Source organism: Legionella erythra (genome assembly GCF_001467615.1).
Classification (GTDB): Bacteria; Pseudomonadota; Gammaproteobacteria; order Legionellales; family Legionellaceae; genus Legionella_C; species Legionella_C erythra.
Window position 1 is genome coordinate 231,278 of the sequence record NZ_LNYA01000003.1, and the last position, 115,343, is coordinate 346,620.

Consider the following 115,343-nt stretch of genomic DNA (forward strand, 5'->3'; position numbering starts at 1 on the left):
TTTTAATGCCATGGGGTTTTGCCAGGCATTGTAGATGCCGCCCAGGTTATAATGACTGGCGGCAAAATTGTCCGCCTTGCCATGGCTTAACCACCTGGCGACCAGCAACTGGGCTGGTGTTTGTTGTTCTTTCAATCGCGTGGCATCAGCCTGAGCCTGCCATTGTTCGGCCAACTGGCTGTCAGGCCCAACCACTTTACCTTCTTTATATAAGACAGCCAAACCAGCCTGGGCATCCGCCTTGTTGTTTTGGGCAGCCCTGAGCATCCACATAAAACCGACTTTGGCGTCATATAAACCGCCTTTTTCATCGAGGTATAATTGAGCCAGTGCAAACTGGGCATCGGCATTGCCTTCGGCTGCCGCTTTGTCATACCAGCTTTTTGCCAGCTCCAGATTATTGTCTTTTTTAGCGATATTCCCGAGCGCGAGCATTGCATTGAAATCATTCTGAGACGCGGCTCTTTGCAGCAATTCCTGTGCTTTATTGACATCTTTGGCAACCCCTATGCCCGTGGCATACAGTTCGCCCAGTTTTACCAGCGCATTGAGATTGCCATTTTCTGCTGCCTTGTTAAGCCAGATGACGCCAAGCTTCTTATTGCGGTGATCGCGGCTGCTTAAAAATTCAAGTCCTAATTCATACTGGGCCAGGGCATTGCCTTTTCTGGCCGCGTCAATGAAGTAACGACGAGCGACATCAATATTTTTTTTGGTTCCGTAACCAAAAAGATGAGCGGCAGCACTGTAAAGTTGGGCCTGCGTGTCGCCGCCGGCCGCGGCCTTTTTAAACCAGTGGAGGGCTTTTTCCGGATTATTTTCTTTAATCAGATAATAATGGGCCATGAGCTGTTGGGCAGGAAGGAAACCCTTTTCAGCCGACTGCAGGAAATAGCGCAGGGCAAGGCTGTCATTCTTTAATTCACCGAAACCAAAAAGCCGCATGCGTGCCATGTAGTAATCCGCAACCGGATCTTTCCCAACCTGGGGCATTAAATTCTTGCCGGCAACGAAGTAATTCCCCTGACGGAAGTTGATCAACCCCTCTTCAGCCCACAGGGTTTGGCTTCCCGTTGCAGCAACCAGACAAAACCATGGCACCAGTGATTTCATGGCAGTTCCCCTCTTTTTATATTCGTTGCAATTGGCGCTGTTTTTTTACATTGTCATTGCAGGAATGATGCCATACCTGACAACTTCTCTGACAGCCGCATTCCTTGAATTACTTTTTACCAGCCAAAAGTTACCTTTGTTATTCAAGCCGTATTTCACCGTCGTGTATTCGCAGATCTTAAGGCTTTGACTGCAATCCACCACCCGACCATAGCGAAGCTTGGGATCGTCGACCGTGCAAATGAATTTCACTTCTTTTTCAGTACTGGACAGTGCGGCCCACTGCCGGCCATTGATGGCATGATTTAAATAGAGGCTCCTTGAGCTTTCATCATCGCGCATCTGGTAAAGATTGATTTTCTGCGACAGGGTATTAAAGAAAAAATACAGGGATTGTTTCGCGCCAGCCGCTTCCGGTAAAAGATGCAGGGCCTTCAATTCAAACTGGTAGCCCGTGTCGAGGCACCCGGGCGGATTGCGGTTATCTTTGTCAGCTTTTTCTTCAGCTGTCATAGCCACACCCGGAACAGATAGTCCCAGGCACAGTATCATTGTCGCGTACTTGGTTATTGTCTTCATTGTGCTTTCCCGCTTGTGCTATCCAAAATAGGTCTGACTGTTACTTTAGTCCCCAGAAAGCCGGTTTTATCATTGGATACCTCTACAAACTCATGATTCATCCACAAAGCATCGCGGGTGAACATGCGGACACAGCCGTGGCTCGCCCGGTAGCCGGGAATATCATCCGAGCCATGCATGGCAAAGCCTTTATGAAAGTACATGCAGTAAGGCATTTTTGCCCCACCTCGGCCGATAGGAAATACCCCGGAGCGGCATTTTTCATTTTCCTTGCTGAAGAAATAGAAGATACCGGTTAGGGTACGGCAGGAATTATTGCTGTCAGAGCATTTATCCCGGCCTGAAGAAATAGGTCCCCATTTAACCAGACGGCCTTCTGCATCGTAAGCGGCCCAGGCGAGTTTATCCTGATCCACAATAATTTGCTTATTGCCTTCAGCCTTGATTTTTAAGGGGAAAGGCGAAAAATCAAGCAGGGTTTTGTTCACCAGATTGCGGGGTACAGCGATTTCCTTGCCAGCCCAAAGATGGTTGTAGGTGCGGTTAAGGCGTTGAACAATATCGCGTTGCTGTTCATCCGGGAAGAGTTTTTCCCAGCTTTGACCAGAAGTCACCTTGATGCATTGGTACTGAGGATAGGCACATAATCCGGTCCCATAATAAGGGGCCGCGTGTGAGGATATCGCCGATAAAGACAGTGCCAGAGCCATCGTTATTTTTTTCATGACGTTATTCCCCGAATGTTTATAACGTTTAGGATGCAAAAAGCATGCTTAAATTTCAGCATGATTTTGCATTTACTTCGACCCTCTGTTTAAAAAGTTTAGACTATGAATAATTTTTTTAAAATTCCTCTATACTTAAGTATAAGTCGTCCTCTGTCTAAACATCCATGGGCAATACGAGTCTTATCATTGAGGAGGCGATTGCTTCCGAAGTCGGTTTAGGCAATTTTGCGTCCCGTCATGATTTATCCCACGCCATTCAACTCATGAGCGACAGTATTTTTGTCCTTGATAAAAAAAGCAAAATTATTTTTGTCAATGAAATGGCGGCACATCATTTTTTATTTGAGGACCCAGCCAGAATACTGGGGCAACCCCTGCAGAAAGCAATTGAGGCGCGGCAACTGGGGCCGCAAACACTGTTTACAGAATTAGCCATGCATTGCCATGAAACGCAAAAAGGCGTGCCTCAGCAATTTACCTGGATAGAGGAACACGATAATTATCGCCCCCATCTTGCTTTCAATGTCATGGTCAGTACCCTGATGATCGACAAAAAACCCTATATCCTGATTAAACTGGTCGACATCACCGAATCGAAAATGCTCGAATGGGTCTTGCGCTCTCTGGCTGAAATTGCCAATCACGGCGGCATCAACGACGTGATTGATGATGTGACTAAACTCGCCTCCGACGCATTCAATGCCGATCATGCCTGTGTCGATTTGATAGACGCCGAGGACATTGCTCACAGCGTCAGTTATTATTATCGCGGTATTAAACGCAAAAATGTGTCTTACGCCCTGAAAGATACCCCCTGCAAAGAGGTCAAGGAATCCAAGAGCATTCACCATTTTGACGGTGACGTGCAGGAGCGATTTCCCAAAGACATTCTATTGCAGGAGATGAGCATTAATTCTTATATTGGCGGCCCGCTGCTCAATTCAGAAGGCGCTGTCGTTGGCTTGTTGGTCCTGCTGTCTGAAAAACGGATTATTCTCAATCATCACAGTAAAACCCTGTTTCGTCTGTTCAGCGAGCGCATCTGCCTTGAAATAGAACGTCTGCTGGCGCAACGCAAATTGCAATTTTTAGCCAGCATCCCTCAACAGGACCCCAACCCGGTATTCCGACTTCAATATGACGGCAACATTCTATACAGCAACAGTTCCGGACGGGAAATACTGAATTACTGGTACAAAGGCTCGGCCAAGTTACCGTTGAAACTTCAGGACGCCTGCCTGAAAGCCAAGCAGAAACGCGATGTAGTGCGTATGGAAATGGAAGTCAAAGACAAGATGTATCTCTTTACCGTGGTATGGATTCAGGATTTTGATCAAATCAATGTTTACGCAACAGACATCACTGAATTAAAAATGGCCCAGCAAAAAATGCGGGATCTTGCCAGTTATGACCCCTTAACCAACGTCGGGAATCGGCAATTCTTTGAAACCACGTTGGACCAATGGCTTGAGAAAGCAAAAAAAAACAAGGAAGCGCTCGCTTTACTGCTCATTGATGTGGATAATTTTAAAACCATCAATGACACCCTGGGGCATCACGTTGGCGATCAGTTGCTTCGAAATCTGGCCAAACGCATGTCGGGTTGCATCCGCAAGTCGGATTTCATCGCTCGGTTGGGCGGTGATGAATTCGTCGTGTTACTGAAGTTAACCCAGCAAACCGACATTGAAAAAGTAGCCGCTAAAATCAATAATGCCCTGTCTACCCCCTTTGAAATCGGCGAGTATCACCTTGAAACCGGATGCAGTATCGGCATCTGCTATTACCCAACTGGCGGCCAGACAGCCAGTGAATTGTTACGTAATGCCGATACCGCCATGTACCGCGCCAAGAAAAACGGCAAGAATCAATACACCATTTATTCCAATGAAACCTACAATGAGATCAACAGCCGCCTCATCTTGCTGAAGCGCGATTTGCGTCAGGCCATTACCAAAAACGAATTTTACATCGATTATCAACCCCTGTTTGATTTAAGTACCAATGACATTGTCAGTTATGAGGCTTTTATTCGCTGGCGCCATCCGAAAAAAGGCTTAATTTCCCCAAGTGAATTCATTCCCTTGGCTGAACAAACCGGCTGCATACAATCCTTAGGCTACTGGACCATTCAGCAGGCTCTGAAGGATTTCGCAGCCACCATTGCTCCGCTTTCGGATGCTAAAATTGCTTTAAACATCGCTTTGTCTCAACTCAATGATCAGTATTTCATTGATAATCTCTGCGACAGCTTATTGAAAGCCAATATCTCGCCTCATTCCGTGATTCTTGACATTGCGGAACAGATTTCAAGCCTGCAATACCGCCATCTCGATATTAACCTTGAAGCGCTGCGGTCGGCAGGGATCCGCTTAAGCCTCGATAACTTCGGTACAGAGCATTCCAATGTGTCCCGACTTTTGGAAACGCCGTTTGACTATGTCAAGATTGATCACAGCCTCCTGCATTCTCTGGCTCTGGAGCCCAAACGCGGTGCCTTCATCAGCGGATTAATTGACCTTGCCCACAAACTTGACCTGACTGTGATACAAAAAGGCGTTGAAAACGCTGAACAGAATCAATTATTGAAACAATTGGGTTGCCGATATGCTCAGGGCTTTTATTATTGCCGCCCTCTCCCCATTGAAACGCTGAAAATTTTTATTAATGACTACAATAACAAATACCAGGCTTAAGGCACGGCTACTCCCGGCAACTTTTTGCCGTTCTTTGGCAATCCATTAACCATCGCGGAAATGCTTAAATATCCGCAGGGCTAATTGCTCATTGATGCCTGCCACCTTGGCAATTTCAGCCAAAGGGGCTTTGGCCAGTTCCTGCAAACCGCCAAAACGCCGCAGTAAGGCCTGACGCCGTTTCGGGCCCACCCCTTCAATGGTTTGAAGAGATGATTCCAGTCCGGTCGTTTGCCTTTTTTTACGATGAGCCGTTATCGCAAAGCGATGCGCTTCATCGCGAATGTGCTGTAGCAGATGCAAAGCGGGTGAATCGGCTGGCAACATGATTTCTTCATTGCGTGCAACCAGAATAAGGCGTTCGAGACCGGCTTTGCGATCCGGTCCTTTGGCAATACCCAGGAGGAATACCCCTTCAACGCCAAGCGCGGTAAGGACTTTTTGGGCGACATTCACCTGGCCCTTGCCGCCGTCGATGATTAAAACATCCGGAAAGTGCTGCTCCTCTTTAAGCCGCTTAAAACGGCGGGTCAATACCTGTTGCATGGCCGCGTAATCATCGCCGGCGGTGATGCCCGCAATATTAAAGCGACGGTAATCCTTTTTTCGCGGCCCATCCGTATCAAACACCACACAGGATGCGATGGTGGCTGCTCCCTGTGTATGGCTGATATCGAAACATTCCATGCGGGCAATCGGGGTATTAATCTGTAAGAATGCAGCCAGAGCCTCGTAGCGTTTTTTCATGGTCAGGCGCGACGCGTCATAATCACTGACAGCAAGGCGCAGGTTATTCAAGGCAAAGTCCAGCCAGCGCGCCTTGATGCCACGCGGGTTAATCTGAATTTGACAAGCCTTGCCTCGCAGTTCTGACAGCATCAGACGAATCGCCTCAAGTTCCGGGAGCGGTTCAGCAAGAATCAGCAGCCCAGGAATCCGTTCCGGTGCGTCAACGTAATAAAACGACACAAAAGCTTCCATAACCTGCTGCCGTAAATCCTGAAGCTCGCCCTCCAAAACCAGAACCCGCTGTGGGACAGAAGGAAAAAAGCTGCGGCTGGCGAGCACATGCCCATCGCGTATGGTAACACACTGGATGCAGGCAAAACCGGGTTTGGCGTCCATGACAATCACATCAGCATCACCGCGTAACTGCACCACCCCCTGCTGCTCCTGCACCAGACGCAAACTTTTGATCTGATCCCTTAATAAGGCCGCTTCTTCGAAGGCCAGTCGCTTGACCGCCTCTTCCATACGTGTCGCCATTTCTTCGAGGATAGCCTGGGATTTACCCTGCAGAAAGCGGACAGCGTCATCAACCGCATGTTGATAATCCTCTTTGGAAATATAACCAGTGCAGGGCGCTGTGCAACGCTTGATTTGATATTGCAGGCAGGGACGCGAGCGTGTGGTAAAATAGCTGTCCCGGCAATTGCGGATTTTAAAAATTTTTTGAATGCTGCTTAAGGTTTCGCGCACGGCCGTGGCACTGGGATAGGGTCCAAAGAAATCACCCTTTTTAGGTTTTTTCTTGCTGCGGTAAAGTTCCATACGCGAGTAACCATTGCTGCGAACCACATGAATGTAAGGATAGGACTTGTCGTCCCGCAACAAGACATTATATTTCGGGCGCAGGGTTTTAATCAGATTGCTTTCTAACAGCAAGGCTTCTGTTTCGCTGCGGGTTATGCTGACTTCAATGCGCGCAATCTGGCTTACTAGCGAGCGGGTTTTGGCGCCAGTGGTTTGTCTGCTGAAATAACTGCTGACCCGTTTTTTCAGGTTGGATGCCTTACCGACATACAAAACGGTGTCTTCGGCATCCATCATGCGGTAAACCCCAGGTTCACTGGTTAAATTAGCAAGCAGGGTTGTTAATTCGGGGGAAGGTAAAAACTCGTTCATAATGTAAGTATAGATAGCACAATCCGGGGGCGTTATTGCCCTGTTTAGTCATCGTGCAAGGCATCCGTCGGTTTTTCAATGATTCGATGTTTCATAGCCAGAAAGGTTAATTCCACATCATTTTTAATCCCCAGCTTATCAAACATACGGTATCGGTAACCATTAATGGTCTTGCTGCTTAAAAACAGACGATCGGCAATATCCTGCACCGTCATGCCGCTGGTAATCATAAACATGACCTGCATTTCACGTTCAGACAAGCGATCAAACGGCGACTCTTCGACTGCCTCGAGGCTGTTAATCGCCATTTTCTGGGCAATTTCGGCACTTAAGTATTTTTCTCCTTTCGCTACTTTACGAATGGCAGCGGCCATTTCCTGAGCACCGGACTCTTTGGTAAGGTAACCCATGGCCCCTAATTGCAGGATACGGGTAGGCAGAGGTTCAGCGCACATCGCCGTGACCGCGATAATTTTAATTTGCGGATTGGATTTTTTTAGGCGGCGGGTAACCTCCCAGCCATCAATGCCAGGCATTTTCATGTCCAATAACACGACATCCGGTTTACAGGTTTTCACCAGGGTCAGAGCCTGCTCGCCATTTTCTGCTTCGGCGACGACTTCCATGTCCGGCAGGTCGTCTAATAATCGTCGAATACCCATTCGAACCAACGCATGGTCATCAACAATTAGTACTTTGATCAATCGATTGCTCCTTGATAAGCCATCAATGAACACAAAACGTCCACCGATATTAGCAAGACTGAACGCGCATTACAATTACAGCCGCATAGCCTGGCCACATGCGACAATCAGTCTGCCGTGCCTGGTTAACAGGCGAGAATATGAATACTGGGATTGTTGGCATCCACAGGGAAAAAAGGCGGGTATTCACCCAATTCCCGCGCACGTCGAATCAAGCGGCCAATATTCTGATTTACAAATTCATAGAGTTGCTGATAAGCATCAATAACAAAATAAACTTTTTGCAACATGTCAATGCGGTAAGGGGTACGGAAAGCCACAACCGGATCAAACAACACGCGCATGGGAATATCACTTTCAATGCTGTAAGGTGTCTCACTGATGGAGGATAAAATACCACCGCCGTAAGCCCGCAACCCTTTCGTTGTTTTGATTAAACCAAACTCCACAGTGAACCAGAACAACCGTTGCAGCAAAGGCCATTCATCCTCAGGGAACTCCAGGACCTTGCACGCGTAATTGTACACAAATTCGGCATATACTGGATCGGTCAGCATCGGGCAATGGCCAAAAATTTCATGAAAAATATCAGGCTCCTGCACGTAATCCATTTCTTCTTCCGTGCGAATAAATGTGGCGGCAGGAAAACGCCTCTTTGCCAGTAACTCAAAAAATTCCCGTGCGGAGATTAAAGCCGCAACAGGCGCTACTTCCCAGCCGGTTAACTCACGCAGCCGTTCGCTGACATCCGGAAGTTGCGGAATATGTGAACCGGTGAGACCCAGGCTATCCAAACCCTGCATAAACTCATCACAGGCTCTGCCCGGGAGAATGGTCATCTGCCGCTTGTACAGTAATTGCCAGACGCGATGTTCTTCGTCGGAGTAACTCACCATGCCCTTTAAATCCGGTTGATGAGATACGTAACGGCTGACAAATTCCATAATCGCTCCTAAGCATTCTACTTTTTTAATCGGATTGTATAAATTATAGCTGTAAGCCAATTTAATCAACAGTTAATAGCCATGATCATCGCGTAAAGGCTTAGGTATGGGTTCAAAATACCCATGATTGGTAAAAAGCCACTCATTCAGGCTAAAAAACACCAGCATCGCTATCGCTGCAAATGGGGCAGCGACCTTCATCGCCATTAAAAGACCGCCTAAGATAAGTGCACGTAGCAACTCAAGCCAGTGAATAGCACGCGTGCCATTGCACACCTGGCCTATGATATAAATGGTGGTTAAACAGAATAAATCCAGCAGAATGGTCCTTACACCGACTCCACGCAAGCCCGATAAGAACAGCGTAAACCCAAGTACTAAAACCATCACGTTAACTAACAGGTAAGGACCAGGAACCGCCCCCTGATAGCGTCGCGGCTTACGTTTCACCTGATTAAAACGCCGCTCCCCCAAAAGACCGATTATTTTTTCAGGGGGTTCAATAAATAAAGCCAGACGCTGACTGATTTTTTTTAAAAATCGACCGTAATACAACATATCCGCCGCCACGTTGATGTTGGCATAAAACGAATTCCAGGTTTGCAAGGGTTCCGTAACGCCGTAATCCGGGGGCGCACGCTCAGGCTCAAAGGTATTAAAGAGCTTATCCCAGATGATGAGGCTGCCGGCGTAGTTTTTATCAATGTATTGGGGATTGCGGCCGTGATGGACACGGTGGTGCGATGGGGTATTGAACAGCTTTTCAAACCAACCCAAATGGCTAATCGTTTGAGTATGGATCCAGAATTGATAGAGCGTAATTAAGCTGGATACGGTGACAAACATCCAGGTTGGAAAACCGATGACGGCCAAAGGCAGGTAAATAAACGGTGAAAACAGCGTCTGCACAACACCCTGGCGCAAGGCCACTGACAAATTATAATATTCGCTCTGATGATGAACAGAATGCCCCATCCATAAAAACGTGATGCGATGGGTGGCACGATGATACCAATAATAGAGAAAATCGACTAAAAGCCACAGAATAAACCAGGCTAAAACGGACCGTGGGTTAATGGTCAGCAAGGCGGTGTGTTGATAAAGGCTTTGGTATCCAAAGAGGAGCAGGACTTGCAGAGGAGCGGTACATAGCTGTTCCAGTGAGCCACTGCTTAAATTACTGACATAGTCCTTGATTTCATAAAGCGGTTGCTTTCGAATCCTCGAAACGGCATATTCAATGCCAATCAGTAAAAAAAACACTGGAATGGCATAAATAATAAAATCACTCCCCATCTCAACTTCCCTCTGATTAGGCTGTATGAAACACTACCATCAAATGGTTCAATACGCACCCCTCATCGAGCCTTTCGTTGAATGCTGGTAATGGGAATATAAACCTCTTTGCCCTGTGCCGTGGCATGTACCTGCCCTTTAAAGGCATGGCCGTAAACAACTTCGTAAGTGAGAGGGTATTTACCTGTCTCCGTACGCAGTTGCTGATAAGCCGTCTCAAATGCTTGCCGGGCACCCTTGCCTGTCAACCCTTTATTACGGGCCTGATTGATGTTGCGTACGCCCTGTGCTTTTAAACTGCCTACCAGGGCATGTAAAGAGGGGTAATGCATGGTCAGCCATTCCATATCGACCACCGGATCGAGAAAATGTTCAGCCAGTAAACAATCGCCAATGTCATGCATGTCAGCAAAGGCATTGGTATGGGCATAATGATCAACCCCTTCCCAGGCCTGTTTTAATTCTTTAAACGTATCAGGCCCCAGGGTGGAAAACAGCAGGCAGGCGTCTTTGCTCATTACCCGGTTCATTTCCCGCATCACCTCGTTCAGCGGTTGAGCCCAGTGAATCGCCTGATTGGCAAAGACCAAATCAAATAAACCGTCCGGAAAAGGCAGCGCCGTCATATCGGCATTGACCAACGCCCACTTACATCGCCAGCCTTGCTTTTTTTGGGCTTGATGGAGCATTTCCCGCGCCAAATCGATGCCGATGATCTGAGCATCCGGGTAACGCTTTTTCAGCAGACGGGAAAAAACACCCGTGCCGCAGCCCAGATCAAGAACATAACGCGGTTTAATCTTCATGTAATCAAGGCGCTCAAATAAACGCGTCCCTATTTCATGCTGTATTTTGGCAGCGCGGTCATAATCGGCGGCATGGGTATTAAATGATTTGCTAATTTCGTTTTTAAGATTCATTATGGCAAAGCTTTACTAATGGAAGTCCAACACGCGTGTATCAGAAAATTAAAAGTATAACACAGCAATGGCGATTGCCCGCTGTTTGTGCGGTTTGCAACCACAATCATTCTGGCTTTTTTGCGGTTTGTTCGCTTTGCGAGCAATTATTAACACCCCTTGGGGCCGGTTGCCACTATTGCCGCCAACCACTCACCGATGCGGCGTTCCCGGTGTGCGGCCATTGCATAAAAAAACGCCCCGGCTTTGATGCCGTGTTGACTGCCTATCGTTTTAACGGCCTGCTGCGCAGCCTGCTGCATGATTATAAATACCGGCAAGCCCTGTATCTCCGCTCGTTTTTGGTCAAATTGATGAAAGACGCCCTGCCTGACGATTACCGTTCGGAGTGTCTGATTCCTGTGCCCCTGCATGCCCTGCGTTTGCGGCAACGGGGTTTTAACCAGACGGCGGAATTAGCCAAAATCCTGGCGGCGGAGTTAGCGATTCCCTGCTCCCTGACCCGGTGTCAAAAAATCATCAATACCCCCACGCAAGCGGGACTCAGCGGCCGGCAACGCCGCAACAACCTGAAACAATCGTTCAGGATAAAGCCGATGCCTTATGCGCATGTTACCCTGGTGGATGATTTATTAACCACCGGCAGCACCGCCAGTGAACTGGCCCGCTGCCTGAAACAGCAGGGCGTGCAGCGCGTGGATGTTTTATGTTGCGCACGGGCGTAATCAATGGGCGTAACGCGCCAGATCATTGAGTATCAACTGAACAAAAATCAGCATAAAGAGAATCAATGCCAGACGATGCAGCAAAACTTCCATGGCGATAGAAATCGGTTTGCCGCGAATTTTTTCAAGCAGGACATAAACCATGGAGCCGCCATCCAGTCCGGGCACCGGCAAGAGATTTACGAAACCCACGGTCAGACTGAGTGAAGCTATAAAGTAAAGAAACACAGAAAAACCCTGCACAAATGAATTTAAAGAGACATTAAAAAAACCAACAGGGCCTAAAAGCAAGGTAAAAGGAATCATACCCGTTAACAGCTGTTTGAGCATAACCACAAAAAAGGCGAATAAATCGGCCATCTTGACCAGGGCCTCACGTGCAGCGCTAAAAAAATGCGTCCCTGGCACCCAGCGTTGATTCGTAGCCGGCGATACCATTTCAAAACCCAACAGGGAAAACAGCGACCCCTTTACGGCCGGGAAGCGCCAACGGCTTAAATCCAATTGCAATTTCTGTGGCTGATTCTGCTGATTCTGAACAACGACCGGGATGTTGGCCTGTCCCAGGGAAGCAATAAGACGCATGCCGGCTTCCTGCAGAGACTGCGCCGAATGACCATTAATCATCAGGATGCGATCGCCGGCTTTAAATCCTGCCGATGCTGCGAGACTTTGCGGTGTCACTTTCTCGATGGCGGCATCATACTGTTTATAGCCCACCATCAGCATCAGGGTCAACGCCACCCAGGTCACGAACAGATTAGCCACGGCACCAGCCAACAAAATGATTAACCGTTGCCAGACCGGCTTTTTATCAAAACAGAAAGGAAGTTCGTCTTCCCGGACGGGCTGGATACGGGAATTAAGCAGCCGCACATAACCGCCGAGCGGCCATAAGCCCCAGACCCATTCGATACTGTGTTTATCCTGCCGTTTGAGCAACGGTCTGCCAAAACCAATGGCGATGCGTTGAATGTTGACCTTAAACAACCGGGCTGCCAGGGCATGCCCGGCTTCATGAAGGCCGATGACTAAGATTAATGTAAGTAATAATGCCAGAAAGCCGGTAAGCATCTCTTCCTGCTAGCGTGTGTTATCAACCACTAATTGCAGCATGGGACGGGGCTTTCGTCCAGTCTTAAGTTCATGGCCTTTGCGGTAGACTTCAAAGATGCGGTAAACCTGAGCTGTTTCGCTGTCGACAAGCTCGACCTCATCGCCGTGATCATCCATCAGGGTAACCGTTAAGTGCATTTCCCGGAAATGGCTTATTTTGTAGCGCTCTTTGAACAAGCGCAGGACACTTAATAGATTTTCTGCCGCCTCTTCACTGTTATGGTTGCCCTGGAAGATGATATCCATCGAAATCTCCTTAGCAGGAAGCGCCTGGTATTTCCCTTGTTAACGGCAAATCAGGCAAGGACTTGAGTATCAACGGCGATTGATCCTTGTTTTACTCTACATTTTAAAAAAGTTATGGTTTACAATCTCAAGCATTACCGGATAAATACTATAACTTAGATGGTCTTTGTTGCCTGCGGGCTTAATCATAAAACAGCTCCGCTGGATGTGCGTGAAAAAGTCGCGCTGACGCCAGCCACCCAGAATACACTGCTTCACAAGCTGGTGGGTCTCCCCGCAATCAACGAAGCGGCTATCCTGTCGACCTGTAACCGCATGGATATCTATTGCGATACCAACGATCCGGAAAGCCTGGTACCGTGGCTTGCCCATGAACATCAACTGTCCCCAGACGCCCTGTTGCCGTATTTTTATCTGCATCATGGGCATCACGGTATTCGTCACACCCTGCGTGTCGCCAGCGGCCTGGACTCCATGATGCTTGGCGAACCGCAAATTCTTGGGCAAATGAAACAGGCTTACCAGCAAGCCTGCCGTCTCGGTGCCGTTAAAAGCAATTTACGCCACGTGTTCGAATACGTTTTCAGTGCCAGCAAACGCATCCGCAGTCAAAGCGGCATTGGCACCAACCCCGTTTCCGTGGCTTATGCCGCCGTGCAATTGGTCAATCAATTTTTTAATGACATTCAATCCCTGCGGGTTTTTTTAATCGGCTCAGGAGAGACGGCCAATCTGGTGGTTAAATACCTGCACAAGGAAGGCGTCTCTGATTTTTTAGTGGCAAGCCGTACCCGTGAAAATGCCATGCAGCTCGCCACGGCCTATCAGGGCAAGGCCTTGACCATTGGCGATATTCCCGAGCATCTGGCCGAGGCCGATGTCGTCATTTCAGCCACGGCCTGTCCGCTCCCCTTCATTAACAAGAGCCTGGTGGCTCATGCCCTTGAAAAACGACAGGGCAATCCGATGTTCTTTCTGGATTTGGCGGTGCCGCGCGACATTGAGCCGGATGTCAGCGACTTGGCCAACGTTGTCCTCTATAACATCGACGATTTGCAATCCATCATTACCAAAGGAATGGATGAACGCCGCAGCGCCGCCCTTCAGGCTGAGCAGTTAATTGATTGCGAACTGGACAATTACATTCGCTGGCACCGCTCGCTGCGCGCCAAAGATGTGATCTGCCATTATCGTGATACCATGGAGAATCTGGCAGCGGAAGAATTGCAACGGGCCATGAAGAAGCTCGCTTCAGGCATCAATCAAACCGAGGTTTTGCAGGAATTCAGTAATCGTCTGGTGAATAAATTAACCCATTTTCCCACTGTCGGCTTACGGCAGGCGGCATGGGATAATCGCGAAGAATTGCTGGATCTGGTGCATTATTTATTTAATCCATCCAAAGCGTTTATACCCTATGAAGAAATCTCTTGAACTAAAACTCGAACAGATGCTGGAACGCTTTGAAGAAGTGGGCCGCCTGTTGTCCGAAGCATCCGTAATTGCCGATCAAAACCAGTTTAAAAACCTTTCTAAAGAATACGCACAACTCGAACCGGTCGCCAGCTGTTATAACGACTACGTCGCCGCCCGTGACAATGTTGCTTCGCTTCAGGAACTCATCGACAGCAGCGATGCCGAAATGGCCGCCATGGCTAAAGAAGAAATTGACGAAGCCGAACAGCGCGTTGCACACCTGGATGAAGCCTTGCAATGGCATCTTATCCCGAAAGACCCGGACGATGAACGCAATGTTTATCTGGAAGTGCGCGCCGGAACCGGCGGCGATGAGGCCGCCATTTTCGCAGGCGATTTGTTCCGCATGTATAGCCGCTATGCTGAAACCGTGGGTTGGCAGGTTGAAGTCATCAGCGCCAGTCACGGCGAACACGGCGGTTACAAGGAAATCATTGCCCGCATCAGCGGCAACGCGGTTTATTCCCAGTTAAAATTTGAATCCGGCGCTCATCGGGTGCAACGGGTCCCTGAAACCGAATCGCAAGGCCGTGTGCATACATCGGCCTGCACGGTTGCCATCATGCCGGAGGTGGATGAAATCGATGACATTGACATTAATCCGGACGATTTGCGCATTGATACCTACCGCTCATCCGGTGCAGGCGGTCAGCATGTGAACAAAACAGATTCGGCCATACGCATTACCCATATCCCAACAGGGGTGGTTGTGGAATGCCAGGATGAACGCTCTCAACACAAAAACCGTTCCAAAGCCATGGCCCTGTTAAAAACGCGGCTCCTGGATGCTGAACAAAGCAAACAACGCCAGCAGCAGGCAGACACCCGTAAATCCCTGGTTGGAACAGGCGATCGTTCTGAACGCATTCGTACCTACAATTTCCCGCAGGGACGTCTGACGGATCATCGGATTAATCTGACCCTTTATCAATTAACAGACATCATCGCCGGCGATCTAACGCCGGTTATAGACGCCTTAAAGCGTGAATACCACGCTGAACTGCTCGCGGAAATCGGACGTCATGACAGCCATTAAGGAAGCCCTGGCAGAGGCCATGGCTCAACTTAAAGAGAATAATCCGGATTGCCGTATTGATGCCGAAGTGCTTTTAGCCCATGTTCTCATCCGATCCCGCAGCTTTCTGTACTCGCATCCGGAAAACGAGTTAACGCCTTTGCAATGGAGCCGATTCAAGAAACTGGTGGCGCAACGGCGACAAGGCTTTCCCATTGCCTACCTCACCGGCATCAAAGAGTTCTGGTCCTTACCCATTCGGGTGACGAAAGACACGCTTATTCCCAGGCCAGAGACCGAGTTGCTGATCGAAATCACGCTGTCACAATTGCAGGATGTACCTGACGCACGGGTTCTTGATCTCGGCACAGGCAGCGGCGCCATTGCCCTGGCGTTGGCTAAAGAAAGGCCCGCGTGGCAGATTGTTGCCAGTGATTTTAGCGAGGGTGCCCTTAAAACGGCTGTTGAGAACGCCAGCAATCTGGGTTTGACCAACATTCAGTTTATCCATTCCGACTGGTTTACCAACATTCACCAACCCGCTTCATTCCATGCAATTGTTGCCAACCCGCCTTATATTGCCAGCACCGATCCCCATTTAAGCGAAGGCGATGTCCGCTTTGAACCGCAAACAGCCTTAGTCAGTGGTGAAACCGGTTTGCAAGCCTTAAAGCATATTATCAGCCAGAGTCTTGCGAGGCTTTGTCCAAACGGTCTATTATTAGTTGAACACGGTTATGATCAAAAATCAGCGGTAGAGTCTATGCTTAAAGATTATGGGTATAAAGCGATACATTGTTGGCAAGACTGGCAAGGGAATGACCGTGTAAGCGGTGGAAAGCGTAATAATGGTTGAAGCTGCGGGCAATTTTTGATATACCTAACGCCCTTCATTCGCTTGCATGAATGAGTTAGATGACAGGATGTAGATAGTGGGAGGCAACGATGCCAGCGCATAGAGTGGATACAACTAACGAGAGTAGACATAACGTGAAAACCAACGCCGTGACGAGCATGGGTATTACACCTTATCAGGAAACTGAGGGTGAGGAATACATGAATGACAAACAAAAGGCACACATGGAGACCATATTGCTTGCCTGGCGTCAGTCGCTTATGGAAGAAGTGGATCGCACTGTAACTCACATGAAAGATGAAGCGGCTAACTTCCCTGATCCATCGGATCGTGCCACTCAGGAAGAAGAGTTTAGCGTCGAACTCCGTACCCGTGATCGCGAAAGAAAGCTGATTAAAAAAATTGAAGACGCGCTGGAGCGTTTACGCGACGATGATTTTGGCTATTGCGAAGCCTGTGGTATCGAAATTGGTCTGCGCCGCCTCGAAGCGCGCCCCACAGCGACACTTTGCATTGATTGCAAAACCCTTTCTGAAATTAAAGAGCGTCAAAACCAGGGCGGCTAATCCTGATTTTCTTTCAGATTAACTCCTGTCCCAGGAGTTAAATCGCTTTTCCAGGCTAAATTTCAGCGATTGAGATCCCCCTCTCCCAAAAGGAGAGGACGTTTACCAACTCCCGCTGTGCTTTTAGTAGCTCATCGCGATGACAGGCATTCATTCACAACAGCGACATAACGCGCGACCGCCCCACGGTTAGCATTCAGCACCTCACTGGCGTTTTTGATGAGTTGCTCCCGCTCAACCGGGTTACTATGCAGTTGGACCAGGCCATCAACCAACGCCTCAGCCTTATCAATGATTTTCACAGCCTTTGCTGCAACAAGCCCTGCCATGATCATTTTAAAATTATGGGTATGAGGTCCGCTGAATACAGGCACTTCCATGGCGATGGGTTCAAGCACATTATGACCGCCAACCGGAACAAAACTGCCGCCGACAAAGGCGTAATCGGCAATCTGATAACAGGCCAGCAATTCGCCGGTGGAATCAACCACCACCACGTCATTGTCAGGCTGAATACTATCCAAATCACTGCGCTGGCCGGTACGAAAACCCATCTGCTGCGCCAGCTGGATGACCTTTTGGAAACGTTCCGGATGGCGCGGCACCAGAATCAGGACAACTTCAGGAATAGCTTGCTGCAAACGCCTTAGCTGAGACAAAATCAATTCTTCTTCGTTTTCATGCGTGCTGGCAATGACCACGGCGGTGCGCTCGCTGCCCCATCGTGCCTGCAATTGCTGAAAGACATCGGCATTGACATTTTTTGTTTCCAAATCAAATTTGATGTTACCCAAGACGCTTACTCGCGCCGGTTCAGCGCCTAAGGCAATAAAGCGCTCGGCATCTTCCTGCCCCTGAGCATAGATGCCCTGAAACTGGTTTAAATAGAGCTTAAAGAAAGACGCCGCTTTTTTATAGGAACGCATGGAGCGTTCTGACAAACGGGCATTGAATAAAACCAGGGGTGTACCGGCCTCTGTTGCATAATGGATCATATTGGGCCAGATTTCGGTTTCAAAGATGATGCCCATACGCGGCTTGAACGCCTTAAAAAACCGTTGCAGGGTAAAAGGCAGTTCATGAGGGACATAGCGATGCGTTACCCTGTCGCCAAACTGCCGTGCCACCCGCTCAGCCCCGGTGGGCGTCATGGTGGTGATTAACAGGCTCTTTTGTGAGCGCAGCAATTCATCAACCAGTGGGGTTGCTGCAATCACTTCACCCAGGGATACCGTATGCAGCCAGATGTCAAACGATTGCTGAGGTAGTTGATCCAGGCAGAAGCGCTCAGCTATCCGCTCGCGGTAGGCGGGCAACGTTCTGCCCTTCCACCAATACCGCAGGAGCAGAAAAGGAATTAATAAATACCAGATTGTTGAATAAATAATCCGCATACACTACCCTTAAAAAAAGAGCAAGTATATATTTGTTGCCGACGCAAGGATACTGCTTGCGCTAAAAGACAGCAATGAAAATGTCCAAAAATTCCCTCCCTCGCTAAAAAACGCTAAACTAGTAGTATTGGTTGGGAATGGCAACCAGAGGCCTATTCGTCTCGCCAGCCTCTCAACCTGTTTTAACGAGATTACGGAACACTGATTTAATGAATTTTCGCCAATTCTTTACCACCCACACCTGGTGGGGGAAAATACTCGGAGCCTTCTTCGGCTACCAGATTGCGGGGCCCGTCGGAGCCTTCCTGGGTATTTTAATTGGCAACGTATTTGATCGCGGCCTCATCGAACACTTTTCCCGTCCTCACTGGCGTTACCACGAGGAAAAGCGACAGGCCGTCCAAAAGGTTTTTTTTGAAACCACCTTTTTAGTGATGGGGCACATTGCCAAATCAGACGGCCGGGTTTCTGAGCGTGAAATCGCCATGGCTCGGACGTTAATGGATGAAATGCGCTTAAGCTATGAACAGAAAACCCTGGCCAAACGCTTTTTCCGCGACGGCAAGCAGCCTTCGTTTGATTTGGGCCGTACGTTGAATATGCTGCAGCTGACGTGCCGGGACAATCCGGAATTGCTCAAACTATTCATGGACATCCAGTACCGGGCAGCCATGGCCGATGGCCTGTCACCGCCTAAAATTAAAGCACTGGATATGGTTTTTAATCGCTTAGGCTTTGCGCCTTTACACAAACAATACCGTTTTTATGAGGATTTTGGCCCTCAAGCGACCCGTTCTTATTCTTACTCCGGTGCCAATTCCGGTTCCACCCAATCGGGCGGCAGAAACAGTTATTCGTCGCAAAACCGTCAATCGTATTCCAACCGTCACTATTCTGGCCGTCAACAAAGCAGTTATAGCCCGCAAAATAACCTGACCTTAGCTTATGCCCTGCTGGAGGTATCGCCGGAGGCAAGTAAACAGGATGTCAAACGAGCCTATCGACGCCTCATTAGCCGCAATCACCCGGATAAACTGATTGCCAAAGGCTTGCCGGAAGAAATGATAAAAATGGCCAATGACAAAACCCAAAAAATCACCAAAGCCTATGAATTGATTTGCGAAAGCAAAGGTTGGTAGGCTATCGCAACTTGATCGGCGGCTTCACCGGCTCTTCTGCTTCCTGTTTCAGCATCCAGCCATTGAGGTAAGCAACGACCATCGGTATGGCATACCAGTATTGATGACGCGCCCCCGGCATCTTGATATGGTGATAATTTTTTTCCTCACCCACCTGGTTGCGCCGCTCTTTTGCCTGCTTTAAGACAAAGGCATAATCAAATTGCCCGACAATATCGATCATGGGAAAACTGACTTTCTTCAGCAACTCAAGGCTATCCTTTTGTTCCGGTTTATCATAAGCCGAAATGAGGATTAAGCCATTAACCTTTTTTGACTGCGGTTTGGAAAAATAATCCAGCGTCACGCGCAGTTGGTCACCGTAATGCACAACCATCATGCGGTTATTGTTTTTCTGGCGTAAAGCGGCCAAGGCTTCAGGCAGCTGCTCCATCCAGGAACCCTTCTCCTTCCCGGTATCTGCCGTAACCACAACAACCGACCATCCCCGTTTCGCCAATTCTTCTCCTAAGGATTTAGCAAACTGAATACCATACACGGGCGGATCGCCAAAGAGAATCACCACGCCACCCTTGGATTTCATATCAGGAGCCCAATAAGGTAAGTTGACCTTTTTCTGGTTGACACTGATTTCCAGAGTCGATACCTCCGCCCTGGCCATCAGTAAAAGCCCCAATAAGAGACATCCCACAAGAACACGCATAGGCGCTGCATAACAGGAGTTGTGCTGTGATTAAGCAAAATTCCTGCCGGGATTTTAGGCAGGTTAAAGCAGGGCAAGCCGGAGTAATGGGTGCCGCGGCTAACAGGCCGCGGACTGGGAGAGATTAATCCACAAACTGAATATCAGCAGCATTCAGCAAGTCACGGACTCGCAAAGCCATCATATCATGCGCCGGTGCGGAGGGGTGCACGGGGTCAAAAAACAGGTAGCTTGAGCAATCGACCTGGCCCTGAAACTTAAGGCGCTGCGCGATTTTAAGCATGGACTGCTGTGAAGGCTTGTCCACTATCACGTCATAACAGGTTTCGAGGGTATTGCTGAAGCCGTATTTGCCCGGATCAGCCAACACATCGCCCATCATCTGATACACATCGTATTGCAACCACTGAACATCTTTATAATTCTCTTTCAGCTCGTCTAAGGTTTGCATCAGGCGAGTATTATGATCAATGGAAATGGCTGATAAAGCATCGGTCGCATCAAACAAACGGGCAACCGGAATTTTACCCAAATCCGGCAGATTCAACACGAGAACATGTTTGGCGCCGGCTTTGGCCAGGCGTTCCAAACCGTGCTTGATGCCGGCATTAACCTCTGTCACGGTTTTATCGGCGTCTTCCGGGATACCGAGGTAATTATTGGCGCCAATCCAAACGATGAACAGGCTGTTCTCATCTGCTTTATCCTGGTGCGCCAGCAAATAACTGTCTATTTCCCGTTTCAGGGTAAACAAAATGCCATCGTCTTCACTGTCATTGGAAATCCCGGCCCCACCAAAAGCATAATCCAGTAAACGGCCTTTCCCATCTTTTGGAAAATAAAGCTCAGCCAATTTTTCTACCCATACCGGTCCATTGGTAAAACGTCCTTCATAATAAGGTGGCGATTCCGGCAATTTACGCTCCATGTATTCATAAAGATTGCCGTTATCTGACAAACTGTCGCCAAAGACCACAATATTTTTTAAGGGTGCGGCAGACACAAATCCTGAAAAAAGCAGGGCAAGCAAAGTGATTAACACATTCATTTAAGGCCTTATTTTTTATAAAAAAGCGTGGCCATTATAGTATAGGGCCGTCAAATGGATCAATTTAATTTACATTCAGCCCCAATAATTGCCACTTTCACCGCAAATCACGCCATAAGTCAACTATCACTTGCAATTTATACCCTCTATCCACATTATATGGATTTAATCGCCACCTATCACACCATGCACACTGAGGCTTATCAAACAAAGCTCCGGCGTTTCAGCGGGAAAATTGAGCGTTTGCCCAATCATGAAATTAAATATTTCCTGCTGCTTTTGCTAACCACACTCAAGCAGCAGCCCAAACCTTACTTCCATGCAGTGCTTGAGGCTGCCATTGAGCTGACTGACCAGTGTCATGCGTTTCTTAGTCTCCATGACACCGCGTCTCTGGATAGCGCCCTGCAGAAATTACAGAAAAGCTATCATGCCCTCGTTAAAATTGCCGGTACCAACAGCATCCAAACCCAACTTGTTCAGGGTATTTTAAATATTGGCGGCGCCTTAGCCGCGCTGGTACTCGGCATCCTGGGCGGGTTGATAGGCGGGTTTTCAGGCCTGATTCGCGCCGGAGCACGGCTTGAAAACCCGTTCAAACACGCCCTCATCGGTTTCATTACCGGATTTTTTGTCGGCGCCATGATTGGTTTTCGCGCCCCTAAAAAATGGTTTAAAGAAGAAACATTCCGCCAGATTAAATACACCCTGGATGGCCTTTGGCGTTCGCTGAATCACTTGGCCAGCAGCCAATACCAACCCCTTAACCGCCACATTGATGAATTGAAAAAGCGTTTACTGAGTGAGTATTTCAATAATAACCAGGATGCTCTGGATCAGTTTCTGGACAGTCCGCAGACTTACCAAATCCTGACCTTTAATGCCCGCTTCATCAGCGATGCCTTAAGGGGGTATGTCGGCCATCATGCCTTAATCAAACTGACAATTGGCGATAAAGACTTAGCCCTTGAGTTTTCGCTTGGCGGTTCTAACCTCAAACAATCAGCAGCGCAATGCGAAAATCGGCAGGTCGATGGCCGGCAATTACTGAGTATGATGGCACTGCATGAGCACCTTCAGGCTACTCATGCCTGCACCAAGCAGTTTATCGCCACCCGCATGAAACCGGGCGAAACCGACTGTTTAAGTTATGTTAATCTGATTTTAACCGGCACTAATCAAGCCCCTACCCGCCTCAAACGCCTGACTGATCAGGACTCGCTGGCTGGAAAGATGGTAGGCTTTTTCGCCACCTGTTTTAGCCCCTTCCCCCAAACGGCATTGCATCCGCAAAATACGTCTTTAGAGAATTGGGCGCCGGATTGACGCCGGCTAAGCTTACTTAATGTGATTGCCCGTGGGCTTTGCAATGATTTTTGCAGGAATAAGATTGTTGGTGAGGCGTGACACGATGCTGTCGACCCGGCGTTGAAGCCTGATTTCAACCATGACTGTTTCGTTGGGGTGCAGGATTTTGTTAATGTCTGCGAGTGAGGAATGAAAATCAAGTAATTTGTAGTACGCAAGGGCCCGATCACTGGCCTCAGGGTATGCCTTAATCCGAAACCCCAGATTACCCTGCATTTTTGGGGTATTAATCCCGGCTTCCATCACATCGTAATCAAGAAAATAAGTGAGTTTACCCGGATTACGAAGGTTGCGCTGGCGATCAACGAAGAAGCCTTTGGGCAACGCGCCTTCGCTGTATTGGGGGCCGGCTGTCAAGTAAAGATCATAATCGTCAAGCGGGTTGCCGCGGTCATCCATCAACTTAAATAAAATCATGGCATAGCGATTGGTAATGTACTCGCGCTTATGAATCAGTGTCTTAACCTGCTCGATATGTTCATTCCTCTGAGTTTCTTCGGTGAGCTTGTCGAGTGATTTAGCCAGAGCAGTATAGGCGTCCCGGCTTTTGACCTTCAGGCAGCGCAACACCCACATGGCCGTCGGGTGGGCGGCCGCATTGGCCATGGTCACGCTGCGGATGATTCCCATTTTTTTGCCGGAATGAGCACACCCCGGCAGAACGCCAAAAGCCATGGATTGCGTACGTGTCAGCTTGGTTACCACCAGGTTTTCACCGTTACTCCCCTCCTGATGCAACTGCAAACGACTGTAGTTCATGTTGGCTGCCGCGACCCGAACCACCCCATCCGATCCGGCTTCGCCCGTGTAGGAATTGAGCGCATCATACAACTGGCGATCAATGGTTTGACCGGTAAGAACAAAGCAGTATATGCCATGCACTGTGCAATCGTAATGCAGCCAGCTTTCATTCAGCTGCCAGCTCCGCTCACTTCCAAGCTCAAGCCAATCAAGAATGTGTTGCCCCGGTTCAATGCCTTCAAAAAAACATTTTATTCGCGCTAACCGCGACTTGCCTAATTGCGCAAGCGCTGAGCCATGGTTAGCGGGAGCAAGCATAATCAAATGGCTTAAGGGGCATTTGGCAAGGTTGTTTTTATAGTATAAATCCATCCATTGACGAACCACAGGGCCGCCGGTTGAATGGGTAATACAGGCAAAACGCTCCCCATGACGCAGCTTGTCGGCTATTTCCTCGCGCACGGCATGCTCAAAAGCACGGGCAATATCATCGAGCGTGACGGTATCGTTAAAGCTGATGTAGTGGCCAAGATAGATATTACCGACCTGAATATCCAAGGCGCCTTCCCTGCATTGGCTTTCAAGCCATTGCGGCAGTTCGCCATAGGTGTTGGTATGGGTCACACTCCAGCCATGGACAAAGATAACAATCATCATTTTCCTTAACGTGTTGATATGAAAAGTAGAGAAAATAAATCGGGATGATAGGGGATTATTTGCCTGTAGAAAACTCCCGAAGCGGCATTCAGCTTCTTTTATTACTAGCCCTCCTCACCAATCCCTGTTTAAAATAGGCTTCCTTCATTTTCGGGAATCGGTTATGGATTTTAATAAAAAATTTACGCGTGAATTTCTCATAGCCCTGCCCGCCATACTCAGCGATAAACAGGAATTAAAAAAAGCGCGGGCAAGCTATACACAGGATGATAAAGATGAACGCCGCTACAATTGTCAAGCCAGCTTTGGCCTGAAAGACTGGGATAAAGAAGCAGCGGTTGATTTTTCCGCTGCAGTTTTTGAAGCCCTGGTGCGTGCTTCAGAACAGTTTAAGCATCATATCGAGATGTATGAGCAGGTGCAGTTCCTGAATGAATACATCAAGAATGAACTGGTTCCCGGTTTGACTGAAGGCATCAAACCCAAGCAACCGCTTGCTGATGTCAGGGACGTTATTAAGCAGCGAATCGACACCATGAAAGAGCCTTCGCTGGCCAACAACCCCTATGTATTTTACGGCGGTCTTGCCGCAGCGGCTTTGGCTGCCGTGGCCGTCGTCGCCTTAGCTCCCAATGGGCCAAAGTAACAGAGAAATGCCGATTAAGACACCTAGGCAGCGCTTAATCGGCAGGCAATCACACCACGCCCAGCGACGTTAACTTCAATTGGCGGCCGCAAACCCAGGCTTTATTCAAATCCTGGAATACTTCTTTGGACATGCCCTGGGGTAAACGTACGGTGGAGTGATCATCGTGGATTTTCAAACCGGAAATGTACTTGCTCTGCAAGCCGGCTTCATTGGCAATCGCCCCGACAATGTTACCGGGTTTCACACCATGGATACGGCCCACATCGATGCGGAACAGTTCCTGCGGGTAATCATCGCGGATATTTTTCTTGCCAAAGCCTTTACGCTCTGAACCCTGCCGTTGTTCATAATGACGCGCCGATTTAAACTCGCCATCCCGCTGCCTGGTTTCTTTAGGCGCACGTGCCGGCTTTGGCAACTCCAGTTGCCAGGCTTTATCCTGATTAAGCATTAGGGCTAAGGACGCTGCGACATCCATGGCCGAGGCTTCGGGATTGGCTTTGAGGAATTCCTCAATAATGCGGTAATAACCCGCCACGTGCTCATGGGCAAAACGGGATTTGATATTAGCCATCAAGCGTTCCTGCCTGGCCTGTTCAATCATATAATCATTAGGCACAACGATTTTCTCAATGCGCTGGCGCGTATGACGCTCAATGGTATTGAGAATACGCGACTCCCTTGGCGTAATGAATAATACAGTCACGCCGCTTCGGCCGGCACGTCCGGTACGGCCAATACGGTGCACGTAGGTTTCACAGTCATGGGGGACATCGTAATTGATAACATGGGTCACTCGGTCGACATCCAAACCACGCGCTGCAACATCGGTGGCAACCAGGATATCAATCGCGCCCTGACGAAACTGGGCAATGATGCGTTCGCGCAGCGCCTGGGTAATATCGCCATGAATCGCCATCGCGCGATAACCTTGCTGCTGCAGCACAGCAGCGACTTCTTCCGTGCTGCTCTTGGTGCGAACAAAAACAATCACACCCTGATAGTCTTCAACGGCCAAAACCCGAAGCAGGGCATCCGGTTTTTGTGCCGGTGTAGCAAACAGGAAACGTTGTTCAATGGCTTTAACGGTGGCTGTTGCCGTTTTAATTTCCACCGAAACCGGATCATTGAGGTAGCTGTTAGCAATCTGGCGGATACGATAGGGCATGGTGGCTGAAAACAAGGCGATCTGTTTTTCGTCAGGCAATTTGGCAAGGATGGTTTCCACGTCCTCAATAAAACCCATACGCAGCATCTCGTCGGCTTCATCCAGCACAAACGTTTTCAATTGATGAAGCTGCAACGTGCCCCGATCGATGTGATCGAGAATTCGCCCTGGCGTTCCTACAACGATATGCGCCCCTTCGCGCAATTGTTTAAGCTGACGACTATAGTCCTGCCCGCCACAGAGAACAGACACGGTGGTGCCTTTCTGATGGACGCTTAAAGCTTCAAACTGCTCAGCCACCTGAATCGCCAACTCACGTGTCGGCGCCAGGATAAGCGCCTGGGTTGCCCTAGATTTTAACGATAAACGTTTAAGAATAGGCAAAGCAAATGCTGCCGTCTTCCCCGTACCCGTCTGTGCCTGCGCAATCACATCCCGGCCTTCAAGCAAATACGGTATCGTCTGGGCTTGAACAGGGGATGGCGCTTGAAACTTCATGTCCTCTAAGGCTTTCAGTAAAACATCCGATAGGTCGAGGTCAGCGAAGCTTGCTAATTCTTGTGTCATAAATGGTTCCAAAATAAATCGTAACTGAAAAAAATGGGTTAACTAATGTAAAAATTGCTCACTATAATAGCAAAATCAGCACGGTGATGCACTAAATTTGTTAGTGTGTGCAATTCTTGGCGTGGAATATTACTAAAAAAACAGGAAGATACATTTACAAAAAATTTAAATTTTCATCTAACTGGTAATTTTTTAATCTAAATTTGACCCTCTTAATTATGATACAACTTTTTAAATAATCAACTGCAATTGCATGGGAATTAATTCAAACCGGGCGGGTAAATAACCCAGGATCTCGCCATCCGCTTCCACAGACACCTTTTTTCCCAGGGTTTCAATCAACACCGTTTTCGCTTGCCGATAATGGACTTTGGGCTCCTGCAAATGCCGACCGGAATAAATTTTGCGGAATTTCAACAGCGCCCTTAAGGGGGTTGCATCCAGAAACATCACCACATCCAGCAAGTCATCATCCAGCTTGGCCATAGGGGCTACATGCATACGTCCGCCGAAGAACTGGCCATTGCAAAGGGCAATCATGGACATCTTAACCGTCTCAGCCGGATGATTATCGTATTCAATACGCACATCCACAGGTTTTAAAGACAGTAAGGATTTAAACCCGTGGACAAAATAATATATTCCACCCCCCACACGTTTTAACCAAGGTGTTTTCGAGGCACTGACAACCACCTCAGCCGATACCCCGCAACTGGCGATATTGATGAAATAACGGATTTTATCATGAAAGGTAATTTTACCCACATTGGTATTAATCGTTTGATTGTGGACGAGCCGATCGAGAAATTCCGTGATGTGCTGGGAGGGAAACTGTCTGGCAAAATCACCGCCGCATCCGCAATTGAAATAAGCCACTTTCAGATCGGGATAACGCAATTGATCCTCGGCAATCAGACCGTTAATCGCCTGACTTAAGGTGCCATCGCCCCCGATAATAACCAGGTAATCCGGGTGTTCGCTGAGCAAATCACGGGTTAACTGACTGATGTCATCACTGTAATTGGACATGCGGTAAGTGATTTTTTCAAAAAGAGCGTTTAGCCCGGGCTCCAAGGCCCGCCAGATTTTCTTCCCCGCGCCATTGCCGGCCATTGGGTTAATGATGACGGCGATATGCTTCATAGCAAGGCCGCCAGACGACAGGCCTGATCGATGGCGTGGCGCGCATCCAGTTCCAGTGCTTTGAAAGCTCCCCCAATTAAATGCACCGATTGTCCGTTTTCCCGCAAGGGTTCATATAAATCCCGCAGTTCATTTTGTCCGGCACAAATAATGACGGAGTCAACCGGCAATACCATTTTTTCCTCACCCATACGGATATGCAGGCCCTCATCATCAATGCGCTCATAGGCGACCCCCGCCAGCATTTCGACGTGTTTGTGTTTAAGGCTTAAACGATGAATCCAGCCGGTGGTCTTACCCAGGTTTTTGCCGTGTTTTTCTTTCTTGCGCTGAAGCAAATAGACCTGACGCGGACTTGGGGTCACTTGGGGCTCTTCAAGACCGCCGCGATGGCTAACAGTCAAATCAATGCCCCATTCCTTATAAAAATGCTTCGCCTCGTGGCCGTGATGCTCGTGGGTTAACCATTCCGCCACATCAAAGCCAATACCACCGGCGCCGATAATGGCAACACGTTGCCCCGGCACCCGCCGCTCCATGATGACATCGATGTAAGTCATGACTTTTTCATGCTCGATGCCTTCTATTTGCGGAATTCTTGGGGTAATGCCAGTCGCGAGTACCACTTCGTCAAAATCCTGGAGCAAGGTCGGCGTGGCCTCGGTATCGAAGCGGATATCAACCCCCAATTTAGGGAGTTGGTGAGCAAAATAATTGATAGTGTGTTGAAAATCCTCCTTACCCGGGATACGTTTCGCCAGATTAAACTGGCCGCCCAGCCCGTTGCTTTTTTCAAACAGGGTGACTTGATGCCCGCGCTCAGCCGCCACGGCTGAAAACGCAAGACCGGCAGGTCCTGAGCCAACAACCGCGATGCGTTTGGGGTGATGCACGGCTTGATACACGAGCTCGGTTTCATTACAGGCTCGGGGATTGACGAGGCAGGAGGCTGTTTTATTGACAAAGACCCGGTCAAGGCAAGCCTGATTGCAAGCGATGCAGACGTTGATCGCTGCACTTTCACCGCGTTTGGCTTTTTCCACAAAATGCGCATCCGCTAAAAAGGGTCTCGCCATCGACACCATGTCCGCATGCCCATCAACCAATACCTGATTAGCCAATTCCGGCGTATTGATGCGGTTTGAAGTAATTAACGGGATGCGTATTTCCGGTTTCAATTGTTTAGTCACCGACGTGAACGCCGCCGGCGGCACCATGGTGGCAATGGTAGGAATCCGGGCCTCATGCCAGCCAATACCCGTATTGATTAACGTGGCTCCGGCGTCTTCGATGGCCTTGGCTAAAAAGACAATTTCCTCCCAGCTGCTGCCCTGGCTTATCAAGTCCAGCATCGATAAGCGGTAAATGATGATGAATTTCTCACCGACGGCTTCCCGCACTTCCCGCACAATATCGACAGGGAAACGGATACGGTTAGCGTAGCTGCCGCCCCAGTCATCGAGGCGGTGGTTGGTGTGGGTCACGATGAACTGATTGAGGAGGTAGCCTTCGCTGCCCATGATTTCAACCCCGTCATAACCCGCCCCCTGGGCAAGCCTGGCACAACGAACAAAATGCTGGATAGTTTTGGCGATACGGCGTTTTGTCATAACCCAGGGTTTAAATGGGCTGATGGGTGATTTAATCCCGCTTGGGGCCACAATAAAGGGATGATACCCGTAACGCCCGGCATGGAGAATTTGCAAGGCGATTTTACCTCCCGCATCGTGTACGGCATGGGTAACGACTTCATGGCGCTGCTGCTCTTTGCTGTTGGTGAGCTTGGCGGCAAAAGGTGCCAAACGGCCGGAACGATTCGGGGCAAATCCACCGGTTACAATTAATCCTGCCCCGCCTAACGCCCGTTCACGGTAAAAGGCGGCCAGGCGATTAAGACCATCCTTATCCTCCTCAAGACCTGTGTGCATGGAACCCATCAGAATCCGGTTTTTAAGATGGGTAAACCCTAAATCCAGCGGTTGAAAAATGGCCTTAAACGGCGTGTTGTCAATTCTCAATTCCATGAATGGTAATCCATCGCAGCTACTTAAAAAAAATTATTATAAGGTTTTCAAAAGCATAACGACAGCATTACTTTAGAAGCCTGGCAATAATTCCTGTTGCCTTTTTAGCTTAAGTTGCTACCATGATTTTAATCAAATTGCCCGGTAAACCATGACCGTCAAAAAATACCCGACCTGTATTGGTTATTGCGCCTTGATTTTCTGGGTATTGGCCGCGCCATTCACTGCAACGGTTACATCGCTGCCCCTGTTTGAAACCTTGAGCCTGACCTTTCTGGTGAGCTTCCTGTTTTCAGCCGCGCATCTCACCATACGACGGCAGTGGCATAAACTCAAACAACCCTGGCCCTTATACCTCATAGGGTTTATCGGCATCTACGGCAACCAGATTTTTTACGTGGCTTCATTCAAATACGCCCCGGCCTCCCATGCGGATTTAATCAATTACCTCTGGCCGCTCCTTATCCTCGTCATGACCGGCTTTCTACCCAATGAACAACGCAGCATCAAGCACCTCTTGGCCGCCTGCCTTGGTTTTGCCGGTGTCTACATCCTCTTATGCCAGGGGGATACCGGCTTTGATCGTCAATACCTGCCGGGTTATATTCTGGCTTTCATTGGCGCGCTTGTATGGGCTCTTTACAGCATCACAGCCCGCTTTTTTAACGAGTCCCCTGTTGAGATGATCGGCCTGTATTGCGGGTTTGCCGCCCTGGTATCAGGCATCCTGCATGGAACTTACGAAACCACCCAGCTTCCGCAGAGCAAGAAGTGGACCGTCCTGCTGTTGATGGGATTAACGACTCAGGGCCTCGCGTATTTTTGCTGGGATTTTGGCGTTAAAAACGGCGATTTTAAACTGTTAAGCCTGCTGTCCTATGGTAATCCCGTCTTATCGATGCTGGTTTTAATTCTCCTTGGGATGGCGAGCCCCACACGTCAACTCGTCATTGCTTTCAGTTTAGTCGCTTTAGGCGGCTTCATTGGTATGATGCCCATGAATAAGGATGACTAGCCTGGCTTTGACAGAGAATGCTAGACTTATCAACCGTCTACAAATTAAGGAACATCATGAAAATCGCCGTTTTGCTATCTGCTGGCAGTCTTCTTTTATCCTCCGCGCATGCCGCGGCAGTCACCAGTGTGCTTTATGCCACCGAGACCGGGGAAAAAATCGGTCAGGTTGTTTTTGAGGACAGCCCGTACGGGCTCTTGATAAAACCGGCATTAAACGCACTTCCCGCAGGACAGATGCACGGCTTTCACCTGCATCAACAGGCCGATTGCGGCGATAAGGGCATGAAAGCAGGTGGTCATTACGATCCAGCCAGGACCAATACCCATGCCGGCCCTTATGGCAACGGGCATTTAGGCGATTTACCCGTTTTAGCTGTTAATAGCGAGGGACAAGCCAATGTCCCCTTGCTCGCACCGAGGTTAAAAACCAGTGACTTAAAAGGCTTGGCTGTCATGGTCCATGCCGGCGGCGACAATTACAGTGATAACCCGCCCCTAGGCGGCGGCGGTGCCCGCATAGCTTGCGGCACGATTGAATAAACCCAGGGCCGCTCCTGAAGGACCGGCCTTGATGTTATTTTTTAGCGATTTGAGTGTAAGCGGGGTTATCCGTGCGCACAAAAATCTGCGTGTAATAAATGTAACCGCGTTTATCATGTGCGATTCCCACGCCAGTCATGTTAAAAGGGCCTTCAATATTGCGGCGGTGGCCAGGGCTGGTCAGCCAGCGGCGCACCACTTCTCGGGGGCCCACTTTAAAATACGCCACATTTTCCGACCCGGCACGGCAGAGCTGGATTTTGTCATAGATGCGCTTGATGCGTTTGTTAAAATCGATGTGGCCAAATGCCATGCGCCTGGATGCCATATCCTGACTATGGATTGCCGCTTCATGCGACATGAATTTATTCATCACCAGGGGCTTTAATCCCCGAGACTGGCGGTATTTATTCACTTCGTCCAGTACCAGTTGCTGATCACGAGCATACCTGTCTTCCAATGCCATGGCCGTTGCGGCTTGCGTGAACGCCGCCATGACAACGATGATTAGCAGTGCAATTTTTTTTCTCATTATCCTTCCCTCGCTTACTTAAAAAGCACAAATTTTAATCCTGATGACCTATTTTTGCCAGACAAATTTTTAATCACCATGGACTATACTGCAAATAACGACAACAGGGAGATTCATGGCATGATAAGCACAGAACCAGGCAGCACCGATCGCCGCATTCAGCTGGCCGAATGTGGGCGCCACTTTGGGGAAGATGTCGATCTAACCGGTTTGCCTCATACCGGCAATGAGGGTTGGTTTGAAACATCCGTACCGGGTACAATCGGATTAAGCGGCAGTGAACCTGGTCCTGGACCTGGCATAGTATTAAAAGACATTGAACACAATCCGGTTGAGATGGTATGAACAGATGGCCTTATCGGCTGCATGGGGCTTGCCATTATTGGTCAGGATAAGGACGGAAAAACCGATGTTTTTTTTGCACACGCACGGCAATACGATCGGGCAGACGCCGCCACCACGTCTGATAATCCGATTCATTTAGCCCGTGAATTTGTCAAAAGCCACAACAATGTGCGTGTTTTTTGGGGCACTGAATTTCATCACGGGTGCAGAACGCAACAGGAGTATGCCATGGCTCAGGTTGCCCGTGAGAATGCCCAGCGAAAATTGTCTTCCGATTTAGGCTGTTGGGTCCGGGCCAGCGATTGCCTGCCTTCAAGCAGCATGACCTTTTTACCCAAGGAAGGGTTGCTTCGACCGGGAAAACCGCTTGAAGTCATGGGTAAACTCGGGAAAGAAGACCATCTCGCTGAAAAGAAAGCATTTTCCGACAGTAAAGGCTTAGGCAAATTCACACCGGATACCGGGATTTTAGGACGCATGGAAATGCACTTGGCGGAAATCAGGATGCAGCGTCAATCAATGGTACGATTGTATCATCAGGATGCTAAACGGGATTATAAAATCCTGATCTTAAGCCAGGCCATTGAAGCCTATCGCGTCGGTAATATTGATGTGCTCAGGCGTTATGCCCAGGATGCAGAAAGACATGTCGGTTCATTTATGGATCCCAAAAGCGTCGATGCCTGGCATAAGACATCAGGTGAAAGCGTCACCGCCAGACTGGTTCAGGACGCCTTTGCCGATGCCTGCGAAAAAACCCGGGGTATGAATCCAACGGGCTGCGGTCTCAGAGAAGATGGCAATGACGTTCACGATTACAAGGAACATGCAGAAGTTGTGGCACGAACAACCAGCCGGGCTGAGATTTAGCTTCGGAACAATGGACGGCACGTGTAGCCACTTTCGCGCTATTTGAATAAATATGGAGCATAGTGCGCTTATTATGGTATCATAAACCTATGTTCCTTTCGCTTTGCAATGACCATGACGAACTCCCTTTATCGTGACCTCAACCAGCAATTACCAGGTTCCTGGCGTATTCGTTTCCAAAATTTTTTGAGCTTCCTGCCCGGCGTTAAGCCCGTGGATGAGCGGGTCGTTATCTTGCGAAAAAAATTAAAGGCCGATGATTTCCAGTACGTTGACTATTACCATTGCCATTCCGATTATTTTAATCAACGCTACAAGGGTAAAATCTGTCATCAATCCTCCGAAGAAACGGCCTATCTGGTGGATGCCTATCCCCCGCCTCCGTTAACCAGTCCGGCTTTAACCCGTTTAGGCCCCCCTGAACCAGCAGCGCCAACTCCTTTAAACAATCGCAATAAACCGGCTGAATTCATCCAGGCTCCTCGAGCCCCGCATTGGATTGAGCAGGAAGCGGAGGCCAGCCAAACCATCCTGCCCAGTCAATCGTTAGCCTGTTGACAACGGCCGGTTATCCAGACAAAGCCTCTGGCGTCAGGCCAAATTTGTCCCTATGATGGAACAAAAGGCCCTGAAGGAAGATTATGACTGCTTTGCCGCATTTTGCCTGTGCTCACCCCTACCTCAGTATGCTGGTCTTTACCTGTATTGGTTTTCTGCTGCGCGGCATGATGCGCGTCAATTTACAGGCTGTACGTCTGGCTATCGACGATCTGGATCTGGCGTTGCAGGACAATGATCTTGAGCAAGCGAAGCTTTGCTTAAGCCGGCTTAAAACCGGGTTTGGGTGGACATAATCAGACCCTGGCGCGCCCGAAGGCGCGCATGGTTTAGGCGATTTTGCTGCTGACATGCACGGCATGAATCACGGCGGTGATCCGTCCTACCCGTGCGATGGCTGCATGAGTTAATCCATGCTCCAGTAATTGCCGGCTGTGAGCGCTGATGCAGACACCGCAGCCATTTAATATGGACACCGCCAGACTTAACACTTCAAAGGTCACCTTATCTGTTCCGGGGTTCATCATGCCTTGCATGCGAAGACCCGCTGGAAGACGTCCCAGTTCGGGTAATTCGCTTAAATGGACAAAACGGTAATAAATATTGTTCATCGCCATCAGGCTCGCGGCATTTTTTGCAGCCTCTTCAATATCGAAGTCAATCTGCAGGGTTTTAATGCCGGCTGCCAATGATGGATTGCCGAGATGATAAGCGACCGCCAGCGCTGATCCGACGATTTGCTCCTGGCTTAAACCATCTGTCTGCTCAAGGTCAAGGACCTTGCCCACATTGATGCGGGCGTCTTTGGCAAATTCGGGCAACAGATCTTTAATGGATTGCAACATGGTTCTCTCCGTTATTATGGCGCAGCCAGTTAAATATGAATGGTGTCTTCGCCTTTTTTCCAATTGCACGGGCACAACTCATCCGTTTGCAAGGCATCCAGTACACGCAAAACCTCCTGAGGGTTGCGGCCTACATTCAAGTCCGTGACCATGACAAAACGGGTAATGCCCTGCGGGTCGACGATAAAGGTCGCCCGTTGTGCCACCCCTTCCTGTTCATCCAGGATGCCTAAAGCCTGGGTCAGTTCCCGTTTAATGTCAGCGAGCATGGGAAATGGCAGATTGTTTAAATCATCATGGTTATTACGCCAGGCCAAATGAACGAATTCGCTGTCCGTACTACCGCCTAAAATTTGAGCATCTCGATCGGCAAATTCAGCCGCGAGCTTGCCAAATTCAGCGATTTCAGTTGGGCATACAAAGGTAAAATCTTTAGGCCAGAAAAAAACAACCAGCCATTTCTCCTTGTACGTGTCATTATTGATAACACGGAATGCATCATGAACATCGTTGCTTACTGTGGCTTTTAATTCAAACTGCGGAAAGGGATTACCTACAGTGATCATCTTTTTTCTCCTCAATTAATCGGTTTCACTGTAAATTTAGCCATCCCCAAATAATAAGTAAAATTGAATATAACTATAGTATCGATAGTCATAAACTATTGAGTAGAGGGAATAATGGATTGATTGTTGATCAATTGGGTGTTTAAATTACGGAGTGTGCAATAACAACAATAAAAAAAGAGGTCATTATGAGCAAACAAGAAAAGATCTGCCGTATCGTGCGCCTGATTACCAATAAAAACTGGCAGGAAACCTGTTGCCGTTGATGAAAATTCCTCCACTCGCTGCCATCCTGGCTTATCAGAATTCGACCGTGGTGCGTCACTTTGCCTACCATCATCCCGCGTTCGATGATAAAGCCAGTCAACAGCTTTTTAATGATTTACTGGCCTGGCTATGGTTAAACGCTTACCGGCAACAAACTGAGCGGCGCACTTATTTGTTTGGTCCGCTGCTTCCCCTGGATGACATGTGGCATACCTTTATACTCCACACCCGCGACTACATGGATTTCTGTCAGGCTTTCTTTAAAACCTATTTTCATCATGATGTTGAGCCTCCGACTGCCGCGCATCAATTAAGCCCTGAAGAACTTGCTGATTTTCTCAATGATTGTTACGACCACCTGGGTGAAGCCTGGGTTAACCGTTATTTCTCTGAAGCATTTGAACCCCTGGAATAATCTGGATAAGGCCTTAGCCATTGCCTGCTTTCTCATATCGACAAGGGAGGGGAGATAACGTATTATCCTTATGGTTGTGTTGGTGTAATTGACCAAACAAAAAGAACAATACGCCTCCTCAGAGGATAAACTGCACGATTAATTGGGAGTTAAGCCATGGCAGCCGAACAGCATTCGGCCTCACTTGTGAGTCAACTGTCATTACCGGGCACTCAGCAGATGCCCGAAGGCTATTTTCGCTCCAAGCTATTTGTTGCTCCTTTTACGACCAACCCGCTCGTTGCTGCAGCAGGCCCTGTCTTGTCGCTGCTTGAACGGCTGGGTGTCAGCCCCTCTTTGCCACCGGTACAAACCATTCGCGGCAATATTGAACATGAATTACTGGCCTTCCATAGCCGGGTGTTGGGCAAATCCTATAGTGATGAATTCGTTGCCATTGCCCGCTATTTATTATGTGCCACCATTGATGAACTCCTGGGAAAAAGCTACCTGCGCCTGCATAAGGAACCTGCCATTTTTGCCGCGTTCACCCCGGCATCACCGGATGGTAGCGGCCCTGAGCAACGTTTTTTTGATATCATCCATTTCATCAAGGAACGACCCAATCAATACCTTGATTTAATTGAACTGGCCTACTACTGCCTCATCGCCGGCTTTGAAGGCATGCAGCACGGACAAGCCGATGGCCGCAGCGTCCTTGACAACCTGATAGAAGAACTCTACCAATTAATTCAACAGCATCGTGTGAATAAATCGCATCATTTGTTTAAAGAACAGAACAAGGCTGATTTTACCCCCACAAGCCGCAAACCACTGCTTACGGTGTGTTTCATTTCGCTGGGATTGCTGGCTGCCGGTTACTTCTTTAGTTATATCTTGCTGGAAAATAAAGTCAAAAATGTCCAGACCGGACATCATCTCCTGGCCAAACTGGATGACTAATGGATAAATCGTTACAGCTCCTTTGCGACGCCTTAAAAAGAATTTTCGCGCAATTAAAACCGCAACAGACACCGCTTTCATTTCTTTTATTGATTGGCAAAACCGGTCAGGGTAAAACCGAACTATTGAAACAGGCCAACCTCATTCACTGCCCGGTTGATAACGAGCAGGGGATTAATCTTTTTTATAATAACCAGGGGGTCATTCTCGAATTGAGTGAAACCTGGCTCTGCAGCAGTGAAAGCTTATTGACCAATACTCTGAAGCAATTGAACCGCTGTCACAGCAATGTCAAAATTAACGGCTTGATTCTCTGCGTCAACAGCAGTGAACTCCTGCTGATTGAACCTGCGCAACTCGTTGACCAATGCAAATCACATATGCAATTGCTCGACCGCTTTGGCAGCGCGCTGGGTTATTGTACGGACATCGCGCTTCTTTTTACTCAATTGGACACGCTCGCCGGTTTTTGTGAATTTTTTCAATCCGAACACCCCAGCGACCTCGCCAGGCCCTTGGGATTTTCGTTGGAAAATACCGGTACGCGGAACAAGTTCATTGAAAAATACCAAGCCCAGTTTGACCAGATGCTTGAAGTACTGGGCCAGCAGATTATCAATAAATTGCACCCTGCACGTTCCAGCGCCAAACGCACGTTAATCCGCGAGTTTCCATTACAGTTAGCCTGCCTGCGTGTCCCCGTGCAAGCCTTGATTCAACAGTTAAACCATCAACTCTTTCGCTTGCAGGCCCTGTATTTTACCAGCGCCCAGCAAGGCGGTTTAACCATCGATCGTTTAAATCGCAAAATCCAGCACGAATACGCTTTGACCGTGCAGGATCGCTTTCAGCAATCCAACAATTATCGTCCTTACTTCATTGAAGGAGCAATCAAAGCCCTGCAGGAACACACCAAAAGCCATGTGCCCGGCATGAGCAGCAAGCATAAACTGATTGCAGGCCTCGCAGCAGGGGTTGTAGGCCTAGCACTCTGCGGCGTGTCTTACCAGCATTGGACGACATCCAAACTGCTCGATGAAGCCAGCAAGGAACTCCTGGCCTATGAAACCCTGATAGCGCAACCCAATGGCAAAACGTCAGCCCTCTATCATTTGTCTCTCGCTGAAAATAAAATCGATTCCATTCCGGTTAACCTGCTCTCCTTAGCCATCATCGAGCAACTTAAAAGCCAACTGCATTCGAATGCGCAAAGCAGGCTGCACCACAATTTTCTACCGGACATGATAGCCAACCTGGAAGCGATTATCGCCAACCCGTCACAAAGCCAATTGGCGCGCTACCAGGCGTTAAAAATTTATCTCATGCTGGCTGAGCCCGAGCATTTTTCAGAAGCCGCGGTGATTGACTGGTTTAGAACCCACCGTGAAGCCGCCCATGGCGCACAAATGAATGACAAAGAACTCCTGCTGCTGAAAAAAGCGTTGAAGCAGCCGCTGCAACCCATCGCCATTAACCGTCAATTGGTCAGCGATGTACGCAATTACCTCAATGCCTTACCCGCGGCTTATCTTTATTATTCGATAGCGAAAGACAGTTTTCCTAAAGAGAAGACCCTCATTGATATTCCCGGCTTTGATCTGACTAACCGGGAATTGCCGGTTTATTACACCAAGAAGGGCTTTAACGAGGTCATGGCGAAGCTTCCGACTATCAGCGCACAGTTGCAGGAAGAAAACTGGATTTTAGCCCGCCAGGATTTACAAAACCTGCCCTCGCAGTTAGAGCAGGCTTATTGTTTTGAGTACGCGACCTGGTGGCAGAATTTTATCCGCCGCACCCACCCTCAACATTATCAGGGTTATCAACAAGCGCGTCAGCTGACTCAGACACTGACGCAGACCAACGCCATTGAGCGTTTGGTTGAGTTGATTCAGGAACAAACCAGTCCCTCACCAGACCAAAGCGCATCGCTTTTTAACCAACAGGTGGCCAGCCAGTTTACCGCCCTTAACTTAATGAGCAATTCCGCGACGCATGATTTGAGTTTAAACATCAGCGAACTGGAGAAATTCATTACCACCCTGGCGCTGGTCAATGATCAGGGGCGCACCGTCTTTGAACTGACCCGCTCACGCTTTAGCGGCGAATCCTTATCCGACCCATTAAGCGCGCTTTATAATCGTGCACGCCAGCTCCCGGAACCCGTATCCAGCTGGGCAAAACAAATTGCGGATGACACCTGGTTTATTTTTATTACCGAAAGCCGTGCCTATTTGAATCAACAATGGCAACGATTAGTTTTTACCGATTATCAATCAGCAATTGCCAACCGGTATCCTCTCGATGCCAATAATCCCGACAATGAAGTGTCGCTTATGGAGTTTGATCGCTTCTTTGCACCGGAGGGTACCCTGAATTCCTTCGTGAATCATTATTTAAAACCCTTTCTTGATACCTCCAAGCCGCAATGGGAATCCAAAGAATTAAACGGTTACGTCATGCCAATTTCCACCGATTTGATTAACGAGTTAATACGGGCCAATGTCATCAGCAACATGTTTTTCCCTGAACATGCGAAAACCAGCAAAATCGACTTTACCCTGCAAAAAATTAATCTGGATCCGGTCGTGGCCAATTTACAATTATCCATCGGGGAAACCAAACTCACCGATAGTCAGACAAGTGACTCTTATACCTTCTTCAGTTGGCCGCAATCCGATGCAAAACTCGCCATTTATTCCATTGAAGGTAACCATTTTGAACTGGAGGAAAAAGGACCCTGGGCGTTCTTTAAAATTCTTCAGAAAGTCAATGTGCTGGTCGACAGCAACGACAGCGCCAGTCTGCAGATCCTGTTTGAAATCAATGGCAATTCAGGACGATATCAGCTTAAAACAGAAAACCAGATCAATCCGTTTAGTCCTGGGATTTTAACCGGGTTTAATTTAAATGAAGAGATAGCGTGACGTGTCTATGAGACTGAAAACAGGCAGCAGGCTGATGTTCTGATAGCCTGGCGGCATTCATGGATACTGCATAACACCGCGGCAGCAATTCAAAACCGTCCTTGAACTTCTTATCATGTCCTGCCCGTACACGGTTTCCATGGGAGGATTGTTATATTCAACCCTTTCAAAAACCTCCATTGTGTAATTCTGGTTATAAATCAATCAATTAACTCACCCTCAATCCGAATGTATTTTCTTTTTCGGGTTTGATAGCAATGAGGTTGCAACAGAATAAATTGCCTTATGGCATTTACATGAACTACTTGATCATTTATAATACAGTAATTTGTTGTCCACAGGTAAAGTCCATGCAAAATAAACTTGAGTTTTTTAGTCGCCTACCCGATTCCATACAAGGTGAAGTCACCAGGTTTTTACCAAATGAAGATTTCATAAAACTTTCCATGACTTCAAAATCCAATTCCCCGGTGTTTAATGCGAATCAAGATGTCAAACGATTATATAAGGCCAGAGAATTTCTTCATCATGTTGTTCGTGGGAACCATGAAGCAGTAGCAAAGATGCTTAAACAAGATCCCGCTTTAATGCGGACAAGAGGGCAAGTGCAGGATTTGTCAGGCCGAAGGTTTACCAACATTAGTGGTTTTGAGTATTGTATGTGGGCTTTAGATAAGCATATGTGGACGACGATGCTTGATTGTTTACCTGCAACAGGTGAAGGCGAAGGGATAAGGAGTGAATTAAGGGCACAATATCTCAAAATAAAGAAACACGGTGTGACCTATACACTGGACGCCGTAACCCCGTACTATATGCCTGAAATGATAACCAGGACAGAAAAGCATTTTGATTTTGAAGGTACTATCATTAAAGAACTTCAAGAATTTGTTAATAAGGGCGATGCTAATCAATGGGTAACCGGTGTTGGCGGTGCCCAACGCTTATTTCCTGTTCATGTTGTTGATGAATACTGTTGTGAAACGTACGTTTTCCCGGTTTCTGATTTTAAAGAACCACACACGTCGTCAAAAAAATATAAAGTCTCGGGTCAGACGTACGAATCCTGGTTCAGCAGCGACTCTAAACTGGGTAAGGATTTTGCAATTTATAAGGTCATTTACTCGATAAGTGCGCATAGAGAGGATATTAGCGGTCCGCGTGCTTGGTCTAAGTATAGTTTAAAGAGCATGAATGGGTTGTATAACGTCAGAACAAATGATTTTCAGGCGCTGGAAACGACGCTTGAGCCACGGAACCTGTGTGAATACGAGAGCGCTCAGACTATGTCAGCCTCGTAATTAATTTCACCCCCAGTCCGAATGACCATTCAAAAATGGGTTGCTGTCCATTTTTATGACTTTCACAAGCACAATAAATAAGCTTAATAAGGGCGGTTTCACTGGTGAAAACGCCTTTAGGTTACCTAAGCAATACCCTGAAAATCAATACCACTCCTGAGCTTCATACGGGACGTATCAAGAGCGGCGAGTGTAAAAAGTGAGATTTAGGAAGAGGTCTATTAAAACTCGCTTTCAGATGGCACACAGTAAATTCGGTATTCCAGTTCATGCAGGACACGCCCTGACTCGCTGAATTTCACATATTCATCCTGAGGAATACCACCTAACTTTTCAATGAGTTTGCGGCTGGGGTAATTGCTTTTATCAACCGGGTATTTCAGGTAATCATAGCGAAGATTAGCCGCCGACCACCCTGTCAGGGCCGACAACGCCTCATAACCATAATAATGACCCTGCGCACTCTTCCTAATCCAGATGCCGAGTTCCGGTGAGCGGGATTGAACCTCATCAAGACTGGCATAACCCAAGAATTCCCCGCTCTCTTTAAGAATAAGAATCAAGGCTATTTCCTTACCTTTGCGCATGGCCAGTTGCTTTAATCGCACATGGTCCGCAATTTCCTGTCGGGCCTTGGGCGCTGAAGGCCACATGTAGCGAGTAATCTCGGCAGTAAAATGCTCACAGACAGCGCTTGCATGCTCTTCGCTGATAGGGACTAATTTCATTCTGGGTGTGTCTAAGCGCAATTGACTAAAATCCATTTTTAATCCCGATACTCTGCCATTGACCTCTGCCCAACATCTTATGCACTAATTTTTAGGCAGCATTTTCACGTTAGGATCTTTGGTGTACGCATTGAGAATATCACTGACTAACTGTTCAATGACACTGTCCTTGGCGTCATCCTCTATCAAACCGACTTCTGCTTTCATAGCAGCCAGTCGTTCCTCGATAATTTTAGCCACCGAACCATTGGGAAACAACGCAGCCAGTAAGCGGCGTGCTTCCGCAGGCCCCAGATGGCGATAGAGTTGATTACGGACCGAGGCATCTTCCGCCGTGGTACTGAAGGCCCACAACTCCACTGGGCCCAAGGTCAGGGTCAGCAGTTGGATATTAACCCCACTCTTGGTGGCATACTGCACAAGGAAGGTGGCCCCACCTTGACGCGGCCCGTGAACGCGGGTACGCAAAGCCATTTTGGCCGTCTCCGACAGACCGAAAATCTGGGTGGTTTTTTCCACGGCCTGCGAAGGGCCTGCATCCATAATGTAAATGGCAGTACTGAATTCAATCATCACGGCATCAAAGTCGTCAACGGACTGCGACAATAGTGCAATTTGCACTTTCCACTTTCGGCCTTCGCGCATGTCAATAATGACCTGATCACGCACGGCGGCTGACTTGGAAGTACGGTGGAATTCGTCATAAACAATGCGCTTGGGATCTTCACGAATCTCAAGTACACGGGTTTTATGGTACTCTCTGTACTGGTCCGGTACGTTATTCATGCTTTCTTCGGTGAGGTAGTAATGACGCGCCAGAACATAGCGTGCCAGCATGTACATCACCGACGTTTGTCGATCGGCCGCGTCGCCCCCGCTTTTTGCCACTTCGTCAAGGTCAAGGGAAACAACGCGGGCATCACCAATATCAAAACTGGTTACCCGTGATAAAATCGAGTATTCGCGTACTGCACCGGATATCATTCGCGAGAATGCGCTAATGAGGGACTCCCCTGTTGGGGCAACCACTTTTTCATACAAGTCTTCAATGGATGGGGTACGACAAATGGATGCCGCATCCGCCAGCAACGGCATGGCATAACGTTGTGCAAGCATGGCTTCGTGAGCAAACCCTGCGGAATACAAGGCATCGGTGACTTCCCACCAGGTGGATTTCGAATCCCTGACAAAACCGATTTCTTCTAAAATGCTATCAATAAATTCTTCAACCCCGGGTGCATACGGTGTGGGATTAAATTCATCAGCCAGGCTTTTATACAGTTCATCAACCACCATACCGGCCAGATCAGGCATGCCGTCATATGGTTTACTGGCGCCGAGCGGCGTGGTTAAAAGGGTCAGGAAATTAACCAGAAACGAGCGTTCCGTGGCGGTTGGATAACGGCAACCCAGTTGGGTATCAAACGGGTTAATGGAATACTCAGGCGTCATACGCAAGCGGTAATAAGCCACAAGATGGCGTTTGGCAGCAGGCAACGCCTCTTTGAGCAGGGAGATCAACCCGCTGCTTGATGGTCCGATATCAATAATCGCAATTCGCGGCAGGCGCGTTAACCCCCCTTGCAGGCAAAGGGCTAAATTTAAGGCGTTGGATAACACGGATTTACCAGAACCCGGGCGGGCGTACACCAAATCAATCCAGGTTGTTTGTTGAGTCGAACCAGGTTGAAACGGCCACGGTTTGCCATCGGGTGTACGGAATAATAACGCACCCGTCTCCCAGGGAGATGCAGGCCGGGTGATAGGAAGCATGGTAATCACATCAGACAAGGGCGCAACCGAAGGCACCGCCGCACTGCGTGTGGTCACAGCCAACATGCTGGAGACAAAACCGGCAAATGGATCGCCGCAAATTTCCGATACATCGGTTGAACCCCAACCCTGTATTGCTTTCACCAACTCTGAACTGCGGCGCCGCAATAAGGGAATATTACCTTCCGGCGCCCAGGTACTCGCGACCACACGCAGGCGAACAATGGCGTCATCAGTATTCAATTGCAGGTACTTTAACAAATTCACCGAGTCGCTGATTAAGCGGTTTTGCGCTGACGTAAACGAAAGGATAGCTGACAGCATTCCTTTTAATTTGATGGTATTTAAGCCCTCGCTTTCAACGAGAAAAGAAATACGCCAGGGAATATGGGACGGCAATATACGCGCAAACAGGGTTAGGAAAGGACGTACATCCTTTGGAAAAAGATCAATAAACACCGACGAATAGATTTTATTGCCTACTTTTACTGTGCGCAGATCAATGTTTTCGGCATCACGGGGAATAACCTGCTTGGCCAGCGAAGGCCACAGCAAATCAGAGACATCCCCTTCAAAGCGATTGATTTCGCGAGGATAAATTTTATCGCCCGGTAATATGGCACGCCAGTCATCGGCAGTAAAATCCGGATCAGCGGTCATGCGGATAGCCTGCACGGCATCGTGCACCTCCACCAGACGGGCGTAGATGTTTAACGCATCCAGATCATTTAAAACCGAGCGCACATAGGCGTCATGGGTATCCCTTAACTCAGGAATGGCAGCATACACCGTCTGTGTGTTTTTGAATGAAGGCGCCTTCATGTCCCTCAGCATTTTCAGCTTGGCTTTATTGGCCGCTTTCAATTGATCCTGAGCCAGGTTAAAAGGCCTGGTAAATAACACAAAGTAAAGCCGCTCTTCTGCGCAATATTGCGACAGGTAATCGACCCGTTCGGTAAATAAATCGTTCAGCGTTAACTCGAGCCGTTTGGCTGTCGCTTCCGCTGGGGCATAAATATCCTCAATGACTTTACGAATGTTTTGTTTGTCGTGACTAAAATACACCTGAAAGGCATGCCCAGGACGGCTCATAGCGCCCTGGAAGGCATTAGATAATCCCTCAACCAGCTGTTCAAATTCTTCGGCACCGGCAAGTGCCGTCACCCCTTCCACTTTAATTAGAGAAATCAGCGACCCGTCATGATTAACCAACACAGTGGGGCTGTCTGCGGTTTCGAGTTCGCAATACGATTCGGTGGTTTGTTTTAGCGAGGTACTTAACCAGGCAAAAAAGGTATCTATACCTTCAAAAAATGATTCGGCCCAATTCCCCATGGTTATTCCCTATTCGTTACGAGTCATCGTTATTATTGAATAATGGTCATCAGCTCGACTCGGTTATCTCTTCAAGCGCACTCGCCGCCCAACGTTCAATTTGCTTGCGGAATTTTGCCCTCGAAGGCAGGAGTCGAATATTATTAAAAAGTTTGTCTAACGTCTCTGGCGCAGTAGCGCCGGAGTCAATGATCAACTGACCAAAGATGGCCGGATCACTGGTCCCTTCGCCAAATTTTTCTTCAACGACCTGTGATCTGAATTTAAAACTGCGATAAATATTCTGGGCACTGGTCTTATAGCCGGTATCATTGGTAATTGCACAAAAAAGCACATGACATAAACTGTTTAATTCTGTCTGCGACAATTCCGGCAGGTAAATCAGGGTACCGCCGCCATAACCGCCCACACCCACGGATTCAATAAAAAAGCATTGGGCGCAAAAACAACAGGCTGTCACCAGGTTGGATAGACGATTGTTGGTGTAATCATTATCCAGATTCACAACTTCCTGGAATAGTCTCGCCTGAAACCCACAAAATTGGCAAGTATAACGATCGCGTTGAAAAACCTTTTGTTCGAAAGCACGAAAACGCTCATCCGCTTTTCTGGCTGAATACAAGCGCCAGGCTCCAGCACTCGCTAGTAATTTAAGCTTGCTTTGTTCTTGATTCATAACCATCAATCTTGCCTGTTTGCTTTTCATTATAAATCAGGAAGCACTGGGCTTCCTGATTTAACCGCGATAAAACTGTTTGCCTGAATTAGCCGCCACTGCTGGTGAACACAGTACCAGTAGGACCTGCTGTCGTACCGCCAGAGCCACCGAACATAGTCACACCGGCCACGCCCAGAATAGTAGGCAGGAAGAGAAGTGCTGCGGCAATAAACACCAGGGCAATCGGCGTACCAATTGGGATTTGGGTTGGGTTATCTTTGTGCTGCTTGAATTTCATAATAGCACCAACAGAAAAGCCCAAACCAGCCAGGTAAGAACCGGCGGTAATTAATTTCGCCAGTTGACCGAATGAGCCATAGATGGTTGATGCCATGCCGCCAATGGACTGGCTTGCTGCCGCCGCGGCATCTGTGACTATGCCTAGGCACAAAAACACGGCCGCCATCACAGCGTAATTCATGTAACTGTTTCTTTTCGCTGGGGTATTCACTTTCATCTCTCCTGTTTAAACACACTTAAAATTATGAACCATAAATCGTTGCATTAATGACATTAACCGTTCCCACAATATTAATTGCGAGGATCCCGCCAAAAACATGCATTAATCCCTTGCCCGTTCCACCAGGCGGTTGCCCTTGCGAAGCCGAGCGTGCAATCAGCACCCAACCCCGTATAAAGGCCGCAAGGCCAATGGTTTGAATGATGATTCTCAAAGCCCAGGCGACGGGGCTGCCGCTGCCAAACAGTGCATTGGTGCTTTGATTGCCACTGGCATTGGCATAAGCCAGAATATTGGTATTTCCAAACGTGGTCATGAGCATCACGTCCATGGCCGTCGGGAAATAAATGAATACCGCCGCGACAATTAAATAAACCACAGGCTCCTTGACGCTGGTATTGGACGACATCATCGTTCTGGCTTCACCATACACCTTTAAACTATATATGGCCTTAAAGGCAAAGGACAAGCCTATCAGATAAGCTGCACCGGTTAATAGTCTCTGAACAGGAGCAAGATTAGAGGCGATATTGTTTAGGATATCGGCCTGGCTTGTAATCCAGTTCGTAATTGATTGGTTAGCCATATTCGTCTCAACTGTCTTGCTGGCTAAATCGAATGATCTGACCAGTACTCATAACAACGCGTCCCTGGGTCGCATCAATCAGCTTTACCGTTCCATACCCTGCTATAACAGAACCCTCTCTTACCGTAAGTGTAGACCCATTTGTGGCAATTAACCACGCCCGGCCTGGAATAACGGCCTGAATATAATAGACCGGACGCGGGGTTACTTTTCGCACCATCCGCGGGGCAGGTTTCGGTTTGGTTCGAACCGTTAAAACCGCAATTTGCTGTGATTGTTGCTCAACTTTGGCCGCCAGTAAAGTGACGGACTGACTTAAGGCCGCGATTTTATTGCTTAAATCATTCACATTACTTGAAAGGCCGTTTAACTGGTTATTGATGGTTGTGATTTCCGAGCGCACGCCCTGCTGCGCCAATTCCAGTGCGGATAATTTCTGGTTAACCTCATCAGACACTCCAGCAGGTTGCGCCTGAGTCGGAACCGGTGTCAGAGTAGATGGCGTGGGTTGCGTGACCACCGGCGTCGCAGGCGTTGGCGTTACAGGCGTTGTCAACGTTGGAGTTGGTGTTACAGGTTCCGGTTTTTTGGAAAACATAGCCCCCATGAATTTATAAATAATCATGGCCGTCACAATCAAAGCAATCACAATCAACGCGTTTTTTCGGACATCTTTTTTAGGAGCCCGCTGCTCGCCTTCAGCGCGCATGGCCTCTAAATCATCGTCAGCGCCATCCGGATTGACCACATCCAAATCAGCAAACTGATACTCATCGTTGTTTTGATTATTATCAACCATTTCTTACCTTCTCTTCACGTTAAAGGGAGGTTAAATCCTGAGTAAATAATATACCCAACCCTGTTCCAGAAAATACTTCAACCGTTGTTGGACGGTTAAATTGCTGCTGCGCAACCTGCCCCCATTGTTTACCCAGGGTAGCCAGACCTATGACGGCATTCTCCAGAGCCGAACGCCCCACACCATTCTGAATCGTAATATTATCACCGCCTCCGGTGCCGCCAATGGTTACCGTGGTATTGGCTGATTGGAACGCATTTCCAAACCCTTCCAGAAAGGAGGACGCGAACAATGAACCGTAGCGCAGCAGGTAATGATGATTGGTGCGACTCGATAAGGCCGTACGCGCCGTATTGGGGTCAATGGCAAAAGCACTGATTGACGTGGTTTTCGCCGCCCCAGGCACAGACATGGTGTTAAAACTAATGACCATCTTGTCGGAATTGCTGGGGAGATTAAAACTGCCAATGAGCTTCGCCCCTTTAAAACGGCCCGATACGATGGTTGCAAGAATGGGTCCGGGTTCATCACTGTTCACCGAAGTATCCAGTACAGCGAACAGAATATCGCCGGTCTTGATTAATGCTTTTGGTGCCGGGCCTGTTGCTGTCGTCGCCTGAGGAATGGCAGAAGCACCCGCCTGATTCGGACCAAAGCCAGCCAAACCGGCCTGTGCCGCTTCTTTCTTATCTTCCTCTTCGCCGCCAGTATAAACCTGCACCCCGATTTTTTGCCAGGTCTGTAAAGACTGGTTAGCCACAGACAGCATTTCCGACGTGCGTTGCTGAATTTGCTGTTGATAGCGTTGATCGGCTAATTGCTGGTTTTGCTTTTTAAGAATAGCCTGTAGCTGCTGCGCATTGGCGGCTTCCACCGAGGCAGCTGTCTGGGGACGTCCCTGTCCTCCGGGAAGACCAACCATAGTGGATGGCAATCCTGGCTGGGTGATGCCCTCAAGCCCCGGAAGCTGAGCCCCGGTATCCGGTCCTGTTCCCAATTCAGACGCAGTGAAGCCCGCGTCTTTTAATTGATCATTGGTAAAACCCGCCCGCCTTAACTGGGCAGCGGTAAAACCGGCATCCCTTAACTCTTTGGCAGAAAATCCAGCTTTCATTAATTCTTCCGGGCTGAAACCGGCGTCTTTCAGCTCTTTCGCGCTGTATCCTGCCGCTTTTAGCTGAGCTGCTGTAAAGCCGGCATTTTTTAATTCCGCCGCACTAAATCCGGCATCACGCAATTGACTGGCGGTGAATCCGGCGTCTTTTAATTGTTGGGCGGTGAATCCCGCAGCGCGCAATTCTTTCGCGGAAAAACCAGCAGCCTTTAATTCAGCCGCAGTAAAGCCCGCATTTTTAAGCTCCGCCGCGGTATAGCCTGCCGCACGAAGTTCTGCCGCCGTATAACCAGCCGCTTTCATCGCAGCAGCACTGCATCCCAGCGTTTGTTTAATGGTAGTGGCCGACACCCCGGCAGCGCGTGCGGCCTGCAGGGAGGCCACGCTGCAATCGGCGGTGCGCCCTGCAGCGATGATTGCAGCAGGGTCAATGCCGGCTGCAGCCAATTGCTGGGGCGTAAATCCGGCAGCGAGCAACTCCTGAGGGGTAAAACCCGCATCTGAGAGGGCTTTGGCATCATAACCGGCAGCCTTTAAAGCGGCCGCACTACAGCCGTTTAATTCACGGATGCGTTTGGCAGAAACACCCGCCTCAAAAAGCTGACGCAGCTTGGTTGGATCACAACCGGCTGCCCGAATCGCTGCATCGGACGCAGCAGCGGCCTGTTTAATCTCTTGAGGGGTAAAACCGGCTGCCAGCAGTTCCTGGGGGGTAAATCCCGCATCCAGCAGGGATTTGGCATCATACCCGGCCGCTTTGAGCGCCGCCGCACTACAACCATTTAATTCCTTGATGCGTTTGGCAGAGACACCCTGATTAAATAAGGCTTTTAGTTTATCCGGATCACACCCGGCTGCCCGAATGGCATTGTCATCCAATGCATTCGCCGCACTGATTTGGGCCGGAGTAAACCCGGCATTGGCCAGATCATTGTCCGTGAACCCGGCTTCCTTGAGTGCTTTGGCACTGCAACCGGCATATTGCCTGATTAATTTGGCACTGACTCCAGCCAACCGTTCCTTGCGTAAGGCCTCCACATCGCAGCCTGCCTTCTTGACATCATCCGGTGTAATACCGGGGGGCAACTCCGATTCAGCGGCCATGATTTGGGCAGGGGTAAAGCCGGCTTTCGCCAAATCATCCGGGGTAAATCCAGCATTAAGCAAATCCCTGGCGCTGAAACCCGCCGCTTTTAATTCAGCGGCTGTAAAGCCAGCGTTTTTTAGCTCCGCTGCACTAAATCCAGCATTTCTTAATTCAGCCGCAGTGTAGCCTGCGGCTTTGAGCTGTGCAGCGCTGCAACCACTGATGCGGCGAATGGCCGCAGCACTGACGCCAGCCGCTCTTAATTTCTGTAAGGCTGCGACCTGACATCCGGCATTGCGAACATCCGCCTCGGTTATTCCTTCCGGCAAGCCACTGGCTCGGGCAATGTCATCATCAGAAAAGCCAGCGCCTTTCAATTCCCCATCGCTGAAACCAGCATCTTTCATTTCCTGAGCAGTAAAACCGGCATTGCGCAGCTCACAGGCATCAAATCCGCAGGCACGCAAGCGCGCCGCGCTGTAGCCGGCATCCTTCAACTGGCGGGCATTGTATCCGGCCGCCCGCAATTCTTTACAGGAACAGACCGGTTCAAGATCGCCAATCTGATACCCATTATCCTTTAATTGAGCGCAGGTACAGGCTCGTTTAAGATCAGTCATTGCTGCGCCCTGACTAACGACCTGCTGAACCGTTGCCTTGCTGCAATTGCTGTTTTTCAAATCCTGCAGCCATAAACTTTGTTGTGGGCCGCCCTCTTCTTCACGGGCCAAGGTAGAGAAACCGACACTGCCCTCTCCCTGCTGAGGACCAACGGATTGAACGCCCGCACCCAACTCTTGTGTACGGATGATGGTCGGAATGGCGCTGCCGCCGCTTTTAAGTGCAGTTTCAGCCTGGGTAACGTTTTGTATCTGCTGCAGCTTGGCGTATTGAGCCGTTGGGTCCAAAGCCCCCGGAATGGATTGAATGTTTCCTGGTGCACTGGTCACCGAAGACGTACCCAGCGGGCCGACGTCCGTTGACGACGTGAATTTGACGATGCCGATTACAACAGCAATCACCAAAAGCAGGGAGGTAAATATAATAATGACCCTGGATCGGGTGTTGGTAAACAGCGCTTTGAGATTTTCTTTTTTTCCTGCCATTGCTATAACCCTTCTACCTTGAGTTGCATGACTTTCCCATGCCAGGACACTAATAATACAGGCGACTTCTGCATCTCGTAGGCGTGCATGCCGTCAGCGCTGGTCATGCTGCTTATCCACCCTGGGGATAAAATAGTCAAATTGGTACGCACAAACATTTTATCGCCTAACAACCAGGCTCTGGCATCTCCACCGCTTACGGTTAACCGCTGGCTTCCCTGAGGCGGAACGCCATCCAGTACATGCAGCAATACATCATTGGCGCTTGGGGGAATTCCCTCTTCAATCGGCGTGTTATTGGCATTGGGCCCATACCCCTGAACCCGTAAATCCACACGATAATCCACGGCTTTCTGCCCGGGGATTAATGTCAGCATGACGGGTGTGTTAAGGCCTTTTAAACGAACAGCCAAATTACCGTAGTTATAAAGCTTTTGTGCCTGAATCATCAGGGTGTTGCTGGTTTTATCCCATTGAATGTTAAACGCAGTCGGGTCACCCAGGTCATATGCACTGATAGGCCAGGGAGCGCCGGTGGAATCTAAAAAAACCAGGGAGGACACAAAGCCCTGCGACAGGCGGATCACTGGCGGAGTTGAACCCGGTGACAAATTCACAAACTGGGACGTCGCCGTGGGCTTTGGCGGTGTTCCCGCAGGGGATGCTTCGGCAAACTCCGACGCCTCATAAATCTGTTTCAAACGAACAATCTGTTCAGGCGTTAAGGGGAATAACTGCCGGGTCACGCCTTCAAACGCCTTGGTATCAATTAACTCTTTGTCGTTGGCGGTGATCGTAGGATCCTGGGGATTGTTTGATTGCGGCTGCGGCTGCGCCTGATTGGCCGCGGCTGCGGTCGTTGCCGCTGTCGGCGGCCTGTTGACAGCCTGCCCGCCTTCAGCCTGGCCGGCCTGATTACCGCCTTGATCAGTCTGAGACAAACGCTGTTGCAGTAATCGCAATTGTTGCAATGCCTGTTGAGCCGAATCAGTCTGATCGGCTGCATAGAGGGTAGCGGTCAAGGCATTCACTGCCAAGAGACCGGATAGACTGACCCATTGAAGTAAAACTTTTGTTTTTTCCATCAAGTTACTCCACCGCTGGCTTGTCCTACAACAAATTGCGCAATACCAATTCCACGAGGCGAATCAAGCGTTGAAATCCGCGTAATTAACATGGTGACTACATTGTTTTGCTGAAAAAACTCACTCGCACTCTGGTAGGTAACCAGAATCGGCATTTGTACACGCCAGGAAAAACGACCGCTTAATACCCCTTTTTGCAAAATAATCGGGGCACGGGTCGCTACAGCGGAAACAATTAATTTTTTTGCTTTAACCTGATCGAGAATATTGGAGTCCTGCAAAGCCTGGAGGAATTGCTGCCAACCATCGCTTGTAAAAAAGCCTGATGTGGACTCGAGCTCATCCCGGTAATTGACAAAGTTGTAGGTGAATGCCGCGATAGCCGCCTGGTTGGCCCATTGTAAAACAGCAGAATCGGATTGGTTAGGCTCATTCAAGGCAGTCAGCGGGGTAATACGGCCATTAATGCTGGTTGCAAAATATTTAGGCTCTGGCGGATGCGTAATAATATAAGCCAGCATGGAGCCAATGATAAAAATGATAGCCACAGCGACCAGCAGGGCAAACATTAATTTCTGCTGACCATCTCGCGCAAACCTCTCCTGAAAGCGGACCTCTTTTAACTCTTGTTGAGCCATATTTTCCTCATCTTATTCCGGTATCACTTTAACGGGCGGTGCGTTAACAGGATCCGGCGGCAATAATGCAGCGGATGAATCATTTGGGGCATCCCGCGGTGACAACAGGATAGGCGGCGTTACCCCATTTGACGCATAATATTCTCGTTCGGGCTGATTAAAGTAGGCGTAGTAAATCCCGCTGATTAAAGCCAGATTGATTACCAAAGAACCAATCACCAGCGTACAGGCCCGTCTATAGCTTGAGACGTAAAATGATTTGGAATTTTTTATTGACAGCCAAGTCTCTCGACTCATTTTATCCTCATTAAACCATTATTTTCTTTGATCTACTTATTTTTCAGCAACATGATGGCTTATTTTCCCGAAGGAATGCAACTATAGGTTTATCATTGAGCCCTGCTTGCTGTAAAGCGAAATCCGACAATCCTCCCCATTTTCTTTAACTGCTCAAAGGGCTAACCACAAATTGGGATATACCAATACCACGCGGTGAGTTTAAGGTGGATACGCGGGTAACCAGCATGCTCACCATATTGGCTTGTTGGGTATATTCAGTCACGCTCTGGTAGGTTACCAGAATAGGAATCTGCACGCGCCAGGTAAAACGATCATTTACAAGTCCTTTACGTAAAATGGTTGGCGGACTTATCGCTGCAGCAGAAACAATCAATTTTTTAGCCTGCACGGCATCCAGGTTATTGGATTCTTCCAATGCCTGCAAAAACAAACGCCAGCCATCAGCGGTAAAAAAGCCGGAAGAAGCCTGTAACTCCTCGCGGTAATTAACAAAATTGTAGCTAAAAGCCGCAACAGCAGCCTGGCCTGCCCAGGCGAGCATGGCATCATCGGACTGATTGGGTTGATTTAAAGGAAAAAGAGGCATGACACGGCCGTTTAAACTGGTTGGGAAATAACGCGGTGCCGGTGGGTTATTTACAATCCAGATCAACAGGAAGGCCAGCAGAATATTAATCGTAAACGAAACCAAAAGAATACCCATGACCTTCCGGTGGCCTTTACGGTAATATTCATTGCGAACATGAACGGCCATTAACGCATCTTGTGGCATCTTATCCTCTATACAATTGCATCTCTGAATGTAATTTCAATTCTGGAATTGGGTGATTTGTCTCCACCCTGATAAAATGAGACCACGGGTTTGTCGCTTCCTGCCCCTTCGGTGAAAATAAAGCGGCTGTCGATGCCCTGAGACCAGAGGTAATTGGCCACAACCCGGGCTCTCGCGAGCGTCAGCGCCTGTTCACGTCGGGACGATACATACTGACTGCTGTAGCTGGTTACATTCACACCAACTTTTCTGAATTGTTTCAAAAATAACACCACCTGATTCAACAAGGCATAGGATTCCCAGCGAATACGAGGTGACTGATCGGCAAAAAGTGCCCCTGAGGGGATACTGATTAAATAATCCGAGCCAATGGTTATGACCTTAACGCCGCGTTTATTAAAGTTTTTTTGCATGGTTATCACGGCATAATCGGATGTCCCGGCTACTTTTTTTGGTAGTCGGTAGGTTTCTTCTTCGAGGGGCTGATATTGTCCGCCGCGCTGGCAGCTGGATAATAGCAGCGCAACCAGCAAAGCTGTCTGCCCGGATAAAAAGGCTTTTGAGGTTACACGCCAAAATCTCACTATAGCCCTCTTTTGATGTATGGATTGATTGAATCTTATCAAATAAAAACATACAAATCATTGCGTTACAAGCACTTCCTGAAAAAACACCGTGAGGAGGGAGTTTATGAACAAATTTAAAGCGTTATGGGTGGTATTTTGATAGCAACAGCCAGTATGCTGATGGCCATAATTATTCTTCTGGCTCTTTATTGTTTGCTTTTTCACGTTCGCTGACAATTTTTTCCGCGAGCGAAAGAGCCATTTCCGTAAGAATTTGAGCGGACACTTCATCCCGTTCGGCTGGCGGATAACTGGTTGCCATCTGGAAGTCTTTGATTAATTCATTGGCCACTGTGCCTGAATATTTATCCTTCGCGCCGCTCACTCGTTCAATAATGGATAAGTAGTTTCGCGTCTCATTAATGGGCAATAGCGGTTGTGAAAATTGCTCGACATCCTGCACCAGAAGTGGCAGGGCATTGGGACTGCGGCGTAATTTGCTGAAAATGGTAAGAACCCCATCCTCTTCTTCTTCAATGAGTTCTTCCACGGGTTCCGGCTCATTATAACCATGGAATGCCAGCAAGGCACTGACGCCCCGCTCAATGGGTTCGACCACATTGGATTCCCGCAGCGCTTTGGTGATAAGAGAAATCTCTTCATTTTCCACTTCTTTTTTAATGCTTAAATCACCACTGTCCAATACACGTTGGAAACTGGACAATTGTTTTTGCAATTTAGCCAGGTAATCATCCGGTGGCGGCTCCACCTTCAGAAACTGATTCAGTTTCAGTTGTTTAACCGGTTTGGGATTGGCATAAAACATACGGGCACGCACAATTTTGGATTTGAAAAAGATGTGGGCCTCACCTTCGGTTTGCTCTTTTAGATCCAGCAGGTCAATCCGGGCACGTTTCTCATAGGATGAACTCTTGGTATCCATGTAGCTATTGGAGAAACTGGTATCTTTGGTTTGGAAAGAATCCACTTTGGTCACGTAAGCCTCGCCGGCTGTTTTGGTAAAGAAATCCCAGGTTTCGGTTGGATCTTCAAGTTTCATGCAAATTTTGATGTTGGTGTTTGCACCGATGGACGCCGCTTCTTCTTTGGATGCTTTCTGAAAAGCAGGCAAATCCTGCCCGGCAAAGATAGCTGAGAAGCCTAGGGAACGCGCCTGAGCCGGGACCACTGCGAACCCCTGCACGGCATAATAGCCGTACTCATCAAGGATACACATATAAGGTGTCGGGGCATTGGTGGGTTTACGCTCGATGACATCGCGGTAATCCCCTTCTACTTCTTCCCCTAAACCAGCAGCCATCATGGCTTTGAGGGAGGAAACAATGACTTTACCCAGGTTTGCCAATTCATCCGGCGATTTTTCAAGTGCAGGCAATAGCACCACCAGAATACGGCGGTTTAAAACCACATCCTTAAAATCGACTTCCGCGAGATTGGTACGGATAATATGACCATAGGTATCGGCCAGGGAAGAAAATACTCGCACCAACTGCATGGTAATAAAACCGTGCTGTTCCAAAACCTGCGACACCTGCTTGCCTTTTTTCTCTTTATTGTAACCTGGCAGGTTAAACAGGTAGTTACGTAATGGATCGGTGACCAGTTTTGGCACGGACTCGATATTCACGCTTTCCTGTTCATCACGAGGAAAAACCTTGTCGATCACAATCGCTTCAAGACGGGTTAAATCAAAATAGTTACGGATGGTATTGGCATCAAGCAAAATAGCGCCTTCATCGCGCATATAAACCAAGAGTTTCATCAAGGCTTCCACGAAACTGATCGCACGGCCTTTCCACATGTCCCCATCGGATGATTGTCCGGAGGAGCCCATGAGGCTGACAACCAACTGGGTTAACATGCTGGATGAACCCTGGCAAAAAGGATTTAGGGTATTGGAGAGCCGTTTTTCCTGCGGGCCGACGATGTCGCGCGCACCCGTCATGAAATTGATTAACAATAAATCATCTTCACGCCCCATGCTGCGGACCATGGAAAATACTTTGGCGTAGAGCGAGTTATCACCTTTACCATCGACATAGATAAAGCCGCTGGCCTGCACCAGCGCATTGAAAGCCAAAGAAACCAGGGCTTCGGTTTTACCGCTACCGGTGGATCCGAAAATCAGGGCGTGGGTACGTAAATCTTCGTTGGCAAACCACAATTCCTCGTTGGTTTTCCGGTCGTTGCCAAAAAACGCAATGCCACGGGCAATGTTTGGGGTTTTAATGCCGGGTTTTAAATCATTGTAATCTTTTACGCGTGCGATTTTAGGCAGCCGAAAAGGCAACATTTGCTTTCGGGTATAGCTGTAGAGGAAGCTGATGCCGCCTAAAATCAGAATAAGACTCGCCGCCTGGGAAAGATAATAGCCGACAGCTGCCAAAGAAATGAGCACAATGGAGATATTACTGGGATCAGCAAAAAAATCCGCTATCCGCTGCCCCATGGTCCGCGTATCCCGGAGCAGTTGCGAAGGGTCTATTTCATGTCGTGTATCAATACCGCGCATCATGGCTTTAATTCCTGCAATTCTTTCGGCGACAGCTTGACTTCCTTCACCGCAACTTCAAGCGCTTTAATCGCTTCATCTATCATTGGGACCAGTGAGCGTCGGCCCATTGCCTGTTCGGCGCGCCAATGCGCAAACGGACCTGCGACTTCGGAGAAAGGTGTTTGTCGGCCTACACAATTAAGCATATACCATAATCGCCGATCAATGGGCTTTAACCATAAAAATTCCGAGCTCGGTACCACACCGTCTTCCCGGGCTTCCTGCAGTAAGGACGCCATGACCGTGAGAAGATAGGCATGCTTGGCCAATACTTCCTGGACCAGTTCTGAATTCAGGTATTTTTTAATCACCGGCTTGGCAATGGAAAAGTCTATCTTGCCTTCCGAGCAGCCTTTATCGATGCCCTCAAGAATAGCGGCACCTGCACCCCTGTCACGATTCATGCGGGCCATGAACACCGCTGCCAACGCCATGGCATGCGGGGGACAACGATCAAACCCATCGAAATAAGGACCCAATTGCAGAGTAAAGACCCGTTTGGCATCTCCCCGTCGGATCCCGGCCGTCATTTCCTGACCGGGTATCGGATTATCCAATATGGCATCGTCTTTTTTTAACAACTGGTATTTGCGTGCAAACTCCATGGGTGTCAAGGCCATCGCCCAGGGTCCCTTGTTTAAATCCTGCGAAACCAAATCTTCCTTCACCACCGGCATAATGGCTGGCCAGTTATGCTGCTCCTGCGCCCGTAAAGATTTCATATCATGGGCACGGCGAAATTTAAGGGTGATGTTGGATTGGTAAAGAAAAATAGCCAAAAGCACCAGAATCACCACGACAGGGTAGCGGATATAATCGCCGACGCTGCCAGTCAATTCAAGAAAACGATTCCAGTCCACGGATGCCGGGTCAAGGGTCTGCATCAGATAAACATTATCCTGCAGGGTTTTGTCAGTAATAAAAAATGAAACCAGTTTCGCTTGCCAGATGTTGAGTTTAAAAACAAAGGCGACGATATACTGATGCCCCGTTGCCCAAATGATGTAGGCAGTAACAAAAAGCAGGATCATAATCCAGACCGGAGCCATGGAATTATCGCCGCTGCCGCCTTGTTGCTGTGCTTGCTGAGCCATTGAAGTCAGAAATAAAAATTACCTAGTCCAAGTATATACATACTTTAAGCCGGGTGCGACTATCTGTCTGATTCTGCTGCAGGATTTTTAACAAGCCGCCCTTTAAGGTAAGTATAGACGCCGGAAAAATGAACAAAACGGGTTATATTGTCAAGGTTGATGGCTTTGTCTTTGAGTGTAATCAATGGTCTACCCAATTTATCCTGCGGGGTCTTGTCAGGCGGCAGAATCAGCAAATCGCTTTGATTGATGAAAATCGCCACATACGCCTCGTTGATTTTTTTCTCTTTCGACTTAATCAGGTTCACGATATCCGCCTCCTCGGCATAAATAGGGCGTGAAATAATCTGGCGTTGTAAATTGGCGATAATCCTCTCCCAGGATTGTAAATTCTGACCCTCACTGGAATACAGGCTGACAAAGACCAATTGTTGGTCATTGTGCAGGTTGCGTTGCAGGGCATTGATGGCGGATCTCACTTTCTCTTCCGGGTTTAAACCCACCTGCCGAATGAAATTATCACGGATCTCACGCAAATTTTTGCCGACGACCCTTAAAAAATTAGAATCCTCCCATGGACCATTCTCAATCGCTTCATTGAGGGTCTTGATAAGGATATCGATCTGTTCCTGAACGTCATCGTCTCTCATACGGCAAGGCTAGCAAGGTGCTTTTTCTTATTAGGAAGAGTATTGGAAAGTATAACAGCATTCACTGGGATTAGTCAGTGAATGCTGTAAAAGATTGGAATCAGGGATTAAAGCGTAAGTCTGACGAACTGGATTCTTCTTGCCCATGCCCCAGTTGATCCTGATTTTCAAGCGCTTTAAGATTGTTGGCTGCCGTAAGGAAAGCGCCACTCATCATGTCAGCGCGCTTTAAAGCCTCGATATTACTGGGGTTTGGACGCATGGCGATAATCTTTTCTAAAGGGCCTTTAATTTTTTCTGCATCATTGAAACCCTCGTGACAGTACCCGGCTATTTCCATAGGGCTGACTGTTTTATGGGTCGACGCCTGCGGCTTAGGAGTAGAAAACAGCCCCAAAGTGGACGTGCGACTATTATTTTCGTTTGCCATGTTGTCACTCCTAAAACTTGATGCTTACAGATTAACAGATTTGCCCTTAAGGGAATCTTAACAACGATACAATTTTAAATTTTTTTTCTGGATGTCGTCCATCCTAGTCATACATCAACTCATCCAAAGGCGTGTAGTCGCGGCTGGGACCTCCCTGAATGAGTTCATTCACGACGTCTGTCATACACAATAACCTTAGGGCATTGGGGGTCACTTCGTCAAATGTTACGCGAATACCCAGCAACGCATTTTCTGCCTCGTCAAATGTCGCGCCCAAACCATAACCGAGACACAGCGAACAAAGCTGATCGGCACGGCGGGCAATGGCAGGCAACAAACCCGTGTCGGCAAAGACTTCTTCAAAGCTGACAAAACGATCATTTAAATAGAATTTGGCATTCATGCCGGCGGCAATTAATGCCATGCTTTTACGAATATCAGTTTCCATTTATCGCCACCATGGTTGGGAGGATTTAACCCGGCCAGCCGCAAAATTCCTGAGCCAGCGTAAAAAAACGGGGACCGTGAAGCCGTAATGCTCAATCACACCAAAAAACACGGCGGATATCAACACCAAAACGGCTGTCCAGACACGAATATGCATCAGAAAAAGAAAGATGGGAAAGGCAGCGCGGGCATCAACAATAAAAAATCGGGCGCTTCTCGCCGAATCACGCCAATGAGAAGTAGGGGAAAAACCGCCAGCCATCGCACGACCTCATGATTATCAGGGATATATCAAGTATATCGCTCAGGTTTGATAATTCAAGAGAGGGACGTTGACTAGGAAAAAGGCGTCAGATCGTAATTATCTTTTTTTGTTAAACAATTCATGAAATCAGCCAGAGCCGGTGAATTGGCTTCTGCCTGAGCTTTAGCAGAAGAATCCGATTCAGGCGATACAGCCTTTTGAATCACGTCACTACTGTTCATACGGCTTAACATCTTTAGCGTGCTATTGATCATGCATAGCTCCTGCGGTAATTCTTACAGATAGACTAACTCTACAATATTAAGGTTTTATTAATTTTCCAACTGTTTTTTAAAAAAAATTGCAATAGGCTGAAATTTTCCCTGTCCATGGCCCCTGCTTAAACAAATGATGCAAAGCCTTACAATTACTTAACAATGGCAACGCCCTATTTGGGTTATTATAATTGAATTGAATTTGAACATTTTTATCACGTATCATGAATATTATTCAGAAGAAAGAGCTTCTGAGGCTATGGAAGCAGAAAATTGCCAGCGCCCCTACCCGCCGACTAGAAATAAAAAGCGAATTGCTCGAGCTTGCAACCCTTAAGACAAATGATGACATCGACAAAAAATACGCCGCCTTTTTAAGGCGGCGACGGCTCTTGTTAAGCGAAAACCACGGGCAGGGATTTACCTGGGTACCTCACTTACAATGGCTGTGGGGCTTGTTTTCTTTCTTTTTCCCCGCCACGTGGCAACCTTTCCCAGGGTCTAAAATACGACAGGTATTAGAGGAAGAGCTCACACTCCCTTCATTCGACGTGCTGGGTGAGCACGCGCTTGTTTCCCAATCGCCTAAAGCTGAAGCCCTCACCAGCCAATGCGACTTTGAAAAAGCGCTGCTGAATAATCCCCGCATTGCGCTGAATGACCTTAATCATGCGCTGGATCAATTATCCGAAGCCACCAGTCAAGAGGCATTGCCCTCTTTGTTTGAACGCCTGGCTATGCTTAAAAAATACGTCGATCCGCTCGTTTATTATCGACTGCTTGAAAAACTTTATCAGCATCAGCCTTTAAGCACCCTGCGTTACTTCTATACTCTTTATCAGAGCGACGGCAAGGAGATGCCAGATGGACATGACTTCGTTGAGCAGCATCTTTGGGTAAAAACGGTATTGGATAAGTTTGTAAAAAACAGCGAAACAGCCGTATATAACGTCCAGATTTTACTGATTTTCTTAAGCGCCGTTCCTCCGGCAGTAATACCAAAAGATCTTTTACCCCATTTATTTTTAAGTAAAAAAGAACAACCCATTGATTTTTTTAAGGAGTTATTTGAATTATGGGCCGATAAGCCAGAAAACACCCTCAGTATATTAACCACGGTGTATGGCAATCATCGCAGCAATCTTCAGGCACAAATTAGAGACCGGCTGGATACGACCACCCTGCAAAGCCGTCGTTTAAACAGCCAATTTTCAGTGACTAAAGGCGATGGGACATCGTACATCAAAATGCTTGAGGACATTCACGAGTATATTAAGCCTGTCCAGCATCCGCTTTTAAAACATTTAGCCCGGCAGGCTGCTGAACAATTGCTGGCGATTTATTACCAAACCGAAAATGTGGAAAAAGACGCTATCTGGCATGATCGGCATGAAGGCGCGGAAACATTCAGATTAATCGGTAAGATACTGGAAAAACCTTGTATTGTTCCTTCTAATTATAAAACTTACCTCAATGGCCTTGATCCCTTAAGTCATGCCATGGATATGATTCCGGCGAGCTCCTACGATTTTAAACATGCCGAGCGCTGTGCTATAGAAATTATATCGGGCGCTATCCTAAGCACGGAAATGGCCATGATCAATGCACGCTACATTAGACAACATTATGGCCAGGTTAAAAACCCAAGCCCCTTTATAATCAGCTGGATATTAAACCGGGTTAAACCATTTAACCCCGATGCGATTACCGGTTTAACCTATATCTTGCGTGACGTGGCGATCTATGGCCCTGAGGATTTGCCCTCTCATGAACTAACCGATTTCCCTTATAAACCCGCTGAGCTTGAAAAACTGATTAAAGAGCAATTAACAACGCTTGCTTTAGCATCGGAGAAACGCCAGGCCAATGAGGAAAACCAAGCTTCTGCGGCGTTGTTAAACCTGCTTATTCAGTTAATCAACCACCCGAATGTTGATCCTGAAATGCTCAATAAAGCGCAAAACATCCTGGCTGAATTTAAAGTCTACCTGACCCAAACCCTGGAAACTGTCCTCAGCAATCACATTCGACAAAGGCAAAAAGAATTGTGCCAATGGGAAAAGAGCACGCTGGGCGCTTTTGAGATCGGTGACGAAGAATGGGATCTGGAGCAAGTGAGCAAGCTTAAATCAGATGCGATCGTGGCCGGGTATGAAAATCAATTTTTAAAGGAATACCGTGAATCACAAAAGGCAATCAACGTCTTTGCTTTCGTGTTGGAAAACATCAATAAGAAGGACATTCATGCTTTACGCCATGCTCATGCTGTTCTTGAAGACCTTCAGGTTTATCTAACTGACAATCAATACCAGGAATGGGAAAAACAGATAGTCAAACTCATCCATGACTGCCCACGCGGGGCGACATTGCAGCCGCTCAATAAAAACCGCCAGCATCTGTTGTTTGGGAGCCCGGCTAAAATTTCCACCTTATCGCCCGACAAGCAGCCTGAGGTAAAGTATGAGAATAAGCTCTAACACCTTGCTCAAACGTCCCGAGTGTAATAAAGTGTCCAGCATGTTGCCTCGCCATGCTGGTTAATGAGAAGCGTATTCATCGTTTTTATTGTCTTGGTGTTTGTTGCTAGCGCATGCATTTTCCAACAGCACGCTTCTTTCCTGTTAAGCCAGATTAAAAATCTGGGATGGCTTGGGCCCTTATTCTTCCTTCTGATTTATTGTCTTGCGACCATTCTTTTTTTACCGACCATGGTACTTACTTTAGCTGGCGGCGCCCTGTTTGGCCCCGTCATGGGTACCTGTTTAAATCTAACGGGCGCCACTTTGGGCGCCGGTTGCGCTTTCTGCATCAGCCGCTATATTGCCAATGACTGGTTTACTCATAAAAAAGGCATTCGACAGAACAAACTCATGCAGGGTGTTGAAAAGCGGGGCTGGCAATTTGTCGCCGTGCTGCGGCTAGTTCCCATTGTTCCTTTTAATCTGGTCAATTATGGCCTGGGCATGACTCGAATCCGATTGAGTCATTATTTATTGACGACGCTGGTATTCCTTGCGCCGGGAGAAATTATTTATACTTATTGCGGTCATGCGGGAATGGATGCGCTGATTAATGCCCACTCCATGTACAGCTACGCCTGGCCTCTGTTTTCCCTCATTGCCTGCCTGGCGGCGGGCCTGGTTATCAAGCTTAAGTGGCGGGGGCAACAGCACACAGGCAATAAACAAACCTATAAGTCGCTGCCCGTGTCAGGCGAATAAGCCGCCACAACCTGCCTTGGCGGCATCCTTATTCTCTACCGTCCAATCAATATGAAAATAGCCGCCGCCAGTGCAATCACACCTACAATAAATGACGGAATGAGCACGCCGGGAACAATGGCAATGATGGCTACGATAATTAAATAAACAGCAAGGAGGATAAAGCCTATGTTGTTAATCAGTCGCATAATAGAGTCCTTTATAATGAGCGGATCGGCAATGACAACGTTTTAGATTAACCCGTTCGCGCGGGCTTGCCAATATCAAAAACTATACTAACCCGCGTCTAGCGGCCTGTACCAGTTTTCTTCGAAATAAATCATTTCTTTCATAAACGAAGAACAGAAAGCCCATGCCACCTGCAATCAGTACAGAAGTAAGTGGTTTTCTTTTACTCGAACCATCAAATCATCGGTGTTTTACTTAATTGTCTCTTAAGGCTCTTGGGGTAAGATGATTCTATTGTCATCCCAAAGAAGCGCATCATGTTTTCCATAGTTGATTTTGAAGCGATTTGTTTCGACACCGATAATGCACAGCAACCCACAGCTACTGAGAATATAAGTCATTACCAGCGCGGGTTAAACTATGCAAAAACAACCCGCCTGCACAACACCGTGCTTGGGCTGTATGAAGGACATGTCAATGCCATAACGTCTTCGGGCCACCATCCTGATTTTATCGCTGGCTGCCTGGCCGGAGCACGTGGAAAAAATGTACGCTTTGTCCAGACTACCTTTTCAGGCAATCCTGCCCGTATCGGCGTTAACCATTATACGCTTGAAGGCAGCAACGAACCCATACTCATTTCTTATCCCCTGTCTCCCTCTGCCCGCAAAAGTGAACAAGTCCAGTATTTAAAGAGCATCGCTCAAATACCGGATGAAAAGATCACTTTTTTGCCTAAACCAAGCCTCATCATCAGCAGTCAGACACCGCAACGAAAAATGGTATTTCCCCAGGAAGGCGGAACGGCACTTGCCCTTCATACCATTACAGGCCTGCCGGTTATCAAAATGCATCGTGACAGCAAGGCCCGAGATTTTGAAAAACCAGTATTGGAACGAATCGCCAATGACAGCACGGTCTATATAACGGGGCATAGCAGCCTTCAGTCAGAAACCTTGGGCGGCCTTTATCGGAATCTCCATGCTGTCGAGAAAAAATCATGGACACTGCAAAACTATCGGGATCTCATCCTTAGTCAGTCGCAGTTGCAGGAAAACGATACCTTAACGATTGTTCTCTGGGCCTGTGAAGCCGGAGGCGGCGGTATAAACAGTGTTGCAGCCAAATTAGCCCTCCTTTTCCAGGAGAAAGGTATCAATACCCGCATTATCGCCTCGACCGTGGAGATGCTCCGCTTTGATGGCAAACCTGAAAAAAATGAAACCCTGGTGAAAATGGGCGCCATAGCATTTAATCCGAATGATCAGTATAACCCCGAAGGGCGATTACGTTTTCGAACAGCCAAGCCTGGTACAGTTCGTATTTTCAGCTGCAACCGCAATGGCCTGTTTGAATCAAAGAACAAGGGGGATATTTTTTTCACGCCGGAAGGTATAACAGGCATCGATTTAACCAAAACGATAACGCACCAATGCAGAGCTACTCTCGAAATCACGCAATCACCTTATTTCCGCAAAGAGCTAACCAAGCGAGAGGATGCGGAAACTGTTTTACACCAAATGTTCAAAAAAAACCCATCAACATCACCTTGTCTATTGCGTCCTTCCTCTCACCAAATGACGGGTTATTTCACGTTTGCTGTTTCCTATCTCAATAAAGAAAATAAACAATGTGAGCACATGCTCTATCGTATTGATAACAAGGGGCAGTTATTCAATACAGAATTGCCTAATGAAGTGGGTAAGCTCATTCCATTAAACGGCTTAACACCGCTAGCGCAAATCATGCAGATAAACAGCGCATTATTCCCGGGAATAACTCATACGGGTAAACAGGAAGTAAACGAAGGCACGGCAATCACTGAGAATGAGGAAGCATTGCCATTGCCATTGCCATTGCCATTGCCATTGCAATCGCCATCGCCAGTATCACTCCCCAAAACAACTTACGACGACACGACACCTTTGCATAAAAAAATACAGCTCGCTGTTCAACAAGCTTCATCCCATTATCAAACCTATCATACAATCTGGCTGCACGACCGGGGCTTTAAGAGCGGATGGTTCAGCTTCTTTCGTCATGGACAAAAGGGAAGGGACAATGCCTTTCAATTATCAACTGCCGACGTTTGGCAAAAAGGCAGCGCGAAGGAGATGGTGAATTTTCTGCGCGAAACAACTCATTTACGGTTTCATCACCACTCGTTTGGCAGTTACCTGTTTGATGAGCTGAAGACAGTCGTGGAAAAATTGGATCCCAATCGCTCGGTGGACAATTGGGATGACTTACTGGACGAACTTCCCGTGCTTGCCATGAACCCTTAAATGAGGCAGCTGCGGCTTAAGAGGGGTAGATCTTAAGCCAGTCAAGCCGTACATCCTCCGCCAGTTTTTCCTTTAAAACAGCAAGCAGGGGATGACTCCCATAAGGGGTGTTGTCCAACTGTTGAACGGGTTGAATACCCTGCAATGCATTGCAGACAAACAATGCATCCGCCTCATAAAGCTGCTTTTGCGTCAAGGGTAATTCCTCACAGGCTATTCCCCAATCGCAGGCCTTAGTCAAAATCCGCTGACGAATAATCCCCGCCAGTAAACCACAAGTTAACGGCGGTGTATACAAACGGTTTTGGGTGATCATGAACAGGTTGGCAATTGTGGTTTCCGTCGCCTGCCCCTGTGTATTAAAAAAGAGCACATCATCGACCCCAAGGCTTGCTGCCTGACGGCGGGCCATGATGGCCTCCAGGTAATTAACCGATTTGATTCCGTACACGGGGTTTTTGCTGTCCCGCTGCCAGGTGGAGGATGCCAGCTTCAACGGTGCGGGCGCCGGGGAATAATGAAACGCCGTGATTAGCAATTGTGGATCACGTCCTGGACTTAAAAGCCCTCTCGCCGAGCGTCCGCCGCTTAGCAGAGCCTTGATGCCATTGACTGGTTCTTTCGCGCTCTGCAGGCATTGCTGAAGCCGTTGAAGCCAATCGGCGTAAGGGAGCGCAATGGTCATGTGAAGAAGCGTGGCGGAATGCAGTAATCGCTGCCAATGCAAATCAGGATAACAGGGCTTTCCGTCAATCACCTGCAGGGTTTCAAAAAGCCCCTCGCCGAGATAGATCCTGTCGTCCGCTGCAAACGGGGTTGGAGCCGTCTTATCCGAAATAAACGACACGTTCAGTAATCAAGAAAATCGTCGAGCTCTTCACGCAGACGCTTTTCTTCCAGCATATTTTCCAGACGACGACGGGCATCGAGCGTACCATCTACAGCCGCTACCGTATCAACATCAATGTCGATATCGTCCCCGTCATTGACAAACGATTCCTCTTCAATGATGTCTTCTTCTTCGTCTTCAAATAATTCAGTCATAATTAACCCTCAGCTAAAAATTTGAATAAAGAACCCAACAAAATTTTTCAGCTGTATAACTTATTTTTTTAAATTTGCCTAGAGTATTTGCGAAAATTTTTCATGTTCGGCCATCACGGCTTTTCAGGAAAATATTGAGTCCTGGCGCTATCTGGGCAATAATAAAATAAGGAAACAACGAAGTGTAGGTTATGGCTCACCCTTTAAAAACTGCATTGCGCCAGACTTTACGTGGTTTACGCTCGAGGCTCTCGCTCGATTATCAACAAAACGCCTCCCTTAAGGTATGTGAACGAATTAAAACACTGCAACAATACCGTCAGGCCAAGCGCATTGCGCTTTATCAGGCGACGCAGGGTGAAATTGATTTAAGTGCCATTTGGCGTTCCGCGCCCATGCACGGCAAATATTGTTATTTTCCCAGCCTGAATGACGACAAAACCCTGTCTTTTTTACCCGCAACCCCATCGACTCCTTTTGTGACCAATCGTTTTGGCATTAAAGAGCCGGATATTGCGCGCAGTGAAGCGATATCACCCCATGATCTGGATATCATTTTTCTTCCGCTTGTCGCCTTCGACACCGAGGGGGCCAGGCTTGGCATGGGAGCTGGGTATTATGACAGAACCTTAGCCCGTACCATTTCCCCCTTGCTGCTTGGCGTAGCCTACGAATTCCAGCGGCAAGCATACCTCTTTCCAGAGGAATGGGATATCCGTCTGCATGCCACCATTACTCAAAAACACATTTACTGGAGTATTTAATGCCTAACTACTGGCTAATGAAATCGGAACCATCCTGTTTCAGTATTGATGATTTAAAAAACGCCCCCAACCAAACCACGCATTGGGATGGCGTACGCAACTACCAGGCGCGTAACTTCATGCGCGACCAGATGCAGATTGGCGATCAGGTGTTTTTCTATCACTCCAATTGCAACCCGCCCGGCATAGCCGGCATTGCCGAAGTCACCAGCACGGCGTATCCCGACCATACAGCCTTTGATCCCTTAAGCGAACACCCCGATGACAAAAGCACACCGGATAATCCCCGCTGGTTTATGGTGGATATCCGCTTTAAAGAAAAATTTAAACACCTCATCGCTCTGGATACGTTAAAGCAATACCCAGCGCTTTCCAGCATGCCCCTGTTACGGAAAGGCAACCGCCTGTCTGTCCTGCCCGTGAGTCCTCTCGAGTGGGATTTTATCAACGAGACGCTTCGGGATTAACCGATGGCGTCTTCGCCAACTTCGCCGGTGCGTACACGCACCACCTGCTCCAGGTTGTACACAAAAATTTTGCCATCGCCAATCTTGCCGGTATAAGCGGCTTTGCAGATGGCATCAATGGCAGGCTCCACCATGTTGTCCGGCAGAGCCAGTTCAATTTTAATTTTTGGCAGAAAATCCACCACATACTCCGCCCCGCGATACAGTTCGGTATGCCCTTTCTGACGCCCAAAACCGCGCGTTTCAGAGATAGTGATGCCGGGTACCCCAATTTCCATCAAGGCTTCATGCACATCATCCAGTTTGAATGGCTTGATAATCGCGGTTAGCATTTTCATGACAACATCCCCTACTCAACGTGTTAATAATACATGACTGCAAGGTCTAATTTTTGTTAGACTGCACCCAAAGAACAACCCTCGCCGGGAGATTAACATGTTTGATCCAAAACAATTCGATGAGTTAGCTCAAAAACTTTTTTCTACCCTGCCTGTCAGTCTACAGAATTTTGAAAAAGAGATTCAACAAAAATTCAGAGAGGTTTTACAGGCTGCTTTTGCCCGCATGGATTTGGTTACCCGCGAAGAATTTGATGTCCAAACCAAAGTACTGGCCAGAACGCGTGAAAAACTCGACGCATTAAACGAGCAGGTGGAGGCGCTGATGGCAAAAAATCAAACGCACTGATACCTGTTGTGTACAGGGCCTTGGAAGAACTCTGCACCACAAAAAAAATTTAGTCCAATCACATCAAGGAAAACAATGAGTCTCGCGTTAACCTATACCCGCAGCGCGCAGGGTATTCATGCACGGGCAGTCCATGTTGAAGTGCACTTGTCCAATGGCTTACCGCAATTTACTATTGTCGGTCTTGCTGAAACTGCGGTTAAGGAAAGCAAGGATCGCGTACGCAGCGCCATCATTAACAGCCAATTTGAATTCCCCTGCCGTAAAATCACGGTGAATCTTGCCCCGGCTGATTTACCCAAAACCGGCAGCGGCTTTGATTTGCCCATTGCCTTGGGCATTCTTGCTGCATCAGGGCAAATTCCCGCTGAACAACTGGCCGCCCATGAATTCATCAGCGAATTGGCGTTAAGCGGTGAATTACGTGGTCATGCCCCGATTATTCCCAGTGTGCTGGCTGCCCGCAATGAACAAAGGCGTTTAATTATTGCCGAAGCGAATGCACAGGAAGCCGCGCTCACCGGTTATGATCAGGTTTATATCGCTGGCAGCCTGAGACAGGTTTGCGATTATCTTTTAAACCAAACGCCGCTCGCAACACCGCCAATGCCCCCAACGCCTTTAGCTGTAAATCATGAATTAGACTGGTCGGATATCAAGGGGCAATATCACGCCAAACAAGCCATGATCATCGCGGCCTGTGGCGGCCATAGCCTTTTACTAAGCGGACCGCCGGGCAGTGGCAAAACCATGCTGGCGAAACGTTTCACCACGTTGCTGCCCCAACTGAGTGAAACCCAGGCCCTGGAATGCGCCGCCCTTCATTCCCTGCGCGGCAAAGTCCCGCCCTATGAACAATGGCGTATACCCCCTTTTCGCTCCCCCCATCATACGGCTTCGCCTGTAGCCCTGGTCGGAGGAGGGAATCCGCCTAAACCCGGTGAAATTTCACTGGCACATCACGGCATTCTTTTTCTTGATGAGTTACCCGAATTTCATAAACAGGTCCTGGAGACGTTGCGTCAACCGCTTGAAGCCGGTTCCATTTCTATTTCCCGCGCCGCCATGCAAACGGAGTTTCCGGCAGAATTCCAGTTAATTGCCGCCATGAATCCCTGCCCCTGCGGCCAATGGGGCAACCCCAAGGCCGATTGCCTGTGCACCCCGGATCGCATTAAACGCTACCTTGGCAAATTATCCGCACCGCTGCTGGATCGCATCGATATGCAGGTGAATTTGCAAGCGTTGACCCAACAGGATCTACTCAAGGCCAATTCAACCGAGGATGGAGAAAGTCAGCGCATTCAGATCCAGGTACAGGCATCACGCGCCTTGCAAATCAAAAGGCAAGGCCGGCTGAATGCACGGCTTGAAAGCAAAGCCTGTGAACAACTGTGCTATCTTGGTAACAACGAAACGGCATTTCTGTCGCAGGTTCTGGACAAACTGCGTCTATCCGCCCGTGCTTACCATCGCCTGTTAAAAGTATCCCGCACCATTGCCGATATGAAGGGTGAAGAACGGGTTACACAGCCAGCGCTGCAGCAAGCCCTGTCGTTTAAGCAACGTTTACAACTACCGCAGTAATTTTTTAATGGCGGCTGTTCACACTTGGCAGCGACCCGTTTCGATGCGCTGCCAGCATTTTAGGCCTGATGTTGAATCAGGGACTCGATGATCGCCATACGCATGAATACTCCGTTGTACACCTGCTCCAGAATCACGGATTGCGGTCCATCAGCGACCTCGCTTTCAATTTCCACACCCCGATTAATGGGTCCCGGGTGCATGACGATGGCATCCGGTTTAGCGAGGGCCAAACGTTCCTGAGTCAAGGTAAAAAAATGATGGTAAGTGGATAAATCCATGTGCTCTTTTTTACCCAGACGCTCACGCTGTACGCGAAGACACATCACCACATCCGCCCCATCAAGACCTTCACGCAGGTTCTCAGTCAAACGGCCATAATGCACTTCTTCCGGTTGCCAAATCTCCGGGGCAACCAGCATCAATTCGCCCACGCCCATGAGTTTGCAAATTGATTGCAAAGAATTGGCCACGCGCGAATGGCGCAGATTGCCTACTACTGCAATTTTTAATTGCTTAAGGTCTTTCTTTTTTTCAACAATGGTCATCAAATCCAGCATCGCCTGCGTCGGGTGTGCATGTTTGCCGTCGCCGGCATTGATGATATGCATCGGGCTACCCTGCAACTGCTTAGCCAGTGATTCCTGAAGGCCCTCCTCCGTGTGGCGGATAACAAACAGATTAATAGCCATGGCCGACAGTGTTTTAATCGTGTCCGCAATCGATTCACCCTTGCTGACGGATGAACTTTCCAAATCAAGATTAACCACGGTAATACCCAGGCGTCTGGCAGCCAGTTCAAAACTGATGCGTGTACGGGTACTGTTTTCATAAAAAAGATTAGCCAATGCATGCGAAGAATAGTCGGGGAATTGACCGCTGGTTTTAAACAGAAAGGCGCGTTGCAACAAGGCCTCAACATCCGCTTTTGAAAGCTGGTTTATATCTAAAAAATGATTCATGGTGAACTCGTTTAGTGTGGATATTGCAACCACTGCTCAAGAATTATACAGGCAGCCGTGCTATCAATCTGCGATTGTTTAAGTTTACGATATCCCCCTTCAGCAAACAACTGCGCACGGGCTTCAACCGTTGTCAGACGCTCATCCACCAGATGCACGGGCAAGGAAAACCGCTTCTTTAATTGTTTGGCAAAATGACGCGCCAGCGGGGTGGTGTATTGTTCACTGCCGTCGATGCACGTGGGCAGTCCGACAATTAAGGCTTGAGGTTGCCATTGCTCAACGAGCCTGGCCACCAGATTCCAATCCGGGATGCCCTGTTTGGCGGTTAAGGTAGGCAACGGTCTGGCGCTTAACGTGACGGTCTGCCCTACCGCCACCCCAATGCGTTTGTAACCAAAATCAAAGCCCAGATAAACACCGTCTGGCATGCGAAACACTCCATGAGGGAAAGAGCAGCCGCTTAGGCATGCCCTGCACTAGAAGACAATTGGCTCATTTTAACACCAATTAACAGCCCCGCGTATTCCCAACGTTCAGAAAAGGGGACATCATAAAGCAGCTCGGATTTGTAGGGACAGACTAACCAGACATTATTCATGACTTCCTGTTCCAGCTGATTTTCTCCCCAGCCGGTGTAACCTAAGGTAATTAAGGCATCTTTAGGACCGGTCTCGGCAGCAATGGCGCGAATGATGTCGCTTGAGGTGGTCACGGTCACATCGTCACGCAAGGATAAACTGGATCGCCACCCACCAATTGGACGGTGAATAACAAAACCACGCTCGGGTTGGACAGGACCACCATAAAGCAAGGGTTGCATGCTTCTTTCTTTTCTTGCCGGTTCGATTTGCATTTGCTCAAACACAAGACTTAAGGGGTATTGCATGGGACGGTTAATAATTAAACCCACCGTGCCTTGCACATGATGCTCGCAGACGTAAACGACCGTGCGTTGAAAATTAGGATCCGTCAGAGAGGGCATCGCAACCAGAATGTGATTGGCCAGTGAGGTGTCTATTGCCATGGCCGCCCTCCAATGGTGTGGTCTTAACTTAAGTATATACTAAATAAATGAACGTATTGAATTTCGATTGGACAACAACAGCGAGCCATTTCTGGCATGACCGATTTACCATGCCGAGCGTGCAAAGCATGCGCGCATCCCGTTTATTAATTCCTGTGCCTTGGTGTCGTTATAGGGAGTAGACCAGGCAGCCGCAGCCGTTTGCCATACACTGTGCGGCCACATGGGGTCGTCCTGAAAACGGGCAATGACATGAATGTGTAATTGTTGAACAATATTGCCCAAAGCACCCACATTGATTTTATCCGCCTTGAAATAAGCGCTCATCAAGTTTGATGCACGATGGATTTCGCGCATCAGTTGCTGACTGGCTTCACCGCTCAGTTGGTGCAGTTCGCTTAAGTCAGGCAGACGAGGTACGAGAAGTAACCAGGGAAAATTCGCTTCGTTTTTAAGGTACACTCGCGATAAGGGCGCGTCAAAAAGAAAATGTGAGGATTGTTCCAGGCGTGGGTCAACAATAAAGGTCATGGCATTCGACTAAAGGTAAAAGGCCAGTGTAGCAAAATTGCGGCCGCGGGTAAGCCATGCTGTTTCATAGCCTTTAAGTGAGTGTATGATAAGGCAATCAATCATTGGAATGAATCAGCCATGGATCCTATTACACAAGGCGCCCTGGGCGCGGCCTGCGCTCAAACTTTTTTTGGCAGGTACAGCAGGCATATTCCCTGGCAAGTGGGTGCTTTAGCCGGCATGACCGCCGATCTGGACATTTTTCTCGGTTCTCGAAGCGACCCCATGCGCATTGAACACTGGCATCGTCATTTTACCCATTCACTGACTTTCATTCCCGCAGGCGCCCTGCTCAGTGTTTTTCTGCTGATGTTGTTTCCTTATTACCGCAAGCAATGGGGCCTGGTTATCGCCGTATCTCTCACGGCTTATGCGACACATGGATTATTGGACGCCTGTACCAGTTATGGTACCGTCCTTTTGTGGCCATGGAGCTTCAGTCGCATCAGTTGGGATATCGTTTCGATTATTGACCCCTGGTTTACCGTCCCTCTGATTTTGGGCACAGCCTGGTCCATCATTCATCAACAGCCTCAGGCTGTCCGTCTAGGCCTCGCTTTGGCCGGTCTGTTTTTGGTTTTTAACAGTGTGCAACACCAACGGGCTATCCGTTTTGTAGAAGAGTACGCGACAATTCATCATCGGCGATTAACCCATCTGCGCGCCATGCCGGAACTGGCAAGTTCCACCCGTTGGCGAATTATCGCCAGGGAACCGCCTTGCCTGTTTATTGCAACCGCCATCGTACCACTTTGGGGCAGTAATGCATTAATACCCGCGTCTCCATCGGTATTATTTTCAACCAGGAAATTGCCTTTTCCGCTCTCAGCCGGGCAACAGCGCGATCTGGCTATTTTTTCCTGGTTTACTGATAACTATTTAATCATGGCCAACGACAAACCCGTGGCGATTGCCGATGGACGGTATACCCACGGGTTTGAAACGATCGTCTCCTTATGGGGCATTGCCTTGCAGCCAGGAAGGCCTCATGTCAGGCGGATAACGGGCGTGCCGGTTAGGAATTATTGCAAACGGAGTTTAAAGACCCAGAGCAAACATCAGGAACCCTTATGTTTCCGTTGTTTGGCAATGTCAACAAAAAAATGATTTTTTTTTAAAAAACTATTGTTCCCAGTGCTCCTTTTGCGTTATGGTGGATTATATCTCTTATATGAGGGATATACGCCATGCTTTTTATGGTAATTACAATTGTCATTTAAGGACGAATGCAATTGCTCAGCTGGAAAGATAATCCAGTCGACGATTGATAAGCTTTAGCAAAAGGAGGAGTCATGGCTACAGGCGAAGTCAAATGGTTTAACAATGCCAAAGGGTGGGGTTTTATTATGCCCGAGGGGGGCGGTGAAGATATTTTTGTTCACTTCTCAGCCATTCACGGTACCGGCTATAAAACCCTCGTTCCCGGGCAACAAGTCAGTTACGATGTGGAAAAAGGCGATCGCGGCTTACATGCTTCCAATGTAGTGGCCTTGTCTGAAACAACTTCAGCTTAAGCCATTCAATGCAGTAACACAGTAGCTTTTTGCTGCTGTGTTACCGAACATCATGTATCATTGCCTTTTTCAATGCTGGATTTGAACATGATGAAGCAAGGTCTCCTGTTAATTAATCTCGGCACACCCGATGCACCGGATACCCGTTCTGTGCGCCGTTATTTACGGGAATTTTTAGCCGATCGGCGTGTGATCGATTTGCCGGCACTTATCCGGTATCCCCTTCTCTATGGGCTTATTCTTCCTTTCAGACCGCGGCAATCGGCTCAGGCTTATCAGGCCATTTGGAAAGAAGGCGGTTCTCCCTTGCTTATCCATAGTCGAAATTTAGCCGCTAAATTACAATCCGTTTTAGGTGATCAATGTCAGGTCGCACTGGGCATGCGTTATGGTAATCCGTCCATTGAGGAGGCCCTTCAGCAACTCAGGCATTGCACCCATATCACTGTGTTGCCCTTATATCCCCAATATTCGTCAGCGGCCACCGGTTCGTCCATTGAAAACGTATTGACCTTATTGGCCAAAAAGCCGGTTCAACCCTCGTTAACGATTATTCGTGATTTTTATAATCATCCCCGCTTTCTTGCAGCACAGGCACAACGGATTAAGCCTTATCTGGATGAACATGATTACTTACTCTTAAGTTTCCATGGGGTCCCGGAGCGACACCTCAAAGCCAGTGGTTGCGAGGCCATCTGTAGTAACAATTGCCCCCTACCCGCTGCCGCAAATCAAGCCTGCTACCGGGCTCAATGCTTCGCTACCGGCCAACTGCTCGCGTCACGCCTGGGTTTGCCGGCCGGTTACTACCAGATTGCTTTTCAATCCAGACTAGGTAAAACACCCTGGATTAAGCCTTATACCGACGAAGTGCTCACGGAGCTGGCCTCGCAGGGCATCAAGCGCCTTGCGGTCGCCTGCCCGTCCTTTGTTGCCGATTGCCTGGAAACGTTGGAAGAAATCGGCTTGCGCGCCCAATTGCAATGGATGAAGCTGGGAGGCGAAAAACTAACCGTTATCCCCTGTTTAAATGATACTCCGCAATGGGTGGAAAGCTTGGTCGATATTTGCCAGTTACGACAGGAAGAACCGCTTACGGTGTAAGCGGCTCGACGATGAGCAGGGTACCGTCTTCGATGCCAACCACTTTCACACGGGTTCCGGCAGGTAATTCTGGTCCCGTTACAAACCAGTGCGCATCGTTGATACGGATTTTGCCGCGTCCATTCTCAATCGCCTCGACCAGGGTCACGGTTCGCCCCAGCATGGATTCAAAAGGGCGATTAATCAAAGTGGGCGGTTTTAAGCTCGTGCGGTGTTTAAGAAAACGCCACCAGGCGTAAGCAAAAAAAATACTCAGTACAGAAAACCAAACCAGCTGCCATTGCCAGGTGATCAACATCAACCACGTCATAAAACCCGTTATCGCCGCTGCCATACCTAAGGCGATAAGGAAACCGGCAGCCCCCAATGTTTCAGCAATAATCAGCAACAGGGCTAATGCCAACCAATGCCAATATAATAACCATGCCATGGCGTACCCTTATAATTGAACTTTGTTTGCATTCCTGGGATTAATGCTTTTTAACATTTCGGCCATGCCGCCCAAGGCGCCAATCACACCGGTTGCTTCCACCGGCAGTAATACCATTTTACTGTTTTGAGCATTACCGATGGTTTTTAACGCATCAACGTATTTCTCGGCAATAAAATAATTAATGGCATTAATATCCCCTTCGGCAATGGCCACAGAAACCATTTGGGTGGCATTGGCATCCGCCTGGGCTGTTCTTTCTCTAGCTTCCGCCGCGAGAAAAGCGGCCTGCTTATCCGCTTCAGCTCTTAAAATCTGACCTTGCTTGTCGCCTTCTGCCCGTAATATTTCCGCTTGCCTGTCTCCTTCCGCAGCGAGAATAGCGGCCCGCTTTTCCCTTTCTGCTTTCATCTGGTTAGCCATGGCATCAATCAAATTTTGCGGCGGGCGGATATCCCTGATTTCAATGCGAGTCACTTTCACACCCCAGGGATTGGTCGCTGCATCGACCACGTGCATCAGACGATTATTAATTTCATCGCGCTGACTTAACATGCCATCCAATTCAAGCGAACCAAGTACAGTACGGATATTGGTCATGGTCAGGTTACGAATGGCATGCTCAAGATTATCGACCTGATAAGCCGCTTTGGCAGGATCAACGACCTGAAAGAAGCACACAGCATCAATGGTCACCATGGCGTTATCGGAAGAAATCACTTCCTGAGGGGGGATATCTAATACCCGCTCTCTCATATTGACTTTGTAAGTTACCCGATCAATAAAGGGGATAATCAGTCCCAAACCTGGCATCAAGGTTTGCGTGTAGCGTCCAAAACGCTCCACAGTCCATTCTTCGGACTGTGGAACCACTTTAACACCCGCCAACACAAAGGCAATGGCAAAAATGGCTAATAAACCTAATGTAATTAATGATCCCACAGTATTTCTCCCCTTTATTTCAATCCGATATGCTGGATTGTGGAGTATTCTTTACTTAAGCTTATAGCTTACAGCCAAGAAGATTGCAAAATCCATTTTTTTTATGCTATAGAAGTAGTTAATGAAACTTTTGACGGAAAACCATGCCTAACAAACAATTTGCTGAACGTCTTAATCGGGAGCTTGATGCGATAGGTGTACCGTTACGCAGTGATGAGCGTATCGAGGTGTTTTCCAAGCTAATTAAAATTCCCAAATTTAAAGCCGAAGCCATGCTTAATGGCATCACTGTGCCCGATGAAGCCCTGTTAAAAATATTGGCTGAAGAGTTGGAAGTTAATCCCGACTGGTTAATTGGCAAAAGTGAGCAGAAGCAAAAGAAAACAAAAGCCAGCTAATCAAACGTTGCAATTGGCTGCAAACTACACAAAGCCGGTTGCCTCATTAAAAATATTTTAACCACCAATAATCATGAGCGGCTTTGTATTGCTTATACCAACGACAAAGAGGATAAGTCATAGCCAATAGTACAATCCACAGAAGGTACACGCGTAACAGGCTGAAGTGGTATAAGGGTGAGATGGTACTTTCCCCGGGCGACCACCACCCTCCAGTAGGATGCATAAATACATTCGCTAACAAGTTGGAGGCAGAAATAATAATAAACAGGTGAATCAAATAAAAAAAGATAGCGACTTTACCAAAGGTTAGTACAAACTGACTGGTAGCCCCCCGCCAATATTCCCATAAAGGCCATAATAATGTCACAGTACCCAGCGTAATCAAAATAAACAACAAAGACGGCGGGTATTTGGTGACTTTAATAAACGACAAGAGCGTATAAATTTCTCCCCTGGGCTGAGTTTGCCAATGAATCATGTCCCCATAGCCATTCAAAAAGCGAAGCACCACGAAAGCCAATAAAAAAGAAGCACCCAGTAGCATAAAATTTTTGTTCCTTTGAGCCAGCGGGGCTTGCATCCAGGGACCTAAACCATAGCCCAACACCATCACAGCAAACCAGGGAATCAAAGGATAGGAAATAAAAAGGGTGAATCCATGCCCTGTCATTACCACAGGGTTATGGGCCACATGCCAAAGGAGGGATGACCAGGCAGAATTACCCACTGTCACTGGATCGAGAAAATTATGTGTAGCAATAACGATCATTGAAAAAGACAACAATACCCTGCGGGGTAACCACAGTAAACCCGCAAGAATTATCATCGATACACCAATGACCCAGATGACCTGCAGAATCAGGATAGGAGGTCCTAAGGGTTTACCAGCAAACGATAAGAAAACTTCGAGAAGTATAAAAAAAACTCCTCTTTTTAATAAGAACACCGTCGTTTGTTGCGGAGACGTTTTACTGCAGTACAGATAAGCACTTAAGCCACTTAAGAAAATAAAGGTAGGGGCGCAAACGGAAGTAATCCAACGAGTCATGAACACAGCAGGGGTAGTATGGAGCAGATCATCCGGTCGATAGGACGTCACACCAAAAAAAATCGCGAACATGATCCAATGCCATCAGGATAATCAGAACACCACGCAATAAATCAATGGATTGAATTCTGGAAAGGTAATTGTCATTATTTCGTTGCATCAAAACCCCGCAAATGCATGATGATGGATTTACATTCATCACCTTGGTCCCATATTTTACCAATTAGTTGGCTAATAATCCATCATTTAATGATAATGCGCAGTCAGCTCTGTTATTTATTGCATCAGCCAGACCCTTTTTAACAGGCCCATCGTTTCGTTTTATCTGAGTCTAGCCTGGGGCAGGAGTGGCAGTGAATTGCAGGTGTATCCGGCTCGATAAATTTCTCCTGATTTTTATCAACACGGCTTTTAACCATGAAAACGATGGTTAGCGCTTATTGGTTTGGCATTTTTCTCGATGTATTGAATAATTTTGCCCGCAATATTAACGTGGGTCGCTTTCTCTATCCCCTCCAATCCGGGTGATGAATTAATTTCAAGGACCAGAGGACCGTGATTTGAGCGGATCAAATCGACGCCCGCCACTTTTAAACCCATGGTTTTAGCGGCCGCCACGGCAATGGCTCGCTCCTGAGGCGATAGCTTGACTTTAAGAGCCTTACCGCCCTGATGCACATTAGCGCGAAATTCCCCTTCCTTGGCTTGGCGCTTGATGGCCGCCACCACTTTATCGCCAATAACAAAACAGCGAATATCCGTGCCGCGCGATTCTTCAATGAATTCCTGCACCAGGATATTGGCAGACATCTCTTTAAAGGCATTGATGATGCTGACTGCCGATTGATGGCTGTCAGCGAGAATAACGCCTTTGCCCTGCGTGCCTTCCAATAATTTGATAACCAGGGGTGCACCACCAACCATGCGAATTAAATCCTCGGTGTCATCCGGTGATTGCGCAAAACTGGTCAGCGGCATCGGGATGCCTTTACGTGCCAACAATTGCAGGGAACGGAATTTATCACGTGATCGCGAAATCGCAATTGATTCATTGACGGTATACATGCCCATCGTTTCCATATGGCGTAACACCGCTGTCCCGTAATACGTGATGGACGCACCAATGCGGGGAATCACCGCATCATAACGCGGCAAGGGTTCGCCGCCCCGGTAATGGACTTTTGGACAGGACGCAGCCACATTCATGTAGCAATAAAGTGGGTTAATAATACTTACCTCATGACCCGCCTCCTCACCCGCAGCTTTTAACCGCTGATGAGAATACAACTGGGGGTTAGTGGCCAATATTGCAATTTTCATAACGCGCTGTTCCCGAATCTGATTTTTTTATTCTATAAGCAGAGCCTAGCTCAAAACTTACCTTTATGCTTAGCCTATCCCGGGCACATCCATGGTATTCCTGTATAAATAATTTAACCGACCAATAATTGGTAATCCTTAGCCAGGGTCAGGGCCTGGTGCGGGGTAGTGAAGAAAGCACTCAATTCCCCTTCGGGATTAAACAACATCACCGTACCGCTGTGCTGGACATCGTAATTTTGCGCATCCTGAGTGGTTGGCATAGCAACTTTGGCATAGGCAATACCCATTTCACGTGTCATTTTTTTAATCGCCTTGCTCTCGCCTCGGGCGCCATAAAAATGCGGGTCGAAGGACTTGACGTAGTCAGCCAGTTTTTGTAAGTCGTCGCGATCGGGATCGATTGAAATCATCACGACCCTGGGTAGGGGGTTCACGCCTTTTTCTTCCAGCGTACGATACATTTTTGCCAGTTCAGCCATGGTCGTCGGGCAGAGGTATCCGCAACTTGTAAAGCCAAAGAAAACCAGCGTCCACTGGCCTTTGAGGCTTTGGTTATTAAAGGGTTGATTATCAATGCCCGTTAAGGAAAAGTTATTGACGCTGCGCGGGGTTTCAAGCAGGGTTCCGTGGAATTGCGAAACATTAATTTTCTTGCCTTTATGCAAATGCTGCGAAACAAAAAAACCAGTTACCAGCGCCACAAAAGCCAGCAGTAAAATCACTGTCAGGTTGATTCGAGTTTTCTGAACCGTCATGTTTCCCCCTAGAGATAATGGTCAATCAATAAAAATACAAACAAAAGCATCAAATACACAATCGAAAAACGAAAAGTACGCATGGCAATAACGCCCTGATCCGTTCGATACAAACGCAGCGACCACTGCAGAAACCGAATCCCCAGCGCGAGGGCCGCCGCCAGATAGACAAATCCGCTCATGCCGACTGCAAAAGGAAGAATACTGACAACCAGCAATAAAATGGTGTATAACAAAACATTTAATTTGGTGAACGCAATGCCATGGGTTACTGGCAGCATGGGGATTTCCGCGTGCTGATATTCCTCAAAACGATAAATAGCCAAAGCCCAGAAATGCGGAGGCGTCCAGGTGAAAATAATCAGCACCAGCAATAAGGCTTCCGGATCAAGGTGATTGGTGACTGCAGTCCATCCAAGCAAGGGAGGGGCGGCCCCGGCCAAACCCCCAATAACAATGTTTTGAGGTGTCGCCCGTTTTAAATAACCGGTGTAGATGCCCGCGTAACCAATGAGGGTAATAAAGGTTAACGCAGCTGTTAAGGTATTTACCCAGAGCAACAGCAAAACAAGGCCGCTGACACCTAAAACCGCGGCAAAATAAATAGCTTGGGTGACTGAAACACGGCCACGGGCGACCGGTCTTTTTTTAGTCCGCGCCATGATGGCATCGATGCGCTTGTCCACCAGGTGATTAATCGCCGCTGCGCTGCCGGCACAAAGTCCTATACCCACTAACGACACCAGCAACGTCGAAAGCGGTACCCACCCCGGAGCTGCAAGGTACATCCCTACCACGACTGTCAGCAACATCAGGGCGACCACACGCGGTTTGCACAGCTCAAGATAATCGCGCCAGTCTACCGTTGTCGCCAATTCATGCTTAGCCTGCATTGCGTTGTTTCCCCATCGTCAGATAAAACATCATGAAGACTGTTGCCATCAACAAAGCAGCAACCCCATTGTGTAAAACGGCTACGCCAAGCGGCAGAAGATAAACGACATTCAATATACCCAGGGTAAACTGAATGGCGACCAATACCAGGGCGGCGATAGCCAGTAAACGCAGCGTCGGGTATGAGGCCCTGCTCAATAATACCGCGCTCAGCCCCAGGACGTAGACAGCCGTCACCACCGCCCAGAACCGATGAATGGTTTGAATGGTAACCCGTACCTCGTTATCCAGAACACCACCCTGATAATTCGCCCCAACCGATGAAAACAAATTAAACCCCTGGGTGAAATGCAGGGCAGGCAGCCATTGCCCATTGCATTGAGGAAACCCGATGCAGGCAATACCGGCATAATTGGAGCTGACCCAACCGCCCAACGCAATTTGTACCAGCACGATAATCAATCCCAAACCGATGCCAAGACGCCATTGCGGCAAGGCAGGCCGGTTGGAATTAAATGATTGAAGACACAGGCAGCTTAAGCAGGAAAAAATAATGATCCCACCCAGTAAGTGGGCCATCACCACCACCGGCAAGAGTTTCATCGTGACAGTCCACATGCCCAGTGAGGCCTGAAAAAAAACCAGTACGATCAGGCTGACTGGCAAGCGCCAGGGTATTCCTGCCTTTTTAACACGGGAAGCCAGCGCATGGCCTCCCAAAAAAATAATCAATAAGGCCAGGGTGCCGGCAGCGTAGCGGTGCGCCATTTCCGTCCAGGCCTTGCGCGACTCAATCGGACTATCGGGATAAGATTGTTGCGCGGCGGTTAATGCGGATTCGGCATTGGGTAAAACCAGATGCCCATAACATCCCGGCCAATCGGGACAACCAAGTCCTGCGTCCGTCAAGCGGGTATAAGCCCCAAGCATGACCACAAACAGGGCTAAGGCGACCGCGAGGATAGCGGCATAACGGGTGGTTTTTGTTTGCATGCTAATTACTCTTTGTTTCAACCGTGGTCAGTAACTGTTTTAAATCGTGGAATATATCTTCTGATTTTGCCGTCAGGCTGTACGAAAGAATCAGGTAATTATTCGGGTCAGCAATGAACACCCGGTCTTCACCAGTCAATTTCTCAATCACCTGCCCTTGTGTCTCTCCAAGACGCAGGACATGGATATCCTGCTCATGCAGTGTATTCAGCAAGGGTTGAGGCAAGGCAGGATCGGTATCCCTTATCACCAACCATTGCTCCACTTCGTAAAGCCGCCTCCCCAGAGCAAGCCGGACACGGGCCAGTTTATCGAGCTGCTGGCTGCAGACTGATTCACAGGTGCCTGGATGCCAAAGCAACAGATGCCACTTTTCCCTGTTGTTGATGGCACTTAACGATACGGCTGGCTTAAGCAATTCCCCTTTGTTGGTATGGGCACCTAACCACTGGGGGTGTTTGAAAAACAAGTAGGCTATAGGCGCCGGTGCCGCAAACATCAGGGCGAGTATGATTAAAGCCAGTTTCTGATTTTTAGTTTTTTTCATGGGTTTTCTTACGATTCAGTACGATATAAATTACCAATACCACGGTGGCCATGGCAAACCATTGTGCTGCATAAGCATAATGACGTTGCGGGGACATGGCCACAACCGGCCATTCACGAATATACCCGTTCGCGGCATGTTTACTGAGGCGAATGATAAACGGATAGACTGATTTATGCAAAACTTGGCTGACTAAATTTGTATCAATTTTTTCAATGACATAATATTTGTCATTTTTTTGTTCAATAGCATCCCCCAATACCCACTGCTTAGCCGAGGGATAATAAACACGGCCAGTTACGGTCACCGGTTCTGGCGGCACAGTGACCTCCGGCAACTGATTGCGATTCAGACTGCCTTTAATCCACCCTCTGTCCACTAAAACAAGCTGGTCATTTTCAAGCCGTAGCGGGTTCAAGACATGGTAGCCAAAGGCATGGTCATGATGCTGGTTATCCAACAAAAACACCATGGGAAGAAATGTACCGGCGATGCGGATACGTTGGTATTGGGACGGGTTCGGATTGTCAGGCAGCCAATCGACGACCGGTTTTTTGGCGCTTTGCGCTTCAAGCCGAAGGGTGCTTTCTTTTTCATGAGCCCGCGCAATCTGCCAACAACCAAGCCCGGCAAGCAACGTAATAACTATAAGAGTCAGCAGGGTCATGCGCCATGTGGGAGCAAATCGATAATTACCGGTGAAGAAATGAGTCATAATTAAACGAGAGGTTGCCTTTACGCTTTCTAATCAAAGTTGAGAGTATACCCCTCGATGTTCAAATTGTGATATTTTAATTGAAAGTTTTTTAAGGATTTCCTCATGACTAAAGTTGTTATTATCCTGGCCATGCTCATTATCCTGATTTCTCTGGGCAGCGGCCTGTTCTTCCTGATTCGGGATGAGGGAAAAACTACCCGCACAGTCAAAGCCTTAAGCTGGCGAATTGGCTTGTCGCTTGCGCTTTTCATCTTTCTTATCGTAGCGTTTAGCCTGGGCTGGATACAGCCTCACGCTGTTTAGGCGGGCATCGCATGCCTTTGCATCAAGCCTTCGATGATTTTGCGCGGCAGGGCGCTGTCTGCCTCAGGCAATTGCTCAATACCCGGCAGATTGAAAACCTGCGACAAGGCATTGAACTCAATTTAGCCACGCTCAGCCCGCGCGCTAAAATAGCCAGCCGCGCGGATGATCCCGGCTTTTTTGTCGAAGATTTCTGCACCTGGCAGCAAAATCCGTTTTATCGGCAACTCATTTTTGACTCGCCTTTGGGTGAAGTGGCCGCTCGATTAATGAATAGCCGCCGTGTCAGGCTTTACCATGACCACCTCCTGGTCAAGGAACCTCATACCCGTCAGCCTACCCCCTGGCATCAGGATCAACCCTACTACAATATTGATGGCTATCAGAATGTAAGCTTCTGGATTCCGGTTGATTCCGTCAGCCGTGCTTCGACTTTAGAGTTTGTCGCAGGCTCCCACCGCGGACCCTGGCTGATGCCGAGAGCCTTCATGGATAATCAAGCCAAATGGTTCCCTGAAGGGTCGCTGGCGGAATTGCCCGACATCGACGCAGCGCGTGAGCGCTTCCCCATTATCGGCTGGGACATGGAACCTGGCGATGTCGTCTGTTTCCACATGCTGACCCTGCATGCAGCAGGCGGCGTACAGGACACCCGAAGACGGATTTTTTCTCTTCGCTTTCTTGGCGACGACATGGTTTATGCCCCGCGAAGCTGGCCCACCTCGCCTGATTTTCCAGGCCTCAATGAGGAATTAACCGCCGGTTCCCCCCTTAACCACCCCCTCTTTCCTCTCGTCTGGGAAGACAAAAAAACTATTCCCAACCCCGATAACCATCCGCTATAGTTTAAAGTTCCACTTGCTGATAAGGACAATTATGTACACGCTCTATTCGTTCGCTACGCCCAATGGCTTTAAACCCACCATTTTGCTGGAAGAATTAAACGTTCCTTACGAAATCAAGCTCGTGAATATCCGTGAGGGAGAGCAATTCAAACCCGACTTTTTAACAATTTCCCCCAATAACAAAATTCCCGCCCTGCGTGACAGCGACAATGATTTTCATTTATTTGAAAGCGTCGCCATACTGGAGTACCTGGCGGAAAAACACCAGCAATTTTTACCCCAGACCCTAAAGCCCAAATTTAATGTCCTGCAATGGTGTTATTTTCAGGTAGGCAGCATAGGCCCCATGTTCGGGCAATACGGCCATTTTACCGTCTATGCGCCTGAGCAGGTTCCCTATGCAAAAAAACGCTACAGCGATGAGGTATTGCGCCTCATGGGGGTTATGGATAAGCAACTCATGCAACATGATTTTATCGCCGGCAACGACTATACCATCGCCGACATGGCCATCTGGCCCTGGATTTATTGTTATGAAGTCTTTTATAAAACACCTATGGATGAAAAGCAATTTCCACATCTCGCCAGTTGGTATCATACCCTAAGCGAGCGCCCTGCCATCCAGGCCGCTCTCGCCGCCTATGAGCGGTAACCGTCAACACCAGCCATCACTAAGCGTCTGGCAAAGAGGCGGCTATATTTCGCTTACAGCATATTGTCAGCGAGCTGCCTCAGGTAGCTTTCAGCCTGGGAAAGAATAGCGGCTTTCTTCTCTTGCGACATGTTTTCCCAATTCAGGTAAGCATAATGAAGGCGATTATTTTTTTGTAATTTTTGCTGATGGGTATGGAGAAAATTCCAATAAAGCGAATTAAACGGGCAGGCCCCCTCGCCTACGGTGTCATTGGGATTATAAGAGCAGGATTGGCAAAAATCACTCATTCGCTGAATGTATTTGCCGCTGGCCGCATACGGTTTACTGGCCATTATCCCACCATCGGCAAACAGCGCCATACCGAGGGTATTTGGCAGCTCCACCCACTCATAGGCATCGGCATAAACGGCCAGGTACCAGGCACAGACTTCCTGGGGGTCAAGCCCAGCCAACAAAGCAAAATTCCCCGTAACCATGAGCCGTTGAATATGATGCGAATAAGCCTGTTGATGGGTGTGGGATACGACCTCGCGGATGCAATGCATCCGGGTTGACCCTCCCCAGTAACATAACGGTAAGGGTCTTTTGCTCTCCAGATAATTGAGCCCTGCGTAATTGGGCATGTGCAACCAATAAACGCCACGGACAAATTCTCGCCAGCCCAAGACCTGCCGAATAAATCCTTCCGCGGTATTTAACGCTATTTTTTTATCCTGATAAGCCTTCTCCACCCATTGGCAAAGTTCAAGCGGCAGTAACAGGCCTGCGTTGAGATAGGCTGATAACCTGGCATGATAAAGCGTTGCTTCACCACTCATCATGGCGTCTTGATAAGGGCCAAATGCGTGCAGGTAATGGTCAATGAAATAACGGGCTTCGATTAAAGCCTGAGCCCGGGTGACCGCCATGTTAAAAGGATCTATCGCGCCAAAATGATCGTGAAAACGATGCTTAACCTCACTCAAAACAACCCGGGTTATGTCATCTTTTTCATGAATTATCCGCTTGGGAAGCTTAAGGGGCTGCTTTAAACGCTTGCGGTTGTCGGCATCATAGTTCCATTGCCCCCCTTCCGGTTGATTATCCGCCCCCATTAACAATCCGTACTGTCTTCGCATGTCGCGGTAAAAATACTCCATGCGTAATTGTTTTCTTCCCTGAGCCCAGGATTTAAATGCCTGAATGGAACATAAGAACCGATTATCCCTAAAGACTTTAATCGGCAGGGGCAGTTCCTCTTTCCATGAACAAAATTTTTGCCAAACGCGCCATTCGCCGGGATGGGTTAAAGCGATGTGTGTGACTTTTTCCTCAGCGACAGCCCTTTTTAATTCGTCATCGAAATTTCCCGTGTTCGCCGGGTCATGCAATTGAATATAACGTACCTTATAACCATCTGCTCTGAGTTCTTCAGCAAAATGGCGCATGGCTGAGAATAGAAACGCAATTTTCTGAGGATGATGCCTGACGTAGGTGGCCTCTTCCATCACTTCACAGAGAAAAACAATATCCTCCTGCTTATTCAGGCTTTGCAGAGCATCCAGAGAACGGGTTAATTGATCCCCTAAGACAAAACACAGTGTCGACATGTCTGAAATCCGGATTAGAGTTTCATTTTCGCCCGGACAGCGCTCAATCCGCCGTCAACACCAAGAACCTGCCCTGTAATCCAGCTATTGCCTGGCTCTAAGAAAAAGAGAATGGCGCGGGCAATCTCATCGGGACGCCCTATTCTTCCCAGGGGATGCATGGCTTTTGAAGCATTTAATGCCAGTTCATTACTCAATAAACCGACGGTTAAAGGGGAGGAAACCAGGCCAGGCGCTACCACATTAAAGCGCAGATTAGTGCTGGCATAGGTCGCTGCCGCTGAGCGAGCCAAGCCAATCAGTCCGGATTTTGCGGCCGCGATGGCTTCATGGTTCGCAAGCCCGACGGTCGCCGCCGCCGACGCAATCAGCACGACCGAACCGCCCTGCCTCATGGTCAATCCTGCTGCTCGCACGGTCGCAAAAGCCGTGGTCAGAGACGCATTGATAACCGACTGGTATTGGTCCTGGGTGGTCAAATGAGCCGCCTTAAGCAACAATGAGCCGCTGCAATTCACGACGCCCTGGATATCACCGGCTTGCCTGAATACTGCTTCCACGGCATTAAAATCAGCAGCATCAAGCACTGCATCCGGTTTTATTTTGCTTTCATCACGTGCCGTGGTAAAAACGGTGTCTCCCTGAGCCAGCAAAGCCTGGGTTACCGCCTGGCCAATCGCACTGCTTGCAGCAATCACCAAATAATGAGCCATTTTTTTCCTTAAACCTAAACAGGATTGAGGCTAACGCCAATCTAATGATAATGTGTGAGATTGAACGATAACACAATAACCAGGCTGCCATTTTCATCGTGACAAAAAAATACATCGGAATTATTTTGCACGCGGTGTTATATTACTTGAGCTGGATAGCCTGTGTTTATTTTGCTTATCGAGAAGCCCCATGGGCAGGGCCGATCCTCACGCTATTTTTCCTGTTGCTTCAGGCGCTCTGGGAAAGCGTGAATGGTTTTGGGCTAACCCGGCCGCTTCTCTTTACCCTCGGTTTTGGTTTATTGGGTGCCGTTGTCGACAGCTTATGGCTTTGGACTGGCCTCATCACCTACAAAGCCAATCCTTGGGCCCCCTATGTGGCCGCCCCCTGGATTATAGCCCTTTGGCTGAGTTTTGGCTTTTATCTGATTGTGGTCTATGAAAAGACATTTAACTATTATAAAACCTACAGCTTTCTCGCTGTGACCGGTGTGCCCCTAGCGTATTGGCTTGGCGTAAAAGTGGGCGCGGCATTGCCTCTTAGCCCTTATTTTTATCTGATACTGGGTTGTTTTTGGGCGGTGACATTACCGCTCTTCCTGTGGATTTACAATGCCCTGTTACGCGAGCCTTAGTGATAATTACCCTCGGATTTCCCTCGGAATAGATAATAAGCATACAAGGTATAAGCCAAGAGCACTGGCAGCATAATACAAACCCCAACCAGGATAAAACTTAAGGTCGAATCAGGGGCTGCGGCTTCCCAAAGTGTGACCTGATGAGGGATTAAGTAAGGGTAAACGCTTAAGGCAATGCCTGCGTAAGCACAGAAAAAAATAACGATGCTATAGATGAATGGATTTCTTTCATGACCCGCTGCCAAATTTTTCCAGGCCAGGACTATGGCGACAAGGGTTATTAGTGGCAATGGGCTTAATAAAATGACATTGGGAAAGCTATACCAGCGATTAAAAATTTCAGTATTGTGGAGTGGCGTCCAGATACTGACAAACAACAAAAACAGGCTGACAATAATGAGCAACCCCTTGGCATAATGGTTCATGTTTTTTTGCAATGAGCCACTGCTTTTGATAATCATCCACGTGGCGCCCAACAGCGCGTAGCCGCTGACCAAAGCAATCCCCGTCAATAAACTGAAGGGCGTCAGCCAATCCGCATCATTGATGGTCATTTGTGCCTCATTGATGGGAAAACCCTGCACAAAGCACCCAAGCACCACTCCTTGAAAAAAGGCCGCTGCCAAAGAACTGATCGAGAATAACCAGTTCCATAGTGGTTTTGACCGTTCCGCTTTAAAACGAAACTCAAAACTGACTCCTCGAAAAATGAGGGCGATCAGCATCAACATCAAGGGCATATATAAAATGGGAAGTAACAGTCCGTATACCTGCGGGAAGCCACCATAAAGAATTGCCCCACCAAAAACCAACCAGGTTTCATTGCCATCCCAGACTGGAGCAATGGAATTCATCATCTGATCCCGTTCGCTTTCATTGGCAGTAAAGGGAAATAAAATACCGACTCCCAAATCAAACCCGTCAAGAATCACATACATCATCACAATGAAAGCAAGCAAGAAAGCAAAGATCAATGGAAGCATCAGTTATCCTCCCGTGATAGATCAGTCATGTACTGGAAGGCATGGTGTTCCGTTTTATTCTTTTCGGCCTCCTCGGGGCCACGGCTTATTAATTTCAGGAGATAATACAGATAAAAACCGAAAACAATACCATAGGCCAGGACTAATAAAACAAATGAAATGATGACTTCTTCCAACCCAATAGCCGATACGGCGTCGGCGGTTCGCAATAGCCCATAAACCACCCAAGGTTGACGGCCTAATTCCGCTGTTAACCAACCCGCGACACTGGCCACAAAACCCAGAGGCGCCAAACCTAAACCCAAATAATAAAACCACCTGCTGGTATAAAGTTTATTTCTTACACGCAAATAAAGACCCACAAGGGCCGTAAAAAGCATGAGCAGACCAATGCCCACCATGATGCGGAATGAAAAAAACACCGGTGCAACCCGCGGTTGATCATATATAGGAACTGACTTAAGGCCGGTCATTTGTCCATTCCAATCATGTGTATTGATGAAGCTTGCCAATTTGGGAATAGTCACAGCATACTCATTGCGTTGTTTTTCTTGCGCAGGCAAGGCAAACACCACCAGAGGAGCTCCCTTTTGAGTGTCCCAAAGTCCCTCCATAGCAGCTGTTTTAATGGGCTGGTGTTCGTGTATCCTTAATCCAACCAAATCACCCATAACGATTTGCAGAGGAACGAGAACCAAAGCCGACCACAAGGCAAATGAAAGGCATTTTTTTGCAACCGCAAGGGCTTTATTTTTTAACAGGTAATAACCGGATACGGCCATAATCACAAACGCAGTGGTCACATAAGAAGCCAGCAGCATGTGAATGAAGCGAGGAATAAAGGAGGGATTAAAAACAACAGCCGACCAGCTTTCAACGATGTATTTACCATCCACAACCTGATAACCACTGGGTGTTTGCATCCAGGAGTTAGCCGATAAAATCCAAAAAGCCGAGACAGTCGTGCCCAAGGCAACGAGAATGGACGCGGTAAAATGCAACCAGGGCGGAACCCGTTGCCAACCAAACAGCATAATACCTAAAAATCCGGCCTCAAGAAAAAAGGCGGTCAGCGTCTCATAGGCAAACAACGCACCGAGCACATTGCCAAATTCACTGATGAATGGACCAAAATTAGTCCCTATCTGATAAGCCAGCACGATTCCTGAAACAACACCCATACCAAATGTAAGCGCGAAAATTTTAGTCCATAATTTACAAATTTTCAGGTAATCACTATTTCCTGTCTTAAGCCACAGGCCTTCCATAATAATCAGGAACACCGCCAACCCGAGGTTCAATGTGGGAAACAGAATATGAAACCCGATACTAAATCCAAATTGAATTCGCGACAGAAGTTCTACATCCATGGTTTGTAAGCCCCATGATTGGTTATAAAACTATCATACCATGAAAAAAAGCATTATGGGTGTTTCTTTGTGTTTGGACATGTTGGATTGTCATGAGGCCGGAAATGATTGCAGGACGAGCCCCACAGTCATTTCCGAGCTTTGATGATTAGGATGTCGGTTTGCCGCCAACGAGATGACTCACCTGATCAAACCGATCGAGATTCATCACCTTCACCCAGGCTTTAACAAAATCATGGATGAATTGTTCCTGAGCATTATCACTGCCATAGACTTCAGCTACAGCCCTCAATTCAGAATTGGAACCAAAGATGAGGTCTACCGAGGTGGCTTTCCACTTTAATTTCCCGGTGGCTCGATCGTATCCTTCGTATTCCCCTTCCACATCAGGGGATTTTTTCCATTCAGTCGACATATCCAGCAGGTTGACGAAGAAATCATTGCTCAAGGTACCCGGTTTCGCCGTAAATACCCCGTCATTGCCATTAGCCGCATTAGCACCCAGGACCCGCATGCCGCCCACCAGCACAGTCATCTCGGGAACCGTGAGATTGAGCAGGCTGGCTTTTTCAACCAGCATGTCCGGCGGGGATTTCACGTTAGTCGTTTCAAAGTAGTTTCGAAAGCCATCCGCTGTGGGCCTAAGTACAGCAAAAGACTGGATATCCGTCTGCTCCTGTAATGCATCGTTGCGACCGGGAATAAAGGGTACGGTAATCTCAACGCCGCCTTTTTTCGCTGCCTGCTCAATGGCTACGCCGCCCCCCAAAACAATCAAATCAGCCAGCGAGACTTTTTTGCCATTGGTTTGGCTCTTATTAAAGTCATCCCTTATTTTTTCAAGCGCAGTCAATACCCTGGCTAATTCCTGAGGATTATTCACAGGCCAATTTTTTTGCGGCTCCAGGCGAATGCGTGCCCCATTAGCGCCGCCCCGCATATCAGTCTTGCGGAATGTCGAGGCAGATGCCCATGCTGTTCTGATTAATTCAGGTCCGGCTAATTGAGAATCAATAATCGCTGTTTTGAGTGTTTCGATATCGTTTGCATCAACCAAAGGGTAATCAACCGGCGGAATGGGATCCTGCCAGATCATCACTTCTTTGGGCACCATGGATCCTAAATAGCGGGTACGCGGCCCCATGTCGCGATGGGTTAATTTAAACCAGGCCTTGGCAAAGGCCATTTCGAACGCCTTGGGGTTATCCCTGAAGTGTTTGGCAATTTTGCTGTAAGCAGGATCGAATTTAAGCGCCAAATCCGTTGTGAACATCATCGGCGGATGTCTCTTAGCTGCATCAGAAGCATCCGGCACGAGAGAGGAGGCACTTTTATCCTCAGGCATCCATTGGATAGCGCCTGCCGGACTTTTGGTTTGTACCCAATTGAATCGAAACAGGTTATCCAGGTAATTATGGGTAAAATGGGTAGGTGAAACCGTCCAGGCGCCTTCAAGACCGCTGGTTATGGTGTCTTTTCCTTTTCCGCTGCCATAACTGTTTTTCCAACCAAAACCTTGTTCTTCAATGCCGGCATTTTCAGGCGAAGGGCCTAAATATTTTCCGGAAGCCGCGCCATGTGCCTTGCCAAAACTGTGTCCGCCGGCAATCAACGCCACGGTTTCTTCGTCATTCATGGCCATGCGGGCAAAGGTTTCACGAATGTCTTTCGCAGCAGCGAGTGGGTCGGGATTCCCCTGTGGACCCTCAGGATTGACATAGATGAGTCCCATTTGCGTCGCGGCGAACGGTTTATCCAATCCCTTGTCTTTAGTCTGCCGATGACTGGCCAGCCATTCACTTTCAGAACCCCAATTCACCAATTCCGGCTCCCAGGCATCCACGCGTCCTCCGGCAAAGCCCAAGGTTTTAAACCCCATGGACTCCAACGCCACATTACCCGCCAGAATCATTAAATCAGACCATGAAATGTTATTGCCATATTTTTGCTTAATCGGCCAAAGCAAACGTCGCGCCTTATCGAGGTTGACGTTATCCGGCCAACTGTTCAGTGGGGCAAAACGCTGCATGCCACCATCCCCACCCCCACGGCCGTCAAAAATGCGGTAAGTTCCTGCGCTATGCCAGGCCATGCGAATAAACAGGGGGCCGTAATGGCCAAAGTCGGCAGGCCACCAATCCTGGGATTGCGTCATCAACGCAGTGAGGTCCTTCTTGACGGCATTGAGGTCCAGTGTATTGAATGCTTTGGCATAATCAAAATCAGGTCCTAATGGATTTTCCAAGGCATCATGCTGGCGAAGCGGACTTAAGTCCAGTGCTTTTGGAAACCAGTACTGGTTTGTTTTTGGCGCACTGGCATCAACGCTTGCATGAAGTGGAAATAACGGCGCCATGGTGAAAACCAACAGCGATGAAAAAACAGCTTTCCGGCTTATCATAGTCATCCCTAATCAAATTGATTAGGGTATTTTGCCAGTGTGAAGCACACCGCGCAATAGAGAAATTTTTTCGTCAATACCGAATAACCCTTAGCCTTTATTGCTTCGCATAGGTTTTGGCGCGGACGCAGTACCCGTGTTCGATACTCGTTTTATTCAGGTAAGTCCAGGTAGAAGCCATGGAGCCATCCTGTTTAACTTCAGCCGCCACGACACCGGTTTCCGCCGCTTTTTTAGGGTTGATGAATACCAGCGTCAGCTGTCTTTTTTCCGGGAAATAAATGCCCGTACCCAGATAAGACGAGCCATCGTCGCACAGGGACTTGATGCGGTAAGTTTCTCCTGTTTTTTCAATGGACATATTGCACTTGAAATCGGCGTGGGTATCGATTTCCTTGCCGCCGCATTCATAACGGCCTTCGAGCTTAACCGGCTCAGTTTCTGCATAGGCGCCATGAACGGCTGTGGCAAAAAGCATCGCAACAAGTGGTTTCAGCATGTTTTTTCTCTGTATTGAGTAAACTATGATTTTTACGCTTTGTCCTGAATGCCGTCAACCGCTATTTGACAACAGGTAGATCAGACCATCGCGTCGTGTAGCAGGGAGAACGCATGGCTGCTCGCATGGCCCAAGGTTTGGCATGCCCCTCAGCGCCAAGACGAATCATCTGGCGGCCGTACCGTTGATTAATCGCATCGTAAACAGCGAGAAACCGCTTGGTTTGCTGCTGCTGATGCGGCGTCGATGTGTTAAACAGATCAAGTTGCTGCTCATTTAGGCGTTGTAAATCACCCAAATGAACACCGACTTTATTGTATTGAAACCCCGCACGGTAAATCCGGTTCAGACACCACTTTGCCCATCGTGTTAATTCCCGCAAATCATCTGTAGGCTGAGGCAAACAGACACCCATGGACGGCGCATACTGCGGCAGATCGGCCCGGAATGGGTTGGTACGTATAAAAATCCCCAGATAGCCGGCCAGAGCATGCTGCTGGCGTAATTTTTCATAAGCCCGCGCACAATGCGCACTCAGCGCCTGCGCTAAAATATCCTGCTCACTTTGCATGCACCCAAACGATCGGGACGATAAAATGCTTTTTCGTTCCTCCCTCTCTTCAAAACCAATGCAGGGAATACCACGCAACTCAAGGGCAGTACGCTGCAAAACCACATTAAAACGGGCTTTGAGTGACTGCAAGGGCAAGGCGGCTAAATCACTGGCCCAATGAATGCCTTGTTGCTTAAGCGCCTTATGCCATTTTCGGCCGATTCCCCAGACTTCTCCCACGTCTATCTGTGAAAGCCAGCGGCTTTGGCCAAGCCAATTAAAAACCGGCACGTTTAGGCGGCGTTTAGCGACATAATTGGCCAGCTTAGCCAGTGTTTTAGTCTGACCAAGGCCGATAGAAACAGGGATACCGGTGTATTGCAGAATTTTTTTCTGCAAGGCTCGGCAGAACGGTTCCTGATCCGCCAAAGGCAAGGTTTTTAAATCCAGAAAGGCTTCATCAATAGAATAAACCGCCACGTCCTGCCAATTGTCCTCGATGATGGACATCACGCGCCGCGACATATCGCCATAAAGACTAAAGTTGGATGAAAACACATGGACGCCGTGCTGCCGGCATAAGCCCTGAATCTGAAAATAAGGCACCCCCATGGGAATACCCAATGCTTTGGCCTCATTGGAGCGGGCAATCACACAGCCGTCATTGTTCGACAGAATAACCACCGGCTTGTCAAGCAGGTACGGCTTAAAGACCCGCTCGCAGGAGGCGTAAAAATTATTACAGTCCACCAGGGCATACATCAGAGCACCGCATGGATAACATGGGTTACCACGCCCCAAATCACGACGTCCTGATCGCTCGTTAAATCAATGGCGGCAAATTCGGGGTTTTCCGCCAGCAGCCGGGTTTTACCCTGCTGCCGCGATAAACGCTTGACCGTTAACTCACCGTTGACTGCAGCAATCACCACATGGCCATGCATCGCTTCGATGCTGCGGTCAACCACCAGCATGTCACCGGAATGAATGCCAGCATTGATCATGGACTCACCCGACGCCCTGACAAAAAACGTTGCCGCCGGATGCTTAATCAGATGCTCATTCAAATCGAGGTATTGTTCGATGAAGTCATCCGCTGGCGAAGGAAACCCGGCTTTAACCGAACTGGCATACAACGGCATGCGAGCCGCCTCGCGGTTTGTCTTAAGATACTGCATGACGTCTGCAACGCGCGACACCGGGATACGCACCGATTTGGTCGCCTCGCCAAACTTCCCCTGCCCCCGCGGACGTCCGGCCCCGGCCCGTGCACCACCATGCGCCATAAGCACCCCTTGAATTTTGATTCATTATTCAAGTCTACAGCGGCAACCCGCGGCTGTAAAGGACAACGGCAATTCTGGGCTATAATTTGGAATGAACTGGTATTGGCAGGAGTTCATCCGTATGTCCCGAAAATTACACAAACCCGGCAAGCACATCCGCAAAGAAAATAAAAAAATCCTTCACCATAATTTACGCAACGCATCAGGGGGCGCTAACCTTATCGATTTCAAACCGGGCACCAAGCCCTTCCCAGCTACGGCACCGAGTAAAAACTGACTGCATCAAGAGGCAGGGCAAACACAAATCGATTATAGGCTAAAGCCCTCTTCGCTCCTGAACGTTGACCAGCGTGGGGACGCTTCCTGCATCAAGGCCAGGCGCAGCGTGCCCGCAGGACTTAGCCTTGACGCAGGCTCCCCCTAGAAAAACTTTGGCTCGTGTGATGAAGTTTCATTAACCTCAGAAAAAGTTTTTCCTTGCCCCGTTAGAACGTCGCTGTCTGTTGCCTTGATTTCATTCTTTTTTTCGTCATCCTGTCCGCAGCTCTTACCTGAGTTATGTCCCTTGCTCGAAATCAGAGAGCCAAGAGAACTGTTCATTACAGGAATGATTTCATTTTCGCCTTTTAAAAGAGTTTCTGATTTTAGGTCAAGACACTTGTCGCTGGTTATTGATGAAGTGATTTCTTCTGTCGTAGTGACTCCTTTGCCAATCAAATCTGCCATCATCAAAACGGCACCCGAAGCGTGAAAGCCACAACTTACTCCGTCAAAAAATGGCTGAGTAGCCAGTCTGTGTACAATGACGTCCTTACCCAGAAAAGAGGATTTTATTTCTTTTCCGATTCCAAAAGCCCATAAACCCAATGCCTTGAATGGTGCTTTAATGAATCCCCTGGCTTTTTCAAAAAAAGATGGTGATTCTGATGAGTTAAAAAATTGATTTGGAGCACTTATTTTGGAATCAAACATGCTTATTTTTCCATGAGCACCTTTCTCCTTGAAGAGAGCTATATAATGACGCTCTCCAGTTCCTTTGCCTAACAAAGAGCAACCTATACCAAAATGTCCATTTCCCACTTGATTTTCTATTGATCGAATTGTTGCCTCGTATGATGGCTCTACGGCATCCCCTGCTCCTTCGTTCACGGCAAGTGGGCTGGCAATAATCACAAAATTTTTATCTTTATTATAGAAATAAGTGACATTCATCTCGATAAAAGAAACTGGAACAAGAACGTCTTTTTTTTCCCATTCACTATTTCCTGTGAGGTGTTTCTCTGTTATTGAATTCATGTCGTTTGAATAAAGCATTTGTCTTGGCATTTATAAGGCCTTAAATTTCTATTTATTTTATGAATTATATAAAAACTTACTTAAAGATTTCTTAAGCGAAGCCTGCGTCATGGCCACGCAGCGACTCACGTCACCCAAGGGGATGGGGTTAAGCAATTCACATGGCGGCGAATGGATTGCCCAGAGAGGGAACGGCAAAGGGATGATGTGTTTTACCTACGTGCTGTGCCTTATGCACAGCATCCATTAAATGCGTTTGTCCTGACAACAGGGTATTCGATTCGAAATCATGGTCTATCCGGGATATACTAAAAAAGGGGCCATGATTCAGGACAGATATGGAAAAACTGTTTCGTGAAAAAAGTTTAAAACGGTTAAACAATCCGGAAAAACTGGATACGCTCTTTCGTATCGTCCCGCCTTTAAACTGGCTTATTCTTGCCACCCTGGTTATGCTGCTTGGCATGATTGCCGCCTGGTCCGTGTTTGGCAGTATCGACACGCGGGTGTCCGGGAATGGCATCCTTATCAGCGGCGGCCAGAAAATTTATGATGCCATCGCTGAAGACTCCGGACGTTTATTGACCGTGGAAGTCCAGGTTGGCGATATAGTCAAGACAGGGCAGCGATTGGCCACCCTGAAACTGCCGCTCTTGCTGCTGGATATCGAAAACAGGCAGCAAATTGTCCTTTCGCTGCGAAAACAGGTCCGTGATTTACAGCGTTTCATCGATAAGGATTTTAAACTGGAACAACAAAACAATGAAACGCTGCGAAAAAACTGGGCCAAGGATTTAGACAATGCCAACCTTCACCTGCAGTTTCTGAAAAAAGCACTGGAGGAGCGGGAAAAACTGGTGGATAAAGTCATTTCACGTCAGGAGTTGGCGGAATTGAAAAGCAATTATTTTAAGGAATTACAGCTACGCGACGAAATCAGCAAAAAAATCGCTGATAACATCATTGAATTTAAACGGCGCGTTGAGGCCAATCAGCAACGGCTGACTGAACTTAAAAACCGACTCCAACAGGCCGAACAGGATGTCGCTTTTCTAATGAAAAAATTAAAAGTCCACAGCATCATTGTAAGCCCCGTCGATGGAGAGATCATTAATATCGTTGGCAAACCCGGTGAAATTGTGCAACCGGGCAGCAAAATCATGGACATTGAACCCTATGCCGAAACCGTGGATGCGGTCATTTATGTGCCGGCTGGCATGGGTAAAGTCATTTTGCGCGGCATGTCAGCCCAGGTGGTACCCAGCACCGTCAAAAAGCAGGAATACGGCAGCATCGTCGGCGTGGTTGAGGATGTGGCTGGCTTTCCCAGCAGTCAAAGCAGCATGATGGCGGTACTGGCCAACGAAAAACTGGTGGAGGATTTCAGTCAAAGCGGGCCACAGTTGTATGTGCGGGTACGCCTGATGAAAGCCGATACACCCAGTCATTATCAGTGGACAACATCCAAAGGGCCCAACATGGTCATCACGAATGGTACCCTGTGCACCGCTGACATCATTACCAAATCCCAGCCGCCAATTACCCTGGTTATTCCAGCCATTAAAGCATTTTTGGGGATAGATTAACACGCATGAACATTGGAAACGGGTTTAAACGGATACAAAAAACACCGACCATTTTACAAATGGAGGCCGTGGAGTGCGGGGCCGTTGCCTTAGCCATTGTTCTTGCCTATTATGATCGCTGGATTCCACTGGATGTCTTGCGCATGGATTGCGGGGTTTCCCGGGACGGCAGCCGTGCTGACAATATTTACCGTGCAGCTGTCCTGCATGGCCTTGACGTTGAAGCCTACAGCCTTGAACCTGCCGATATCCTCGAGTGCCGGCTGCCGGCTATTATTCATTGGGAATTCAATCATTTTGTGGTACTGGAAGGCGCCAGCAAGCACCATGTTTACATCAACGACCCCGCTTATGGAAGACGGAAACTAAGCGTTCAGGAATTTGATGAGGGGTTTACAGGTGTACTGCTTGAACTGACACCAACGCCTCAATTCGTTAAAGCGGGCCATAAACCTAAAATTTTCTCAAGCTTAATGGCTCGCCTGCGTCACTCCAAAGAAGCCGTTGGCTTTATTATCCTTGCAACCCTAAGCCTTGCCATACCCGGCATAGCCATAGCCGGGTTAAACAAAATTTTCATCGATGAGGTCCTCATCCAGCAGTTGAATCACTGGCAACGGCCGGTTTTGTTGGGCTTATTGATTGCAGGAGCTTTTAGCGCCCTGCTCACCTGGTATCAACGAACCATGCTAAGCCGCCTTGAAGTGAAAATGGCACTGGTGAATGGGGCTTCATTTTTCTGGCATTTAATTCGCCTGCCCATGTCGTTTTTTAATCAACGCTACCTTGGTGACATTCTCAATCGCCTGCAATCCAGTGACTCCGTGGCCTCTTTAGTTTCTCAACAATTCGGAACCAACCTGGTGAGCCTTCTTTTGGCGTTAATTTACCTGGGTATCCTTTTTTTACTCAGCGTGCCGCTCACCTTGCTGGTATTACTGGCCACCGCGATCAACATCATCGCCCTGCTTGTTATTGCACAAAAGCGAAGCAGTGAGAGTCAACGGCAAACCAAAGCACAGAATAAACTGATGAGTACAGCCATCAGCGGCCTGCAGATGATAGAAACCTATAAAGCCTCTGGCGCTGAACAGGATTTTTTTAAGAAATTCGCCGGCATGCATGCCAATTATTTAACTGCCGAACAACAATTGAGCTGGACGCGCGATTGTTTCGCAGCACTCCCCCTGGCGCTGGATTTGCTGACCAATGCCGGCATTCTCTGCTTTGGGGCCTGGTTGGCTATTGCAGGGCAACTGAGCATTGGCACCGTGGTAGCCTTTCAGATTTTGTACCGCAGTTTCATCCAGCCGGTCAAAATGCTGGTGATGCTGGCCGGAACCATCCAGGATATTGCGGCGGATTTATTCCATCTCGAGGACATCACCTCTCATCCCGTGGCCCGGCGTTACGAGCCGGCGTCTGAGAAATCCGCTGCCCCTCACGCCAAATTGAATGGTCATGTGGTCTTTGAACAGGTCACCTTCGGTTACAGCCCGCTTGCCGAACCCCTGCTGCGGGATTTTTCTTTAGACATTCAACCGGGACGCCGTCTCGCGCTGGTGGGTAGTTCAGGAAGCGGTAAATCCACGATTGGGAAATTATTACTGGGCTTTTACGAACCCTGGTCAGGGCGTATCCTCATTGATGGTCAGGAATTGCATCAGATCCCCAATGCCATTCGCGTTAACTCCATTGCCAGCGTCGATCAGGACATCAGCCTGTTTCATGCCACCTTAAAAGACAACTTAACCTTATGGGATCCCACCGTTGATGATGAAGATATCCTCAACGCCTGCAAAGCCGTCTTCATGCATGACATGATTGCCGGCGAACGGGAAATGGGTTATGAAAGCATGATTAATGAAGGCGGTTCCAATTTCAGCGGCGGTCAGCGCCAACGTCTGGAAATCGCCCGCGCCATGTTGCAAAAACCCAGCATTTTAATTCTCGATGAAGCGACGTCGGCACTGGATGCGCAGATGGAAAAAGCCATCGATACTGCATTGCGCCGCTTAGGCTGCACCCTGCTGATTATTTCGCACCGCTTAAGCACCATACGGGATGCGGATGAGATCATTGTTCTTGAGCAGGGGCAGGTGATTGAACGAGGCAGTCATGACCAATTACTGGCGCTGAACGGCGCTTATTGCCGTCTATTGGCGAGCGAGGCATGATGAAGACAACAGCCCCCCTCAATGAACTGGATCTCCTGCAAAGTGATACCCACTACCGGGTGTTGCAAGGCCACGTCGACCTGTTTCTTGTTCCAGTGAATAGTCATTACAGGCAAAGCCGTTATCTGATTGCGCAGTGTCAACGCCATGATGTGCTTCTGGGCCTTAAAGGACAGCCCCCGGTAACCGGCTGGCAACTGATTGCCTCCCGTAGTACCGACACTGAATGGGAAGCTGTGACGGAGGCTTACCTGAACAAGAACGAGCAGCAGGGGTCCCTTATGGCCTGGCAGAACCATTTTGTCCAGTACCTTAACAATGCGCCATTTGATTACGACACCAGCCTTCTCATTGACAAGCACACGAAGCCTTCAGAGCGGGTTGCCACCGGCAAGGCATTCTTTAACCATATTTTGCCGGTATTGATTCAAACCGTTGAGCGACTGAGGGAGCAGGAAGAAGAACGCACCCAACAAAGAAAAAAGATAGAGGACAATCGGCTTAAGCGAGCCTACCTATCGATGATTTCAACACTTAAAAGCAAAAATCCAGTTGCACAAACCGGCCGGCAGGATACCTTGACCTATTGCCTGCAGCGCGCGGCATCCTTTTATCAGCTTGAGCTTCCCGAACATGTTCAGGTTAATGATGTTCAGGAAATCAACTTAAAAACCGGCATGGCCATCCGACCTGTTCAATTGAGCGGGACCTGGTGGCGTGGCGCTACTCACCCCCTGCTGCTGCAAAAACCGGAAGACAAAGCATATTACCTGGCACTCCCAAGCATGACCCGTGGCCTGCTGTTGATTGATCCGTCTCAGGGAATCAGCAAAAAACTCACTGCTCAGGAAGCCGCCCTGTTTACAGACAATGCCTGGCAAATGTATTGCCCATTGCCGCAGAAATCATTAAAAATAAAAGATTTAGTTACTTTCGCCTTTCGCGGCGGTCAACGTGATCTGATTCGCCTGTTGATTGTCGGTTCTTTAGCGGCGCTGCTCAGTCTGGTCATGCCCTGGTTTACCGGGATTCTGTTTGAACAAGTCGTCCCTGCTGGTGACCTCAATCAATTGCAGCAAATTATCCTCGCTTTATTAATCGCCGCTTTTTCCGCCGGTCTTTTTGAACTGGTCCGCTCCATTACCGTATTGCGCTTAAGCAGCCGCCTGAACTTAAACCTTGAGGTAGCCCTTTGGGATCGGTTAATTCGACTGCCGGTGACTTTCTTCAAGCGCTTCACCACCGGCGATCTGACGCAGCGGGCCATGGCCGTCAGCCATATCCGCACGTTATTAGCGGGCGTGGTGGTCAATTCCCTGCTTAGCGGCATTTTTTCCTTATTCAGCCTGATTTTATTGTTTTATTACGACATAAGCCTCGCCGTAACGTCTACCCTTATCATTCTTGTCATTTGTGCCTATACCCTGCTTATCAGCTTAAGGCAGTTAAAACATTACAAAATACAGGAAAGCCTGCAGGGCGAATTGTCAGGCATGGTGGTGCAGTTGCTTGGCGGTATTGGTAAAATCCAAAGCTCGGGGCGGGAAAAAACCGCCTTTTCTCTCTGGGCCATAAAAAACAGCCAAATCAAGCAAACCACCTACAAAGCCAATCAGGCGAGTGCCTTGTTATCGAGTCTCAACAGCTTCTTTCTAACCCTGTTATCCGTTATTGTGTTTACTCAATTTTTGCATCGCACCGACACGCTGAGCCTGGGGCTTTTTCTCGCATTTAACGCCACCCTTGGGCAATTTACGGCAGGCATGCTTGGTATAACCGATATTGCCGGGACGCTGATTAACAGTATTCCTCTCCTGAAACGGGCAGCTCCTATACTTGAAACCCTGCCTGAAACCCATGCCGGCAAACGGGATCCCGGTCAATTGAAGGGAAAAATAGAAGTGGATCATTTGCGCTTTTCCTATGCAAAAGAACAACCAGTGATTAAAAACGTGTCGTTTACTATTTATCCCGGACAATATGTCGCCCTAACCGGTCCCTCGGGTTCGGGTAAATCCACGCTGCTTCGTCTGCTGTTGGGGTTTGAAAAACCCGATCAAGGCAACCTTTTTTTTGATGACCATGACATCAAGCAACTCAATGTGCAACGCCTGCGTGAGCAATGCGGCGTTGTGTTGCAAAACAGCACGCTGGTATCGGGTACCCTGTTTGAAAACATCGCGGGCTCCGCTTTGCTCAGTCTGGATGAAGCCTGGGAAGCAGCCGACAGGGCCGGTCTTGCCGCCGATATCGACAAAATGCCAATGGGCATGCATACCGTTATTTCTGAACGCGGCGGCACCCTGTCAGGCGGTCAGCGGCAACGGGTATTAATTGCCCGTGCCCTGGCTAAAAAACCGCGATTGCTGTTTTTCGACGAAGCCACCAGCGCGCTGGATAATGTCACTCAGGCTATCGTCATTCAAAGCCTTGCAGCACTTAACATCACCCGTGTTGTCATTGCCCACCGCCTCACAACCATAGAGAAAGCCGATTTAATTCTGGTGATGGACCAAGGCGAGGTCGTGCAATCAGGTACTTATCAGCAATTAATGGACAAAGACGGTCTTTTCCGGCAAATGGCTACGCGTCAACTGCTAAAGTAATTAATCTGAATGGTTAATATAAAATCACCCTTTCCGCACAGGAAGCCCGCAACCGATCATATTTTAAACATTTATCCTATACTTAAACCGTATTCTCAATGAGAGGTATGCGATGAAACGTAAATCCCCACCAGCAACAGGCAAACCAACCACCCCCCTGACCCCGGACGAATTAAGCAAGGTCTCTGGCGGTTCGCATCAAAGACGGGAACCGGTACGGCCCCGTTATGTGGATGAAGCCAGAATCAGGCACCGTCAAGGCTCTGAGTGAATAGAGGTGAACCATGAGTAAACAACAACGCAAAAAGGGCCGCTTAAACAAGGATCATTTAAAAGATGTCAGCGGCGGGCAGCAGGAGCATCGACGCAAACCGCCTCCTGTCGTCACAAGGCCTGAACCGCCGCCGCGCCCGCATTTGCCGCCTTTAACGCAGGCGGACAAATAAGGTTTTAACGATCTGAACTGCCCTGCTTACGCGGGGCAATCATCCAATTCAGCGCATTCCAATACTTTTTCAGCCTGTGATCGGCGATGGTCGCTGACCGCTTGACGGTATTGGGGGTATTTATTGGCGAGGATCATGGCAGCCAGGATTGCTGCATTGGTGGCGCCGGCTTTGCCTACAGCCAAGGTCCCGACAGGGATACCGGCCGGCATTTGGACGATCGACAATAATGCATCCAGACCATTGCTGAAGGTGGATGATGGCATGGGCACACCCAATACCGGCAGTAGGGTCCTGGATGCCACCACGCCCGGTAAATGCGCCGCCCCTCCCGCTGCTGCGATAAACACTTCGACACCCCGTGCTTCCGCAGACTGCATGTACTCAAATAGCGCCTCCGGTGTGCGGTGCGCCGATAAAGCCCGGGCTTCATGGGGTATCTGAAGCTTTTTCAGCATAGAGCTGGCCTCTTTCATCATGTCCCAATCGGACTTGGAACCCATCAGCAGGGAGACGAGAATGGTTGACATCATATGTTTCCTGTTTAGTTAATAAACTGTTTCTGCCATGCATGCGCGGCAATTCCCTCAATAGCCGCCACAAGGGCTTGCCCTTCCAACTGTTGCACGCGGCTGCGCAGATTTTCTGGCGTGTCATCAGCGTAAACCGGGCAGGTTTTCTGAATTAAAATCGGGCCGGCATCTACTTCTCCGGTGACGTAATGCACAGTACAGCCGCTTTGCTTCACTCCTGCCTGTAAAAACGCTCGATGCACCTCCAAATCCATTAATCCTGAAAAGGCAGGCAATAAAGATGGATGAACATTGATGATTCGATGCCGCCAGTCCTGAACAAACTGTGCCGATAAAATACGCATATAACCAATAAGAACAATCAACTCCACCTCAAACCGACGAAACACCTGATGCAATTGCTGATCATAATCCGGGCGGCTTAAGCCGCATGAGTCGACAAAAAAGGCAGGGATGGCCGCCTGTCTGGCTTTCTCAAGGATCAGGGCATCGGCTTTATTACTCACCACTAACCCGATCTGAGCGGGCAATCTGTGGCTGTTTATCGCCTCCTTAAGAGCCAGTAGGTTAGTGCCCTTCGTCGAGCCGAGGATACCAAGCCGTATCATGAAAGGCGCAACCGCTTCATATGAGCAATACGGGCATCAATCCGCTCCTGGGTACCGATGTCACGGCGGTGGTAAAGGGCGCCACCAAGACGCGCAATTTCAGCTTCGGCTTGTTTTTCGGCCTCAGCCAGCGTTGCGCCAATTCCGACATAGGCCGCGGTTCTTGAGCCAGTTGCCAATAATTGCTCACCCTGTTGATGAACCGCACCCAGATAAAAATGAGCAGCATCCTGAATCAGGCTGCAGTCGATTGGAAAATGCTTAAGGGGAGCATCCGGATAACCTTGAGGCACCGCGTATTTACACACCGTCGCATACGGTGCAAAACGCACATCAGCCGCGTTAAGTTCGCCCTGCACCATGGCGATGCAATGATCAACCAGGTCGCTTTCAAGCAAAGACAAGACATTCAATGACTCCGGATCACCTAGCCTTGCATTAAATTCAATGACAGAAACACCTCGTGCTGTGGCCATAAAACTACCATACAAAAAGCCGATGTAAGGTTGCTGCAATTCATCCTGCAAGGCTTCATAAACGGCCTGATTGATGGACCAGGCCGCATCAATGTCCGTCGCCGTCAAGAAAGGCAAACCGTGATCGGCTGCAGAATAGCTCCCCATCCCGCCGGTATTGGGCCCTGTATCGCCGGCAAAAGCGCGTTTATGATCCTGAACCAATGGCATAGGCACCAATGTTTTGCCATCAGCAAAGGCCATAAAGGAAAATTCTTCACCCATTAATTTTTCTTCAATGACAAGCGTCTGACCTTCATTAAACATGTGTTGGCAAAAACGCAAGGCCTCAGTCAGGGTGTGCACATGCTCTCCGGCCACCTTGACCCCTTTGCCGCTCATTAAGCCATTGGCTTTAATGACATACTGCCCTTCGCCCAGCGTCTTTAGGTAGGCTTCAATACCCTGCATGGACTTGAACTGACAATAAGCCGGTAGACCGGCAATACCGTATTTTTTCATTAAATCACGGGCAAATTGTTTACTGGTTTCAATCTGTGCGGCCGCTTTTTTAGGACCAATCACCGCGATACCCGCCTGCCATAAAGCGTCCGCCATGCCTTTCTCCAAAGGCGCCTCTGGACCGACAATGGCCAATTCAATACCCCACTCGCGTGCCTTTGCAACCACGGTTTCACAGGCCGTCACATCACCGCATGCATAATGGACAACCATGCGGTGAATACCGGGATTTAGAGAGGAGCCATAACAATACACCTGTGGTTTCTGCGGTGAGCGATGCAATGCGTGGACTAAGGCATGCTCACGTGCGCCAGAACCTATAACCAAAATTTTCACCCTGCTATTTCCTCTTCGTTCATTTCAAGTCGTATTTTTTGCCGTTCCTGTTCCAACTGCCGCATTTTTTCTGCATTGATGGATTGGCAGAAATAATCGCCATCCATGCATGCCATGCAGGGCTTTTTAATCTGGTGCTGGCCGCGGCGGGTTACCGCTTCAATTAAATCCTCTTCTGTTTGATACATCAGGATATCGACACCAATAAACCCAGCAATCTCTGCTTCATCCATATTGGCGGCAATCAATTCACTGCGCGAAGGAATATCGATGCCGCTGAAACAGGGATTTTTCAAGGCGGGTGCGGTGGAGACCAGATAAATGGTCCTGGCACCCAATGCCCTGACCATTTTGACAATCTCACGCGATGTGGTACCGCGCACAATACTGTCATCGACAATCAACACCGATTTATTCTCAATCTCGGTGCGCTGCGGCGTTAATTTGTATCCGATGCTCTGCTTCCTTGCCTTTTGACTAGGCATAATAAAGGTGCGGCCAATAAAGGGATTTTTGTAAAGGCCCTCGGAGTAGCGCACACCCAATTCATGCGCAAAAGCCATGGCCGCGGTATTGGCGGTAAATGGAACCGGAATGACGACATCAGGAATAATACCGGGGTATTTTTTTTGCCATTGCCGGCTTAAATTCTGCCCCATACGCAAACGGGCGCGGTAGACGCTGACATGGTTAAGCGTCGCATCCGGACGGGCAAAGTAGACGTATTCAAACACACAGGGGCGAAAGTCTTTCTGGCGAACGACCCGACGGTAAAGTTTGCCGCTTGAACTGACAAACACCACTTCACCGGGAGCAATATCCCCCTCATCCTGAAATCCCAGCGCATAAAAAGGCGTGGTCTCAGAGGCAACGATAATATCCTGATGCCCGGACTGGTTGTCACGGCTTCCCATCACCAATGGCCTTATGCCATGCGGATCGCGAAAAGCAACCAAGCCTTTACCGATGATGACGCTGACAATGGAATAAGCGCCCTGCACCCGCTCAAAAATATAAGACACGGCCTCGCAAAGCAAATCAAAAAAAGCGTCATCGTTATCGTAACCATAGGCACCATGGGCCAATTGGTCAGCCAGCATCAGCAACAACACTTCCGAATCAAGAGAGGAATTTAAATGGCGGTATTGTTTGAGGCGAATTTCATCAGCCAGCTCCTGATAATTGGACAGATTGCCATTATGAGCCAGGGCAATGCCGCGCGGGCTACCAATCCACAAGGGTTGAATATCGGCTTCACTGTATCCGCCTGCGGTCGGGTAGCGGGAATGGGCGATACCGATCGTGCCCTGCAGCGCGTGGACGTTTTCCGGGGTGAAAATTTCTCTCACCAGACCCAAGCCCTGCTTAACGTAAAAACGCTGCTCACAGGTCAGAATACCTGCTGCATCCTGACCGCGATGCTGCAAATGCACCAGGCTGTCGAACAACTCGGACGCTACGGGTTCTGCGCTGTAAATCCCGACTATTCCGCACATGAGTATCCGCCTATGGTAAGTAAGGGGCTATATGTCTTAAAATGCGTTGCTCTACCGGTTCCTGATGGGTTGGAAAGGTAAAGGGTTTCCCGGTAATCATTTCATACAGCTGGATATACCGTGCGGATAATTGTTCCACCAATTCCTGCGGCGCCTGCGGCAATTCCTTGTCGTGATAGGGATCGCAGTGGCTAGCAAACCACAGCCTTAAAAATTCTTTATCGATGTTTTCCGGCTCAAGGCCTGCCGCCAGACGCTCCTGATAAGAAGACGCCAACCAGTAGCGGCTGGAATCCGGGGTATGGATTTCATCGACAACCAGCACATTACCAGCTTCATCCACGCCAAATTCGTATTTGGTATCAACCAGAATCAACCCATGCTTTGCTGCCAGTTCCACGCCGCGCTGATATAATTTCAGCGCTAATTCACTGGCTTTTAACCAATGCGCTTCCGTCATCCATCCCTCGGCAATGATTTCGTCAGGGGATATCGGGCGATCGTGAATTGTTTCCTTGGTGGTCGGGGTTAGTACCGGCTGTTTTAGGGGTTGATTTTTCGTTAAGCCCTCAGGGAACGACACACCGCAATACTGGCGGATGCCTTTCTGGTACTGGGTCCACAGGGAGGTGTCCGTTGTCCCGGTAATGTAACCGCGCACCACAAACTCAATGGGAAAAACCTCGCATTTTTTGGCGACAAGGACATTGGGATCGGGCACTGCAATCACATGATTGGGAACCACGTTGGCCGTTTGCTCAAACCACCAGGCACTGGTCAGGTTCAATACCTGCCCCTTGCAGGGAATTAAGGCCAGCGGGCGGTCAAACGCGGTCAAGCGATCCGTGGTGATCAACAGGATACGATCGCCCAAATCGTAGGCGTCCCGAACTTTGCCCTGACTGCGGTGGTTAACCGGCAACCGGGTTTTATCAAGCAGAAATGGCAACTGGGCCCGGATTTCATCCCGATAACGAGGTGTCGTAGCGATAGCATTCATGAGCGTATGGATTCCCTATCATGTTGGTGGAAAGAATTCTATCAATCAGCGTGGCGACATCGGTTTCATCACTTTCAAACTGCCAGACAATACCGTTGTGAACCGCTTTCACGGTCTTAAAACCATAATAACCGGTTATGGTTTGCCACATGTCCTGACCGAGCACATCGTCTTTGGGTCGAACTAAAAAAGACTGCGCATGGCGTGAGTTGATTGCAGCAGGACGCACCTCTTCTTCCTTGCGCTCACAATATAAAACACCAGCCTGTTTAATCGCTTGCATGTCCTCTGCATTCGGGCCTGTTAACTCCCAATGGGTATACCGATGAACACGTACCGGGAATCCGCGCGCCTGCAATGCTTTCTGAACCGTCATCGCCTCATTGTCGGTGATATTTAATTTAACCAGGCATTGGTGGGCGGGCGACGGCAAACGATACACCTTATCTGGCAAGGAAGCCGTTTGAACAGGGCAAGGCATGGAGCCAATCAGATTGCCGGCTTCAATGTATGCGCGCATGGATGTAAATAATTTATCGCCATTAACTGTGCGTTCCGGATGCGGCATCATCGCCAGCACGTTACCGGTCGCATTGCTGACTGCCGCGATGTTATTGACTGATCCATTAGGGTTCACCGGGAACTGGTCAACAGTCCGGCCTTCGGCATCACAATACTGGAATAGATGGAGTCCCTGCGCGATGATTTGCTGCAATAGCGCGTCAGGCATGACAAAACGTCCCTGGGCATGCGCGACGGGCAGGACTATCCTGTCGTCTGCATCAAGGTGATGGGTAAACGCATTGGCTTGATGTCCCTCGCTCAAGCGCAGGGTCACCCAATCGTTGTAAAAACCGGTGCCAAGAATTCGGCCTTGATGGATACGCTGGTTTTCAGTTAATGCCATGTGCCCGGCAGCCTCAGCCAATCCCGGCACGAGACCCGCTTCAACCAGGATTTGCGCCCCATTGCAAATACCTAAAATGGGTTTGCCGAGGCGGGTTTGCTGTTTAATCTCCTCCATGATCGGGTGTAAGGCCGCAATAATGCCGGCCCGTGAGCGATCCTCGTAGGAAAATCCACCGACAAGAATAAAGCCATTCAATGCTCGCAGCGTTTCTGGCGATTCATTCCATAATACTTCAACCGGTTGCATGCCTGCCCGTTTTACCGCCAGGGCGGTTTCACGTTCACAATTGGAACCGGGGAAAAGCAACAATCCAATGCGTATCATAGAAGGCTTACCTTTTGCTGGCCGCGAACGACTTTGCCAATTTCATACACAGGCAGGGAATAGGATTTTTGCAACACATCTCGTACCGCGTTTAAATCTTCAGGCGACACAATCATAATGAGGCCGGCCCCCATGTTAAATGTACGGTACATTTGCTCATCGTCCAAACGGCTCACCTGCTTTATCACATCGAAAACAGGCAAATGAGGGATGCGTTTTTTTTCAATTTCCACAGCACAGTCAAGCGGTAAAATACGGGGAATATTGTCCAATAAACCGCCGCCGGTGATGTGGGCCATGCCTTTGATGGCGATGCCCTGTGCTAAAATACGATGCACCGGTTGCGTGTAATTGAGGTGGGGCGTCAATAATTCTTCGCCAATGGTGCGCCCCAAATCATGATGGTAACTGTCCACATCGAGCCCTAAAACACCAAAAAACAGTTTCCGAGCCAGCGAATAGCCATTGGTATGCAGGCCGCTGGAGGGGAACGTCACCACACTGTCGCCTTCACAGATGGTTTTGCCGGTAATGGCTTTATGTTTATCAACCACCCCGGTAATCACACCAACCAAGTCAAACTCCCCAGGCAGATAAGTACCCGGCATTTCTGCGGTTTCGCCGCCCACCAGCGCAATCTGATTTTCACGGCAGGCAACGACCATGCCGCTTACAATTTGCTCAATGATGGCTGGATTGAGCTTGTCATTGGCAATGTAATCAAGCAGGGTCAGTGGTTTGGCACCCAGAACGATGATGTCATTCGTGGTGGCACTGACTAAATCCATGCCAATGGTATCGAATTTCTGCATCCGTTTAGCTACCATCATTTTGGTGCCGACGCCATCAATGCTTTGCACCATAACCGGATGCTGATACGCCTCCAGCAGGGGTTTTAAATCAAACATCGACGCAAAATGACCAATCCCGGTTAAGACGCGCGGGGAAAACGTGCTCTCCACAGCTCTTTTGATGCCTTGCACAGCTCTGTTGCCGGCATCAACATCCACACCAGCGGCTTTGTAATCAATGCTTGTCACGACAGTCTCCTTCACGTAAACCGTTTTCCCAGACCTCGCGGGCGAGATGCAGCGGTAAATGGATGGCTGAATGCACGCTCAGGGTGGGAGAAACCGTTGTTTCGCCGATAGCGACGCAGGGAACATCGCTTTTTTTGAATAATTGTTCAATTGACTGAGCGTGTTGCGGTGGTACCTCCAGGATAAACCCGCCCTCTTCAGCGAATAACCAGGATGCCAATGGTGCATTCGCAGGCGGAATAATGTCGACGCCAACGTTGTTTTTGAATGTCATTTCGGCTATCCCCGCCGCGAGTCCTCCCCGGGTTATGGAATGGGCAGCCAGAACCAAACCGTGTTGAATCGCCTCATAAACAGCCTGCAATTCGGTGTGTAAGACGGCAAGATTGGGTTGGGGGAGATCCGTGCCGGCGTGGTGTTTAAGGGCATCGTAGACACTGCCGCCGCCTTGTTGGCGCCGCTCGCCAATCAGATACAGCACCGAACCAGGCTGCTTTAAATCGAAGGTAAGTGCCTGGGCATAATCCGGCATCTGACCTAAACAACTGATCATAGGACTTGGGGGAATAGCGCCTGAGGTGGATTCATTATAAAGCGACACATTGCCTGAAATAATGGGTAAACTCGCTCCCGTATCCAGCATCTTCACGGCGTTTGCCGCATCAGCGATGCCGTTAACCGCCTCCACAAAATCCCCCATTTGCTCCGGTTTTTCAGGGTTGCCGAAACACAGACAATCGGTCAGAGCACAAGGCCAGGCACCGGTTGCGACCACTTTACGCACCGCTTCGGTAACCGCATTGACAGCTCCCCAGTAAGCATTGATTTTATTGAAGCGGGGATTTTGTCCTACCGCCAGTGCAATACCGGTTTTTTGAATTTCTTCGGGGTATCTGTCGTCATTGAAAGGGGCCATGACGCCCGCATCGGCGCATCCGCGCTCCAAAATAGTACGCCCCTGCACCTGCTTGTCGTACATTTCGTAAATGGGGGCTCTTGAGGCAATGTTTTCATGGGCGAGTAAATGGAGGAGGGTGTCAGTCAAGTCTTCACAGTCAGGCCGCTCGGCTTTTGAAACCCTGCACGAGCGGCTGACGTAGGGTCTGTCATATAAAATCCCCTGCGTAATGTCTTTCGCGCAGGCATTGACCAAATCCTTGCCCTGATAACGCACCACATAACGATCATCCTGGCGCAAACGGCCGATTACGGTGGCCTTCGCGCCATCACAGATTTCGGGTAAGGCAAAGCGTTCATTGTAGTGATTAAGCACATCCGGAATAATGCTTTTGGGTACAACCCACATGAAGCGTTCCTGGGTTTCGGAGCACAGAATAACCGCAGGCAGGAGATTGGCCATGCTGGTTGGCACGGATTCCAAATCAATGTCAGCCCCATAGCCACCTGCTTCAGCCAATTCAACGCTGGCGCAGGCAATGCCGCCGGCGCCCAGATCTTTAAAGCCTACCCGATCAATCAGGTTGCGTTCACTTAACCACGCAAAGAACGCATAATTGGCTTTCAGCAGATGCCGCTGCAGAAATGCATTGGGTTCTTGCACCGCCCCCTTGTTTTCCTCTTCCTTCCCGCTGTCTAGGTTGGACGAGGCAAAGGCGGCGCCACCAAAACCGCTGTTATCGGTCGGTTTGCCAACCAGCACAAAATAATAGTCATGCGCATCGGGCGGCGCATAAGAATGAATGACCTGGTCTTCACGGACAACGCCCAAAGTGACTACGGTCACCAGGCAATTGTCGTTATACCCCTCATCGTAACTTACATCGCCTGCCAGGTTAGGGATACCCAAAGGATTGGCGTAACCGGCAATGCCACGAACAACGCCGTGTTGCAACCACCGGGTTTTAGGCCGACGACGCTCGCCAAAGCGCAAACTGTCGGCGACTGCAATCACTTCAGCACCCATGCAGCACACATCACGGACATTGCCGCCCACGCCGGTTGCAGCGCCTTCGTAAGGCACCAGCTGCGACGGATGATTGTGTGATTCATGGCTCATTACAATGCCGTAACGGCGTCCCTGGCTGTCGCTTGCCACAGCTACAATTCCCGCATCTTCCTTGGGTCCAAGAATGACATGCGGGGCTTCGGTAATGAACCGTTTGAGGTATTTTCTGCTGCTTTTATAGGAGCAATGTTCAGAACCCTGGATGGACCAAAGAATACATTCGGCGTAAGTAGGAGGGCGTTTTAACAGCACATTCTGAATAGTCAGGGCTTCATCAACGGTAAGCCGCAGGTTGAATTGCTGAAGCCGGCAAGCCGCTTCATCCCTGGACAATTGAGAAAAATCAAAAAAATCCGGCGTTTTCAACACGTTGAGGACCTGGCCTGCAAGCTAAAACGTAGCCATACGATAATGATGTTTTCACATAAAATCAAATGTTTTGTGTGTATTACTTTTACGTCCTGCTATTGACTTTCTACAAAACAATGTATTCTTCCCGGTTTCTATCGTGATTTTTGGAAAATATGAATACACTGGCTGTTTTTTGTGGCGCAAAACTCGGGCATTCGGCGGTTTATGCCGAGCAGGCCAATGCTCTGGCTGATGTCATGGCCGATAAACACATCACCTTAATCTATGGCGGCGCCAGGGTTGGGCTTATGGGGACGCTGGCCAACCGCCTTCTTCACCGGGGAGGAAAGGTCATCGGCGTGATTCCGCAGTCGCTGGTTGACGTCGACATTGCCCATACCGGATTAACCCGCCTTCATGTGGTCGACTCCATGCACGAAAGGAAACGGTTAATGGCGTCACTCGCAGATGGTTTTCTCATGCTGCCGGGCGGCGCCGGCTCCCTGGATGAATTTTTTGAAATGATGGTTTTAGCGCAACTTGGTCATCATAAAAAGCCTTGCGGCCTGCTGAATACAGCCGGTTATTATGATGCCCTGCTCCAATTTCTGGATCACGCGGTCGCGGAAGGTTTTTTAAACAGCGGCGGCCGCCACGCGATTCTTACTCATCATTCGCCTCTGGATTTACTGAATAAATTCCTTCATTATCAAACCACTTCCGATTCACGGTGGGAAAAGCGACCCGTGTCGGTGGATGCCCATCAGGCAATTACCTGATTATTTTAGGGGCCCGCATCAGGGCGTTAGGTACAGGCATTAAAGGCCTTATTAATTTTATCTTAATCTAAAACTGCTAAAGTAAAGTAGTTTGTAAGATTTGTTATTTTCCTAAGAGTTGTATTTATGATTACCGTCAACATCTGGCTTTCAACCACCAAATTGTTTAACCACCGCATTACCCACAGCTATTTTGGGCCGCTGTTAGCTTCCCAGGAAAATAATGAACACATCGGGCATGCCAACCTGCAACTGGAAATTACTGACCACTCCCCTCATTTTGCTTATTCTCAAACGGTTTTAGAGCCCCTGCGTGGCAAAGCTACGCTTAAAACCATCGCGGTACCTGTAGCTGAAAAGAAAGAAAACCACGCATCCCTCGAGCCCCAATTGGTCCGATGCAACAGTTTTACGCTCAGTTTCTGGCCTGACGAGCGCCCCAAACTGATAAAAGAAGCGGCACAATTATTTTTCAAAATGACGAACAGCAAACCCCGGGTTAAAGGGATTAAACCGGAATTTAAAACCCATCAGGAGGATATGCTGCTTGAAGAGACGGCTTCTAAACCGATCACGATGACCCATCCTTCATTGCAATATAACCGGGACAACCCGCTGCACCGGCGCCAGCAGGCACTAAAACAGGAGCTTGGCGAACTAAACGAACTCCATAACACGTTGACTCTCTACACGGCCAATCTTAAAGCCAATGGTCTGAAACAGGAAAAACTGCTGCAGCAAAAGAAAACTCTTACTAGCCAGCATATGCAGGCGATGCAGCCGCTGCAAGAGGATTTGCAAAAAAACAAAGAAAGGCAAAAAATCACCCAAAAGCAATTATCCAGGAAAAAAACGGTGCTTCGTTACCTGGATACACTGGAGCAACGTGATGAGCAATCCAATAAGCAGTTTCTGACATTAACCAGGGAAATGAATAAACTGACCAGAAGGCAAGAGCGGCTTCAGCAAAAGGAAAAAAAACTGCTGCAGTCTGAAAAGGATATGAACCTCGCTTACACGCACAATGTTGAGGAACTACAAGAGCAATTATCGCGTCAGCAGCAGGAAGGCGTTGCATTTAAAAAACAGATTGACGACACCACCCTCCTTCTCAATGGCAGAGATGAGAGCTATCTTAAAGCCTTACGCGCAGAATACATTGATCTCAGTTTACGCGAAAATGCATTCATCAATGAAAAATCGGAGACAACGGTCGGTCGCCACCCCGATCTGACCCTGTACTTGCCTGTGGCTGATTCAAACACAATCGGGCTTGATGAAAAGAAAATCCTTAAGGCTCTGGAAGAGGAAAACGGGCAAGCCTATTCGTTTTTCACCAACAATTGCGCAAGCAGCGTCAAACGCTGCTTGCTGGCGGGAATTGATAAAACCTTACAAAGGCAATTGGAGGATGCAGGTCTTGCACCCGACTTTTTCCAGGTGAAAAAAATAGAAACCTGTCAATCCTTAAAAAGATGGACCAAAACCCTGGAGCATCACCTTATTGAACTCAATGCCGCGGCTTCCCGTCCTGATACTACGCCGGTTTTAACCTTCTAGCACCTATTCTTATTTGCCAGCGTTTAAAGGCTCTGGCAAATTCAACTGTAAAGGTTTTTTAAATCCTGTCGACATAAGGTTATCAAGAAAAAGAAAAAGTGACGCGACCATGTCCATTCTCAACTCGGATGTTTTGAAAAGCCATGTGAACCGTTATTCCATGCTTGGCCTGCTGATTTCGATGGGCAGTATTTTAACCGCAACGCTGATAGTCGCCTATCAAATCACGGGCAGCATCTCGCTTGAGAGCATCGTGCTCGCTCAAACCACCAACCCGGCCATTTGGGCTCTGGATCTCACCCCCTTTATGTTTGCCTACTGGGGGCAATCCTTCTGCTATGGCCTGGTGAACAAGGCTGAAACCATCCTGCGGGACAAAACACGGGAATTAACCAGCAAAAAAGATGATCTTGAAATCAAACTCAAATACGAAAGCACCCATGACAGCCTGACCAACCTGCCCAATTACAGGCTGTTTGTGGAAAGAATCAAACAGGCCATCACGCAAATTGAACAGGAAAACCAGGCCAGTAGAGCAGCGGTATTTGTATTGAGCATCAGCGACTTTAAAGAAATAAGCTACACGTTTGGTACGTTTCATTCCAACAGTTTTCTCAAACAGTTTGCCGAAAAATTAAAAAGCCTGCTGATTGAACCGTTTATGCTTGAG

Annotated in this window: 116 protein-coding genes (2 of these 116 running past the window's edge); 43 read left to right on the forward strand and 73 right to left on the reverse strand. The window is 48.5% G+C overall.

The genetic code is table 11. The annotated features are described in order from the left end of the window. The 3 genes in view from Lery_RS02165 to Lery_RS02175 are tightly spaced (at most 45 nt apart) and all read right to left on the reverse strand, a layout consistent with a single transcriptional unit that may run on beyond the window. Nucleotides 1-1,113: the beginning of a tetratricopeptide repeat protein gene (locus Lery_RS02165; RefSeq protein ID WP_058525603.1), read on the reverse strand. It extends 2,502 nt beyond the left edge of the window; only the first 1,113 of its 3,615 coding nucleotides appear in the window; its start codon is at nt 1,111-1,113; the stop codon falls past the left edge of the window. A gap of 45 nt (nt 1,114-1,158) precedes the next feature. Continuing rightward, complete coding sequence (locus Lery_RS02170) at nt 1,159-1,692, reverse strand: hypothetical protein (RefSeq protein WP_058525604.1); 534 nt, start codon at nt 1,690-1,692, stop codon at nt 1,159-1,161. Next, nucleotides 1,689-2,417 (reverse strand): L,D-transpeptidase, encoded by a 729-nt coding sequence (locus Lery_RS02175; RefSeq protein WP_058525605.1) that lies wholly within the window; start codon nt 2,415-2,417, stop codon nt 1,689-1,691. The genes Lery_RS02170 and Lery_RS02175 overlap by 4 nt, the downstream gene beginning before the upstream one ends. A 167-nt stretch (nt 2,418-2,584) precedes the next feature. Between Lery_RS02175 and Lery_RS02180 the strand changes: the two genes are divergently transcribed. Continuing rightward, nucleotides 2,585-5,116, forward strand: coding sequence for a bifunctional diguanylate cyclase/phosphodiesterase (locus Lery_RS02180; protein WP_058525606.1), 2,532 nt, complete (start codon nt 2,585-2,587; stop codon nt 5,114-5,116). Nucleotides 5,117-5,161: 45 nt separating this feature from the next. On the opposite strand, the gene uvrC is transcribed toward Lery_RS02180, so the two are convergent. From uvrC to bioC, 5 genes are all read right to left on the reverse strand, one after another. Further along, nucleotides 5,162-7,021, reverse strand: coding sequence for an excinuclease ABC subunit UvrC (gene uvrC, locus Lery_RS02185; RefSeq protein ID WP_058525607.1), 1,860 nt, complete (start codon nt 7,019-7,021; stop codon nt 5,162-5,164). Between the two features lie 44 nt (nt 7,022-7,065). Continuing rightward, the gene (gene letA, locus Lery_RS02190) at nt 7,066-7,725 is read right to left on the reverse strand and encodes a two-component system response regulator LetA (protein WP_058525608.1); all 660 of its coding nucleotides are present in this window, start codon (nt 7,723-7,725) and stop codon (nt 7,066-7,068) included. Nucleotides 7,726-7,850: 125 nt separating this feature from the next. Continuing rightward, a complete protein-coding gene (gene phhA / locus Lery_RS02195; RefSeq protein WP_058525609.1) occupies nt 7,851-8,669 on the reverse strand; it encodes a phenylalanine 4-monooxygenase in 819 nt (272 codons plus the stop codon). A gap of 72 nt (nt 8,670-8,741) precedes the next feature. Beyond that, nucleotides 8,742-9,965, reverse strand: coding sequence for a sterol desaturase family protein (locus tag Lery_RS02200; RefSeq protein ID WP_065230223.1), 1,224 nt, complete (start codon nt 9,963-9,965; stop codon nt 8,742-8,744). 62 nt (nt 9,966-10,027) lie between these two features. Beyond that, nucleotides 10,028-10,885, reverse strand: a complete 858-nt coding sequence (gene bioC / locus Lery_RS02205) for a malonyl-ACP O-methyltransferase BioC (RefSeq protein ID WP_058525610.1) — start codon at nt 10,883-10,885, stop codon at nt 10,028-10,030. Between the two features lie 35 nt (nt 10,886-10,920). Between bioC and Lery_RS02210 the strand changes: the two genes are divergently transcribed. Beyond that, nucleotides 10,921-11,610 carry a ComF family protein gene (locus Lery_RS02210; RefSeq protein ID WP_058525611.1) on the forward strand — a complete coding sequence of 230 codons (690 nt, stop codon included), beginning with the start codon at nt 10,921-10,923 and terminating at the stop codon, nt 11,608-11,610. Here the strand turns inward: Lery_RS02210 and Lery_RS02215 are convergent, their stop codons facing one another. Both Lery_RS02215 and Lery_RS02220 read right to left on the reverse strand, forming a co-directional pair. Next, the gene (locus Lery_RS02215; RefSeq protein WP_058525612.1) at nt 11,611-12,684 is read right to left on the reverse strand and encodes a M50 family metallopeptidase; all 1,074 of its coding nucleotides are present in this window, start codon (nt 12,682-12,684) and stop codon (nt 11,611-11,613) included. A 9-nt stretch (nt 12,685-12,693) separates the two neighbouring features. Further along, the gene (locus Lery_RS02220) at nt 12,694-12,972 is read right to left on the reverse strand and encodes a hypothetical protein (RefSeq protein WP_058525613.1); all 279 of its coding nucleotides are present in this window, start codon (nt 12,970-12,972) and stop codon (nt 12,694-12,696) included. A gap of 159 nt (nt 12,973-13,131) precedes the next feature. Here Lery_RS02220 and hemA point away from each other — a divergent pair, with 159 nt between their 5' ends. From hemA to dksA, 4 genes are all read left to right on the forward strand, one after another. Continuing rightward, nucleotides 13,132-14,406, forward strand: a complete 1,275-nt coding sequence (gene hemA / locus Lery_RS02225; RefSeq protein ID WP_058525614.1) for a glutamyl-tRNA reductase — start codon at nt 13,132-13,134, stop codon at nt 14,404-14,406. Then, nucleotides 14,390-15,484: a peptide chain release factor 1 gene (prfA, locus tag Lery_RS02230; protein ID WP_058525615.1), complete on the forward strand. Its 1,095-nt coding sequence runs from the start codon at nt 14,390-14,392 to the stop codon at nt 15,482-15,484. The genes hemA and prfA overlap by 17 nt, the downstream gene beginning before the upstream one ends. Beyond that, on the forward strand, nt 15,471-16,319 hold the full coding sequence (gene prmC / locus Lery_RS02235; protein WP_058525616.1) for a peptide chain release factor N(5)-glutamine methyltransferase: 849 nt from the start codon (nt 15,471-15,473) through the stop codon (nt 16,317-16,319). The genes prfA and prmC overlap by 14 nt, the downstream gene beginning before the upstream one ends. A gap of 158 nt (nt 16,320-16,477) precedes the next feature. Continuing rightward, complete coding sequence (dksA, locus tag Lery_RS02240; RefSeq protein ID WP_310790366.1) at nt 16,478-16,885, forward strand: RNA polymerase-binding protein DksA; 408 nt, start codon at nt 16,478-16,480, stop codon at nt 16,883-16,885. Between the two features lie 131 nt (nt 16,886-17,016). On the opposite strand, the gene waaA is transcribed toward dksA, so the two are convergent. Next, nucleotides 17,017-18,279, reverse strand: coding sequence for a lipid IV(A) 3-deoxy-D-manno-octulosonic acid transferase (gene waaA, locus Lery_RS02245; protein WP_058525618.1), 1,263 nt, complete (start codon nt 18,277-18,279; stop codon nt 17,017-17,019). 209 nt (nt 18,280-18,488) lie between these two features. On the opposite strand from waaA, the gene djlA reads away from it, so the two are divergent. Beyond that, on the forward strand, nt 18,489-19,418 hold the full coding sequence (gene djlA / locus Lery_RS02250) for a co-chaperone DjlA (RefSeq protein WP_058525619.1): 930 nt from the start codon (nt 18,489-18,491) through the stop codon (nt 19,416-19,418). 1 nt (nt 19,419) lies between these two features. Here the strand turns inward: djlA and Lery_RS02255 are convergent, their stop codons facing one another. Both Lery_RS02255 and plaA read right to left on the reverse strand, forming a co-directional pair. Then, nucleotides 19,420-20,121 (reverse strand): type 1 periplasmic-binding domain-containing protein, encoded by a 702-nt coding sequence (locus Lery_RS02255; RefSeq protein ID WP_058525620.1) that lies wholly within the window; start codon nt 20,119-20,121, stop codon nt 19,420-19,422. 124 nt (nt 20,122-20,245) lie between these two features. Then, nucleotides 20,246-21,169 (reverse strand): GDSL family lysophospholipase PlaA, encoded by a 924-nt coding sequence (plaA, locus tag Lery_RS02260; RefSeq protein ID WP_058525621.1) that lies wholly within the window; start codon nt 21,167-21,169, stop codon nt 20,246-20,248. 159 nt (nt 21,170-21,328) lie between these two features. On the opposite strand from plaA, the gene Lery_RS02265 reads away from it, so the two are divergent. Beyond that, the gene (locus Lery_RS02265) at nt 21,329-22,495 is read left to right on the forward strand and encodes a hypothetical protein (protein WP_131750924.1); all 1,167 of its coding nucleotides are present in this window, start codon (nt 21,329-21,331) and stop codon (nt 22,493-22,495) included. Nucleotides 22,496-22,507: 12 nt separating this feature from the next. Here the strand turns inward: Lery_RS02265 and plaB are convergent, their stop codons facing one another. Further along, complete coding sequence (gene plaB, locus Lery_RS02270) at nt 22,508-23,932, reverse strand: phospholipase PlaB (protein ID WP_058525623.1); 1,425 nt, start codon at nt 23,930-23,932, stop codon at nt 22,508-22,510. 166 nt (nt 23,933-24,098) lie between these two features. Between plaB and Lery_RS02275 the strand changes: the two genes are divergently transcribed. Continuing rightward, on the forward strand, nt 24,099-24,581 hold the full coding sequence (locus Lery_RS02275) for a hypothetical protein (protein ID WP_058525624.1): 483 nt from the start codon (nt 24,099-24,101) through the stop codon (nt 24,579-24,581). 49 nt (nt 24,582-24,630) lie between these two features. On the opposite strand, the gene Lery_RS02280 is transcribed toward Lery_RS02275, so the two are convergent. The 3 genes from Lery_RS02280 to Lery_RS02290 all read right to left on the reverse strand — a co-directional run bounded on the left by Lery_RS02280 (nt 24,631) and on the right by Lery_RS02290 (nt 29,486). Next, nucleotides 24,631-26,319, reverse strand: coding sequence for a DEAD/DEAH box helicase (locus Lery_RS02280; protein ID WP_058525625.1), 1,689 nt, complete (start codon nt 26,317-26,319; stop codon nt 24,631-24,633). 231 nt (nt 26,320-26,550) lie between these two features. After that, nucleotides 26,551-27,462 (reverse strand): diacylglycerol/lipid kinase family protein, encoded by a 912-nt coding sequence (locus tag Lery_RS02285; protein WP_058525626.1) that lies wholly within the window; start codon nt 27,460-27,462, stop codon nt 26,551-26,553. Next, nucleotides 27,459-29,486 carry an NADPH-dependent 2,4-dienoyl-CoA reductase gene (locus Lery_RS02290; RefSeq protein WP_058525627.1) on the reverse strand — a complete coding sequence of 676 codons (2,028 nt, stop codon included), beginning with the start codon at nt 29,484-29,486 and terminating at the stop codon, nt 27,459-27,461. The genes Lery_RS02285 and Lery_RS02290 overlap by 4 nt, the downstream gene beginning before the upstream one ends. Nucleotides 29,487-29,637: 151 nt before the next feature. Here Lery_RS02290 and Lery_RS02295 point away from each other — a divergent pair, with 151 nt between their 5' ends. Both Lery_RS02295 and Lery_RS02300 read left to right on the forward strand, forming a co-directional pair. Beyond that, nucleotides 29,638-30,501, forward strand: coding sequence for a DMT family transporter (locus tag Lery_RS02295; protein ID WP_058525628.1), 864 nt, complete (start codon nt 29,638-29,640; stop codon nt 30,499-30,501). Nucleotides 30,502-30,557: 56 nt separating this feature from the next. Then, nucleotides 30,558-31,043, forward strand: a complete 486-nt coding sequence (locus tag Lery_RS02300; RefSeq protein ID WP_058525629.1) for a superoxide dismutase family protein — start codon at nt 30,558-30,560, stop codon at nt 31,041-31,043. 34 nt (nt 31,044-31,077) lie between these two features. Here the strand turns inward: Lery_RS02300 and Lery_RS02305 are convergent, their stop codons facing one another. After that, nucleotides 31,078-31,575 carry a CAP domain-containing protein gene (locus Lery_RS02305; RefSeq protein ID WP_237759125.1) on the reverse strand — a complete coding sequence of 166 codons (498 nt, stop codon included), beginning with the start codon at nt 31,573-31,575 and terminating at the stop codon, nt 31,078-31,080. A 120-nt stretch (nt 31,576-31,695) separates the two neighbouring features. Here Lery_RS02305 and Lery_RS14930 point away from each other — a divergent pair, with 120 nt between their 5' ends. The 4 genes from Lery_RS14930 to Lery_RS02325 all read left to right on the forward strand — a co-directional run bounded on the left by Lery_RS14930 (nt 31,696) and on the right by Lery_RS02325 (nt 33,644). Further along, nucleotides 31,696-31,920 carry a hypothetical protein gene (locus tag Lery_RS14930; RefSeq protein WP_058525630.1) on the forward strand — a complete coding sequence of 75 codons (225 nt, stop codon included), beginning with the start codon at nt 31,696-31,698 and terminating at the stop codon, nt 31,918-31,920. A 21-nt stretch (nt 31,921-31,941) separates the two neighbouring features. After that, nucleotides 31,942-32,790, forward strand: coding sequence for a hypothetical protein (locus Lery_RS02315; protein WP_058525631.1), 849 nt, complete (start codon nt 31,942-31,944; stop codon nt 32,788-32,790). Between the two features lie 114 nt (nt 32,791-32,904). Then, a complete protein-coding gene (locus Lery_RS02320) occupies nt 32,905-33,348 on the forward strand; it encodes a hypothetical protein (protein ID WP_131750923.1) in 444 nt (147 codons plus the stop codon). Between the two features lie 83 nt (nt 33,349-33,431). After that, on the forward strand, nt 33,432-33,644 hold the full coding sequence (locus Lery_RS02325) for a hypothetical protein (RefSeq protein ID WP_058525633.1): 213 nt from the start codon (nt 33,432-33,434) through the stop codon (nt 33,642-33,644). A 33-nt stretch (nt 33,645-33,677) separates the two neighbouring features. Here the strand turns inward: Lery_RS02325 and Lery_RS02330 are convergent, their stop codons facing one another. Together Lery_RS02330 and Lery_RS02335 are read right to left on the reverse strand one after the other, a co-directional pair. Further along, nucleotides 33,678-34,193 carry a carboxymuconolactone decarboxylase family protein gene (locus Lery_RS02330; protein ID WP_058525634.1) on the reverse strand — a complete coding sequence of 172 codons (516 nt, stop codon included), beginning with the start codon at nt 34,191-34,193 and terminating at the stop codon, nt 33,678-33,680. A gap of 29 nt (nt 34,194-34,222) precedes the next feature. Next, nucleotides 34,223-34,759, reverse strand: coding sequence for a peroxiredoxin (locus tag Lery_RS02335; RefSeq protein WP_058525635.1), 537 nt, complete (start codon nt 34,757-34,759; stop codon nt 34,223-34,225). Between the two features lie 265 nt (nt 34,760-35,024). Here Lery_RS02335 and Lery_RS02345 point away from each other — a divergent pair, with 265 nt between their 5' ends. The 4 genes from Lery_RS02345 to Lery_RS02360 all read left to right on the forward strand — a co-directional run bounded on the left by Lery_RS02345 (nt 35,025) and on the right by Lery_RS02360 (nt 40,611). After that, nucleotides 35,025-35,441 carry a glycine-rich domain-containing protein gene (locus tag Lery_RS02345; RefSeq protein ID WP_058525637.1) on the forward strand — a complete coding sequence of 139 codons (417 nt, stop codon included), beginning with the start codon at nt 35,025-35,027 and terminating at the stop codon, nt 35,439-35,441. Between the two features lie 156 nt (nt 35,442-35,597). Next, nucleotides 35,598-36,383, forward strand: a complete 786-nt coding sequence (icmH, locus tag Lery_RS02350; protein WP_058525638.1) for a type IVB secretion system protein IcmH/DotU — start codon at nt 35,598-35,600, stop codon at nt 36,381-36,383. Beyond that, on the forward strand, nt 36,383-39,310 hold the full coding sequence (gene icmF, locus Lery_RS02355) for a type IVB secretion system protein IcmF (protein ID WP_058525639.1): 2,928 nt from the start codon (nt 36,383-36,385) through the stop codon (nt 39,308-39,310). Before icmH ends, icmF begins: the two co-directional genes overlap by 1 nt. A gap of 350 nt (nt 39,311-39,660) precedes the next feature. Beyond that, nucleotides 39,661-40,611 (forward strand): hypothetical protein, encoded by a 951-nt coding sequence (locus Lery_RS02360; RefSeq protein WP_058525640.1) that lies wholly within the window; start codon nt 39,661-39,663, stop codon nt 40,609-40,611. 221 nt (nt 40,612-40,832) lie between these two features. Here the strand turns inward: Lery_RS02360 and Lery_RS02365 are convergent, their stop codons facing one another. The 19 genes from Lery_RS02365 to Lery_RS02455 all read right to left on the reverse strand — a co-directional run bounded on the left by Lery_RS02365 (nt 40,833) and on the right by Lery_RS02455 (nt 59,393). Then, the gene (locus Lery_RS02365) at nt 40,833-41,375 is read right to left on the reverse strand and encodes a GNAT family N-acetyltransferase (RefSeq protein WP_065230224.1); all 543 of its coding nucleotides are present in this window, start codon (nt 41,373-41,375) and stop codon (nt 40,833-40,835) included. A 48-nt stretch (nt 41,376-41,423) separates the two neighbouring features. Then, nucleotides 41,424-44,447 (reverse strand): type IV secretion protein IcmB, encoded by a 3,024-nt coding sequence (locus tag Lery_RS02370; RefSeq protein WP_058525642.1) that lies wholly within the window; start codon nt 44,445-44,447, stop codon nt 41,424-41,426. A gap of 49 nt (nt 44,448-44,496) precedes the next feature. Beyond that, on the reverse strand, nt 44,497-45,129 hold the full coding sequence (icmJ, locus tag Lery_RS02375) for a type IVB secretion system protein IcmJDotN (RefSeq protein WP_058525726.1): 633 nt from the start codon (nt 45,127-45,129) through the stop codon (nt 44,497-44,499). Between the two features lie 82 nt (nt 45,130-45,211). Further along, nucleotides 45,212-45,586 carry a hypothetical protein gene (locus Lery_RS02380; protein WP_058525727.1) on the reverse strand — a complete coding sequence of 125 codons (375 nt, stop codon included), beginning with the start codon at nt 45,584-45,586 and terminating at the stop codon, nt 45,212-45,214. 61 nt (nt 45,587-45,647) lie between these two features. Continuing rightward, nucleotides 45,648-46,211, reverse strand: a complete 564-nt coding sequence (locus Lery_RS02385) for a hypothetical protein (protein WP_058525643.1) — start codon at nt 46,209-46,211, stop codon at nt 45,648-45,650. A 7-nt stretch (nt 46,212-46,218) separates the two neighbouring features. Then, a complete protein-coding gene (gene icmG, locus Lery_RS02390; RefSeq protein ID WP_058525644.1) occupies nt 46,219-47,010 on the reverse strand; it encodes a type IVB secretion system protein IcmG/DotF in 792 nt (263 codons plus the stop codon). Between the two features lie 19 nt (nt 47,011-47,029). Beyond that, on the reverse strand, nt 47,030-50,317 hold the full coding sequence (dotG, locus tag Lery_RS02395) for a type IVB secretion system protein DotG/IcmE (protein WP_058525645.1): 3,288 nt from the start codon (nt 50,315-50,317) through the stop codon (nt 47,030-47,032). Nucleotides 50,318-50,319: 2 nt separating this feature from the next. After that, nucleotides 50,320-51,402: a DotH/IcmK family type IV secretion protein gene (locus Lery_RS02400; RefSeq protein WP_058525646.1), complete on the reverse strand. Its 1,083-nt coding sequence runs from the start codon at nt 51,400-51,402 to the stop codon at nt 50,320-50,322. Continuing rightward, entirely contained in the window at nt 51,402-52,040 is a 639-nt protein-coding gene (locus Lery_RS02405) for a type IVB secretion system apparatus protein IcmL/DotI (RefSeq protein ID WP_058525647.1), read from the reverse strand. Before Lery_RS02405 ends, Lery_RS02400 begins: the two co-directional genes overlap by 1 nt. 12 nt (nt 52,041-52,052) lie before the next feature. Next, the gene (icmM, locus tag Lery_RS02410; RefSeq protein ID WP_058525648.1) at nt 52,053-52,337 is read right to left on the reverse strand and encodes a type IVB secretion system protein IcmM/DotJ; all 285 of its coding nucleotides are present in this window, start codon (nt 52,335-52,337) and stop codon (nt 52,053-52,055) included. A 145-nt stretch (nt 52,338-52,482) separates the two neighbouring features. Next, nucleotides 52,483-53,112, reverse strand: a complete 630-nt coding sequence (locus Lery_RS02415) for a type IVB secretion system apparatus protein IcmL/DotI (protein ID WP_058525649.1) — start codon at nt 53,110-53,112, stop codon at nt 52,483-52,485. 8 nt (nt 53,113-53,120) lie between these two features. Then, nucleotides 53,121-53,696, reverse strand: coding sequence for a type IVB secretion system protein IcmN/DotK (icmN, locus tag Lery_RS02420; protein ID WP_058525650.1), 576 nt, complete (start codon nt 53,694-53,696; stop codon nt 53,121-53,123). A gap of 172 nt (nt 53,697-53,868) precedes the next feature. Continuing rightward, nucleotides 53,869-56,214 carry a TraM recognition domain-containing protein gene (locus Lery_RS02425; RefSeq protein ID WP_058525651.1) on the reverse strand — a complete coding sequence of 782 codons (2,346 nt, stop codon included), beginning with the start codon at nt 56,212-56,214 and terminating at the stop codon, nt 53,869-53,871. Further along, nucleotides 56,211-57,347, reverse strand: a complete 1,137-nt coding sequence (gene icmP / locus Lery_RS02430) for a type IVB secretion system coupling complex protein DotM/IcmP (protein ID WP_058525652.1) — start codon at nt 57,345-57,347, stop codon at nt 56,211-56,213. Before icmP ends, Lery_RS02425 begins: the two co-directional genes overlap by 4 nt. A 59-nt stretch (nt 57,348-57,406) precedes the next feature. After that, nucleotides 57,407-57,997, reverse strand: a complete 591-nt coding sequence (icmQ, locus tag Lery_RS02435; protein ID WP_058525653.1) for a Dot/Icm secretion system protein IcmQ — start codon at nt 57,995-57,997, stop codon at nt 57,407-57,409. Between the two features lie 100 nt (nt 57,998-58,097). Further along, nucleotides 58,098-58,427, reverse strand: coding sequence for a hypothetical protein (locus Lery_RS02440; RefSeq protein WP_058525654.1), 330 nt, complete (start codon nt 58,425-58,427; stop codon nt 58,098-58,100). A 103-nt stretch (nt 58,428-58,530) separates the two neighbouring features. Beyond that, a complete protein-coding gene (locus tag Lery_RS02445; protein WP_058525655.1) occupies nt 58,531-58,875 on the reverse strand; it encodes a type IV secretion IcmS family protein in 345 nt (114 codons plus the stop codon). Next, nucleotides 58,876-59,136 carry an IcmT/TraK family protein gene (icmT, locus tag Lery_RS02450; protein ID WP_058525656.1) on the reverse strand — a complete coding sequence of 87 codons (261 nt, stop codon included), beginning with the start codon at nt 59,134-59,136 and terminating at the stop codon, nt 58,876-58,878. Between the two features lie 74 nt (nt 59,137-59,210). Continuing rightward, nucleotides 59,211-59,393 carry a hypothetical protein gene (locus Lery_RS02455; protein WP_058525657.1) on the reverse strand — a complete coding sequence of 61 codons (183 nt, stop codon included), beginning with the start codon at nt 59,391-59,393 and terminating at the stop codon, nt 59,211-59,213. A 224-nt stretch (nt 59,394-59,617) separates the two neighbouring features. On the opposite strand from Lery_RS02455, the gene Lery_RS02460 reads away from it, so the two are divergent. Then, nucleotides 59,618-61,870: a hypothetical protein gene (locus Lery_RS02460; protein WP_058525658.1), complete on the forward strand. Its 2,253-nt coding sequence runs from the start codon at nt 59,618-59,620 to the stop codon at nt 61,868-61,870. Nucleotides 61,871-61,933: 63 nt separating this feature from the next. Beyond that, a complete protein-coding gene (locus tag Lery_RS02465) occupies nt 61,934-62,614 on the forward strand; it encodes a TVP38/TMEM64 family protein (protein ID WP_058525659.1) in 681 nt (226 codons plus the stop codon). Between the two features lie 35 nt (nt 62,615-62,649). Here Lery_RS02465 and Lery_RS15465 read toward each other — a convergent pair whose 3' ends face one another. After that, a complete protein-coding gene (locus Lery_RS15465) occupies nt 62,650-62,802 on the reverse strand; it encodes a hypothetical protein (protein WP_165481468.1) in 153 nt (50 codons plus the stop codon). A gap of 297 nt (nt 62,803-63,099) precedes the next feature. Between Lery_RS15465 and Lery_RS02470 the strand changes: the two genes are divergently transcribed. Next, a complete protein-coding gene (locus tag Lery_RS02470; RefSeq protein WP_058525660.1) occupies nt 63,100-65,067 on the forward strand; it encodes a hypothetical protein in 1,968 nt (655 codons plus the stop codon). Between the two features lie 16 nt (nt 65,068-65,083). Here Lery_RS02470 and Lery_RS02475 read toward each other — a convergent pair whose 3' ends face one another. Together Lery_RS02475 and Lery_RS02480 are read right to left on the reverse strand one after the other, a co-directional pair. Then, nucleotides 65,084-65,914, reverse strand: a complete 831-nt coding sequence (locus tag Lery_RS02475) for an aminotransferase class IV (protein WP_237759126.1) — start codon at nt 65,912-65,914, stop codon at nt 65,084-65,086. Between the two features lie 2 nt (nt 65,915-65,916). After that, nucleotides 65,917-66,111 carry a PA3496 family putative envelope integrity protein gene (locus Lery_RS02480; protein ID WP_058525662.1) on the reverse strand — a complete coding sequence of 65 codons (195 nt, stop codon included), beginning with the start codon at nt 66,109-66,111 and terminating at the stop codon, nt 65,917-65,919. 191 nt (nt 66,112-66,302) lie between these two features. On the opposite strand from Lery_RS02480, the gene Lery_RS02485 reads away from it, so the two are divergent. Both Lery_RS02485 and Lery_RS02490 read left to right on the forward strand, forming a co-directional pair. Next, the gene (locus Lery_RS02485; RefSeq protein WP_058525663.1) at nt 66,303-66,875 is read left to right on the forward strand and encodes a 5-formyltetrahydrofolate cyclo-ligase; all 573 of its coding nucleotides are present in this window, start codon (nt 66,303-66,305) and stop codon (nt 66,873-66,875) included. Beyond that, on the forward strand, nt 66,875-67,342 hold the full coding sequence (locus Lery_RS02490; RefSeq protein ID WP_058525664.1) for an EVE domain-containing protein: 468 nt from the start codon (nt 66,875-66,877) through the stop codon (nt 67,340-67,342). The genes Lery_RS02485 and Lery_RS02490 overlap by 1 nt, the downstream gene beginning before the upstream one ends. Here Lery_RS02490 and Lery_RS02495 read toward each other — a convergent pair. Next, a complete protein-coding gene (locus tag Lery_RS02495) occupies nt 67,339-67,680 on the reverse strand; it encodes a P-II family nitrogen regulator (RefSeq protein WP_058525665.1) in 342 nt (113 codons plus the stop codon). The two genes, Lery_RS02490 and Lery_RS02495, sit on opposite strands and share 4 nt — an antisense overlap. Nucleotides 67,681-67,777: 97 nt before the next feature. Here Lery_RS02495 and ubiK point away from each other — a divergent pair, with 97 nt between their 5' ends. After that, nucleotides 67,778-68,029, forward strand: coding sequence for a ubiquinone biosynthesis accessory factor UbiK (gene ubiK / locus Lery_RS02500; protein WP_058525666.1), 252 nt, complete (start codon nt 67,778-67,780; stop codon nt 68,027-68,029). A 75-nt stretch (nt 68,030-68,104) separates the two neighbouring features. Further along, complete coding sequence (locus tag Lery_RS02505; RefSeq protein WP_058525667.1) at nt 68,105-69,616, forward strand: YifB family Mg chelatase-like AAA ATPase; 1,512 nt, start codon at nt 68,105-68,107, stop codon at nt 69,614-69,616. A gap of 59 nt (nt 69,617-69,675) precedes the next feature. On the opposite strand, the gene Lery_RS02510 is transcribed toward Lery_RS02505, so the two are convergent. From Lery_RS02510 to Lery_RS02525, 4 genes are all read right to left on the reverse strand, one after another. Next, nucleotides 69,676-70,578, reverse strand: a complete 903-nt coding sequence (locus tag Lery_RS02510; RefSeq protein ID WP_058525668.1) for an aspartate carbamoyltransferase catalytic subunit — start codon at nt 70,576-70,578, stop codon at nt 69,676-69,678. Between the two features lie 11 nt (nt 70,579-70,589). Further along, a complete protein-coding gene (ruvX, locus tag Lery_RS02515) occupies nt 70,590-71,009 on the reverse strand; it encodes a Holliday junction resolvase RuvX (protein WP_058525669.1) in 420 nt (139 codons plus the stop codon). Nucleotides 71,010-71,041: 32 nt separating this feature from the next. Beyond that, nucleotides 71,042-71,605 (reverse strand): YqgE/AlgH family protein, encoded by a 564-nt coding sequence (locus Lery_RS02520; RefSeq protein ID WP_058525670.1) that lies wholly within the window; start codon nt 71,603-71,605, stop codon nt 71,042-71,044. Between the two features lie 105 nt (nt 71,606-71,710). Next, nucleotides 71,711-72,136, reverse strand: coding sequence for an HIT domain-containing protein (locus Lery_RS02525; RefSeq protein ID WP_058525671.1), 426 nt, complete (start codon nt 72,134-72,136; stop codon nt 71,711-71,713). A 120-nt stretch (nt 72,137-72,256) separates the two neighbouring features. Between Lery_RS02525 and Lery_RS02530 the strand changes: the two genes are divergently transcribed. From Lery_RS02530 to hemH, 3 genes are all read left to right on the forward strand, one after another. Beyond that, a complete protein-coding gene (locus Lery_RS02530; RefSeq protein ID WP_058525672.1) occupies nt 72,257-73,285 on the forward strand; it encodes a metal-dependent hydrolase in 1,029 nt (342 codons plus the stop codon). A gap of 185 nt (nt 73,286-73,470) precedes the next feature. Next, nucleotides 73,471-73,692 carry a cold-shock protein gene (locus Lery_RS02535; protein ID WP_058525673.1) on the forward strand — a complete coding sequence of 74 codons (222 nt, stop codon included), beginning with the start codon at nt 73,471-73,473 and terminating at the stop codon, nt 73,690-73,692. Nucleotides 73,693-73,782: 90 nt separating this feature from the next. Further along, complete coding sequence (gene hemH, locus Lery_RS02540) at nt 73,783-74,796, forward strand: ferrochelatase (protein ID WP_058525728.1); 1,014 nt, start codon at nt 73,783-73,785, stop codon at nt 74,794-74,796. On the opposite strand, the gene Lery_RS02545 is transcribed toward hemH, so the two are convergent. After that, nucleotides 74,786-75,226: an NfeD family protein gene (locus Lery_RS02545; RefSeq protein WP_058525674.1), complete on the reverse strand. Its 441-nt coding sequence runs from the start codon at nt 75,224-75,226 to the stop codon at nt 74,786-74,788. The two genes, hemH and Lery_RS02545, sit on opposite strands and share 11 nt — an antisense overlap. A gap of 9 nt (nt 75,227-75,235) precedes the next feature. Beyond that, nucleotides 75,236-76,168: an SPFH domain-containing protein gene (locus Lery_RS02550; RefSeq protein ID WP_058525675.1), complete on the reverse strand. Its 933-nt coding sequence runs from the start codon at nt 76,166-76,168 to the stop codon at nt 75,236-75,238. Between the two features lie 143 nt (nt 76,169-76,311). Here Lery_RS02550 and Lery_RS02555 point away from each other — a divergent pair, with 143 nt between their 5' ends. Continuing rightward, nucleotides 76,312-76,566 carry a hypothetical protein gene (locus tag Lery_RS02555; protein WP_058525676.1) on the forward strand — a complete coding sequence of 85 codons (255 nt, stop codon included), beginning with the start codon at nt 76,312-76,314 and terminating at the stop codon, nt 76,564-76,566. Between the two features lie 46 nt (nt 76,567-76,612). Here Lery_RS02555 and Lery_RS02560 read toward each other — a convergent pair whose 3' ends face one another. The 7 genes from Lery_RS02560 to Lery_RS02590 form a co-directional block, all read right to left on the reverse strand. Further along, a complete protein-coding gene (locus tag Lery_RS02560; RefSeq protein WP_058525677.1) occupies nt 76,613-77,689 on the reverse strand; it encodes an acetyltransferase domain-containing protein in 1,077 nt (358 codons plus the stop codon). A 339-nt stretch (nt 77,690-78,028) separates the two neighbouring features. Then, entirely contained in the window at nt 78,029-78,937 is a 909-nt protein-coding gene (gene rimK, locus Lery_RS02565) for a 30S ribosomal protein S6--L-glutamate ligase (protein WP_058525678.1), read from the reverse strand. A gap of 113 nt (nt 78,938-79,050) precedes the next feature. Continuing rightward, nucleotides 79,051-79,695 carry an SCO family protein gene (locus Lery_RS02570; protein WP_058525679.1) on the reverse strand — a complete coding sequence of 215 codons (645 nt, stop codon included), beginning with the start codon at nt 79,693-79,695 and terminating at the stop codon, nt 79,051-79,053. A gap of 8 nt (nt 79,696-79,703) precedes the next feature. Further along, nucleotides 79,704-80,588, reverse strand: coding sequence for a heme o synthase (gene cyoE, locus Lery_RS02575; RefSeq protein ID WP_058525680.1), 885 nt, complete (start codon nt 80,586-80,588; stop codon nt 79,704-79,706). Next, a complete protein-coding gene (locus Lery_RS02580; protein ID WP_058525681.1) occupies nt 80,578-81,582 on the reverse strand; it encodes a COX15/CtaA family protein in 1,005 nt (334 codons plus the stop codon). Before Lery_RS02580 ends, cyoE begins: the two co-directional genes overlap by 11 nt. Nucleotide 81,583: 1 nt before the next feature. Continuing rightward, nucleotides 81,584-82,129: a hypothetical protein gene (locus Lery_RS02585; protein ID WP_058525682.1), complete on the reverse strand. Its 546-nt coding sequence runs from the start codon at nt 82,127-82,129 to the stop codon at nt 81,584-81,586. Then, on the reverse strand, nt 82,116-82,844 hold the full coding sequence (locus tag Lery_RS02590; RefSeq protein ID WP_065230225.1) for an SURF1 family protein: 729 nt from the start codon (nt 82,842-82,844) through the stop codon (nt 82,116-82,118). Before Lery_RS02590 ends, Lery_RS02585 begins: the two co-directional genes overlap by 14 nt. A 105-nt stretch (nt 82,845-82,949) precedes the next feature. Between Lery_RS02590 and Lery_RS02595 the strand changes: the two genes are divergently transcribed. The 3 genes from Lery_RS02595 to Lery_RS02605 are packed head-to-tail and all read left to right on the forward strand — an operon-like array spanning nt 82,950 to nt 84,647. Continuing rightward, on the forward strand, nt 82,950-83,150 hold the full coding sequence (locus Lery_RS02595; RefSeq protein ID WP_058525683.1) for a twin transmembrane helix small protein: 201 nt from the start codon (nt 82,950-82,952) through the stop codon (nt 83,148-83,150). Between the two features lie 11 nt (nt 83,151-83,161). Beyond that, nucleotides 83,162-83,995, forward strand: a complete 834-nt coding sequence (locus Lery_RS02600) for a phytanoyl-CoA dioxygenase family protein (protein WP_058525684.1) — start codon at nt 83,162-83,164, stop codon at nt 83,993-83,995. A gap of 31 nt (nt 83,996-84,026) precedes the next feature. Continuing rightward, nucleotides 84,027-84,647 carry a glutathione S-transferase family protein gene (locus tag Lery_RS02605; protein ID WP_058525685.1) on the forward strand — a complete coding sequence of 207 codons (621 nt, stop codon included), beginning with the start codon at nt 84,027-84,029 and terminating at the stop codon, nt 84,645-84,647. 53 nt (nt 84,648-84,700) lie between these two features. Here the strand turns inward: Lery_RS02605 and Lery_RS02610 are convergent, their stop codons facing one another. Then, nucleotides 84,701-86,239, reverse strand: a complete 1,539-nt coding sequence (locus tag Lery_RS02610; RefSeq protein WP_058525686.1) for a cryptochrome/photolyase family protein — start codon at nt 86,237-86,239, stop codon at nt 84,701-84,703. 14 nt (nt 86,240-86,253) lie between these two features. Continuing rightward, nucleotides 86,254-86,952 (reverse strand): SDR family NAD(P)-dependent oxidoreductase, encoded by a 699-nt coding sequence (locus Lery_RS02615; RefSeq protein ID WP_058525687.1) that lies wholly within the window; start codon nt 86,950-86,952, stop codon nt 86,254-86,256. 98 nt (nt 86,953-87,050) lie between these two features. On the opposite strand from Lery_RS02615, the gene Lery_RS02620 reads away from it, so the two are divergent. Then, nucleotides 87,051-87,587 (forward strand): DUF2878 domain-containing protein, encoded by a 537-nt coding sequence (locus tag Lery_RS02620; protein WP_058525688.1) that lies wholly within the window; start codon nt 87,051-87,053, stop codon nt 87,585-87,587. On the opposite strand, the gene cydB is transcribed toward Lery_RS02620, so the two are convergent. The 6 genes from cydB to Lery_RS02650 form a co-directional block, all read right to left on the reverse strand. Then, the gene (gene cydB / locus Lery_RS02625) at nt 87,584-88,573 is read right to left on the reverse strand and encodes a cytochrome d ubiquinol oxidase subunit II (protein WP_058525689.1); all 990 of its coding nucleotides are present in this window, start codon (nt 88,571-88,573) and stop codon (nt 87,584-87,586) included. The genes Lery_RS02620 and cydB overlap by 4 nt on opposite strands. After that, nucleotides 88,573-89,943: a cytochrome ubiquinol oxidase subunit I gene (locus Lery_RS02630; RefSeq protein ID WP_058525690.1), complete on the reverse strand. Its 1,371-nt coding sequence runs from the start codon at nt 89,941-89,943 to the stop codon at nt 88,573-88,575. The genes cydB and Lery_RS02630 overlap by 1 nt, the downstream gene beginning before the upstream one ends. 148 nt (nt 89,944-90,091) lie before the next feature. Further along, nucleotides 90,092-92,299: a catalase/peroxidase HPI gene (gene katG / locus Lery_RS02635; RefSeq protein WP_202814024.1), complete on the reverse strand. Its 2,208-nt coding sequence runs from the start codon at nt 92,297-92,299 to the stop codon at nt 90,092-90,094. 142 nt (nt 92,300-92,441) lie between these two features. Next, complete coding sequence (locus tag Lery_RS02640; protein WP_058525692.1) at nt 92,442-92,843, reverse strand: hypothetical protein; 402 nt, start codon at nt 92,841-92,843, stop codon at nt 92,442-92,444. A 61-nt stretch (nt 92,844-92,904) separates the two neighbouring features. Beyond that, the gene (locus Lery_RS02645; RefSeq protein ID WP_058525693.1) at nt 92,905-94,158 is read right to left on the reverse strand and encodes a Y-family DNA polymerase; all 1,254 of its coding nucleotides are present in this window, start codon (nt 94,156-94,158) and stop codon (nt 92,905-92,907) included. Continuing rightward, nucleotides 94,158-94,682, reverse strand: coding sequence for a LexA family protein (locus Lery_RS02650; protein WP_058525694.1), 525 nt, complete (start codon nt 94,680-94,682; stop codon nt 94,158-94,160). Before Lery_RS02650 ends, Lery_RS02645 begins: the two co-directional genes overlap by 1 nt. A gap of 121 nt (nt 94,683-94,803) precedes the next feature. On the opposite strand from Lery_RS02650, the gene Lery_RS15190 reads away from it, so the two are divergent. After that, a complete protein-coding gene (locus Lery_RS15190) occupies nt 94,804-94,959 on the forward strand; it encodes a hypothetical protein (protein WP_156412468.1) in 156 nt (51 codons plus the stop codon). 143 nt (nt 94,960-95,102) lie between these two features. Here the strand turns inward: Lery_RS15190 and Lery_RS02655 are convergent, their stop codons facing one another. Next, entirely contained in the window at nt 95,103-96,008 is a 906-nt protein-coding gene (locus tag Lery_RS02655; protein ID WP_058525695.1) for a hypothetical protein, read from the reverse strand. A 308-nt stretch (nt 96,009-96,316) separates the two neighbouring features. Here Lery_RS02655 and Lery_RS02660 point away from each other — a divergent pair, with 308 nt between their 5' ends. From Lery_RS02660 to Lery_RS15200, 5 genes are all read left to right on the forward strand, one after another. Then, nucleotides 96,317-97,564: an NHLP bacteriocin system secretion protein gene (locus Lery_RS02660; RefSeq protein ID WP_058525696.1), complete on the forward strand. Its 1,248-nt coding sequence runs from the start codon at nt 96,317-96,319 to the stop codon at nt 97,562-97,564. A gap of 5 nt (nt 97,565-97,569) precedes the next feature. Then, entirely contained in the window at nt 97,570-99,741 is a 2,172-nt protein-coding gene (locus tag Lery_RS02665; protein ID WP_058525697.1) for an NHLP family bacteriocin export ABC transporter peptidase/permease/ATPase subunit, read from the forward strand. Then, nucleotides 99,738-102,347: an NHLP bacteriocin export ABC transporter permease/ATPase subunit gene (locus Lery_RS02670; protein WP_058525698.1), complete on the forward strand. Its 2,610-nt coding sequence runs from the start codon at nt 99,738-99,740 to the stop codon at nt 102,345-102,347. Before Lery_RS02665 ends, Lery_RS02670 begins: the two co-directional genes overlap by 4 nt. A 112-nt stretch (nt 102,348-102,459) precedes the next feature. After that, a complete protein-coding gene (locus tag Lery_RS15195; RefSeq protein WP_156412469.1) occupies nt 102,460-102,618 on the forward strand; it encodes a hypothetical protein in 159 nt (52 codons plus the stop codon). 13 nt (nt 102,619-102,631) lie between these two features. Further along, entirely contained in the window at nt 102,632-102,793 is a 162-nt protein-coding gene (locus tag Lery_RS15200; RefSeq protein ID WP_156412470.1) for a hypothetical protein, read from the forward strand. 26 nt (nt 102,794-102,819) lie between these two features. Here Lery_RS15200 and purE read toward each other — a convergent pair whose 3' ends face one another. From purE to purL, 8 genes are read right to left on the reverse strand one after another with little or no spacing between them, the layout of a single operon-like run. Then, nucleotides 102,820-103,323, reverse strand: a complete 504-nt coding sequence (gene purE / locus Lery_RS02675) for a 5-(carboxyamino)imidazole ribonucleotide mutase (RefSeq protein WP_058525699.1) — start codon at nt 103,321-103,323, stop codon at nt 102,820-102,822. Between the two features lie 14 nt (nt 103,324-103,337). Then, nucleotides 103,338-103,934, reverse strand: coding sequence for a phosphoribosylglycinamide formyltransferase (gene purN, locus Lery_RS02680; RefSeq protein WP_058525700.1), 597 nt, complete (start codon nt 103,932-103,934; stop codon nt 103,338-103,340). Continuing rightward, complete coding sequence (gene purD, locus Lery_RS02685; RefSeq protein WP_058525701.1) at nt 103,931-105,247, reverse strand: phosphoribosylamine--glycine ligase; 1,317 nt, start codon at nt 105,245-105,247, stop codon at nt 103,931-103,933. The genes purN and purD overlap by 4 nt, the downstream gene beginning before the upstream one ends. Continuing rightward, nucleotides 105,244-106,743 carry an amidophosphoribosyltransferase gene (purF, locus tag Lery_RS02690; protein WP_058525702.1) on the reverse strand — a complete coding sequence of 500 codons (1,500 nt, stop codon included), beginning with the start codon at nt 106,741-106,743 and terminating at the stop codon, nt 105,244-105,246. Before purF ends, purD begins: the two co-directional genes overlap by 4 nt. Nucleotides 106,744-106,753: 10 nt before the next feature. Next, on the reverse strand, nt 106,754-107,743 hold the full coding sequence (locus Lery_RS02695; protein WP_058525703.1) for a phosphoribosylaminoimidazolesuccinocarboxamide synthase: 990 nt from the start codon (nt 107,741-107,743) through the stop codon (nt 106,754-106,756). Next, complete coding sequence (gene purQ / locus Lery_RS02700) at nt 107,706-108,977, reverse strand: phosphoribosylformylglycinamidine synthase I (RefSeq protein ID WP_058525704.1); 1,272 nt, start codon at nt 108,975-108,977, stop codon at nt 107,706-107,708. The genes Lery_RS02695 and purQ overlap by 38 nt, the downstream gene beginning before the upstream one ends. Continuing rightward, the gene (gene purM / locus Lery_RS02705; RefSeq protein WP_058525705.1) at nt 108,974-110,017 is read right to left on the reverse strand and encodes a phosphoribosylformylglycinamidine cyclo-ligase; all 1,044 of its coding nucleotides are present in this window, start codon (nt 110,015-110,017) and stop codon (nt 108,974-108,976) included. Before purM ends, purQ begins: the two co-directional genes overlap by 4 nt. Next, complete coding sequence (gene purL / locus Lery_RS02710; RefSeq protein ID WP_058525706.1) at nt 110,004-112,352, reverse strand: phosphoribosylformylglycinamidine synthase subunit PurL; 2,349 nt, start codon at nt 112,350-112,352, stop codon at nt 110,004-110,006. Before purL ends, purM begins: the two co-directional genes overlap by 14 nt. Nucleotides 112,353-112,507: 155 nt before the next feature. Here purL and Lery_RS02715 point away from each other — a divergent pair, with 155 nt between their 5' ends. The 3 genes from Lery_RS02715 to Lery_RS02725 form a co-directional block, all read left to right on the forward strand. After that, nucleotides 112,508-113,113, forward strand: coding sequence for an LOG family protein (locus tag Lery_RS02715; protein WP_058525707.1), 606 nt, complete (start codon nt 112,508-112,510; stop codon nt 113,111-113,113). 126 nt (nt 113,114-113,239) lie between these two features. After that, on the forward strand, nt 113,240-114,673 hold the full coding sequence (locus Lery_RS02720; RefSeq protein ID WP_058525708.1) for a hypothetical protein: 1,434 nt from the start codon (nt 113,240-113,242) through the stop codon (nt 114,671-114,673). Between the two features lie 109 nt (nt 114,674-114,782). Continuing rightward, on the forward strand, nt 114,783-115,343 hold the 5' end (the start) of the coding sequence (locus Lery_RS02725) for a bifunctional diguanylate cyclase/phosphodiesterase (RefSeq protein WP_058525709.1). The gene runs 1,071 nt beyond the window's last position; only the first 561 of its 1,632 coding nucleotides appear in the window; its start codon is at nt 114,783-114,785; its stop codon lies off the right edge, out of view.

Bases quoted from the DNA above. Each gene is read 5' to 3' on its own strand.
- Lery_RS02170 (WP_058525604.1), bottom strand. From the start codon at position 1,692: ATGAAGACAATAACCAAGTACGCGACAATGATACTGTGCCTGGGACTA.
- Lery_RS02175 (WP_058525605.1), bottom strand. From the start codon at position 2,417: ATGAAAAAAATAACGATGGCTCTGGCACTGTCTTTATCGGCGATATCC.
- Lery_RS02180 (WP_058525606.1), top strand. From the start codon at position 2,585: ATGGGCAATACGAGTCTTATCATTGAGGAGGCGATTGCTTCCGAAGTC.
- uvrC (WP_058525607.1), bottom strand. From the start codon at position 7,021: ATGAACGAGTTTTTACCTTCCCCCGAATTAACAACCCTGCTTGCTAAT.
- phhA (WP_058525609.1), bottom strand. From the start codon at position 8,669: ATGGAATTTGTCAGCCGTTACGTATCTCATCAACCGGATTTAAAGGGC.
- Lery_RS02200 (WP_065230223.1), bottom strand. From the start codon at position 9,965: ATGGGGAGTGATTTTATTATTTATGCCATTCCAGTGTTTTTTTTACTG.
- bioC (WP_058525610.1), bottom strand. From the start codon at position 10,885: ATGAATCTTAAAAACGAAATTAGCAAATCATTTAATACCCATGCCGCC.
- Lery_RS02215 (WP_058525612.1), bottom strand. From the start codon at position 12,684: ATGCTTACCGGCTTTCTGGCATTATTACTTACATTAATCTTAGTCATC.
- Lery_RS02220 (WP_058525613.1), bottom strand. From the start codon at position 12,972: ATGGATATCATCTTCCAGGGCAACCATAACAGTGAAGAGGCGGCAGAA.
- hemA (WP_058525614.1), top strand. From the start codon at position 13,132: ATGGTCTTTGTTGCCTGCGGGCTTAATCATAAAACAGCTCCGCTGGAT.
- prfA (WP_058525615.1), top strand. From the start codon at position 14,390: ATGAAGAAATCTCTTGAACTAAAACTCGAACAGATGCTGGAACGCTTT.
- prmC (WP_058525616.1), top strand. From the start codon at position 15,471: ATGACAGCCATTAAGGAAGCCCTGGCAGAGGCCATGGCTCAACTTAAA.
- dksA (WP_310790366.1), top strand. From the start codon at position 16,478: ATGGGTATTACACCTTATCAGGAAACTGAGGGTGAGGAATACATGAAT.
- waaA (WP_058525618.1), bottom strand. From the start codon at position 18,279: ATGCGGATTATTTATTCAACAATCTGGTATTTATTAATTCCTTTTCTG.
- djlA (WP_058525619.1), top strand. From the start codon at position 18,489: ATGAATTTTCGCCAATTCTTTACCACCCACACCTGGTGGGGGAAAATA.
- Lery_RS02255 (WP_058525620.1), bottom strand. From the start codon at position 20,121: ATGCGTGTTCTTGTGGGATGTCTCTTATTGGGGCTTTTACTGATGGCC.
- plaA (WP_058525621.1), bottom strand. From the start codon at position 21,169: ATGAATGTGTTAATCACTTTGCTTGCCCTGCTTTTTTCAGGATTTGTG.
- Lery_RS02265 (WP_131750924.1), top strand. From the start codon at position 21,329: ATGGATTTAATCGCCACCTATCACACCATGCACACTGAGGCTTATCAA.
- plaB (WP_058525623.1), bottom strand. From the start codon at position 23,932: ATGATTGTTATCTTTGTCCATGGCTGGAGTGTGACCCATACCAACACC.
- Lery_RS02275 (WP_058525624.1), top strand. From the start codon at position 24,099: ATGGATTTTAATAAAAAATTTACGCGTGAATTTCTCATAGCCCTGCCC.
- Lery_RS02280 (WP_058525625.1), bottom strand. From the start codon at position 26,319: ATGACACAAGAATTAGCAAGCTTCGCTGACCTCGACCTATCGGATGTT.
- Lery_RS02285 (WP_058525626.1), bottom strand. From the start codon at position 27,462: ATGAAGCATATCGCCGTCATCATTAACCCAATGGCCGGCAATGGCGCG.
- Lery_RS02290 (WP_058525627.1), bottom strand. From the start codon at position 29,486: ATGGAATTGAGAATTGACAACACGCCGTTTAAGGCCATTTTTCAACCG.
- Lery_RS02295 (WP_058525628.1), top strand. From the start codon at position 29,638: ATGACCGTCAAAAAATACCCGACCTGTATTGGTTATTGCGCCTTGATT.
- Lery_RS02300 (WP_058525629.1), top strand. From the start codon at position 30,558: ATGAAAATCGCCGTTTTGCTATCTGCTGGCAGTCTTCTTTTATCCTCC.
- Lery_RS02305 (WP_237759125.1), bottom strand. From the start codon at position 31,575: ATGAGAAAAAAAATTGCACTGCTAATCATCGTTGTCATGGCGGCGTTC.
- Lery_RS14930 (WP_058525630.1), top strand. From the start codon at position 31,696: ATGATAAGCACAGAACCAGGCAGCACCGATCGCCGCATTCAGCTGGCC.
- Lery_RS02315 (WP_058525631.1), top strand. From the start codon at position 31,942: ATGGGGCTTGCCATTATTGGTCAGGATAAGGACGGAAAAACCGATGTT.
- Lery_RS02320 (WP_131750923.1), top strand. From the start codon at position 32,905: ATGACGAACTCCCTTTATCGTGACCTCAACCAGCAATTACCAGGTTCC.
- Lery_RS02325 (WP_058525633.1), top strand. From the start codon at position 33,432: ATGACTGCTTTGCCGCATTTTGCCTGTGCTCACCCCTACCTCAGTATG.
- Lery_RS02330 (WP_058525634.1), bottom strand. From the start codon at position 34,193: ATGTTGCAATCCATTAAAGATCTGTTGCCCGAATTTGCCAAAGACGCC.
- Lery_RS02335 (WP_058525635.1), bottom strand. From the start codon at position 34,759: ATGATCACTGTAGGTAATCCCTTTCCGCAGTTTGAATTAAAAGCCACA.
- Lery_RS02345 (WP_058525637.1), top strand. From the start codon at position 35,025: ATGAAAATTCCTCCACTCGCTGCCATCCTGGCTTATCAGAATTCGACC.
- icmH (WP_058525638.1), top strand. From the start codon at position 35,598: ATGGCAGCCGAACAGCATTCGGCCTCACTTGTGAGTCAACTGTCATTA.
- icmF (WP_058525639.1), top strand. From the start codon at position 36,383: ATGGATAAATCGTTACAGCTCCTTTGCGACGCCTTAAAAAGAATTTTC.
- Lery_RS02360 (WP_058525640.1), top strand. From the start codon at position 39,661: ATGCAAAATAAACTTGAGTTTTTTAGTCGCCTACCCGATTCCATACAA.
- Lery_RS02365 (WP_065230224.1), bottom strand. From the start codon at position 41,375: ATGGATTTTAGTCAATTGCGCTTAGACACACCCAGAATGAAATTAGTC.
- Lery_RS02370 (WP_058525642.1), bottom strand. From the start codon at position 44,447: ATGGGGAATTGGGCCGAATCATTTTTTGAAGGTATAGATACCTTTTTT.
- icmJ (WP_058525726.1), bottom strand. From the start codon at position 45,129: ATGGTTATGAATCAAGAACAAAGCAAGCTTAAATTACTAGCGAGTGCT.
- Lery_RS02380 (WP_058525727.1), bottom strand. From the start codon at position 45,586: ATGAATTACGCTGTGATGGCGGCCGTGTTTTTGTGCCTAGGCATAGTC.
- Lery_RS02385 (WP_058525643.1), bottom strand. From the start codon at position 46,211: ATGGCTAACCAATCAATTACGAACTGGATTACAAGCCAGGCCGATATC.
- icmG (WP_058525644.1), bottom strand. From the start codon at position 47,010: ATGGTTGATAATAATCAAAACAACGATGAGTATCAGTTTGCTGATTTG.
- dotG (WP_058525645.1), bottom strand. From the start codon at position 50,317: ATGGCAGGAAAAAAAGAAAATCTCAAAGCGCTGTTTACCAACACCCGA.
- Lery_RS02400 (WP_058525646.1), bottom strand. From the start codon at position 51,402: ATGGAAAAAACAAAAGTTTTACTTCAATGGGTCAGTCTATCCGGTCTC.
- Lery_RS02405 (WP_058525647.1), bottom strand. From the start codon at position 52,040: ATGGCTCAACAAGAGTTAAAAGAGGTCCGCTTTCAGGAGAGGTTTGCG.
- icmM (WP_058525648.1), bottom strand. From the start codon at position 52,337: ATGAGTCGAGAGACTTGGCTGTCAATAAAAAATTCCAAATCATTTTAC.
- Lery_RS02415 (WP_058525649.1), bottom strand. From the start codon at position 53,112: ATGCCACAAGATGCGTTAATGGCCGTTCATGTTCGCAATGAATATTAC.
- Lery_RS02425 (WP_058525651.1), bottom strand. From the start codon at position 56,214: ATGATGCGCGGTATTGATACACGACATGAAATAGACCCTTCGCAACTG.
- icmP (WP_058525652.1), bottom strand. From the start codon at position 57,347: ATGGCTCAGCAAGCACAGCAACAAGGCGGCAGCGGCGATAATTCCATG.
- icmQ (WP_058525653.1), bottom strand. From the start codon at position 57,997: ATGAGAGACGATGACGTTCAGGAACAGATCGATATCCTTATCAAGACC.
- Lery_RS02440 (WP_058525654.1), bottom strand. From the start codon at position 58,427: ATGGCAAACGAAAATAATAGTCGCACGTCCACTTTGGGGCTGTTTTCT.
- Lery_RS02445 (WP_058525655.1), bottom strand. From the start codon at position 58,875: ATGGAAACTGATATTCGTAAAAGCATGGCATTAATTGCCGCCGGCATG.
- icmT (WP_058525656.1), bottom strand. From the start codon at position 59,136: ATGGCTGGCGGTTTTTCCCCTACTTCTCATTGGCGTGATTCGGCGAGA.
- Lery_RS02455 (WP_058525657.1), bottom strand. From the start codon at position 59,393: ATGATCAATAGCACGCTAAAGATGTTAAGCCGTATGAACAGTAGTGAC.
- Lery_RS02460 (WP_058525658.1), top strand. From the start codon at position 59,618: ATGAATATTATTCAGAAGAAAGAGCTTCTGAGGCTATGGAAGCAGAAA.
- Lery_RS02465 (WP_058525659.1), top strand. From the start codon at position 61,934: ATGAGAAGCGTATTCATCGTTTTTATTGTCTTGGTGTTTGTTGCTAGC.
- Lery_RS15465 (WP_165481468.1), bottom strand. From the start codon at position 62,802: ATGCGACTGATTAACAACATAGGCTTTATCCTCCTTGCTGTTTATTTA.
- Lery_RS02470 (WP_058525660.1), top strand. From the start codon at position 63,100: ATGTTTTCCATAGTTGATTTTGAAGCGATTTGTTTCGACACCGATAAT.
- Lery_RS02480 (WP_058525662.1), bottom strand. From the start codon at position 66,111: ATGACTGAATTATTTGAAGACGAAGAAGAAGACATCATTGAAGAGGAA.
- Lery_RS02485 (WP_058525663.1), top strand. From the start codon at position 66,303: ATGGCTCACCCTTTAAAAACTGCATTGCGCCAGACTTTACGTGGTTTA.
- Lery_RS02490 (WP_058525664.1), top strand. From the start codon at position 66,875: ATGCCTAACTACTGGCTAATGAAATCGGAACCATCCTGTTTCAGTATT.
- Lery_RS02495 (WP_058525665.1), bottom strand. From the start codon at position 67,680: ATGAAAATGCTAACCGCGATTATCAAGCCATTCAAACTGGATGATGTG.
- ubiK (WP_058525666.1), top strand. From the start codon at position 67,778: ATGTTTGATCCAAAACAATTCGATGAGTTAGCTCAAAAACTTTTTTCT.
- Lery_RS02505 (WP_058525667.1), top strand. From the start codon at position 68,105: ATGAGTCTCGCGTTAACCTATACCCGCAGCGCGCAGGGTATTCATGCA.
- Lery_RS02510 (WP_058525668.1), bottom strand. From the start codon at position 70,578: ATGAATCATTTTTTAGATATAAACCAGCTTTCAAAAGCGGATGTTGAG.
- ruvX (WP_058525669.1), bottom strand. From the start codon at position 71,009: ATGCCAGACGGTGTTTATCTGGGCTTTGATTTTGGTTACAAACGCATT.
- Lery_RS02520 (WP_058525670.1), bottom strand. From the start codon at position 71,605: ATGGCAATAGACACCTCACTGGCCAATCACATTCTGGTTGCGATGCCC.
- Lery_RS02525 (WP_058525671.1), bottom strand. From the start codon at position 72,136: ATGACCTTTATTGTTGACCCACGCCTGGAACAATCCTCACATTTTCTT.
- Lery_RS02530 (WP_058525672.1), top strand. From the start codon at position 72,257: ATGGATCCTATTACACAAGGCGCCCTGGGCGCGGCCTGCGCTCAAACT.
- Lery_RS02535 (WP_058525673.1), top strand. From the start codon at position 73,471: ATGGCTACAGGCGAAGTCAAATGGTTTAACAATGCCAAAGGGTGGGGT.
- hemH (WP_058525728.1), top strand. From the start codon at position 73,783: ATGAAGCAAGGTCTCCTGTTAATTAATCTCGGCACACCCGATGCACCG.
- Lery_RS02545 (WP_058525674.1), bottom strand. From the start codon at position 75,226: ATGGCATGGTTATTATATTGGCATTGGTTGGCATTAGCCCTGTTGCTG.
- Lery_RS02555 (WP_058525676.1), top strand. From the start codon at position 76,312: ATGCCTAACAAACAATTTGCTGAACGTCTTAATCGGGAGCTTGATGCG.
- Lery_RS02560 (WP_058525677.1), bottom strand. From the start codon at position 77,689: ATGTTCGCGATTTTTTTTGGTGTGACGTCCTATCGACCGGATGATCTG.
- rimK (WP_058525678.1), bottom strand. From the start codon at position 78,937: ATGAAAATTGCAATATTGGCCACTAACCCCCAGTTGTATTCTCATCAG.
- Lery_RS02570 (WP_058525679.1), bottom strand. From the start codon at position 79,695: ATGACGGTTCAGAAAACTCGAATCAACCTGACAGTGATTTTACTGCTG.
- cyoE (WP_058525680.1), bottom strand. From the start codon at position 80,588: ATGCAGGCTAAGCATGAATTGGCGACAACGGTAGACTGGCGCGATTAT.
- Lery_RS02580 (WP_058525681.1), bottom strand. From the start codon at position 81,582: ATGCAAACAAAAACCACCCGTTATGCCGCTATCCTCGCGGTCGCCTTA.
- Lery_RS02585 (WP_058525682.1), bottom strand. From the start codon at position 82,129: ATGAAAAAAACTAAAAATCAGAAACTGGCTTTAATCATACTCGCCCTG.
- Lery_RS02590 (WP_065230225.1), bottom strand. From the start codon at position 82,844: ATGACTCATTTCTTCACCGGTAATTATCGATTTGCTCCCACATGGCGC.
- Lery_RS02595 (WP_058525683.1), top strand. From the start codon at position 82,950: ATGACTAAAGTTGTTATTATCCTGGCCATGCTCATTATCCTGATTTCT.
- Lery_RS02600 (WP_058525684.1), top strand. From the start codon at position 83,162: ATGCCTTTGCATCAAGCCTTCGATGATTTTGCGCGGCAGGGCGCTGTC.
- Lery_RS02605 (WP_058525685.1), top strand. From the start codon at position 84,027: ATGTACACGCTCTATTCGTTCGCTACGCCCAATGGCTTTAAACCCACC.
- Lery_RS02610 (WP_058525686.1), bottom strand. From the start codon at position 86,239: ATGTCGACACTGTGTTTTGTCTTAGGGGATCAATTAACCCGTTCTCTG.
- Lery_RS02615 (WP_058525687.1), bottom strand. From the start codon at position 86,952: ATGGCTCATTATTTGGTGATTGCTGCAAGCAGTGCGATTGGCCAGGCG.
- cydB (WP_058525689.1), bottom strand. From the start codon at position 88,573: ATGCTTCCATTGATCTTTGCTTTCTTGCTTGCTTTCATTGTGATGATG.
- Lery_RS02630 (WP_058525690.1), bottom strand. From the start codon at position 89,943: ATGGATGTAGAACTTCTGTCGCGAATTCAATTTGGATTTAGTATCGGG.
- katG (WP_202814024.1), bottom strand. From the start codon at position 92,299: ATGGCGCCGTTATTTCCACTTCATGCAAGCGTTGATGCCAGTGCGCCA.
- Lery_RS02640 (WP_058525692.1), bottom strand. From the start codon at position 92,843: ATGCTGAAACCACTTGTTGCGATGCTTTTTGCCACAGCCGTTCATGGC.
- Lery_RS02645 (WP_058525693.1), bottom strand. From the start codon at position 94,158: ATGTATGCCCTGGTGGACTGTAATAATTTTTACGCCTCCTGCGAGCGG.
- Lery_RS02650 (WP_058525694.1), bottom strand. From the start codon at position 94,682: ATGGCGCATGGTGGTGCACGGGCCGGGGCCGGACGTCCGCGGGGGCAG.
- Lery_RS15190 (WP_156412468.1), top strand. From the start codon at position 94,804: ATGTCCCGAAAATTACACAAACCCGGCAAGCACATCCGCAAAGAAAAT.
- Lery_RS02655 (WP_058525695.1), bottom strand. From the start codon at position 96,008: ATGCCAAGACAAATGCTTTATTCAAACGACATGAATTCAATAACAGAG.
- Lery_RS02660 (WP_058525696.1), top strand. From the start codon at position 96,317: ATGGAAAAACTGTTTCGTGAAAAAAGTTTAAAACGGTTAAACAATCCG.
- Lery_RS02665 (WP_058525697.1), top strand. From the start codon at position 97,570: ATGAACATTGGAAACGGGTTTAAACGGATACAAAAAACACCGACCATT.
- Lery_RS02670 (WP_058525698.1), top strand. From the start codon at position 99,738: ATGATGAAGACAACAGCCCCCCTCAATGAACTGGATCTCCTGCAAAGT.
- Lery_RS15195 (WP_156412469.1), top strand. From the start codon at position 102,460: ATGAAACGTAAATCCCCACCAGCAACAGGCAAACCAACCACCCCCCTG.
- Lery_RS15200 (WP_156412470.1), top strand. From the start codon at position 102,632: ATGAGTAAACAACAACGCAAAAAGGGCCGCTTAAACAAGGATCATTTA.
- purE (WP_058525699.1), bottom strand. From the start codon at position 103,323: ATGTCAACCATTCTCGTCTCCCTGCTGATGGGTTCCAAGTCCGATTGG.
- purN (WP_058525700.1), bottom strand. From the start codon at position 103,934: ATGATACGGCTTGGTATCCTCGGCTCGACGAAGGGCACTAACCTACTG.
- purF (WP_058525702.1), bottom strand. From the start codon at position 106,743: ATGTGCGGAATAGTCGGGATTTACAGCGCAGAACCCGTAGCGTCCGAG.
- Lery_RS02695 (WP_058525703.1), bottom strand. From the start codon at position 107,743: ATGAATGCTATCGCTACGACACCTCGTTATCGGGATGAAATCCGGGCC.
- purQ (WP_058525704.1), bottom strand. From the start codon at position 108,977: ATGATACGCATTGGATTGTTGCTTTTCCCCGGTTCCAATTGTGAACGT.
- Lery_RS02715 (WP_058525707.1), top strand. From the start codon at position 112,508: ATGAATACACTGGCTGTTTTTTGTGGCGCAAAACTCGGGCATTCGGCG.
- Lery_RS02720 (WP_058525708.1), top strand. From the start codon at position 113,240: ATGATTACCGTCAACATCTGGCTTTCAACCACCAAATTGTTTAACCAC.